This window comes from Mesorhizobium sp. P2_B5 (genome assembly GCF_056404775.1).
Genome location: NZ_JBFUDJ010000005.1, coordinates 1 through 113,712, shown reverse-complemented (window position 1 = coordinate 113,712; position 113,712 = coordinate 1). Strand labels below are relative to the sequence as shown.

The following is a 113,712-nucleotide window of genomic DNA, read 5'->3' as shown; positions in this document are numbered from 1 at the left end:
CGGGTGGGTGCTGTATGGGCAAGTCTCTTCGTATTGCCGTCTATGACGACAAGTATCCGACCAGTTTCGTTACGCCGCGAGCGTCCCGACATACGATCCTGCGACAGCGATTTCTGCCGTTCAACCTGGTCTCGTCGAAGCTGGAAGGTGTGACGCTGATCGAACCTGCTCTGTCCGTTGACATGGTGCATGCGTTCAACCGGATACCTGTCAATTCCTCGAAGTACATCATGTCATTCGAATCCCATTTGCCGCGGCAGTTCGCGCTTCGCAAACGCGGGCTTATGGCGCGATATCTGGTCTCGCGGATCACCAACCCCGGCTGCCGCCGCATTGTCGCCTTATCGCATTTTGCCCGCAGATGTTTTCTGGCCCAGCATGCCGGAAATCCGCAGCTAGACCTCCTGACCGCAAAGCTGATGGTTCGTCACCCGAATATCATCGTGCCCGCGGTTGAGGATGCGATGTCCCAAGACACTGCAGCGGAACTGGTGCTGACATTCGTCGGTGCCCATTTCGGCCGCAAGGGCGGATGTGTTGCGGTCAAAATCGCGGAAAAGGCGTTGGAGCAGAATTTGCCAATCCGGGTGAACATCGTTTCCAGTCTCCAGGTTGGCGGTCCCATATGGACAGACCCGACAGCTCCAGGGTTCTTCGACCCCTATCTCAAACTGCTCGGACTGAAGAATGTCCAACATCACGGGGTGCTGCCAAACCAGGCGGTGCGAAAATTGCTGCGCAATTCGCATTTCGGCATCCTCGCCACGTTCGGCGATACGTTTGGGTACTCTGCACTGGAATCGATGTCCGAGCACACTCCGGTTCTTGGGACGGGGGTCTGCGCTCTGCCGGAATTCCTCGAGGACGGCGTCAACGGGATTTCATTGCCAGTGAAGCTGAACGAGGTCGGTGATTGGTGGAACCCGGGATACGACTTCCGCGGCGACGCGAATTTTGCCCAATATTTCCGCGATGAAGTCGAGCGCCTTGCCTGCTTAGCCATTGACCGGTTGAAGACCTATATCGGCCACCCCGAACTGATGGCGCCGCTACGGCGCCAAGCCCGCAGGACGGCGGAAACCATGTTTGCGGCCGAACCCGCAGGCGCATTTCTCGATGCGCTTTACGATCGTGTTGCGCTAGAGCGCGCGACGGATCCGGCGCAACTCGATCCGGCTCTTGACGTTTCCTCTCCGCAATCCTTGCCGGCTGAATCCTTGCCGTCCGTATCATCGCCGTTTGTGCCTAATGAAAATACACCGGAGCAACCCCACCGTATCCCGACCGCCTCCGCGGCTTGAGCACCCGGGCACCGCTCCGAAAGTAGCGACCGCGGTTGCTTTGCTGTTGCGCATTGGCCCACCGATCGGAAGGGGGCGGTCTATTCCCGGACGGCGCGGCAGAGGAGAGCGAATTTGCTGCTTTGCAACATTTTTGATGCAGTGCGGCGAAAAATTGCCATATCCTTGGTGCACGGCTCAATCATCAAGGTGGCACGTAAGCTGCTTCACGTCGAAGAGCCGCATCAAACGGCCGGCTTGAAGTCGCCGCCGAAAGGTTAAAGGCGCCAACGGAGGCCATGCATGAATTGCACACGCAGAAAACTCCTGGTGCTTCTGGCTGCCTCCACGGCAGTGCAGTCGGTTGCTGGACAGGCGCTGGCGGAGAGCGTTGTGGCAGGAGCCGGGGACGCTGCCCTCGACAAGCTTCCCGACTGGTCGGCGGTCAAGCTCCAGCTCTGGAAATACACCAATCCCTTCGTGCCGTCGCAATGGAGCGAGCCCAAGCTCGGAGGCTATGACTGGAAGGCCGCGAACGTCAAAATCGTCGACGGCGCACTCCAGCTTAGCGTCAGCGAGAAAGCGTCCGCGGAGGTGATATCCGGCGGCAAATCCGATTTTTCATCGGCAAGGTGGGAAGTGGACGTAACGCTCCCGACGATGAAGCCTGGGTTGATCGCAGCGCCGCTTTGGACATTCAACGACAAAGCCCATGAGGAAATCGATTTTGAGATCGTCGGCACGAAAGGGTTGCAGCTCACCGTCTGGGCGGACGTCGACAACCAGCACAAGAGCGTTTGGGTAAAATGGATCCTGCTTGGGGATCTGTCGGGCAAGCGATACCGCCTTGGCATAGAGTATGAGGCCGGGAAACGCGTTGCCTTCTTCATCGACGGGAAGGAAGCTGCTGTGGTTACGCCGGCTGACACCAACGGCGGCGCCTTTCCGAACCATCCCATGAAGCCATATTTCGACCTTTGGGTTGCGGCAGGCGCTGTCATGGACACACGCTGGGCCGGCAAATGGGAGCCAATGGCTGCCTCGGACAGATTGGTCATGACACTTCACGGTTACAGGCGAAGCGATATCGCCCCGTGAGGGCAAGAAACCGGCAGCGAAAGCTGCTTATGTCGAATATCGAGCAGATGGTTGGTCGTGCCGGTGTGACTGATGCTGCATCGCAACATTTTCGGTGCGGCGTAGCAATGAGTGCACGTTTTTTGTTGCAGTGCAAAATTGATCCGCTAATCTCGGACTTGCTTGAGTGCCGCTCGAGCCGTGCGTTGGCCATCAGCCCGGTGCAACGCCCTAAATCGTGACGCGGACCGCATCGGGATTGTCCTGGCGTGCAGCATTTTCGGTCACTACGCCCGTCTTGAGCACCGCTGGCCTGGCCGCGGGGTTTGCTGACGAAATGAGGTAATTCCATGAAGATCGTCGTCGAAAACACAGTCTGCCTGAATACCGGGGATGCGGCGATTCTGCTGGCGATCCGCCACATTCTCAAGACGATCGTGCCGGGCAATTTGCGGTTCGCCGTGTTCGACAGCCAGCCCGAGGTTGCAGAAAGGCTCTATCCGAAGAAGGATTATCCGGACCTCGAATTTCACAAGCTGCTGTCGGAATCCCTGTTCCGATACAAGAATGGCAGCGGGCTGAAGGACCGGTTCAAGCCGATCTACAATCGGCTTGTACTCCAGGCTTTGCGCTGGTTTGGCAACAGCAGCGCGCTTGGCACTTTTTTCAGCCAGGGCGACCGGCACGGTCTCGACACTTACGCCGACGCGGACATGGTGGTCACGACAGGGGGAACCTATCTCGTCGAGAACTACAATCTCGAACGACGCCTCAATCAGTTCCGGCTTGATGCCATATTTGGCAAGGATCCGGTCTTCTTCACGCAATCCCTCGGCCCGTTCAACAAAAGTTACAACCGCCAGGAGCTTGGCCCGATCTTTGACCGCAGCCCGCTCATCCTGCTGCGCGATGAACGGTCGCGGACCCATATCCAGGATCTGGTGAAGGATCTCGGCAAGTGCCACGTGGTGGCCGATGCCGTATTCGCCCTGGCCGATACCGATAGGATCGGCAAGTCACTCGCTTCCAGCCAGCCGCCGGCGCCGACTGGCAGCGTCGCCATTTCCGTACGCCATTGGAACTACGTCAGCGACGGTGAAGGCGGCATGCGCCGCTATCTCGATTCGATCCGCGAGATCGCCACAATTCTTGTCAAGGACCTTGGCAAGGAGGTGACCTTTGTCTCCACGTGTCAGGGCGTGCCGGAATATGCCCATGACGATTCCAAGACCGCGCGGGCGATCGTCGCGGAGCTCGATCCTGAGATCGCCAGGCATGTGACCGTCGACGCAGCGTTCCACACGCCGGACCAGTTGATGGCGCTGGTGAAGGGCTTCGACTTCGTCGTCGCGACGCGCATGCACATGATGATCATGTCGCTTTGCGTCGGCACGCCGGTGCTGCCGATCGCCTATGAGTTCAAGACCAAGGAAGTGGCCAAGCGCATAGGTGTCGACGATGTGCTGCTCGACATCGACACCGTGACGCCCGCAGAGGCGCGCGAAAAGCTCGGCCGGTTTGCGGGAAATCTCGACCGCTATCGCAAGACAAGCCTTCAGGCCGTGCTTGAGGAACACGCTTCGGCAATGTCGGCCACAAACCTGCTGGCGTCGCTGATCGGTAGTCGCTCAGCGGATGTTGCGCGCGGCGTTGGACAGGGTGGTGAACAAAGCGCGTCGCGATTGCGGGACGGCAAGCATGAAAACGAGACCGATGCCGTAGTTGAGGGCAAGCGCCAGAAAGACCGCGAGCAGGTCTGACTGGCCGGTCAGCGACGCCGGCAACCACAGGTACAAGAACCAGGCAAGCAGGGACGAGGCGATGAAAAGCCCCTGCATAAGCAGGAAGTCGGCGGCGGTCACCGGACCGACGCGATGGACCAGTACCGCGAGCACGGGAACGCGCAACACGTAACCGCTGATGGCATAGGCCGCGGCAACGCCGACGGCGCCCCAGTGCAGGCCGACGACGAAGGCAGCGACGGTCGTCAGCGACGAATAGATGCCCCAGTGGAACATGGTCTTCGTCTTGCCCTGACAGATGAATATCCACCCCGTCGTGCTTGAAACGGACTGGACCAGGCTGGCGATGCCCAGCCAGGCAAAGATCGGCGCGACCGGCGCCCAGCCCGCACCGAAGAGAAGTCCGACGATCTGATCGGAGGTCAGCGTCAGCGCGGCGATGCCCGGCATGGTAACGGCTGCCAGCATCCAGTTGGTGCGCACGTAGATATCGCGAAAGCGGGCCTTGTCGTCGTGGATGCGGCTGAGCAGCGGCACCATAACCCGCGTCAGCGGCTGGTTGATGTTCTGCAGCGGGAACAGCAGGAGCTTGTAGGCGCGGTCGTAATAGCCGAGCTCGATCGCACCGGAATATTTTCCGATGAGAATGTTGTCGAGATTGCGCGAGAAGAAGTTGGCAAGGTTAAAGCCGGTCAGGTTGGCGCCAAACGACAATATGTCGGCGTCGACTTTCAGGTCCGGCCGCAACGGCGTCCATCGCGCCACCCGCCAGGCGGCAGCCAGGGCGACAACCGCCGAAACCGCCGGGCCGATGACCAGCGACCAGTAGCCGAGCCCCGCATAGGCCGCGATCGCGGCGGTCAGAAGTCCGGCAGCGGCGCTTATCACGTCGTTCAGTGCGAGCTGGCCGAACTGCAGGTGGCGATTCATCAACGCCAGCGGCACCGCGGCCAGACTGCCGAGAAGCAGCGGCAGGGCGGAGCCAAGGGTGATGCCGGACATGCGTTGATCGCCGTAGAACGCGGCGACGGCAGGCGCCAGGCCGGCCACCACCACGGCACTGCCCAGCCCGACCAGCGCGCTGATCCAGAACACCTGGTTGAGCTGCTGGTTGGTGATGTCCTTGCGCTGAACCACAGCCTGCTGCAGGCCCAGATTCTGAAGCAGTCCGACAAAGGCCACGATCGGCCCGACGGAAGCCACCAGACCGAAATCCTCGGGAACGAGCAGACGGGCGAGCACGATGACGGAGAGAAACTGGATCGCCATCTTGAAGCCCTGGGCGCCGATGGTAACCAGCCCGCCGCGCAGGGCGACACGACCGAACTGGGGGGGCGGATTGGCGTTCATGCAAGCGACCTCTTTTCGCCAAGCTGCATGGCGATTTCCACGAAATGTTGGTTCAGCAGATCGGAGTTGAACTCCGCCTCGATCTTCTTGCGCGCAGCGAGGGCGATCTCTTCACACGGCTTCGGGTTCTCAGCGATCCAGGCAAGTTTGCCGGTCAGCGCCGCAACGTCCCGCTCAGGCACGAGAAAGCCTGTCTTGTGATCATCGATCAGTTCGGGAATCCCGGAATGATATGTGCTGACCACTGTCAGGCCGGCGGCCATCGCTTCCATCAGCGAAACCGGAATGCCTTCCAGATCGCCATCGCGCGCGCCGACGCTGGGCAGCAGGAACACATGCGCATCGCGCAGACGCTGCTTGACTTCGCTGTGCGGCCGGGACCCAAGAAAACTCACCCTGTCGGCGATGCCGAGATTTGTAGCGATCGCCTTCAACTCCTCAAGAAGTTCTCCGCCGCCGATCACCGAATAGACCCAGTCGCGGCGCGGCAGGCCGGCAAGCGCGCGAAGTGCATATTCGATGCCCTTCTTTTCGGTCAGGCGGCAGACCGAGATGAAAGAGAGCGTGGCCTGCTCCCACGAGCGCCACTGGTAGTCGATCTCATTTGGCCGCACCCCCATATGGTGAACTACAACCTGCTCGGGCGATGCACCGACCTCAATCAATGCGTCGCGGAAAAATGCGTTTACCGGCAGTTGAAGAACGCCCTTTTCGAACACGATTTTGTAGCGCGCGAGCGTATTGTCATGCAGCGGCTCGCCGACATCGCGGCCGTGAAATATCGTCACCAGGGGGGCGGAAATCCTGCCGCGCTTGATGGCGCGCGCCACGCGCATGCCGTTGTTGCCAAAGTGGGCGACGATGACGTCGGCGCCCTGCAATTTTCGCGCGTGAGCAATGTCGATGGCAGTCGAGAGCTTGTCCCAGAACCTGCCGGACCACTTCCTGAGCAGCGGGCGATAGCGACCCAGACCGCCCCACCAGCATACGACCTTTCCTGGCAGCGCCTGCCAGCGCGGATCGTCGATATTGCGGTCCTTGCCGAAGGATGTCTCGTTGCAAACGACACCGACTTCCATGCCGCGCTCAAGGCACCCGGCTATCTGGTCGAGAACGAAAGTCTCGGACAATGAGGGAAACTTGTCGACTACGAAGCAAATCTTCATCGGCAGGATGCGCCCGTGCGGGGAGCTGGTGTGCCCCTGACGACAGCCGGGCGGAAAACATCGTGCGCGAGGCACAAGACATGCAGCATGAAATTCGACCGCTGTTTGGCCCACCCGCGCAGACGTTAGTACAGGTCTTGCTGCACTGCAACATTTTTGGTGCAGCGTAGCAAGATTCCCTCGATTTGGCGTCTCTGCCGATCAATCGCTCAAGGGCGGTGTCAGCCGGCAGACGAAGGATCCGCCCAGCCCTCGGCAACGCCGACATGCCTGGCAGGTTCAGGTGCAAAGCCTTGCGCGGCCAGTTGGATAACGATCTGCGCAAAACGTTCGTTCAGAGCATCTGCGTTGAAGTCCTCCTCGACCTTGCGGCGTGCGGCAAGCGCGATGCGCTCGCATTCCGCCGGATGCTCCGCGGCCCAGGCAAGCTTGCCGGCAAGCAGTGAAACGTCTCGCTCGGGTGCAAGCAACCCTGTCTCACGATCCTCGATGAGCTCCGGGATTCCGGAATGATACGTGCTCACCGCAATCAACCCGGCGGCCATCGCTTCCATGAGCGCGACCGGAATGCCTTCCATGTCGCCGTCACTGGCGGTGATACTCGGCAGCAAGAAGAGATGTGCCTTGCGAAGCCGTTGTTTCACCTCCGCGTGAGGGAGACTGCCGAGGAATGTTACGCGCCCGGTCAAACCCAGTTCCAGCGCCAGCTTCTCCAGATCCATCCGCAGTGGGCCGTCGCCGATAATGTCGTAGCGCCAGTCCATCTCAGGATGGGAGGCCTTCAGGGAGGCCAGGGCGCGCAAGGCGAACTCGACGCCTTTCTTTTCGACCAGGCGGCAAACCGTCGTCACGACCAATTGGGTGCCTTCCCACGATTCCCAGCGATAGCCGATTTCGAGGGAATCAATTCCCATATGATGAACCGTCGTGCTCGACTGGGACAGGCCGGCCTCCAGCAGCATCGTGCGGAAGTAATCGTTGACGGGCAGGTTCAGGGTCCCATGCTTGATCAGTCCAGCGTATTGCGTCGAGAGCACTGCCTGCCGCGCCGTGAAAGATGGTTATGACCGGTGGTTTGAGAACCTTCCATTTCTTCAGCGCGGCTGCTCTCTCGCCGTTCTGTCCGAAGTGAGCGACAATCACGTCACAGCGGTTCAGGCGGCGTGCAAAAACAGCATCAAGAGCGGTCGAAGCCTTGTATCGCAGGCGCGGCGGCAGCCGCCGTACAAATTTGCTGAGTCCCGCGGCCCATCGCCATCAATGTTGAGTTCTGGCGAGCAGCGTTGCCATCTGCTCGCTTTGCCGGTCGATACGGTCGTCACCTTTCGTCCTGTCGCATACGACCTCCACGTCGAAGCCCCGCGCCAGCAGCCCAGCCATCTGGTCTGCGACGAAGGTTTCCGAAAGGAGGGGGAATTCGCCGACGACAAAGCCCACGCGCATGACCCGCCCCATAAGGTTGGGGCTTGCCCGGACCCCCAAGCGGTCCATATCGCACAAGCCCTAATGTAGACAGGCCGAATACACGTTGATTGTTGCGGTGCCACAAAAATATTGCACTGCAGCAATCAAAAGTGATCAGGAAGGATCGGCACGCGACGCCTGGAACTGGGTCATGGAGCCTTGCGCGACTGCCATCGCCCGGTGCCGCAGCGTGTCAGATGAATTCCAACGCGACGCGTTTAGGCTGCGCGCTCCAGGCCGAGACGCCTTGCGCTGTCGAGCACGCCCATGAACGTGGCAAACTGAAGGTCCGGGTTCATTTGCGGCCGCTCCGAAAACTGACGTGCCGCCGCTGACAGCCGCTTGTACTCGGCCTCATCGCTCCACAGCCGTCTGACCGCTGCGACCCAGTCGGCGAGCGGGGCGTCGTAGTCCAGCACCACGCCGCCGGAGCCAACCGCTTCCGGCAGCCCGCCGCGCCGCGAGCCGACCACGGGAATTCCGCTGCAATGCGCTTCCGACGCCACCCGGCCCCAGGCCTCTTCCCATTTGCTGGGCGCAAGCAGGATCTTCGTGCGTCCATAGACCGTCTTCATATCACTGGTGCGGCCTTCTAGCTTGACGTTCGGGAATGGTGCGATCGTTTGCTCGATCCGGGCCCGATGATCGTCGTCGAGCTTCCAACTTTCGACGAACAGGAACGGGATCTCGGGACAGGCGGCGGCAATGCGCACCGCAAGATCGAAGCCCTTCTCCTCGTAAGGATTGATCATCGTGATAAACTCACCGGTCGTCGGCGTGCTGTAGAACGCGGGATTGATGGTCGGCGGAATAACCGTTGAATCGATATCGAATTTTGCCTTGTAAGCGCGCGCGGTGAACTCGGAATTGGCGATATAGACCGCCGAATGGAGCTCACGCAGATCGCCGGCCAATTCGTCGAATTCGACATTCCTCAGATAGACTGCCAGCGGCACGCCAAGCGTCTGCAACTCTCTGCCGATCGGCACCGAATTGTGGCACTGCACGACCGCGACATCCGGCCTCAACTTTTCGACGGCGAAGCCGGCTGCTTCCCAGGGAAACCACGCCCGAACCACCGGATAGCCCGGGAAATTGTCGATGACCGCGCGCTGACGAAGGAGCTTCATCTTGGCGCGCGCCTTGAAGCCGAACATGCCGTCGCCGAACAATGCTGCCAGAACGGAAGCCTCGTGACCGTTCTCGCGCAATTGTTGGACCAGGTGGTGGGTGCTCGACTGAACGCCGCCGCTGAATTGCGGCGTGTAGCCGGTGCCGCCTGCAAACAGAACTTTCATGAACCTGGCTCCTCATTGTGCCGCCTTGCCCTATGCCGCCATCCTGCCGATCGAGAAATACTCGATGCCGTGGCGGGCGATGACCTTGGGATCGTAGAGGTTGCGGCCGTCGAAGATGACCGGCGTGGTCAGCGCATCCTTGACCGCGTCGAAGGACGGGGCGCGGAAACTCTTCCACTCGGTGGCGATCAGCAACGCGTCGGCGCCACGCAGTGCTGCCTCCTTGGTGCCGCACAAAAGCAGATCGTCGCGCAGGCCGTAGATGGCCTGGCATTCCTGCATCGCCTCGGGATCATAGGCCTGCACCTTGGCGCCGGCCTTCCACAGCGCTTCCATCAGGACGCGCGCCGGCGCCTCGCGCATGTCGTCGGTGTTGGGCTTGAAGGCGAGGCCCCAGAGCGCGAAGGTCTTGCCTTTGAGGCTACCCTTGAAATAGCGGTGCACCTTGTCGAACAGAACGGATTTCTGCTCGTTGTTGCGCTCCTCGACGGCGCGCAGCAGCTTGGCATCGAACTTGACGCCTTCGGCGGTCTTGATCAAAGCGCGGACATCCTTGGGGAAGCACGAGCCGCCATAGCCGAGGCCGGGATAGATGAAGTGGTAGCCGATGCGCGGATCCGAGCCGATGCCCTTGCGCACCTCCTCGATGTCGGCGCCGAGCTGCTCGGCCAGATTGGCCATCTCGTTCATGAAAGAGATCTTGGTCGCCAGCATGCAATTGGCGGCGTATTTCGTGAATTCGGCGCTGCGCACGTCCATCACGATCATCTTCTCGTGGTTGCGGTTGAATGGCGCATAGAGCTCGCGCATCACCGCCTCGGTGTCCTCGCTGTTGGTACCGACGATGATGCGGTCGGGCTTCATGCAGTCGGAGACGGCTGAGCCTTCCTTGAGGAATTCCGGATTGGAGGCGACATCGAAAGCCAGATCCTGGCGGCCGCGCGCCTTCAGCGTCTCGGCGATTTTGGCCTTGACCTTTTCACAGGTGCCGACCGGCACGGTCGACTTGCCGACCACGATCTTGGGGCTGTCCATTTCACGGCCGATGGTCTCGGCCACCGCCAGTACATATTTGAGGTCGGCCGAGCCGTCCTCGCCGGGTGGCGTGCCGACCGCGATCATCTGGATTTCGCCATGCTTAACGGCGGCGGCGGCATCGGTGGTGAATTTGATGCGGCCGGCGGCGTGGTTCTCCTTGACCAGGGCCTCCAGGCCCGGCTCGAAAATCGGCACGAAGCCCTGGTTGAGCCGCTCGACTTTCTTTTCGTCGACATCGACGCACACCACCTGGTGCCCGACTTCCGCCAACACCGCGGCCTGCACGAGACCGACATAGCCAATTCCAAAGACCGTCAAATTCATTCGGGTTAATTCCTGTTCACGCCCTGTGGCCTGATATGGCCGAGCCGGTTCAGATCTACTTTATGCTGCTTACACTACATGCCAACGATTCCGGAAACTGGCACGGCTGGCCGAGCGCGGTGAAGGCGACGCGTTGCACCTGCATCGACACCTGGCGGCCGGGATCCGAAAAAGGGCCCATCCAGTTGGTCAGCGTGTCGCTGCCCCAGAGGCTGAAGAATATCTTCTGCGAATGGGTCGGCAATTGCTCGGGATTGGTCACTTCCTGGACCAGCTTGCCGTTGACGTACCAGCGCAGCCGGTCCTTTTCCCAGATGAAGGCATAGTCGTTGAAGCCCTTGTCGGTGCCGCCTTCGACTTCGGCCAGCTTCTCGTTCTTCGGTTTGCCGGCGATGTAGCTGTTGACCTGCACCTTGGAGGTGTCCTTGGTCAGGACCTCGAAGTCGATCTCGTACCAGGGCTGTTTGTCGGCGGGGCCGATATAGGTGAAGAAAGCGGCGTTGAGGCCGGAACCGGTGTCCGTCTTCATCCGCGCTTCATAGGTTCCGTAGCCAAAACGCTGCTTGGTCTGGATCTCGGCGCAGGCGAACTCGCGATCCTTCAATTTGCGCTTTTCGAAGCCGAGCGTCAGCATGTTGTCGGAAAGTTTGACCAGGCTTTTCGACCAGGTGCAGTTCTGGTGGTTGCCGTTCGACCAGCCGTCGGAGACAAACCAGCGCGATCGATCGAAACTCTTGAAATCGTCGACGAAGGACGGTGCGCTTTTCATCTCCGGCGAGGCGTCCTGGGCACGGGAGGGCTGCGCGGCGCCGAACAGAGCTGCGGCTGCCGCCAGCAGAAGTGCACCAACGGACAGAAGACGCAACGGCCGATTTGGCTGCGCCGAAATCATGGCATCGATTGCCATGATGAGGGTCGTCTTCGGATCTTCGTTCATATTATCAATTCACCTTTGTGCTGTTCCGCCCCAACCCAAAGTCACCGACTGGCCCACATCCCAACGGGCCGATCCCGATCCTCCGTCCCCTCGAACTTTCTCGTTTGTGCCTCGTATGACCGGCTTCAGCCGGAGCGGCCTGCGGATTTGACGTATTCGGCCTGAGAATCAGGACCCAAGGCATTCTCGTCGACAATCGCGTCGAGTGAATGACGCAGTTCCTTCATCCGGCTGGTCTGGCGCACCAATTCGGCGATGCGCTGTTCGCAGTTCAGGATCGATTTCGTCAACTCGCCGATCTCAGACATCCTGCTTGCCGACGCCGAGCCATTCTCCATCGACTCGACCAGGAAGGCCGCGTTGGTGGACTTCGACCGATAGCGATTCTCCAGCCCGGTTTTCTCAGCCGCGATCTCGGCCGTGATCTGATCCAGCAACTTTGCCAGACGGTCGAAACGCGCCAGATCGGTCTGCTTGTCCCGGGCCGGGTCCCTGGACCTGAAGCCGAAAATTGAAGCCATCCGGTTGGCCTTCCAAAATTGCTGCACCGCAACATACAGTGCCATCGTCGGAGCGCGTAGGCAACCTCCGAGTTTCAGAAAGGCAATTTTTTCAGCTTCCGTGCTCGTTGCCGCGGACTGGAGAGGCCTACTTGTTCGGGGACGCGCTGGTCCCCGCCATCAAGTACCGCAAGGGCGGCACTGGCTGCTGTCTCGGTGACAAACCTACGTGACGAAACAACGCATCGAGCTTGTCCGAGGCCACGCCGCAAACGATGGGAATGAGGTTCGACTGGCTGGCCAGCGCATAGGCGGCGGCAGAAGCGATGCCGCGCTCGGCCTTCACATCGAGGAAATTGCGCAGCCGGTATTTGTCGCGCACGTGCCGCTCGTGCTTGCGCAGAACGGCCTTGGAGCCTTCCGGCAGGCTGTCGATCTTGAGAAGCGCCAGATCGGCATCGGCCAGGCGCTTCAGATCCTGCGTCTTGTGCCGGCCGCTCAGCGAATCGGCGCGCACGATCGCGCCGTAGCCGCAGGACCGGATGACCTTGAACCGCGCGCCGAGGGCAAAAGCACGGGCATAGAGTTCGTAATCTTCGCCCAGACGCAGGTTTTCGTCGTAGCGCAGCTCATGCCTGTCAAGGAAAGCCCTTGAAATGACCGGCTTGAGAAAGCCGAGCTCGCCGCGCTGGACGCGCCTCCTTGAAATGTTGCCTTCGATGAAACGCTCGAAGTCGAGGAACTCCGGATCCGCCGAAAAGGCCGGGGCGACGATTTTGGAAACATCGGTCGCCGTATCGTCGCGGATCAGCATGATGTTGTCGGCGGCAAAATCCCAGTCGGTGCTGGCAAACAGCTGGCGGAACCGGCCCTCGAGAAAGAAATCGTCGGCGTCGAGAATGCTGATGAAGGGCGATTTGGAGCCGGCAATGGCGGCGTTGCGGGCGAAAGAAGGGCCGCGATTGACGTCGAGGCGGATAACCGACAGCCGGCCGCTGCCATCGTCGGCAGCAGTGGCGACTTTTGCGGTGTCGTCGGTGGAGGCATCGTCGACGACGACGACTTCCGCCACCTCCGGCTCGCGCAGCGCCGAGGCGATGGCCGCGGGAATGGTGCGGGCCGCGTTGCGGGCCGCGATGATCACGCAGACCTGGGATTCTGTCATGGACATAGGGTGGCCTTTCGATTGCATAAATTGTTGCGAGGCCCCTCGCCCTTCCGGCGCGCGGCGCCGGATCCCGATCCATCCTCACGTGATCCATCGCCAGCGAATCGGGACGGAACTTTCTCAGCCTGCTGTCTGACGACCCTCGTCATCACCGGCCTTCCGGTCGCTCAAAGATCCGCCGGCTGAGGTCGGCGGACGCGGCCCAGCCTGCTTCGGTCAGGTAGCGGACAGGTTCGCGGCCGCATAGTTCCCACAAAACGGTGCGCCGTTGCGGCCATCTCAGCGACGACAGCCACGGCGCGATAACCATGTGGAACAGGTCTTCATTGCCGATGCGTGACAGGATCCTGGTGGCCCGATCCGAGAGCAGCGTGCCGGCGCCGCCAAGCAGCACGTCGGCGGCGCGCAAGCCCAGGAGCAGCGTGTCGGCCAGCCCCTGCTCGGCCGCGTAGTCGAGCACATTCTGCTGCTCGGCCTCGCTCAGGCGGCTGGCCGCGGCCCTGATGTCGCAGACATAACCCGCGCATGGCTCGCGGTTGAACAGCGCCTTGGCGACACTGATGCAGGACAAGAGCAAGGTGTCGGAAGCCGAGATGAAAGGTACGCTGGAGCCGGCGATCGCAAGCGCGCGCTTGCGGCGCAGAAAGCCGTCCGTGTCGCGTGGGCTTGGCGATCCCGGCTGCTGCAGCCGGTAGTGGAGATCGACGGTGGACAATTTCGGACCCTGGCTGCGAACCATATGCTGTTCGCCCAAAAACCGCACCCACCATACGGAGCGGGACTTGCCGGCGACCTCGTAGCCGATCGAGCGCAGCGCATCGCGGGCTTTGAAGAAGCCGGCTGGCGACACCAATATGTCGACATCGCCGGACGGCTTCATGAAATGGTCGCCATAGAGCAGTTGCTGCTGGAACGGTCCCTTCAGGAAGACGAAATCGATCTTGCTGTCGCGCAGCGCCTCGTCGATGGCCATCGAGTCCATGATGCCGGACGAGTTCATCGCGATCGTGCGCCGGCGGTAGGTGTCGAGCCACTCGAGCAGCCCAGGCGGGGTCTCGCCCACGGGTGGGCGCGACAGCGCCTTCAGCACAAAGGTCGCGACCTTGTTCAGCCGCGCGATGTCGCAGACATCGGCAACGGAGATAGCCGGCGCAGGCGCAGTGCTGGCGCTCGCCTCCGGGTTGAAGAACAGCCGCAGGCACGCCTGCACATAGGCCACTTCGTCGGCGCAGCCGGCGGCGCGCAACCTCTCGAAGGTCCCTTCCTGCAAGGCCATATGCTGCAGCATCTCCGCAAAAATTTTGTTAGGCGCGTTATATTGCAAGTGCGAAGCAAAGCATCGCCAAATTAAGCTGCCGCGTCCAGTTATTCCTTCGGGGCCGACCCCGCCACAACCAGAGCGTTTAGCGGCACAATTGTGCAACGCAGCACGGGCGGCGCCGGAATCGGATCGGCCGACAGCACGCCTGCAGCAATTTCCGTGCGGCTTTGCTCGAGCCTAAAAGGCGGGCACTCCAAGTAGAAAATTTAGTGTAATTAAATCAGATGCTTAATTAATCGCCACGGATGCATCGTTGAATTCACTTGGGATGCGCGGCTAGAGTGCAGATGCAAGCGTTTTGATCACCATTGAAGGCGGCCGCAACCGAGAATTGATTAACGGCGGGTAAATCAGACTTGACTCATAAATGCTGCCATGCAGCTATTGCGGTGCAGCAATAGATCGCTGCCGGCAATCGACAGGCCGCTTCCAGTCCGTATTGGAGAGTAAAATGGAACAGAATGTTGAAAAGCATGAGTACGAAACCCCAAGCCTGACGGTCCACGGCTCGATCGAGACCATCACGCAAGGCGGTAGCGGCACCACGGCACTCGACGCCTCGTTTCCGGCACATACGCCGGTCGGCGAACTCACCTTCTCCTGAGACTCTCTTCTCGTTGGGGTGACAAAGTCCGGACTCTGAAACAGAGCGCACTAAGGAGAGTCGGGGCTCAGGCCCCGGCTCTTGCGCCTTGTCCGGAATTGCCGAAGCGTTGGTGTAGTGAGCAGTGTCGTGTGAGCGAGGTTTAGGATGGACTGGAACCCCTCGGAGCATGATCGGGTGAGCGCGAGCAAGGATGCGGTTGCCTGCGAATTCGGCAACGGCCTGGCGCTGCTCGATATGCGGTCCAACATCTACTACAGCCTGAACAGCGTCGGGGCCTATATCTGGGAACTGATCCAGGAGCCAAAGCCGATCGCGGAAATCCGCAGCGCCGTGCTCGAGCGCTACAATGTCGAGCCCGAACGCTGCAAGGCCGATGTCAACGGATTGTTGAAAGGCCTGGCGGACGCCGGGCTTGCGAGGCTCCATGATGAGGAACTTGTCTAGAGTTTTCTCGCTGAGCGGGCCGGAGATGCTCTTCCTCGCCCACTGCCTTGCGGTGGTTGCAGCGGTGAGACTGGGGCTAACGCTGCTTTCGTACAACAAAGTTCGCAGCATGGTGACGCGGCTCGACGCGAGCGCGCCGGCCGGCATCGGCGATCTCAGGCGCGTAGCCTGGGGCGTTGCGGCCGCGGCGCGGCTGGTGCCGGGCGCAAGCTGCCTCACCCAGGCGCTTTCCGGCCAGTATTTGCTTGCCCGCCAGGGCAACGCTTCGAAGATCCGCATCGGCATCGAGCGCGATACCGGCACTGAATTGAAGGCGCATGCCTGGCTGGTGAGCGGCGACCATATCGTGCTTGGCGGCTCGCTTGGCAGGTTTACCCATCTCGTCGATCACGGCCAGTGACCGATGAGCGGCGTCGCCGGAATTCTGCTCAGGCAGGAAGGCAAGCCGGCCGCTGCGGCTGACATCCAGCGCATGCTTGCCCGCATGCAGCATCGCGCGCCTGACGGCAGTTCGTGGTGGATGGACGCAAGCGTCGTTCTTGGCCACGCCTGGCTCAATACCACCGATGAAGCCGGCCCCGGCCCGCTGACGATGGCCGGCGGCAAGCTCGCGATCACCGCCGACTGCCGGTTGGACAATCGCGACGAATTGCTGGCCAGGCTCGGCATCAGGGACAGTTCGGTCGCTGACGCCGTGCTGTTGATGCGCGCCTATCTGCGCTGGGGCGAAGCCTGCCCCGAACATCTGCAGGGCGACTTCGCCTTCGCCCTCTGGGATGGCGAGCGCCGGCAGCTGTTTTGCGTGCGCGACCATTTCGGCGTCAAACCCTTCTACTACCATTCGAGCGACCGGCGCTTCGTCTTTGCCTCGGAGATCGGGCCGATCCTCGATGTCGGCGGCGTCGACATGCGCATCAGCGAACACCAGATTTCCGGATTTCTCGCTGGGCTGCCCGACGATCCACAGTCAACAGCCTACGCCGACATCTTTCGCCTGCCGGCGCGCCACAGCCTGACCGTGACCGACAATCAGGTAGTGTTGCGCCGCTACTGGCAGATCGAGCCATCACCAAGGCCGATTCGGGCGGACGCGGCCGAGGAATTCCGCCATCTGTTTTCGCAATCGGTCCGCAACCGCATGCGCGGCACGCCGGCGGTCGGCGCGATGCTGAGCGGAGGGCTCGATTCCTCCTCGATCGCTTGCGTTGCGGGCATGCAGAATGCGGCGCAGCGAAAGCCGAGGCTGCCGACTTTCTCGCTGGTGTTCGAAAAAGGCTCGCCGATGGACGAGCGGCCTTTCATCGAGGCGGTGCTTGCGCAGCAGAAGGTCGACGGCACCCTGATTTCCGTCGGCAACTATGCGCCCTTCGCCGAGTTCGAGCGCATCCTGGAAGAGCAGGAAGAAACGTTCCTGGCGCCTGGCCTGTCGCTGACCCGCGACATCTACAGAACCGCCGGCGTCAAAGGCATGAAGGTGCTGCTGGACGGCCATGGCGGCGACGAGGTGGTTTCGCAGGGCCACGGCCATCTGCACGAACTCGCCGATGCCGGCAAATGGATGGAGCTTTGGCGCGAGCTGCGCAGCGCTTCCAACACTTATGGCGACGGCATGCTCGGCCTCTACTATCAATTCCTCACCCTTTACGGGCCGGCCTGGCGCATCGCCAAAATCAAACGGCTCGCAAACCGAGCGCTGGGCAAATTGCGGCGCCATCCCACTGGGCGGCCGGCGACAAGCTGGCGCGGCCTGATCAATCCGGATCTGGCGATGCGGACGGACCTCGTCGAGCGGTTCCGCCGGGCTGGCTACATGCCGCCCGCGGTCAGCGCCAGCGAGACCTTGACCCATCGCTGGCTGCTGTCGAACGGCATGGTGCCGCACGCTTTCGAGGTTCTCGACAAGGCCGCGGCGAATTTCGGCGTCGAGCCGCGCTACCCCTTCTGGGACAAGCCGCTGGTCGAGTTCTGCCTGGCGCTGCCTGGCGCGGAAAAGCTGAACCAGGGCTTTGGCCGTTCGGTGCTTCGGCGCGCCATGGAAGGAATTCTGCCGCCGGCGGTGCAGTGGCGGCGCGACAAGATCGATTTCACCTCCAATTTGGTCAAAGGCATGCTCGGCAATCACCGCGATCTCCTCGACAAGGTGCTGGTGGCGGATGCGGCGCTGATTGCCCCCTACGTCAATTTGCCCGAAGTGACCGCTGCCTATGGCCGCATCTCCAGCCAACCTGAGGCCGCCACCTTGCCCGATGTCCAGTATGTCTGGCGCTCGATCGCGCTGTCGCTGTGGCTAAGGCAGGTGCAACTGCGCGGGAGCCACGCATGATTCCGGCCAACATGCCACTCGCCGCCGATGACCGGCACCCAAGTGCTGCTCGCGTACAGCGCTTCTACAAGGCCTATGGCCTGACGGTCGCTTCGCAGATCGAGCTGCCCGAGCTGGAGCCGAGCGCACCAGCTCCTGCCGACGTCCTGATCACGGTCGGCCCAATCGACTTGCCAAAACCTTCGCCCCAGACCGGAACTGCTTTCCGCTTCGAGCGGCGGCAGCAATATCTGGCATGGCAGACCGTCGGCGCCTTCCTGATCACCGATGCCTGCCGCATCGAGGTCGAGCCGGCGCCTGATGTCGACGATGCGCTGCTGGCGTTTCCGCTGCTCGGCCCGGTCATGGCGCTGCTCCTGCACCAGCGCGGCCTGCTCATCCTGCATGCCAGCGCCATTGCCGTCGGCGGCAAGAGCGCTGTTTTCATGGGCGACAAAGGCGCCGGCAAATCGACCACGGCAAGCGCTATGATCGGGGCCGGACATCGCTTGCTGACCGACGATGTCGTAGCGCTCGATCTCACCGAACAGCCGATGATCGTTCCGGGCTTTCCGCAGTTGAAGCTCGCCGCCGATGCCGCAGCCGCGTTTCCCATCCGGCAAGCAGAGATACGCCCGCAGGTGCATGCGGCGATCGACAAGATGCAGCATCGCCTGCGTGGCGGATTCTCAAGCGAGATGGTGCCGGCAACGCGGATCTACATCCTCGAGCGCGGCGAAAAGGCAGCGATTACGCCGCTGCCGAACATGGGCGCCCTGCCGGCTATCATCAAATTCTCCTATGTGACGCGGTTCGGTCGCCCGGCCCTGGTCGGCGATTTTGCCACGACGCACCTCCGCCAATGTGCAGCCCTCGCCAGCCAGATCGGCGTCTGCCGCCTCGAAGTGCCGACCGGGCTCGACCGTATCGGCGAGGCCGTCGCCCTGATCGAAAACGATCTGGCCGCTGACAACGGGCCGCGGTGAACAACATGTCGGGATCGCAGATCCTTCGCTTTTCGTTTTACCTAGATGTCGCCGGGTTCGGCGCCGCCATGGCCCGGATTGGCGGGCGCAGGACGCTGACGGCGCTGCTGTTCCTGGTCCTGGGGAGCCTGACCGAAGGCATCTCGATCCTGCTTCTGGTGCCGCTGCTGCATCTGGTCGGGCGGCCGGAGCAGAATTTTGCGGTCAAGCTGCCGAACAACGACTTCGTGCGCGGGCTGGTGCCTGACGGGACGCTGCAGTTGACCACGGTGCTTTGCCTGCTGGTCGGGCTTGTCGCGCTGCAAGCAGCGTTCAACCGCTACAAATCCGTCTACATGGCGCGGCTGCTGCTCGACTTCATCAACCGCCTGCGCATGAACCTGTTCGAGAGCATCGGCAAAGCGCGCTGGGGCATTTTTGCGCGCATGCGCAGTTCCGACCTCGACCATGCGCTGACCGGCGACATCGACCGCGTTCAATCAGCCGCCTTCTCGCTGCTGATGCTGGTGCAGATTGCTGTGCTTCTGGCAGGTTATCTCGTGGTTTCGCTGTTCATTTCGCCTGTCATGACGGCCTTCGCCATCGTCGTCGGCATCGTCACGTTCCTGGCTCTGCAGCCGTTTCGTGCGCGAGCCAGCGCTTTCGGCCGGGTTTTGACCACCAATCGTCAGGAGCAGTACCGCACGGTCTCGGAGTTCCTCGGCGGCATCAAGGTGGCCAAGAGCCTGAATGTCGAGGAGACCTATTACGCGCAGCTTCGCGCGACACTGGAGAAGATGAAGGCCGACAACATCAACTATGTGCGCAACAGCACCATCGGCACCGCTTTGTTCCAGGTCGCCAGCGTCATCGGGCTTAGCCTGTTCATCTACGTCGCCCTGGTTCGCTTCAACCTCTCGCTGGCGGAGATCGTCGTGCTGCTGCTGGTGTTCATGCGCATTGCGCCGCGCTTCATGGATATGCAGATGCAAGCGCAGCAAGTGCTGATCAATCTGCCCGCCTATGCCTCGATGCGTGACATGCAGGCGCGTTTCGACGCCGAGCGCGAGCCTGCGAACCTCGAATCCGATGCCAAGCTGTCGCTGGATATCGGGCTCAACATCCGCAATGTTTCCTTTGCCTATGAGGCCGGCGGCAAGCCGGTGGTGAACGACATCACCTTCGGTCTTCCCGCCGGCAAGGTAACGGCACTGATCGGCCCGTCAGGCTCGGGCAAGAGCACGCTTGCCGACATGCTGCTCGGCCTGCTGGAGCCGAGCGAAGGCAAGATCCTGGCCGATGGAGTCGAGATCAATTCGACGAACCGCCGGCATTGGCGCGATCGGGTGGCGTATGTACCGCAGGATGTCTTCCTGCTCCACGACACGATCGCCGCCAATCTGCGTCTTGCTGCGCCACAAGCCAGTGACGCGGAGTTGTGGACTGCACTTCGCGCGGCGCACGGCGCTGACTTTGTCGAAAAGCTGGAACTGCGGCTCGACACGGTGGTCGGCGACCGTGGCGTGCGGCTCTCAGGCGGCGAACGCCAGCGCATTGCACTGGCGCGCGCGTTGCTGCGCAAGCCCTTGCTGCTCATTCTCGACGAGGCGACCAGCGCGCTCGACTGGCAGAACCAGTCTCTGATCGCCAAATCGATCGACGGCCTGCGCGGATCGATGACGATCCTGACCATCGCGCACAGGCCGTCGATGATCGCCTTCGCCGACTGGGTGGTTGCGATCGAAACCGGCCGGATCGTCGAAGTCGGGCAATATCAGAGGTTGAAGGCGAAGGCCGGCAGCCGCCTGTCGAGGATGCTTTCAGGCGAGCAATCAAAACCCGAGCCGGCCGAAGCAGGCTGAGTCCGATTGCAATGTGGCCGAGGTCGCGTACGACCTCGGCCTGTATTCAATGCATGCTGCGCCTGGCCGAGAGTTTCTCGCCTTCGGACGCCTTTTCCGCGCCGAGGCTTCGTTCAGCGTCGCGAGCCCTGTCGGCCGATGTCGGCGCGCTCCTGGCGATCATCACATAGACCAGCAGGAAATAACCGATCTGGATGAGGACAGCACAGCCGATGACGCGAAGCACCGTTGTGGAGAGCGACGCGCCGTCGAAGTACGACCACGCGACCACGATCGCGAGGGCGAAAACCATTCCGATGACGAATTTTGGTAATGACATGATCGGCGGCCCGTCAACCGGCCCGAGCATGCAAAAGCGATGACTTACCCACCCGAGTATCTCCCCATTCGCCATGCGAGCTTATTCAGCTGCTCTTTTTCGGCCGGTTGCTTCCGGCCTTCCCAACCCATTCAGGCTCTAACAGAAATAATTTGCGACTCTATTAAGGCGCGAAACTGGCGGCAAGGGCAACCGGCGATAATTTTCAGTCTGCCAACGCGTTCGACTCTGCCATGCTGCGATGCACACGCAGGGGTGGTGGCCTAACTCGTCAAACGATTCTTACGTCAGTAGAATCTACAATCTTGATTAGTATTTTATTTGATTAATCTAGCAAAACGAGTGATTCGAAACCGAGTTAAAGCCATTCCCTCTGGGGCGAAGGACGATTCGTCCAAAACGGGCCGGAAAAAGGCATTACATTTCCTACCGTTGCTAATTATTCGTCACAAACCTGCCATAAAGGGCAAAATTTGGGCAGGGCGCGTTTATTATTTAGTCAATTCATGACGTGACTATTTCACTCGTATAGGAAATTGTGTGTTGCGCTGCAGCATTTTTTTGGTATCGTGACATAAACCATCCGTTCAACGTATGGAGCTTTTGCATGAGGGACGTTGCCAAGTCGGCCAATGCGGCATTTTCGCAGGTCGGCGTAGATTTTCCGCCACCGATCGGCGGGCTGCTAAAGCGCAGTTTCGATATTTTCGGTTCACTTGTCGGCCTGGTGGCGCTCAGCCCACTGTTCCTGATGGTGGCCCTTCTGGTCAAGCTTTCCGACGGTGGCTCGATCTTCTACGGACACAAGCGAATCGGACGCGGCGGGCGGATCTTCCCCTGCCTCAAGTTCCGCACCATGGTCGAAGACGGCGAACGCGTGCTGACCGCTTATCTCGCGGCCAACCCGGAAGCCAACGCCGAATGGATCGCGACCCGCAAGCTGAAGAACGATCCGCGCGTCACCCGCGTCGGTGCCGTTCTGCGCAAGCTCAGCCTCGATGAGCTGCCGCAGATCATCAACATCCTGCAGGGCGACATGAGCCTTGTCGGGCCTCGTCCCGTGGTGCGCGACGAGCTTGAGATCTATGGCAGCGCCGCGGTCTACTATTTGAAGTCGCGGCCGGGCCTGACCGGGCTCTGGCAGGTCAGCGGACGCAACGATGTCTCCTATGACAGCCGCGTCGCGTTCGACCGTCACTATGTCGAGAACTGGTCGCTGTTCGAAGACGTTCGCATCATCCTCAAGACTGTGCCTGCGGTGTGGATGTCGCGCGGTTCCTACTGACCGACCGCAACTGGTCAGCAATCGGGCCGGTCCGGCCCGAAGCCAATCCGGCCCAAAGCCATTCGGCGATGGGCCGGCCTTGCATTGCAGTCGAGGTGCTCAACCGGCATTCGGCAGCAGGCCTATCGGGCGGATGGGGCCAAAACGGATCGGAAACGTTCAGTTGAAAACAGATATGTCAGCCTATTTTCGCCTTGCCGGCCCGATGGGGCCAGCACGGCTCGTCGCCACATGCCTCGCTCTGTCGCTCGCGGTTCCGGCCATGGCCGACGAGTACCGGCTCGGCTCGCAGGACAAGCTCAACATCCGCATCGCCGAATGGCAGACCGTCGAAGGCACGTTCCGTGACTGGGCGGCGGTGAACGGCGAATATTCGGTCGGCCCGGCCGGCAATTTGTCGGTGCCGTTCGTCGGCGAATTGCCGGCCGCCGGCAAGACCACGTCGGAGGTTGCGGCCGCCATCAGCGTTGCCCTGCAGCGCAAGCTTGCCCTGTCGGACAAGCCGGAAGCCTCGGTGGAAATGGTGCAGTTCCGGCCGTTCTACATCTCGGGCGAGATCCAGACGCCTGGCCAGTTTCCCTATGTGCCCGAGCTGACCGTGCTCAAGGCGGTCAGCATCGCCGGTGGGATCCGGCGCAACGCCGACTATGGCCCGCAGATCGGCAAGGACCTGGTCACCGCCAAGGGCAATTTCGATATCTATGACGACCAGCGCGTGCGGCTGATCGTCAAGCGTGCCCGCATCGATGCGGATCTCGCCGGCAAGGCTAGTTTCGACGTGCCGAAGGAGGTCGAGGGCGATCCGCGCTTGCCAGCCATCGTCGCCGACGAGATGCAGATTCTGACGGCCGATCAGAAGGCGTTGAAGCTGAAGCTGCAGGCGCTCGACGAATTGAAGGGGGTGCTGCAGGCCGAAATCGAAGCGCTGCAGAAGAAGATCGTCAACCAGCAGCGGCAGGTCGACCTTGCCAAGCAACAGCTCGAAAGCATCAGCCCGCTGGTGCAGAAGGGCCTGGTCGTCAACACGCGCGTACTGAGCTCGGAGCAGTCCGTCGCCAATCTGCAAGGCCAGATTCTCGACTACGAGACGGCCATCCTGACCGCCAAGCAGTCGATCAGCAAGGCGTCGCAGGATGCCATTGATGCCCAGAACACCTTGAATTCGAACCTTGCCTCCAGCCGCCAGCAGGTCGAAGCCGACCTGAACGAGGCGGCGCTCAGGGTGGGCATGCAGAAAGGCCTGATAGCCCAGGCATCGGATCCCGCCACGACCGCCGCCATCACAAGCGGTGAGGAGCCGACGCTTCTCTACTCGCTGGTGCGCGTTGCCGACGGCAAGACGAGCGAGATCGAGGCCAAGGAAGACACACCGGTGCTGCCGGGCGACGTCATCAAGGTGAAGCTGGCGCCGACGGCCAGCCAGTAGTTTCGCGCAGGGCTCGTTCCGTGAGACCGGCACGGCGGAGGCGGGAGGAACAATTTCGGCTCGTTCGCGCCCAGGCGCGGGCGAGCAATTCTATCTGGACCGCTTGAAGGCATACGATGCAGCCCGCCGCCCCGCGCCATGTCTACCTCAATCTCGACGCCATCCGCGGCGTGGCGGCGATCAGCGTGATGCTCTACCATTTCTCGCCGTTCCTGGCCGCCGGCAAGGTGCTGCCGTCGAGCTATCTCGCGGTCGATCTGTTCTTCCTGCTCAGCGGTTTCGTCATCGCGCATGCTTATGACCGCAAGATCGAAAACGGCATGGGCTTCGGCACGTTCGTGGCGATCCGCCTGATCCGCCTCTACCCGCTCTACCTTGCCGGCACGTTGCTCGGCTTCTTCTATTTGCTGGTCAAGAACCGGCTGATCCCGGCGGAATACATGCCCATCTCGGAGATCGGCACGATGCTGACGACCGGCATGTTCTTCATCCCGCTGGTCAGCGATGCCTATCACACGATCTTTCCGCTCAATCCGGCGTCGTGGTCACTGTTCTTCGAACTGATCGTCAACATCGCCTATGTCGCTGTCTTTTTCCTGCTGTCGAAGCGCGTGCTGACAGTCCTCATCGCCGTCAGCCTGGCGCTGCTGGTGGTCGCCTCGATCATTGCCGGCACGCTCGACTTCGGCATGACTGGCAAGACCATTGTCAGCGGACTGCCGCGCGTCTGTTTCTCCTTCTTTCTCGGCGTGCTGCTTTGCCGATCCATGGCGCGCTACCAAAGCGGGCTCGGCTTGCTGCGGCGCGGCTGGTGGGTCGAGGCTGCGATCGGTCTGACGCTTGTCGTCTTCGCCATCGCACCGGCCGGCGACGCGCGCATCGCCTACGATCTCGCCTGTGTCGTCTTCATCTTCCCGGCCCTGGTGGTGATCGGTGCCATAGCGCCGACGGCACCCCGCCTGTCAGGCCTCTATGGCTGGCTCGGGCGGATTTCCTACCCGATCTACATCATCCACACGCCGATGCTGATGATCATCGCCGGCGCAGGCAAGGCCGCGTCGATCGACCCATTCGCGCATCATCCCTGGTTCGGCATCGTCATGGCGGTTGCGGTCATCGTCATCGCCGACATCGCCACGCGCATCTATGACGAACCGTTGCGCCGCTTCCTGCAGCGCCTGATGCAGCGCAAGCGGGCCGTCGCCTGATCCTCCAGGACGGCCGCATATAGCGGAGGCTTTCGCCCTACGAGTACCCCCACCCTTAGCCCTCCCCACAAGTGGGAGGGAGACTTCCATTAGCGCGTTCAGCTGAACCTGATCAGCAAAGGCGCGCGGCAGCGGTCCCTCCCCCTTGTGGGGAGGGTTAGGGTGGGGGTCCCTCTTCGCAAGAATCTATTGTGCGGCTGACCTGTCAGACTCGTGCCGGCATGCGGCCGCTGGCGGCCTTCTCGTCCTGCACGGGAGCATAGGCGCGCCTTGCCCGGACCACCGGCACCGGGCGCAGCTTGAACAGGCCGTAGTAGACAATGAACGAGGCCGTGAAATAGGGTCCGAGTATCTCGACCTCGAAGAAGGAGCGGATCAGCATCAAGCCGACCGCCCCGGCAAGCACCACCGAATCGGCACTCCAATCGCCGAACACCACTTTCGAGACATGGCCCCAGAAGGAGCGCAGGATGATCAGCGCCAGCATGGTCATCCCGATGAAGCCAAGCTCGACCAACGTCTCGATGTAGGTGTTGTGGAAATGGAAGCCGGTGCGGGTCGAGATGTAGAACTCCGCCCAGAGCCGTTCCGGATCGGCAAAGCCCTGTATCCAGTAGGCGGCGTAGCCATAGCCGAGCACTGGATGCTGCTGCGCCGCCAGCCAGCCCTGTTCCCAGAGATAGGTGCGGCCGGTCAGCGTCGAATCCTTGCCGAAGATGCCGAGCACGAAGTCGAGCAGGCCGAGGTTGAGCGCGGCCACCACACCCGTGACAAGCGCGACGGCGCCGACGACAAACATGACGCGCCGATAGGCGCGCGACAGGATTTTGCTCATGGTGAGCAAGGCAACGATGCCGATCACCGCCGGCAGCGAAGCGACGGAGGTCGCCGAATGGGCAATCGCCAGCATGTAGACCGACAACAGCATGATCGGCGCGGTCCAGACGAAACTCATCCAGTTGCGCCGGTAAAAGATGAGAAAGGCAAGGCAAAAGAAGATGCCCAGCGAGGCAAAGAAGCCGACCTGGTTCTTGGAGCCGAAGGCGCCGACGAAATTGGTGGTGCCGTCGATGGTGTCGAGCGCATAGCCGCCGACTTTCAGCGAATAAAGCAGCACGACGAAGATGCCGATCAGCGAGCCCAGCACCAGCGTGCGAACGCTTATGGTGCGCGCGGCGACGTAGGCGCACAGGATGTGCGAGAAATACTGCACCCCCGCCCGCGCGCTGGTGCCGGCCGCTTGCGACCAGAAGACCGAGAGGCAGATATAGGCCACGAAGACAAGCGGCAGCCATGTGCTGGAAAGATCGCGCGTGAAGCGCCGGTAGTCGACGAACAGCAGCGGCAGCCACACCAGATAATAGGCAAGGATCAGGATCTTGCCGAAATTCGTGGAATAGGCGAAGGCAAAGACCGACACGACAACGGCGAAGGCGGCATAGGCCTTGTTGCTTTCCGGATCGATCAGAATGGATTTCGGAATCTTCATATCCGTACCGGATTTCTCATTCCTGCCGCCTTCCAACTGGGCACGCCGCGTTTCAGCCGCGCATAAGCGCCCATGAACCGGCTTTTCCGCGTCGGGCCTCGGGCGTGACGCTCGCCGGCGGCCGCACGCGACCGCTGCCTTTGCCGGACCCCGATCGACGGGCATCCATTGTGCAGTGCAATATAACCTGTATCGCCTGTCACTCAATGGAAAAGTTGTCACGGGGCAAGTGCGCCGGCCAGAACGACCATGCAACAGCCAGATGGCGCGAATGCGGCTTCGCGCAAGATCAGGCCGCTACCACAGCGCTCCGCCGGTGATCTGGATGTTTTCCATGGTGATGCCCTGCGCGAGGTCCGAGCACAGGAACACGGCCAAGGCCGCAATCTCCTGTGGCTGCAGCATGCGCTGCTGCGGATTGCCTTTGGCGATCTCGGCCATCGCTTCCTCGGCCGTGCGGCCCTTGCCCTCGCGCTCGACAACCTGCGCCACGTTGCGGCGCATCAGTTCGGTCTCGACCCAGGTCGGGCTGATCATGACGCAGGTGACGCCATGTGCCGCCCCTTCCAGCGCCACGCAGCGGGTGAGGCCGAGAAGGCCGGCCTTGGAGGCGCAGTAGGCCGGGTTGTCCTTCCAGCCGACGGTGGCCGCCGTCGAACCTATATTGACGATGCGGCCCCAGCCGCGCTCGATCATGCCGGGCAGCACGGCTCGGGTGACGCGGAAAGCGCCGGTCAGGTTGGTGTCGACGATCTTGTCCCACAGCGCATCGGAATGACCGCAGACAGGCTGTTCGGCTGTGGTGCCGGCAGCGTTGACCAGTATGTCGGCCGGGCCGATAGCGGCTTCTGCGTCGGCCGCAAAGCGGTTGGTGATCTCGCTATCGCGGACATCGAGATGCGCCACGTGAACCCTGGTGCCATGGGCCGATAGGGCGGAGCGCACACGCTCGATCTCGTCGGCGCCCGGATAGTAGGCGGCATCGGATCTGTCCGCGCCGGCGGGCGCGATGTAGGAGCCGACGGCGACATTGGCGCCGGTTTCAGCCAGTGCCGTGGCAATGGCGAAGCCCATGCCGGAAAACCCGCCAGTGATGATGGCGCTGCGGCCGGAAAGGTCTGTCATAGGCAATGGATCTCCGACGCCGAAATCTGATGCAATAGTCTTAGACCCAGCCCGGCAACGAGCGCTACCTTGCCTGCGGCGCCGGCCACGACATCACTAGAGCGGTTTGCCCAGCCATTCGCGATAGAAGCCTTCTAGATCCGGCTCGAAATCGTGAACAATGGGATAGCCGGGGGCCGCCGCTTCGACCTCGTGCATGGTGCCGCATTCCGGGCAGATGAACTCGCGAATTTCCATCCATTGCGGATCGGGGATATCGCTGTTGGGGTAGATTTCGCGCAGCGCCTCCTCGGTGTTGCGTACTATGATCGCGGCCTTCAGCTTCCAGTTCTTGCGATAGTCGCCGAAGGAATGGCCGCATTCGCAGCGGGTGATCCGCTCGTCGCCGCTCTGGCAGATGAAGAGGTGATCCGAGACCGGCAGCAGGATCGGGTCCTTCCAGGCGACACGGTCCTGATAGACGGCGACCATCTTGAAGAAGCGGTCATCATCCTTGTAGGCGCTCATGATGCGCCTTGTCTGCGGCCAGGGCAGCTTGCCGGCGGCCAGATCGCCGAGGACTTCCTTGCTGTACGAGGTCATGGCTTTGCTCCCGGCATGAAGATCGATTTGGCGTCGACGGCCCAGAACTCACTGAAATCCTTGGTGAAGCGCGACGAAAGCTTGATCGCGCTGGCATACATTTTCTTCACTTCCGGCGCGAAGTCGGCTTTCTCGACGCGGCTTCGCTCGGCGTCGATCCAGTCCGAAACCGGGATAGCCTTGGCCAGACGCTCTCTGCGCATGGCGGCGCGGCGTTCGACGGTGGCATCGATATCGGCAAGGGGATAACCGTCGGCGTCGTCCTTCAGCACGATGCCAAAAACCTGGATCGCCGCTTCGCGGGTGAGGTAGCCGTTCTCGACGTCCCATGCGGTCTTGATCGGATCGCGCTCCAGCACGTCGCCGTAACCGCCGCCGCCATTGTAGGAATGGCTGAAGATGTCACCGGACTTGTGCGGCGAGGTGATGTAGGGGCCCTCGACCACAACATGGTCGCCGCCGATGTTCTTCTCATAGTCGGAGACATGCGGGTCGATGCCGGGCGCATGCGCCAGCGGTTCGCCTCTGGCCGCCAGTTCATGGATGTTGGAGTTGCGCACGGCGCGATGCTTCTGGCAGGTCGGCGCGGGATAGCCGCCGCACATGCCGCCATTGTCAAACACCCTGGAGGAATGCTCCGAGGTGTGGAGCCGCAGATGCGAGGTCTTGCTGATCAGCCAGGTCGAGACGAAGGAACAGCCACCGCGATATTTGCCGGCGCCGCCGGAGTTGGGGACGATCGAGCGGCCGATATAGACCATCGGCATCGACTGTTCCCAGACCTCCATGTTGCCCATGTCGGATTCCGGGTTCCAGCCGACATAGGCCGTATCGAGGCCATCGGCGATGGCGAGCGCGCCGGAGCCGGCGGCGGCGCATTCGAAATGCGCCATGCCGAACGGCGTGCCGTACTGGCTTTCGCCCCCCATCTCGATCATCGGGCTGTTGACCTGGCCGACGAAGGCCTCCTCGACGAAGCCACGGGCGACGAAGCCGCGCGACAAAAGCCGCTGGAACACACCATAGGCCGGCAGCAGCAGCGCCCATGAGGTGGCGGTCGCCACCATCTCGTTGTCGGGGTTGGTCCAGGTGCCATGCGGCAGTTTCAGCTCGGTCGCCATCCAGGCGCCATCATTGACCAAACCTTCGAAATTCATGTGCTGGGTCAAAGTGACGAACATGCCGCCATCCATTCCGGCCGGCGTGCAATTCATCGAATGGTAACCCCAGGGCTGCGTGCCCTCGAAGTCCATGGTGATCTTGCCGTCGGTGGTGATCTCCATCTCGATCGGGATGTTGTAGAGCCAGTCGGGATCGCCGAGCAGCTGGAAGCCGGGCTTGCCGGCGGTGACGTGGCCGTAGAAGGTGTGGCCGCGATAGATGCCGGGCACGGTGAGCTGGCGGGTGCGGGCGAGCTGGGCCCGGCGGCCTTCCTCGATGAACTCCTTCGACACCTTCATCCAGTAGTCGAGGCCGATCTCGGAGATCAGCTGCTTGACGCTTTCGCGCATGTCGATGCAGGAGGCGACCTTGGCCTTCTCGTCGAGCACCCAGTAGATCGGCATGCGCAGATTGCGCTCGCAGCGGATGACGTAGTCGCGGCGGATCTCGTCATTCTCGCCGATCTTTTCGGCGCAGACGAACAGGCCTTCGGTAAAGCGTTCCTGTGCGAGACAGACGTCACCACCAGGCGTGATGCCGCCGGCTTCCAGCTCGTGGCAGACAGCCCCTGCCCAGCCAACCAGCGTGCCTTCATGGAAGATCGGCACCACGTCCATCACATCAGGCACCTGCACGGTGCCGATGAAGGCATCGTTGTTGGCGAAGATATCGCCTTCGCGGATCTTCGGGTTTTCCTCGTAGTTGTTCTTGATCATCCATTTGATGAAGCGGCTCATCGTGTGGACGTGGACCATGATGCCGTTGGAGAGCGCGATGGCGTCGCCCTCCGGTGTGTAGATGGCGACCACCATCTCGCCGACCTCGCGCACGCCGGGCGAGGCCGAGATGCGGCGGGCCATTTCGCGGGCCGAGACGCAATAGGCGCGCAGCTTGGTGTGCAGCGTCTCGAATTTCAGCGGATCCTGGTTGCGCAGATGGAGTTCCGTGATGCCGTCATAGCAGCCGGTCTCTTCCATGAGCCGTTCGGATTCGATCAGCCGTTCGCGGAGGCGCAGGGTGGAGGCGGGTTTGTCCAGCATGGCGTTCGCCCTTGTCAAGCGTGGGTGTAGTGCAGCAGCGTCCATTCATCGACATGGACGCGATCTTGCGGGTGAACGACGAGCGTTGTCGCCGGGTGTTCGATGATGGCCGGGCCGATGACCTCGTGGCCGGGCTGCAGCAGGTCCATCTCGTAGAGATTGGCCTTGTGCCAGCGGCCGCCAATATAGGCTTCACGCACGCCCTTGCGGGCCGATGCTGGATCCGACTTGCCGAGCGGGCGCTTGAGCAGCACCGGCTTGACCTTGTCGGCGGTCGCGATCAGCCCGAGCTCGGTGATGGTGAAGCCGGCCTCGCGATAGCGCGAGACGCGGTGGTTGACCTTGGCGTAGACCGCCTCGAACTCGTCGATGACCTTACGCATGTCGTCAGCCGAATTGACCTCGGCGAGTGGCGCCATGACTTCGACGTCCTCGAGTTGGCCGGTGTAGCGCATCATGAGGAACGGCACGGTCTTGATCTTGTCGCGGGCGTGGCCGTCCTCGATCATCTCGTCGACCGCAGCCTTGGTCAGGTCGTTCCAGACAGCGGTGACCTTTTTGCCGAAGGCGAGCAGTTCGTCATCGCTCGCCCGTGCGCCGATGTCGTGCTGCGTCGACACCGAGTGGCGGCGCATGAAATCGGCGGTGGTGCAGCCGAAGGCCGAGAACGCGGCGGCGAACTGGAAGGTGATGATATCCTTGAAGCCGATGCCCCTGGAGCAGCCGGCCAAGTGCAGCGGGCCTGAGCCACCATAGGACAGCAGGGTGAATTCGGAGGGATGGATGCCCTGGCCGGAAATGACGCGGCGCAGTGCGTTGTTGGCGTCGGCTTCCAGCATGTCGATCATGCCTTCGGCTGCCTCCTCGACACCGACGCCAAGGATGCTGGAGCATTTTTCCTCGAACGCCTTGCGCGCCTTCTCGACCTGCAGGACGACCTTGCCGCCGAGGAAATAATACGGGTTGAGACGGCCGAGGATGGCGTCGCAATCGGCGATGGTGGGTTCGGTGCCGCCCTTGGCGAAGCAGATCGGGCCGGGATCCGAGCCCGCACTTTCCGGCCCGAGCGAGACCTTCTTGGTCAGCGGGTCGACCTTGAGGATCATGCCGGCGCCGGCGCCGATCGTGTCGAGATGCAGCGTCGGCACGTTGAGCTTGAAACGGTCCATCAGCGGCTCGTTCTCGATCCGGGTCTGGCCGCGCGAGATGACGCCCATGTCGAAGGAGGTTCCGCCCATGTCCGAGCAGATCAGCGAATCGTTGCCGATGAGCTTGCCGACATAGGCGGCGCCGAGAATGCCGCCGATCGGGCCGGAGATCATGGTTTCGTGCAGGCGCGGATGGTTGATCGAGGTCAGGCCGCCGAAGGACAGCAGCGTCTGCACGCCGTATTTGAAGCCGTATTTCTTCGAGACGTCCTCGATGCCCTTGAGCTGCTTGCGGCCGCGCGAGGTGGCATAGGCCTCGATCAGCACCGAGTTCAGCCGCGACTGTTCGCGAATGACCGGGCGGACTTCGTGGCTGGTGTAGATGAGAATGTCGGCGCCGGCCTTCTGCACCTCCTCGCGGCAGATCTCGGCGATGCGCTTTTCGTGCACCGGATTGACGTGCGAGAAGATGGTCATGATGCAGATCGCCTCGACCTTGTCGGCAATCAGCTTCTTGGCCGCAATCGCGACCTCATGCTCATAGAGCGGCAGCACGATGTCGCCGAACTGGTCGATGCGCTCGGTGACGCCGTGGGTGCGGCGGCGCGGCACCAGCGGATCGGGGTGATGATGGGTGACCGCATGCAACCGGTCGGCATAGGAATAATCGGCCCAGGCCTGCAGGCCGCGGCCCATCAGGATCATGTCTTCCAGGCCCTTGGTGGTGATCAGGCCAAGCTTGCGGCCGGTGCGCGACAGCAGCGTATTGAGCATGCCGGTGCCGGAATAGAGCACGACGTTGACGCCGGAGAAGAGCGTCTCCAGCGAGATGCCCCAGGCATCGGCCGCGTCTTCGGCGGAGGCGAGGAAGCCTTCGGCCTCGTCCTTCGGCGTGGTCGCCGATTTGCCGATCTTGAAGTGGCCGTCCTGATCGACAAGGATGGTGTCGGTCATGGTGCCGCCGGCGTCGATGCCGATAACGATGGGGTTGGTAGTGATCTGGTCCACGGGTCGCCTTCCCTCTTCGAGAGTGACCGCAAGCTAGAGGTTCGGTGCCGGATCGCGCCATATGCCTAAAGACACAATGACTGCGCGGCTGACATCGCCGAGAAAAGGGCATGCGCATGAGCACTATCTGGGGGCCGCTGGCAAAGGCGATCGCCGCCACCGGTACGGACAGGCATGTCGACTGCCTGATCGACCTGATCGGCGCGGACATCGACCATGATCTGGTCACCGTGACGCGCTATTCGGCGACGCAGACGCCGGAATTCATCAAGCATCGGCGCTTCTCGGACGAAATGGTCCGGCGCTATCTCGACAATTACTACGTCTTCGACCCGTTCTACGCCTCATGGCGGCGAGAACGCCGGCTGGGCATCCTGCCGCTGAAGCGGCTCGCCGACGAAGAGGCCAAGCGCGGCCAGTACATAGCCGGCTTCCTGGCGCAGTCGGAAATCAGCGACGAGGTCGGCATCATGCTGGCCGATGGCGGCGACTGGTGCCTCGGCATTTTTCTCGACCGCTCGACCTCTTCGTTCAGGGACAGCGAGATCGCCCTGCTGGATGAGCGGCTGCCAGTGTTCGAAGCCCTGCATGCGCTCGACATCAAGGCGCGCGGCACCGAGTTCTCCCGTACCTCGGCGCCGACCGGCCCCGGCGCCTCGCCTCGGCAGGAGCCGACCATCCCGACGAGCCTGTGGCCGGAACTTTCGCTGCGCGAACGTGAACTCGTGCAGCTGATCCTCGCGGGACATCCAACCGCCAACATCGCCGAGCGTCTCGGCATCACCGTCGGCACGGTGAAGAACCATCGCCGCCGCATCTACGACAAGCTCGACATCACGACGGAGCGGGAACTGTTTTTGCAGTTTTTCCAGCATCGCGCGGACAGCTAAGCTCTGGAGTTGGTCGCCTCTGACGGACCCCGCGTCCCCCGGCGGATAGTATCGATGAGGACGCGGAGCGCCGGCGCCATCTGCCGCTGTGCCGGATAACAAAGGTAGTAACCAGGAAAGGGCGCCGACCAGGCCTCGAGCAGCGGGACGAGGCGCCCTTCGGCGATATGCGCATCGATCAGCTGTTCGCTCGCGAAGGCGATGCCGAGCCCGGCGACCGCTGCCTGCACGCCAAAGTCCTTCTGGCTCGAGATGACGGGCCCTTCCACGGCGACCTCGAACCACTTGCCGTCCGCCATGAACTCCCACTTGTGCGGGGTCGCCTGGCCAGGCCATCGCCAGCCGATGCAGCTGTGGGAGAGCAGGTCGCGTGGGTGAGCAGGCGTCCCGCGTCGCGCGAGATAGTCGGGTGAGGCGACGGCGGTCTGTCGCAGCTCGGGACCGAGCTTCACCGCGATCAGATCCTTGTCGATGACCTCTCCGAGCCGAATGGCAACGTCATAGCCCTCGGCTACGATGTTCACCACAGTGTCGTCGAGCGTGACGTCGAGGACCACCTGCGGATAGGCATCGCTGAACGCCCGCAATATGGGCGTCAAATAAAGGGTGGCGGCATTGTGAAAGCAGTGCATCCGCACTGTCCCGGCGGGGTGGGCTCGACGTTCGCTTGTTTCGCCCAAAGCCTCGCCAAGCTGATCGACGGCGGGCTTCACGCGCGCGAAAAGTCTGGCGCCGGCCTCGGTCAGGGAGACGCTTCGCGTCGTCCGATTGAACAGGCTGACGCCGACGCGCTCCTCGAGCCCGCGGACCATCTGGCTCAGGGCCGAAGACGACACACCGAGCTTTTCCGCTGCGCGACTGAAATTGAGCGAGCCCGCTACCGCGACAAACGCGCGGAGCTGGTTGAAGTCGCCAGCAGACGGAAGGAGAGGGTCCATGATTACCCGTGATTGAGTAGTTCAGCTAACAAGGCTGGTAAGGGCGCGCCGGTTAAACGCGGCCGCCGAACCCCTTATAGCAAGCGCATTGCTAGACCTGAAGGGAGCCATCATGACCACGTCAGACATCCAATTGCCGGGAATAGATAACTTGGCCGCTCTGGCTCAAACCTACTTCGATGCCGCCCATGACATGGACGCCGACAAGTTTGCTTCCATCTTCCACGAGGCGGCTTTTGTTACGCGGAAAGGGGAAAACGAGACTGTCGTCGTGACCCCTGTAGCCGCCTGGCTGGATACCGTTCGGACGCTGAAGCCCCCGCGAGAAGCCGGTGCCGAGCGCAAGGACCAGATTCTCTCGATCAACCTGGTGCGCGACATGGCGCTGCTCAAGATCAGCCTTCGAATCCCTCCGCGTGAGGTGACTGACCTGCTGTCGTGCTTCTTCCTCAACGGCCGCTGGCAAATCGTCCAGAAGGTGTTCAACGCCGAACCACTTCGCTGATCGATTCGACACCCGACCGGCCTCGGCAAGCCGTCAGTCGTGCAATTGCCTGGAAATCGGCGGGCCAACGGTAAAGCCGGAGAATGTGACTTCAAAACCTTCGCGCTGCGGCGAACAGCACATCATGCCGACATCGACAGACCTCGAGATCGGGAAATAGGCGAGCCGCACCGGCTTCCAGTGGCCATCGGTGGAGTCCAGATACTGGATGCGGATGGCCTCGGCGTGGCGGGTCAGACGGATGCGCACGCCATTCGGATCGCGGGGGATGCTGACCAGCGACCAGTCGGAGGTGTCGTTGGTGACGACAACGGAAAAATAGGCCAGCCCGTCGGTGTATTCGATGCCTGCCTTGATCCAGTGCGTTTCGCTCAGCCGCAGCATCAGCCCGGCCTGGTCGTAGAGCACCTTGTAGTCGCCCTTGACGGTGACTTCGGCGCTGAAGTCCCCCTCGACCGGGCGATAGAGGAAATGGCCATTGTCGCGCCAGAAGCCATAGAAGGTCTCGCGCCAGAAGTCGGTTTCCTTGCCGGTGCGTACATGCACCGTGTCGTCACCGAACACATTATGCGGCGGCGGGTTGAGCCAGGTCAGGTCCTCTTTTGCCGAAGTCATCGATAGATCCGTCGATTAGCCGGCAAATGTATAGGCCGTCTTCACCGTGGTGTAGAATTCCGCGGCATAGCGGCCCTGCTCGCGCGGGCCGTAGCTCGAGCCCTTGCGGCCACCGAACGGGACATGGAAATCGACACCAGCTGTCGGCAGATTGACCATCACCATGCCGGCTTCCGAATTGCGCCGGAAATGCGTGGCGTGTTTGAGGCTCGAGGTGCAGATGCCCGAGGTCAGGCCGAAGGGGGTGTCGTTGGCTACAGCCAGCGCCTCGTCATAGTCCTTGACGCGGATGACGTTGGCGACCGGCCCGAAAATTTCCTCGCGCGAAATGCGCATGGCGTTGGTGCTCTCGGTAAACAGCGCCGGCCGGAGATAAAAGCCGGGCGTTTCGCGATCGAGCCGCTCGCCGCCGAAAGCAAGGTTGGCGCCCTCCTTGCTGCCGATGGCGATGTAGTCCTCGTCCTGCTTCAGCTGGCTCGCATCGACGACAGGCCCGATCTGGGTCTTGGCGTCGAGCGCATCGCCAATGACGAGTTTGTCCAGGCGCTCCTTGAGTGCGGCGACGAAGCGGTCGTGAATGCCTTCGGTCACCACCAGGCGCGACGAGGCCGTGCAGCGCTGGCCGGTCGAGAAATAGGCGCCGTTGATGGCGCAATCGACAGCTATGGCGAGGTCGGCGTCGTCGAGCACGACGAGCGGGTTCTTGCCGCCCATTTCGAGCTGGAACTTGCGCATGTGCTCGACGCTGGCCGCGGCGACGCGTTTGCCGGTGCCGACCGAGCCTGTGAAGGTGATGGCGTTGAGGTCGGGGCTGTCGAGCATGGCCTGGCCGACCACCGAGCCCTTGCCCATGACCAGATTGAGCACGCCTTTCGGCAGGCCGGCACGGTGCAGGATGTCGACAATGGTCCAGGCGCTTTCGGGGACGAGTTCGGCCGGCTTGAAGACGATGGTGTTGCCGTGAGCGAGCGCCGGCGCGATCTTCCAGGTGGGAATGGCGATCGGGAAATTCCACGGCGTGATGATGCCGACGACGCCGACGGCTTCGCGGGTGATCTCAACGCCGACGCCCGGACGCACGCTGGGAACCAGCTCGCCCGACAGGCGCAGCGTCTCGCCGGCGAAGAAATCGAAGATCTGGGCGGCGCGGATGGTCTCGCCAATACCCTCGGCCAGCGTCTTGCCTTCTTCGCGCGACAGCGAGCGGCCGATCTCGTCCTTGCGGGCCATGATCTCGTCCGACGCCTTCTTCAGCACACTGTGACGGGCGAGCGGCGCCGAGCGCGACCAGGCCGGGAAAGCAGCCTTGGCCGCTGCAATCGCCTGCTTTGCCTGTTCGGCGCCGGCCGAGGCATATTCGCCAACGACATCGCCGGTATCAGACGGGTTGATGTTGCGCGAGCCGGCTTCGCCGACCCACTCGCCATCGATCAGGTTCTTGCGGAACAGGGTCATGTCGCGGTTTCCTTGTAATTGTTCACTGGCGGTGCCGTATGCCTGAATCATTTATCAGACAAATGACGACACTGTGAGGGCCGAAATCTGGCTGCCGACTGGATAGCCGATGGCGCGCCGCTGCGAAAGCTGCGACCTCAAAATGGACGATATGAAGCAGGCCTTTGTCAGGTCGGAAAAGACCAGAACAGGCAAGCCAGCGTCGCTGCGGCGAAGATGACGAAGAACAGGCTTCTGAGCAGGATGTTGCGGCGCAGCTCGTTCATGGTGAAATGGCTGCCGACGATGGCCGCGGCGAACAGGAAGCGCCAGTTGACCAGTGCCCACAGCACGCTGCTCTGGCCGAAGGCCCAGCGGGCGACGAGACAGCCGACAATCGTTGCGAACAGGGCGATCACCGCCCAGAAGAGCGCATCCGCCGCATGGGTGAGGACGATGCCGGCGGCCCGGATCGGCAGGATCATCATCAGCATGGCGCTGAAGAAGTAGACGGCGGCGAGCGGCAGGAACGAACCGGCATCGGCAATGCCGTCCAGCCGCCTCACCCCAATCGCGCCATAGGGATAGCCGTGCCTGGCGACCGCCAGGCTAAGCGCCATGAGGAGTGCGGTGAATACTGCAACCAGTGCGAATGTACTAAGAGCCTTGCTCATGCCGTTCCTTGCTTTGAGGCCCGATCCGGGCCGAATCACGAGGAACGATTTTAGCGCACGGTCCAGGATTGCGCGTCAGCTTTGAGGCTGCCGAACGCGGCGCAGCCGACCCAGAACAGCAGGATCAGCGAGCCGACGATGACCGAGGGCGGCAGTTGCGCAACGGTCTCGCGGACCCGGCTCGCAACCCGGCAGCCGAGCGCGCCGCGTCGCGGCACGGGAAACTCCATCAGTTCCATCATGGGGACACACGGCGGCGTTGCCGCGGATCGAGCAAGGCGTTGACGAGATCGCCTGCCGCGGCCGACAGCACGAAGATCGTCGCCATGACCAGCACGCCGGCTTCGAGCATCGGGAAATCGCGGGACTTGGCGGCGTTTCCGGCCGCTGTCCAGTGGCCCTGCCCGACTGCCGAAAGGCGCAACCGCCGGTCAGGCAGGCCGGCGACGGTCATCTGATCACCTGCTGGAGAGACGCAAGCAGTCTTTGATCGCAAAGCGGGCCAGGCCAACTGACAAGCCTACCCTCGAAGAGATGCCCCCCGGCCGATGCGACCGGAGGACAGGCTTGGGAGGGCCTGATCAGTTGGCGACCTTGCCGCAGGTCGTCAACGCGTCTTCCGGCGTGCAGACTTCGGTGCCGGTCTTGATGAACGGTTCGACCGTGCCGCCCTTGCTCAGTCTGTCCGGCGCCATGATGGTCTCGAAGCCCATGTCATAGGGCGCTGGCCGATATTGTAGTGGCTGAGGCCGGCGGCGAGCAGCGGCCAATTTGTAAGTTTTCGATGCAAACCATCGTTTGAAACTTGAGGCTACAGGCTCGAAATGCCCAGTTTTTTGCGGCGCTTATCCATTTTGGCTCTTTCAAGCCGATATGAAAGTCAATTAGTATGCTCATCAAACAAATCACGGAGGAAAATGTGCTGGTATCGACCGATCTTCGGCCGAATGAAACGCGGGCCCTTGCAGCGCTGTTTCGCGCCGGCGCGTTGAGCCGGGCGGCGCTTGCACGCGACCTCGGCCTGACCCGGTCGACCACCGGCGCCTTGGTGCTGGGGCTGACCGAAGCCGGTCTGGCGCGTGAGCGGTCGGATGAAGCTGATGACGAGCAAGACGGCGGGGGCCGCGTCGGCCGCCCCGGAATCCTGGTCGAGATCGAAGGCAATGGCGGCTTCTTCCTTGGCGCCTATATCGGCGTGAACTGGATCGCGACGGTGGCTGTCGACCTTGCCGGCGTGCAGCGTGCCAGCGCCTCGAGAGCCTTTGCCGGCCCGGGCAGCACGCCTGAAGCCGCAGTCGCCATCATTAGGGAACTCGTCGCCGAGATCCGTTCGCAGTTGCCTGAGGGTGCGCGTCCATACGGGCTCAATGTCGCCGTGCCTGGATTCCCCGCCGCCGACGGCATTTCATACCATGCCACCATCCTTGGCTGGCACGGGGTCAACCTGGCCGAGCTGCTGGGTAATGCCTTTGGCGACGATTTTCCGATCCTGCTGGAAAACGATGCCAACGCCGTCGCGGTGGCCGAGACATACGGTGCGCAGCCAGGAAAGGACGATGAGGATGCTCTGGTCATCCTGATCGAGAACGGCGTTGGCGGCGGCATCATCAATGCCGGCAGGCTGCATCGCGGCCGGCTCGGCGGCGCCGGTGAAATCGGTCATCTGCGCATCGGCGACGAAGGTTTTGTCTTCGACGCCAAGCGCCCCGGCCGGCTGGAATCCTATGTCGGCAAGGATGCTTTGCTCGCTCGCTACCTCCACATAAGCGGGCGGCGCGCCGGTGTGGATGAGTTTGTCGCAGCGCTTGCCGGCGGCGATCCGGCGGCCGTCGCCACTGCGCGCGACTGGGCGCTCTGGTTCGGCCGCGGCCTGGCGACGCTCGCCTGCACCTTGCAGCCGGAACGCATCATTCTCTCCGGCTCCGTCAATGCAATCTATCCCTTTGTCGCCGAACAGGTGGAAGCTTTCCTGCTGGACTTCCTCGCCGAAGGCTATCCCGTTCCCAGGATCGAACTGTCGCGCGTCGGCGCGGACGGTCCGGCGTTGGGCGCTGCCTGTCTGCTGCATCAGGCAGCTTTGTCGGGCGATCCGCAATTTCAACTTCGCGGCCTCGCCGCGCGCTAATCAGGAGAAAGTTCCATGCCTCGCAAAGACGAAAAGCGGCTGCGTGTCGGCGTGCTCGGCTGCGGTCCGATTGCGCAGGCGGCGCATTTCGAATCCTGCACCAAGTCACGCAATGCCGATCTCTATGCCATCTGCGATGTCGCCGACGATCTGCGCGACAGGATGGCGGCCACTTTCGCGCCCGAAAAATCCTATGCCGACTATAGCCAGATGCTGGCCGATCCCGACCTCGATGCCGTCATCATCGCGACATCGGATACGTTCCATGTGAAGGCAGCGGAACTTGCGCTGGATGCCGGCAAGCACGTACTTTGCGAAAAGCCGCTGGGTGTTTCTGTCGAGGAAGTCGAAGGCTTGCGGGCAGCGCTCGACAAGAGCGGCAAGGTGCTCCAGGTCGGCCACATGAAGCGCTTCGATCCAGGCATCCAGGCGGCAAAGGCCTTCGTCGATGACGAGATGGGCGAGCGGCTGGCGTTCAAGGGCTGGTATTGCGACAGCACCCATCGCTATCCCATGACCGATGCGGTGCAGCCGCTGATCATCACCAGCGCCAAGGCGCGCAAGCCGTCCGTCAATCCCAAGGCGGATCTGCGTCAATACTACATGCTGGCGCATGGCAGCCATCTCCTCGATACGGCGCGCCATCTGCATGGCCCGATCGAGGCCGTCGAGGCCCGGCTCACCGAGCGCTATGGCGCCTATTGCTGGTTTGTCACCACCATCTTCGCCGACGGTTCGATCGGTCATCTCGACCTGACGGTCGCCGTGCGCATGGACTGGCACGAAGGGTTCCAGATCTACGGCCAGAACGGCAGCGTTCTCGCAAAGACCTATAACCCCTGGTACTACAAGAGCAGCGAGGTCGACATTTTCCGTGAGGCCGATGGCAGCTGGCATCGCACGCTTGGCGCGGATGGCCACTTCTATCGCCGCCAGCTCGAAGGTTTTGCCGATGTCGTGCTGAATGGCGCGCCCATGGTCGGCGCCGGCATCGATGACGGCATCGCCTCCGTCAGGGGGATGGCCGCAATCGCCCGCTCCGCCGCCGCCGGCGGCCGTGCCGTCAACCTCGCCGATGTCGACGGGGTCGTGTGATGCAGCTTGGGATTTTCGCCAAGACCTTCATTGCCACCGGCGCCGTGCCGGTGCTGCGCGCGGTGGCGGATACCGGCTACACGGCGGCGCAGTTCAACATGGCGTGCCTTGGCCTGCCGTCGATGCCGGACAACATCGAGCCCGGCGCGGCCCGATCCGTCGCCGTGGCGAGCGGCGAGTCCGGCGTTTCGATCGCGGCCGTGTCAGGAACCTACAACATGATCCACCCGGATCGCTCGGTTCGTGTGTCAGGCCTTGCCCGGCTTGAGGTGCTCGCCGCGTCATGTGCGGATATGGGCACCAGGCTCATAACGCTGTGCACCGGCACCAGGGATGCGCAGGATCAGTGGCGCTGGCATCCCGACAACGCCACAGAGGCCGCCTGGAGCGATCTTCGGGCGGAGATGGGAGCGGCGATCGCGATTGCCGAGCGCTTCGACATCGAGCTTGGCATCGAACCGGAACTCGCCAATGTCGTCGCCAACGCGCGGGCCGCACGCCGCCTGCTCGACGAGATGAACAGTACGCGCCTGCGCATTGTGCTCGACCCGGCAAACCTGTTCGAAGTGGCAGACAGCGCAGAGCGTCATCGCCTGATCGACGAGGCCGTCGATCTGCTGGCTGCAGAGATCAGCATGGCCCATGCCAAGGACCGCCATGCCGATGGCAGTTTTGCCGCCGCTGGACAGGGCGTGGTCGACTTCCCGCATTTCATTAGCCGTCTGAGAGCCGCCAGCTTCGACGGTGCTTTGATCACGCATGGCCTCACCGAAGCCGAGGCGCCCGTCGTCGGCGCTTTTCTGCGCACCGTGCTGGAAGAGAGCGACAGAGCGTGAAGAAGACTTTCAGCCGCGATGGCGTCGACCTTGCCTACCAGGATGTCGGCGCCGGCCTTCCCGTCATCTTCCAGCATGGCCTTGGCGGTGATGAAGCGCAGGTCGCCGACGTGTTTCCCGATCTGCCGCCGACAAGGCGCCTGACGCTCGAATGCCGGGGTCAGGGTGGATCCGGCTACGGGCCGGTCGAGCGGCTTTCGATTGCGACGTTTGCCGAGGACGTCGAAGCGCTGGCCGAGGCTATCCGCATCGGTCCGGCTGTCGTCGGCGGCATCTCGATGGGCGCCGCCCTGGCGCTGCGTCTGGCGGTGCACAAGCCGGCTCGCGTGCGCGCGCTGGTGCTCGCCCGGCCTGCCTGGGTGTCCCAGGCTGCCCCGGCCAATATGAAGCCCTACGCCGTGGTCGGCGACCTCTTGATGCGCCATTCGCCCGAGGACGCCAGGCGTCTGTTCGATGGCAGCCCTGTTGCCGCCGAACTGGCGAGGCCGGCGCCGGACAATCTCAGCAGTCTGCAAGGCTTCTTCACTCGCCCGGACCCGGCTCTCTTCGGCAGGCTGCTGGTGGCGATCGCCGGCGACGGTCCCGGCGTCAGCGACGCCGAAATCCGCGCTATCGCGGTGCCGACGCTGGTCATCGGCCATGACCATGACCTTGTCCATCGACTGGCCGACGCGCAGGCGCTGGCTGGGCTCATTCCGTCCGCCCGGCTTTGCACCATCACCGCGAAATCGCAGGATCGCGTTGCCTACCGACAGGAATTCCGCGCCTGTCTTTCGGAATTTCTGGAAACGCTCGCATGACCGACAATACGACGGACGACACGATCGCCGTGGTCGAGATCGGCGGCACGTCGGTCAAGGTTGGCTTCGCCGACCGCGGCATCCCGGTGGAGTTTGCCCGCACCTACCCCACGGCGCAGCTGCGCCAGGGCGCGCCCGTGGCGGGGTTGGCCGATGCGGTCACCGCGGCCTGCCGCGATGCCGGCTTCAAGCCCGCGCGCGTCGTTGCGACCGTGCCTGGCTTCATCGACCGCGATTTCGACACGGTGCTGCACACCGCTAACATTCCCGAACTGAACGGTATCCGGCTGGGCACCGAACTGGCTTCGCGACTCGGCGTTCCCGTCCGGCTCGAACGCGACGTCGTGCTGCAATTGCTGGGCGAAAGCGTTGCCGGCGCGGTGAAGCGGCAAAAGGAGGTGCTGGCGGTCTATCTCGGCACCGGCATCGGTGCGGCTTATCTCGGCAAGGATGGCATTTTCAGGGGCGGCGGCTGGGCGCTCGAAATCGGCCATATGCCGATCTACCGGCCCGGCGATGGCGAACCACCAAACCGGGTCGAGACCTACGCCTCAGGGGCAACGCTCGTCGAACTCGCGACGGACTACGATATTCCGGTGGCCGATCTTTTTTCGGCGACCGGGCAGCCGCCGTCGCTGCGCGAATGGCTCGACGAGATCGTCTGGCAGCAGGCGGTGACCATCGCAACGGCAGCCGCCCTGTTTTCCCCGCAGACGATCCTGATCGGCGGCGGCATCGTCGACATGAAGTCCTATCCCCACCAGACGCTCAAGCAGCGCATCGCCGACAGCCTGCCGCATTCGCTTCTTGTGCAGCCTCTGGACATACGCTGGGCGGCGCTGGGCTGGCAGGCGGCCATTCACGGCGCGGTGCTGCTCGGCGCGGTGTGACCGCCCGGGGGTCGCTGTCTGTAGCGGATTATTTGATCGTCTTGCCGTCCGCCCCGAACCGATACGTCTTCCCCGGCTCGGGCGTCGCATAGAGCGTCGCACCGGGCTCCGCGTCGTAGACGCCGAAAATCCGCACCGTGATCAGCCCGGCCTTTTCGCAGTCGAGATAGAGGTTGGTGTCGGCGCCAAGATGCTCGGCGTGCACGACCGTGCCTTTCCAGGCGCCGGACTTCGCATCGACCGTCAGATGTTCCGGCCGCACGCCAATGGTCTTGGCCGTCTCGCCCAGCCTCGCACCGTCGATGAAGTTCATCTTCGGCGAACCGATGAAGCCGGCGACAAATTCATTTGCCGGCGAATTGTAGAGCTCCATTGGGCCGCCGATCTGCTCGATCCTGCCGGCATTGAGCACGACGATCTTGTCGGCCAGCGTCATCGCCTCGACCTGGTCGTGGGTGACGTAGATCATCGTCGCCTTCAGCCGGCGGTGCAGTTGCGCGATCTCCAGCCGCGTGTTGACGCGAAGTGCTGCATCGAGGTTCGACAGCGGCTCGTCGAACAGAAACAGTTTCGGCTCGCGCACCACGGCGCGGCCGATGGCGACGCGTTGGCGCTGGCCCCCCGACAGCTCCGCCGGCCGCCTTTCGAGATAAGGCTCCAGCGACAGCATCGACGAGGCGATGCCGATGCGCCGCTCGATCTCCGCCGCCGGCGTGCCGGCCTGCTTGAGGCCAAGGCCCATGTTGTTCTTCACCGTCAGATGCGGGTAGAGCGCATAGGTCTGGAACACCATGGCGATGCCGCGTTTGGCGGGCGGCGTAGCCGAAACATCCGCGCCATCGATCACCACCCGGCCCGAGGTCGAATCCTCCAACCCGGCAATGACCCTGAGTAGCGTTGACTTGCCGCAGCCCGACGGGCCGACGAAGACGACGAATTCGCCGTCCGTCACTTCGAGGTTGATGCCCTTCAGCACCTCGACCGGCCCGAAAGCCTTCTTCACATTTTCGATTACCAGCGAGCCCACGGCTTCGTCCTTGTTCTAGAGTTTGACTCTACCTAGAGTTTAATTGGGGCGCCGCTGCGTACGCTCTCATCGGCGGCAAGGCAGACGGCGAGCGATTTTACGGCGTCGTCCATGTGGCGGGTCAGGTCGATGTCCTCGCGGATCGCCTTCAGCACGAAGGCCTGCTCGAGGTCGCAAAGGTCTTGATGGCCGGGTTCGCCTTCCATCGACAGCATTTCGTCCGGCCTGGCGAATTTGCCGTCCGCCCCGGTCGCAGCACTGTGCAGGCGGATGGTCGAGGTCTTGGTGTGGGTGTCGATATCGTCGGACTTCACGCCTTCCTTCATCACGATCGACACGCAGCCATTGGGCGAAATCACGTCCTTCACGAAGAAGGCTGTCTCCGAGATCATCGGTCCCCAGGCAGCCTCGTACCAGCCGACCGAACCGTCATCGAACAGCACCTGCAGATGGCCGTAATTGTACATCGTCGGCGCGATCTCTTCGGTCAGCCGCAGCCCCATGCCGCGCACCTCGACCGGCTTGGCGTCGGTGATCTGCAGCATCACGTCGAGATAGTGGACGCCGCAGTCGACGATCGGCGACGTCGTCTGCATCAACTGCTTGTGCGTCTGCCAGGTCGGGCCCGACGATTGCTGGTTGAGGTTCATGCGGAAGACGTAAGGGCCGCCTAGCTTGCGCGCCTCGGCGATCAGCCGGACCCACGACGGGTGATGACGCAGGATATAGCCGATCACCAGCTTTCTGCCGTTGGCCTTGGCCGCGGCGACAACGCGCTTGGCGTCGGCCACCGTCGTCGCCAGTGGCTTTTCGACAAAGACATGGCAGCCGGCCTCGAACGCTTTCACCGCATAGTCGGCGTGGCTGTCGGAATAGGTGGCGATGCAGGCGACATCGGGCTTTTCGTCGCGCAAGGCGTCGTCGAAAGAGCGCCTTATGCCATAGCCCGACAGTCCATCCGGAAGCGGCACGTCGGAACGGTTGATCAGCGCCGCGATCTCAAACCCCGGATTGCTGTGATAGGCCAGCGCATGGCTGCGGCCCATATTGCCGAGGCCGGCGACGACGACACGAAGGGGTTGAGCCATTTCAATCTGCCTTTTCTTGCCTGCGGGCTTTGAGAGCTACTCTCACATTCGGGCCGTTCTCACCGGCGATCTGCAGAGCGGTCTCTTCGCTCTCGCAACGGGCCAGAAGCCCAAAGCCGTATGTATCGACCCCTTCCTTGATCAGAGAAGATCTCCGGTCATTCGGGATCGGATGATCCAGATTGAGCGCCCCTTCAAATGCCTTGGATTGCTCGCTAGTCATCAGAGAGTCGACTCGCCAGATGATGTGGCAATTGTATTCCTTCGGCCGGCGCTCCGGCCCAAGCCGCGTAAACCACACCGCGGCGTTCAGATAGAACTGTGGCCCCCAGGAAGACTTCTGAAGGTTCAGCACGCAGATCGTTTCCGGTCGCTCGCGGTAGAAATTTTTGGCGCGAACGCCCCGGAATCCATATCGGCTCCCTGTCTCTACAAGAGCCTGTACGATAGCCTCTTGCCCCCCACTCACTTGACGGCTCCGGAAGTGATGCCGCGGATCAGTTGCCGCGAGAAGATGACGTAGAGGATCAGCACCGGCATGATCGCCAGCGACAGGGCCGCCAGGATGGCGTTCCAGTTGGTGACGAACTGGCCGAGGAAGAGCTGCGCGCCGAGCGTCACCGTCTTGGTCTCTTCAGACGGCGCCAGGATCAGCGGGAACCATAGATCGTTCCAGATCGGGATCATGGTGAAGACCGCGACCGTCGCCATCGAGGGCCGCACCAGCGGCAGCACCAGCCGGAAGAAGATGGTGTATTCCGACAGCCCGTCGATGCGGCCGGCATTCTTCAGATCGTCGGACACCTGCTTCATGAATTCCGACAGGATGAAGACTGCCAGCGGCAGGCCTTGCGCGGTGTAGACCAGGATCAGCGCCGTCAGCGTGTTGACCAGCCCGCTCGCCACCATCAATTGCAGGATGGCGACGGTGCCGAGCCGGATCGGGATCATGATGCCGAGCGCGAGATAAAGCCCCATCAGCGTGTTACCGCGAAAGCGGTATTCCGACAGCGCAAACGCCGCCATTGCGCCGAACAGAAGCACGAAGAACAGCGAGGCGACGGTGACGACGAGACTGTTCTGGAAATAGTGGATGAAGTCGCCCTGGCCGATCACCGTGTTGTAGCCGATCAGGTCGAATGTCTTCGGCGTCGGCGGCGTCAGCGGTTCGCTGAAGATGCCGGCGCGCGACTTGAACGAATTCATGATGACCAGGATCACCGGGAACAGCGCGATCACCGTATAGGTCAACAGGATCGCGTGGGCGCCGATGGTGCGGGGGAGCGAACGGGTGGCTAGGCTCATCTCTCGCTCCTCAGAACTGGTAGCGACGCAGGCGCGTCTGAACGAGGAACAGGTAGACGCAGACGCCGCCAAGGATGATCAGGAACATCATCGTGGCGATCGCAGCCCCCATATTGGGATCGCCGACCTGCAACTGGAAGCCGAAGAAGGCGCGGTAGAGGAAGGTGCCCAGAATATCGGTCGAATAGTTCGGCCCGGCGAGCGCCCCTTGCGCGGTGTAGATCAGGTCGAAGGCGTTGAAATTGCCGACGAAGGTCAGGATCGAGATGATGCCGATCGACGGCAGGATCAGCGGCAGCTTGATCTTCCAGAACTGCGACATTCCGGTAATGCCGTCGCATTCGGCCGCCTCGATCACCTCCTCGGGGATCGAGAGCAGCGCGGCATAAATCAGCATCATCGGAATACCGATGAACTGCCATACCGAGATCAGGCTGAGCGCGGTCAGGGCGTACTGTTCCTTGCCAAGCCATGGCGTGAAGAAGCTTTTCAGGCCGACCAAGTCCATGAGATGCGGCGCCACGCCCCACAGCGGCGACAGGATCAGCTTCCAGGCGAAACCGACAATGACGAAGGACAGGATGGTCGGCACGAAGATCGCCGTGCGGTAGAAGGCGGCGAACCTCAGCCTCGGGCTGGACAGCAATGCCGCCAGCATGACGCCGATCGGGTTCTGCACCAGCATGTGGATGATGAAGAACCAGACATTGTTGCGCAGCGCATTCCAGAAATTGACCGACCAGTTGGGGTCGCCGAACAAGGTGCGGAAATTGTCAAACCCGACGAAGACCTGGTGCTGCTCGATGTTGCGGAACAGCGACAGCTGCAGCGTGCCTGCCAGCGGCAGGATCATGATTGCCGTATAGACCAGCAGCGCCGGCGCCAGGAAGACGCCGATATGCCAGCGGAACGGTCGTTTCGGTCGTGTTTCTGCGGCCATGAGTGCGGTCCCCGCCGTCTCTCGGTTCCAAAGGGTGTCGATGCCAGATGATGCCTCGATGCACGGCCCCGATGTCCTTGCCCCGGCATGGGCAGGACGAAGGCCCGCGACTGGTCAGCTAGCCTTTCCCCACAAGACAAGAGGGTAAGGCCGAGAGGCAGTGCCGACAATCGCAATCTGTAAAGTGAAGGCCGGCCGGGCACGCGCCCGGCCGGTCTTTCTCTGAGCCTTACTTGCCCGGCTTGTACCAGCTGTCGAGGCCGTCCTGCAGCTTCTTGGCCGCAGCTTCCGGCGTATCGGTGCCGTTGATGACGTTGGCCGATTCGACCCAGGTCTCGTTTTCCAGGTTCGGCGTGCCGCGCGACAGGATCTGGTAGGTCGAGCGGATCGTCGACTTGCACTTGTCGCGCCAGGAGACGAATTCCTGCGCCAGCGGGTCTTCCATCTTCACCGGGCTGGAGTTCAGGCTGAAGAAGCCCGGCAGTGCGTTGGCGTAGATGGTGGCGAAGTCCGGCGAAGCGACCCAGGACAGGAAGGTCTTGGCCGCATCGGCATTCTTCGACGCCGCATTCAGACCCATGCCGATATCGGTATGGTCGGAGATGTAGCAGGTGTCGCCGGCCTTCTCGACCGGCGGCGGGAAGGCGCCCATCTTGAACTGCGCCTGGGTGTTGAACAGGCCGATCTCCCACGAGCCGGCCGGGTAGATGGCGGCGCGGCCAAGCGTGAACAGGTTCTGGCTGTCCGGATAGGTCTGGGCTTCGAAGCCGTCGCCGAGATAGGGCTTCCATTTGGCCAGTTCGGCATAGGGCGCGACCCAGTCGGCGTCGGTCAGCTTCTGCTCGCCCTTGATGAGGGCTGCGCGGCCGTCTTCGCCCTTCCAGTAGTTCGGGCCGATGTTCTGATAGCCCATGGTCGCGGCTTCCCAGAGATCCTTGGTGCCCATCGCCATCGGGATGTAGGTGCCGTCGGCCTTGATCTTGTCGAGCGCGGCGAAGAACTCGTCACGCGTCGTCGGCACCTTGATGCCGAGCTTGTCGAAGGCGTCCTTGTTGTAGATGAAGCCGTGGATGACCGAGGCCATCGGCACGCAGAAGCTCGCCTTGCCGTCATCGGTCTGCCAGGCGGCCTTGGCGACGGGCGAGAAGTTTTCCATGCCGGGCAGCGCCGAGAGATCGGCGAGATTGCCCTTCTTGAACAGTTCGAGCGACTTGTCGAACGGGCGGCAGGTGATCAGGTCGCCAGCCGAGCCGGCGGCGAGCTTGGCGCCGAGCGCTGCGTCATACTCGGTCGGAGCCGACGGTGCGAACACCACCTTGATGCCGGGGTTCTTGGCTTCGAAGGCCGGGATCAGCTTATCCTTCCAGATGGTGAGGTCGTCGCCGCGCCAGCTTTCGATATTGAGCGTTACGTCAGCGGCGTGAGCCAACCCGGCGGTGCCGAGAATGCTGGTGCCGAGAAGCAGTGCCGTCAGTAGTTTCGTTGTCATGCTTAGTCTCCCTGTTGACCTTTTTCAGGTTCGGTTTTGAGAACAGGGGCCTTCGCCCTTGTTCCCCTCGATCGCGGAAAGGGCTGGCCTGAGCTTCTGGCCGGTCCCTTCCAGTATCTTCTCGGCCACATCGGCGTTGGCAGCGCCGGCGGCGAGCAGAATGGCTGTCTTGACAACGCCGCCGCTCGCTTCGAGCAGGCGCGCCGCAGCGTCCTTGTCATGGCCGGTGATGGCGGCGACGATGCGGGCCGCGCGGTCGCGCAGCTTGATATTGTCGGCGGTGAGATTGACCATATAGCCGTCATGGACATGGCCGAGATGGATTGCGGTCAGCGTCGACAACATGTTGAGCGCGATCTTCTGCGCGGTGCCGGCGCCCATCCGCGTCGAGCCGGCAATCACCTCCGGCGGTGTTTCCAGCAGGATGGCGACATCGGCCAGCTTGAGCAGCGGCGTGTCCTTGTTGTTGGCGATGGCGATGGTCGCCGCGCCCCGGCCGCGCGCGTCCTTCAAAGCCTGGACTGCATAGGGTGTCGAGCCGCTGGCCGAGATCGCGATCAGGCAGTCGCCCTTGCCGATGCCGGCGCCGGCAATTGCCGCCGAGGCTTCGTCGGTGTCGTCTTCCGGCCCGCCGGCCAGCGTCTTGAAGGCCTCGTCGCCGCCGGCGATCAGGATGACGATGCGCTCGCGCTTGATGCCGAAAGTGCCGGGCAATTCCAGCGCGTCGGCCAGCGCCATCAGGCCGGAGCTGCCGGCCGCCGCGTAGGCGAGCTTGCCGCCGCCGTTCAGCCGGCCGGCGATGATCTCGGCCGCGGCAACGATGGCAGGAATGGCGTCGCGGACTGCCTTGGCGGCCTCGATCTGTGCATCAGCCAAAGAAGAAAGGATGGTGTCCGGGGCCTGGATGTCCAGTCCCTCGGCATTCCTGTGAAGCGCTTCGGTGCGCGGTTCGGCCATCCCTGTCCCTCCGATGAAGGAACAATACCAAAAAAATACCACTTGTCCACACGCATTAACGGATTTGGGCGCTAGAAATCGCAGAGCCGACGAAATGTCTAGTTTTTTCAATAAAATACGCCTTAATCTTTTTGAAACGGAAATTAATCCTTGGCTATTGGTATTTTATTGGTATTATCCGCCCCGAGGAGAAATCGCGTGAATTTCGTGCTCGGTATCGATGGCGGCGGCACCAGCTGCAGGGCAGCCCTTGCGACAGGCGATGGCGCTGTCATTGGCCGTGCCAAAAGCGGCGCCGCCAACATCCGCACCGATCTCACCGGCGCCAGGACCCATATTGTCGAGGCGGCACGGCAGGCATTCATCGCCGCGGGGCAAGACCCGGACCTGATCCCGCAGACACCAGCCATTCTTGGCCTTGCCGGCGCCAATGTCGGCACCTACCGGCAGCAACTCGAAGCAATCCTGCCATTCAGCATCAGCCGCGTCGAGACTGACGCCGAGATCGCGCTCGAAGGGGCGGTCGGCTCGGGCGATGGCGCCATGGCCATCCTCGGCACCGGCACCGCCTATATGGCGCGCAAGGGCGGCACATCGCGTGCCATAGGCGGCTGGGGCTTCCAGGTCGGCGATCAGGGCAGCGGCGCCCGTATCGGCCGCGATTTGCTCGAACAGACGCTGCTCGCCCATGACGGCGTCCGCCCGGGCTCGCCCTTGACCGACAGCATGATGGCGACCTTCCGCAACAATCCCGAAGACGTGGTCGAATTCACCACCAACGCCAAACCAGGCGATTTCGGCGGCTTCGCGCCCAAGGTGTTCGAGCACGCCGGGAAGGGCGACGCCGTCGCCAACTGGATCGTCGACAAGGCGGTCGGCGATGTCGAAGCGTCGCTCGGCGCCCTCGACCTCTCGCATGATGCCCCGCTCTGCCTGCTCGGCGGGCTGACGCCGCTTTATGCGCCGCGCCTTTCCCAACGCTACCAGGCGCTGCTGAAGGCGCCGCTCGACGATGCGCTGGGCGGCGCCGTGCAGATGGCGGCTCGCATCTTCGCCAAGGCGGAGGCAGCGCGATGAGCGAGGCCGCCGACCAGATCTTCGCCACGCTGAAGCAATCGTCGCAAAGCGGCGCGCCGCTCTATCTGCAGCTGAGGAAAAGCATTGAGGACGCGGTCAATCGCGGTCTGATCGGGCCAGGCGACGCGCTGCCGTCGGAGCGCGACATCGCGACCAAGGCCGACATTTCCCGTGTCACGGTGCGCAAGGCGGTCCAAGACCTGGTCAAGGGCGGCATATTGGTGCAGCGCCACGGCTCTGGCACCTTCGTTGCGCCGCGCATGGAGCGCGTCGAGCAATCGCTGTCCAGGCTCACCTCCTTCACCGAGGACATGGCCCGGCGCGGCATGGCGGTACGTTCGGCCTGGCTCGACCGCGGACTGTACGCGCCCTCGCCCGATGAGATGATGGTGCTCGGCCTGTCGTCGAACGAGTTGGTGGCGCGTGTGTCGCGCCTGCGCATTGCCAACGACACGCCGCTGGCCATCGAGCGCGCCTCGCTGTCGGCCAGCGTGCTGCCGGACCCCGCCGGGATAGGCTCTTCTCTCTATGCGGCGCTGGAGTTGACCGGCAACCGCCCGGTGCGGGCGGTGCAGCGCATTTCGGCCGCCAATCTCGGCGACGGTGACGCGCGCCTGCTCGAAGTGCCGCCGGGCATTGCCGGACTGCACATCGAACGCATTTCCTATCTGGCGAGCGGCAAGGTGATCGAATTCACCCGTTCCATCTACCGGGGCGACGCTTATGATTTCGTCGCCGAACTGCGGCTGACAGGGCCGAGCGAAGAGGGCCGACCATGATCCCCAACACCACCCATATGCGGCGCGAGATCGACGAAATCCCGCAAGCTGTCGCGCGCCTGCTCGACGGCTCGGCGGCGGTGCTGACCGAGGCCGGACGCGGCATTCGCGAGCGCGATCCGAGCTTCATCGTTACCGTCGCGCGCGGCTCGTCCGACCATGCCGCCACCTTCATGAAATATGCCGTCGAGCTGACCGCCGGTCTGGCCGTGGCATCGGTCGGACCGTCGATCGCATCGATCTATGGCGCGAAACTCAAGCTCGCCGGCTCGGCCTGCCTCGCCATCTCGCAATCGGGCAAGAGCCCCGACATCGTCGCCATGGCGCAAGCCGCGAAGGCCGGCGGTGCGCTCACCGTCGCCATCACCAACACCGCCGATTCGCCGTTGGCGCGGGCCTCCGACTATGCCATCGACATTCTCGCCGGCCCCGAGCGCAGTGTCGCGGCGACGAAAACCTTCGTCAACTCGGCGGTCGCCGGCCTGGCGCTGATGGCGCATTGCACCGGCGACGACAAGCTGCTGGCCGCCCTTGCCCGACTGCCCGAACATTTCAGCAAGGCGATCGCCTGCGACTGGATGGCGCTCGCCGGCGCGCTGGAGACGCCGCAATCGCTGTTCATTCTCGGCCGCGGCCCGTCCGCGGCGATGGCCAATGAGGCGGCGCTGAAGTTCAAGGAGACCTGCGGCATGCACGCCGAGGCCTATAGTGCGGCCGAAGTCATGCACGGCCCGCTGGCATTGGTTGGGCCGGGCTTCCCGGTGCTGGCGCTGGCTGCTCGCGACGCCTCGGAGCCGTCGGTGGCCGAGGCCGCCGACAACCTTGCCGGCAAGGGTGCCGCTGTTTTTGTAACCTCGGACAAAGCCAAGAGCGCCACACGGCTGCCCCATGTCGCCACCGGCCATCCCTTGACCGACCCGCTGACGCTGATCGTTTCCTTCTACGGCTTCGTCGAGGCCTTCGCCCGCCATCGCGGCCTCGATCCGGATGTACCGCGCAATCTGCGCAAGGTGACGGAAACCGTATGAGCGACCGTTTTGCCCTGACTGGCGCCCGCATTTTCGACGGTGACGACTGGCACGACAATGCCGCCCTTGTCGTGCACGGCGATGTGGTCGAAGGCATTCTTCCCGTCGGCGCTGTTCCGTCAGGCGTTGCCCGGATCGACACCGGCGGCGGCATGCTGGCACCCGGCTTCGTCGACCTGCAGGTCAATGGCGGCGGCGGCGTGATGCTCAACGACCATCCCGATGTCGCCTCGCTCGCAACCATATGCCGGGCGCATGCGCCATTCGGCACCACGGCGCTGCTGCCAACCCTGATCACCGATACGCCAGAGATCACCGCCGCGGCCATTGCCGCCGGTACCGAGGCGGCACGGCAGAATCTGCCGGGCTTTCTCGGCCTGCACCTCGAAGGCCCGCATCTCTCAGTCGCCCGCAAGGGTGCCCATGACCCGGCGCTGATCCGGCCGATGACGGATGCCGATCAGACGGCGCTGATCGCGGCGCGCAAAAATCTGCCGGTGCTGCTGACGACGATCGCGCCGGAATCCGTCGAGCCCGCCCGGGTCGCCGCACTTGCCAAAGCCGGCATCGTCGTCAGCCTCGGTCACTCCGACACCGGCTACGCTACGGCCAGAGCCTTTGCCGACGCCGGCGCCAGTGTGGTCACCCATCTGTTCAACGCCATGAGCCAGATCGGCAACCGCGAGCCGGGACTGGCTGGTGCGGCCATCGACATAGGCGGCCTGTCCGCCGGCATCATCGCCGACGGCATCCATGTCGACCCGGCCACCATGCTGATTGCGCTGCGCGCCAAGCAGGGACCGGGCAGGATCGTGCTGGTCACCGACGCCATGGCGACGATCGGCACCGACATGACCTCGTTCACCCTCAACGGCCGCACCATCTATCGCAAGGATGGCAGCCTGCGGCTGGCCGACGGCACGCTGGCCGGGGCCGATCTCGATATGATCTCGGCCGTCCGCTATGTGCACAGAATTGTCGGGCTGGATCTGTCGGAGGCCTTACGGATGGCTTCGCTCTATCCGGCGCAAGCCGTCGGCCAGGCGCACCGGCTCGGCCGCTTCGCCAACGGCACCGCGGCCGATATCGTCGCCCTGTCGGACGATCTCGACGTCAAGGGCGTGTGGATCGGCGGCAACAAGGCTTTTGCAGGCGCGGACAGTCGGCGCTAAAGTCCATCCATGCATGATGTCGATTGCGTTGTTGCCGGGGCGGGTGTGGTCGGCCTCGCCATTGCCCGTGCGCTGGCGCTGGCGGGCCGTGAGGTGCTGGTGGTCGAGAAGGCAGCAGCCATCGGCACGGGCACCAGTTCGCGCAACTCGGAAGTCATCCATGCCGGGCTCCATTATGCGCCGGGCAGCTTCAAAGCCCGGCTCTGCGTCGCGGGTCGCGAGCGCCTCTATGCCTACTGCCGCGAACACGGCGTCGCCCACCGGCGCACTGGCAAACTGCTCGTTGCTGTCGAACCCGACCAGTTGGACAGGCTGCAGGCAATCCAGATCAACGCGGCGCAATGCGGAGTCGCTGACCTCACGCTTTTGACGCGCGCAGAGGCCGAAAAGCTCGAGCCCGCGCTGACCTGCGCCGGCGCGTTGCTGTCGCCGTCAACCGGCATCGTCGACAGCCAGGCGCTGATGCTGTCGCTGCGTGGTGACGCGGAAGCCGCTGGCGTATCCTTCGCGCTGCTCACGACTGTTACCGGCGCGACCATCGAAGCCGACGGGATCCGGATCGACACGCGTGACGCCGATGGTGAGGGGTTCCGTCTCAAGGCCGGTGCCTTAATCAACGCCGCCGGCCTCGACGCCCAGGCATTGGCCAGACGCATCGAAGGCTTCCCGCAAGACCTCGTTCCGCCGCTGTGGCTGGCGCGCGGCAACTATTTCGCGCTGTCCGGCCGCTCGCCCTTTTCGCGGCTGATCTATCCGATGCCAGTCCATGGCGGTCTTGGCGTTCACCTGACCCTCGACCTCGGCGGCAGCGCGCGCTTTGGCCCTGATGTCGAATGGATCGATCGCGTCGACTATACCGTCGATCCCGGCCGAAGCGCCGCCTTCTACGAAGAGATCCGGCGCTACTGGCCCAACCTTGCTGACGGCGCATTGCACCCCGCCTATGCCGGCGTCAGGCCAAAACTGTCCGCTCCACGCCAGCCGGCGGCAGATTTCATCATCCAGGGCCCGGCCGAGCACGGCGCTGGGCCGATCGTCAATCTGTTCGGCATCGAGAGCCCAGGCTTGACGGGGAGCCTGGCAATCGCCGACCATGTTGTGGAGCTGCTCGGCCTGAAATGACAGGGCTGCGGCTGTTGTCGTCTCAAGCTATGAAACCTTTTGATTTTGAGGCCGTTGTCGGGACGTATGTCCGAGGCGAAACCCAAATCGAAACCGACCGACGGCATCAGACCGAGCGATGCCCCGAAGTCGCGCCGGGAAAAGCCATCACGACAAAAGCCGCGCGACCGACGAACGGGCGAGGAGAAGCCGCGCGAAAAGAAGCCAACGCCTGCCGACGCAGTGCCGGAGGTCGACGGCCAGGCGGGGCCGCCGCCGGAAGCTATCGAACCCGATCCGCAGCTGACGCCCGAAGAGGCCGAGCAGGCGCGCAAGAAATACCTGCTGCGGCGTTTCTGGATCAGCGCGCGCGGCTACTGGAGCCGGCGCGGCGACCGGTTCGCCTGGCCATTCACGATCGGAGTGCTGCTGCTGATCTGCATCAACATCGGTTTCCAGTATGGCATCAATGTCTGGAACCGCTCGATGTTCGATGCCCTCGAGCAGCGCAACGCCCGCACAGTCTATTTCCTCAGCGCCGTATTCGTACCGCTGGTGATCTGCAGCGGCAGCCTTGTCGTCGCGCAGGTCTACCTGCGCATGACGATCCAGCGCCGCTGGCGTTCCTGGCTGACCACCGGGGTCGTCGCGCGCTGGCTGGCAAACGGCCGCTACTACCAGCTGAACCTCGTGGGCGGCGACCACCAGAACCCCGAGGCCCGCATGACCGAGGATCTGCGCATCGCCACCGAGTCGCCGGTCGATTTCATCGCCGGCGTCCTCAACGCGTTCCTGTCGGCCTCGACCTTCATTGTCGTGCTGTGGACCATCGGCGGCGCGCTCACCCTGCCGATCGGCGGCGAGAGCATCACCATTCCCGGCTTCCTGGTCATCACCGCGATCATCTATGCCGCCATCACTTCGACCTCGATGGTGGTCATCGGCCGCAATTTCGTCCAGCTCTCCGAGCGGAAGAACCAGGCGGAGGCCGAGCTGCGCTACACGCTGACGCGCGTGCGCGAAAACGGCGAGAGCATCGCCTTGCTGGGCGGCGAGGAGGAGGAGCGCGGCGGCATCGACAGGAATTTCGGCCATGTGCTGAGGCAATGGGCGCTGCTGACCGGACAGCACATGCGCACGGCGGCGGTTTCGCAGGGATCGAGCCTGTTTGCGCCGGTCGTGCCGATCCTGCTGTGCGCGCCAAAATTCCTCGAAGGCTCGATGACGCTTGGCGAGGTGATGCAGGCGGCGTCTGCCTTTGGCATCGTGCAAGGCGCGTTCGGCTGGCTGGTCGACAACTATCCGCGTCTCGCCGACTGGAACGCCTCCGCGCGGCGCATTGCCTCGCTGATGATGTCGCTCGACGGGCTCGAGCGCGCCGAGCAGAGCGATGCGCTCGGACGCATCAACCGGGGCGAAACCGAAGACGGCGCCATCCTCAGCCTCGACAATCTTTCCGTAACACTCGACGACGGCACCTCCGTGGTCAAGGAAACCGAGGTCGTGATCGAGCCGGGCGAGCGGGTGCTGGTGGCTGGCGAATCTGGTTCAGGCAAGTCGACGCTAGTGCGGGCAGTCGCGGGCCTGTGGCCATGGGGCGGCGGCAGCGTCAATTTCCACGCCGACAGGCGCCTGTTCATGCTGCCGCAACGCCCCTACATCCCCACCGGCACGCTTCGCCGCGCGGTCGCCTATCCCGCGGCGGCGGACAAGTGGACGATCAAGCAGATCAAGGCTGCCCTCGACAAGGTGGGGCTTGGCTATCTCACCGACAGGATCAGGGAAGACGCGCCATGGGACCAGACGCTGTCGGGTGGCGAAAAGCAACGCCTCGCCTTCGCGCGCCTGCTGCTGCATCGCCCCGATATCGTGGTGCTGGATGAAGCGACTTCGGCGCTCGACGAGAAGAGCCAGGACACGATGATGAAGACGGTGATCCGCGAACTGCCTGATGTCACCATCATCAGCGTGGCGCACCGCGCGGAGCTCGAAGCCTTCCACAGCCGCAAGATCACCCTGGAAAGGCGTGAGGGCGGCGCCAAGCTCGTCAGCGATGTCGACCTCATCCCGCGCAAGCGCAAACGCAGCCTGCTGAACCGCGCCCTGTGGGGTTCCGGCACCCCAAAGCCGCGCAGGTAGGGACGGCACTACCGAACCGCGAACAAGAGACAGTGGAATGCCCGAAGCAAAGTGATTAGCCGGCTTCGTAACGGCCGTAGAGGCCCTTGTAGGTTTCGCGCAGCAGGTTCTTTTGCACCTTGCCCATCGTGTTGCGCGGCAATTCATCGACGAAGATGACCTGCTTCGGGTGCTTGTATTTCGCCAGCTGGCCGGCAATGGCGCCAACGATCTCGGCCCCGGTAATCTGCGAGGCAGGCTCCCGCACCACGACAGCGGTGACGCCTTCGCCGAAATCGGGATGGGCAAGACCGATGACCGCACTTTCCGCGACTCCGGCCAGCGCGTCGATCTCGCTCTCGATCTCCTTCGGATAGATGTTGTAGCCGCCGGAAATAATCAGGTCCTTGCCGCGGCCGACTATGTGGACGTAGCCGTCGGCATCGATAAGGCCGAGATCGCCGGTGATGAAGAAGCCGTCGGCGCGGAATTCCGCCTTGGTTTTCTCCGGCATGCGCCAGTAGCCGGAAAAGACATTCGGTCCCTTCACCTCGATCATGCCGACCTCACCCTGGGCTAGCACAGCACCACTGTCGGGATCGGCGATGTGTAGCGAAACGCCGGGGAGCGGGAAGCCGACCGTGCCGGCGCGGCGCTCGCCCTCGTACGGGTTCGAGGTGTTCATGTTGGTCTCGGTCATGCCGTAGCGCTCGAGGATCGCGTGGCCGGTCAGTTCGCGCCAGGCCTTGTGCGTTTCTGAGAGCAGTGGCGCCGAGCCGGAAACGAACAGGCGGATATTCTTCGCTGCCTGCGCGTCGAGTCTCTGTTGCAGCAAGAGCCTGGTATAGAAGGTTGGCACGCCCATCAGCACCGTGGCGCGCGGCAGAAGCGAGACGATGCGGCTGGCGTCGAATTTCTGCTCGAACAGCATCGAGGCGCCGGCCATCAGGGCGACGTTGGTGGCGACGAACAGGCCATGCGTGTGGAAGATCGGCAGCGCATGGATCAGCACGTCTTCTCCCGTGAAGCGCCATTGCTCGACCAGCACGCGCGCGTTGGAGGCCAGGTTTTCGTGGCTGAGCATGGCGCCCTTCGAACGGCCGGTCGTGCCCGATGTGTAGAGGATCGCCGCGAGGTCGTCCGGCTCGCGCGCCATATCGTCAAAATCCGCGGGCTGTTGCGCGGCCAGATCGGTCAGCGAGCCTTCACCGTTGCGGCCGAGTGTGGCGGTAACTGCGCCCGAAGTCTTTGCCAGCGGCGCGATATCGCCGGCCCGCGCCGGGTCGCAGACGACCAGCCGCGGCTCGGCATCGCCGAAGAAATAGCCGAGCTCCGTCAACGTGTAAGCGGTGTTGAGCGGCAGGAAGACCGCACCGGCGCGCAGGCAGGCCAGATAAAGGAAAATGCATTCGGGGCTTTTCTCAACTTGCACCGCGACGCGGTCGCCCGGCTGGACGCCGAAATGCTTCAGCGCCTGCGCCAATTGCGCCGACCGCGCCAGCATGTCGCCGTAGCGGATCGAGCGCCCGTCATCGGTCTCCATCAAGGTGCGCCCGGGCGCGGGCATGCGGTCGCGGAAGGCATCGAACAGGTGATTGTTCATGCGTCTTCCCTAGCGCATGGCCTCGAAAAAAAACAACCGCTTTTCGGAACACCGCTGCAAGCAGATTTCGGATCGAAAACCGCAAGTGTTGCTATCTGCGGCCGCGCAACGCCTTGCTTGTCCGGAGATCGCCGCTCTCGTTGAAGCGCTCCATGCACATGGCTGCCGTCAAACGGTAGTGGTTGAGCAGCGCTTCGACGGCGCCATCGGCATCGCCATCCACGGTGCGCTCGGCAATCAGGCGATGCTCGCCGATATCGTCGCGCTCGGCCCCGTCCTGGGAGATCAGCCGGTAGCGGGAGGCCTGATCGGAAAGCTGGTCACAAAAGCCGGTCAGCCAGTGCGACCGGCAGCCTGCGATCAGGGCCCGATGGAAGGCGCGATGCAGCTTTTCCCATTCCGGATTGTTCGAGGACGGATCTTCCGGCAAACGGCGCTGGGCGCGCGCCAGCCGATGCAAGGCCAGCACCAGCTGCTCTTCCCATTCGCCGGTGCGGTTGGCAATGGATTCACGCAGCGCCCGCTCTTCCAGCCAGCAGCGGGTGCGTGTCAATTCCTCGAGTTCCGGGGCACTGACCGGCATGATGAAGAAACCGCGCTGGTCGTGGCGGCCGAGCAGGCCTTCCGAAGCAAGCCGGTTGAGAGCCTCGCGAACCGGCGAAGCGCCGGCGCCGTAACGGGAAACCACCCATTCGACCCGAAGCTTGCTTTCACTTTCAAACACACCGCGCAGGAGATCGTCGCGAAGCTGTTGGTAGACCGTGCTGGCGAGTGTGCTCTTGGCGCCGGCGCCTTCGCTCATATCGGCAGATCCGTAGGTCAATATGACTCCTATCGCTCTCCCACGCTCCGCCAGCCCGTTCGCGAAGCAAACGAATCCCCTATACTTTTACTATACGCCCTAAGGCATCCATGGCTCAAGGGGAAGATCACGATATTCGACTTAAAGAGGAAGGTTTGCACATCTTACTCGAGGGAAGTAACGAATATCGTGAAAAACTTGTTCTTATGAAGAAACTTTGTCCCGCGATGCGGCTCGCGTCTTCGCGACCCGGCTGCGAGATCCGGAATACGGGTAATTTTTTCTTAACGCACGTCAGATTGCCGAACTTGCCGCTCCCGCAATGAACATGCCCTCGGCATTCGTCCACTAGATTTTGCTGCCAGATGCAGTGCCAGATGCTGTGATCGCGTCGCTCGCCGCGACGGTCAGTTCCGGCGACTGCCGCCAGTTGACCGCTTTCCGGGACATCTCACCGGCTGAAAGATCAGGCCGAGAGGTCAGAGCTGTCGCGATTTTTCCTGAAACTGATGTCAGCCGGCAGCCCGGTCGGCCGCGGTTCGGATGGCGTCGATATTGGCCCGGTAGGCCTCGACGCTGCCGCCCTTGAAGACGGCGGCGCCTGCCACCAGCACGTCGGCGCCGGCTGATGTAACCAGGGGAGCCGTCTCCGGCGACACGCCGCCGTCAATCTCGATGCGGATCGGCCGGTTGCCGATCAGCGCCTTGACCCGCTTGACCTTGTCGACCATGGCCGGGATGAAGGCTTGGCCGCCAAAGCCCGGATTGACGGTCATGATCAGGATCAGGTCGAGCCGGTCGAGCACATATTCGATCGAGCTTTCCGGAGTCGCCGGATTGAGCGACACACCAGCCTTCTTGCCGAGACCCTTGATGGTCTGCAACGAACGGTCGAGATGCGGTCCAGCCTCGGCATGCACGGTCATGCCGTCGCAGCCGGCATCGGCAAAGGCGGCCAGATAGGGATCGGCCGGCGCAATCATCAGATGACAGTCGAAGAAAGCCTTGGTGCGGTTGCGGATGGCCTTGATCACCGGCGGGCCGAAGGTGATGTTGGGCACGAAATGCCCGTCCATGACATCGAGATGGATCCAGTCGGCGCCGGCCGCGGCCACCGCCTCGACCTCGTCGCCTAGCTTCGAGAAATCCGACGCCAGCACCGATGGCGCAATCAGGGTCTTACTGGCCATGTCCGCTTCCCGTTGTTGAGCTTGCTTCCGCCCTAATCGTCTCGACGCCGCTTGTCGACAGGAATCCGGTGTGAGCGGCTGATCCACACAATGCAGAGAGGCGGCAGTGTGCCGCCTCTCCAGGTCTGTAGCGTCAAATTTCAGTTCACGTGACGCCGCGGTTTGGCCAATCCCGGCGCAAACAGCTTGCTGTTGCCTTGCTTCAATCTCTGCAGACCGAACGTCTTGACGGGTGGCTTCGACACGCAATGTCCACGCACCAGCTTTTCGGTTGTCCGGCAGCCAGTGGTGATAGCCGCGTCCTTCACGCATGCCTTGCCGACCAGGTGGTAGCCGCGTTTGCAGTCGATGATGACGGGAGGCTTGCGCACGCATTTGCCGTTAATGCGCAATTCGTCGCGCCTGCACTGGTCGGCAACCACAGGGTTCCTCACGCATTTCAAGCCGACCTGATGATAGCCTGGCAGGCAGTGGATGCTGACACCGATGCACCTGCCGTTGACAACCTTTTCGGTGCTCTTGCACGCGGCGACGATCGGCTTGTCGATGCATCTGCCGCGCAGCAATGTCTGGCTGGGCAGGCATTTGCGGCCGGGATCGACGACGACCGGCGGCAGTCTCGGCTTGCCGAAGTCTGGTCGCGTGCTCGAGACGAGATCGTCGGCCTCCGGTTCGGAGGTGCGCTTTATGCAGGTGAAATCCTCCTTGTCCGTATCGACGCTGGCGATGGAGCCGTTCTGCTTGATCTCCTGCAGGGTGCACTGGATCGAGCGGGTCCTGACGATGCTGAGATCATGTGCCGCGCCGGCCTTGAAGACGCCGCCATCGTTGAAAGCGACCGTGGTGCCAGTGAAGAAGGCGCCGTTGGAACAGCCGATCCGGTAGTGAAACGCGCCGGGCTCGTCGCGGCTCACTTCGAATGCGACCTGACCTTTGCGAGGGCAGAGTTTTCGCGCACCTGCGCTGTCGGAAACGGTGACTTCGCCTTGCCAGTCGGCCTTTGCCGGCGGGTTGTCGGGATCGGTCTGCGGTGCGTCGGTGAAACCACCGCCGCCGGCGCCTGTACAATGCACCGTGATGTCCTTCCAGCCGTCGAAGGGTTCGAACGGTCCATTGCCGACGATCTCGGTCTTGTACTGGAAATAGGCCGTGGCGCCGACGTTCTCCCATTTCTCATAGCTGGCGAAATAGCCATTCTTGCTCGCGTCGTACGATGCCCACGCCTGCTTGAACTCGGAGGTGACCGGTCCGCCGTCCTTCTGTCGCCAGATGCGCATCGAGACCGGTCCGGCCTGGTTGGCTTGCGCCCGGCTGGTAACCTTCAGCGAGCGACAGGCCGTGCCAGGAGTCGAGCCCGGTTGGTTCGACTGGTAGGTGGTCAGGAACAGCTTGACGTTCTCGACCTCGAACTTGCCGAAATCGGCAGTGATGTCCTGGGCATTGGGCTTGATCACCGGGTCGCAGACAACCTGCACCTGGAAGGTGCCGTGCGCGGCGTAGTTCGAGTCGAAAAGCGGATAGGGCCAGCTGCCCTGCTGGGTTTCGGCGACGGCATTGCCCATGTCGAGTGCCTTGTCGGTAAGCGCCGTGAAGCTGGCGTCGAACGTGTGGCTGAACGAATAGGACTTCGTCGGACCGTCAGCCTGCAGATGCTGATTGCACTTGGCGATGATCTGGTCGCCATAGGGCACGATGGCGATGCCGGTATCCGACGACAGGGGTATATTGGCCGGATCAAAGGCGAAGTTTTCCTGGTGGTCGTAGTCACGGCTGACAGGTGCCGCGCTCCAGATCGGTGGAAACGGGCCGCATTGGCTGGGTCCGCAGATGCCGAGTGCGACACCGACATCCTGAACGTAGCCGGGCCAGCGTGTATCGATCTTCATGTGGCCCCAGAACTGGACGGTGCCGCTCTTCAGCCTGTCCCATTTCTGCTTGTCGCTCGAAACGACGTGGATCGTGGTGTTGGCGCTCTGCGTGTCGAAGGACATCGACTTGATGTTGGCCTGTTCGGCAAAGGCGGAGGGGGTGGCTAGGCCGGTTGCGAATAGGGCAACGGTCGCAACCGTAGTGCGAAAGGCATAGCTGACTGAGGACATTTCTCTCTCCTGAAGTTTGTTACTTCAGGAGTGGGTCATCCCGCCCGGCGCGAAGGTTCACCAAGAGGCAGAACATAATTGCTAGCCCTTATGTTGGCCTGCCTGACGAGCCACCTGAGTCCATTCGCTCCTTGAAGTCTGATTGCAAATCGCAATCAGATATATAGCCTATAGGCATCGAACGGAGGTACACGTGGGAAAGATCGTCTACTCCATGCTGACGTCGCTGGACGGCTTTATCGAGGGACCGTCGGGCGACATCGGCTTGCCGGTGCCCGAGGAAGAACTGCACCGGCATTTCAACGACGAGATGCGGCGGACCGCGATCGCGCTCTGCGGACGCCGGATGTATGAGGCGATGCGCTTCTGGGACAGTCCGGAGCGCAAAACCGGGGGAGAGGTCGAGCGGGATTTTGCCGATGCCTGGCAAAAGACCCCGAAGATCGTGTTTTCGACGACGCTTCGCGACGTCGGACCCAATGCCCGGCTGGTGAGTGGCGATGTCGAAACCGTTGCCAACCAGGTCAAATCGCAGACGGAGGGCGAAATCTCCGTTAGCGGCGCCGATCTTGCCGCACAATTCGCGCGTGCGGGCCTGATCGACGAATACCGGCTCTGCATGCAACCGGCCGTCCTGGGCGGCGGCAAGCCGTATTTCCAGTCCGGCCTGTCGCTGACCTTGCTGCCGCTCGGCACGCAAAGCCTTGCACAGGGCGTGACGCTGCTGCGCTACGCACCCGCCAGCTGAGATTCGGCCTGGAGCAGTGTGGGGATCGACAACTCTGCCGCCTGAAAGAAAATCCCGCCGGATCGCTCCGGCGGGGGTTCTATTTCTGGCTCGTATCCAGAACCTACGGCTTGACGTTGGCCGCCGGATCCCGTTGCGGCTGTACCTGCGGCTGCTGCGTGCGCTTCGGCACCAACTGCTGGAGGATACCCGGATTGAGCAACAGGCTCGGATCGAGCGATGGCTGTGGGCGGATGGGCCGGCAGTTCGGGAACCGTCCAACCGTGCCTTCCGGGCAGCGCCGCCTGATCGGTTGGCACTGGCCGTTGATCATCACCGAGCCCGGGGCACATTCTTCCGGCCTCGGCTTGCGGCATGCACCGTCGATCACCTGGGTGCCACGCGGGCAAACGCACTCGCCGCGCTTGTTGTGGACCTGGCCGCGTATGTCGCACTGTTCCAGCACAGGCCGCTTCTGCCGGCAGGCACCGCCTCGCACCTCGGTTCCCCGTGGGCAGACGCAATTGCCGTTGGCGTCGTGAACCTGGCCGCGGATGGTGCACTGCTCGGGCTTCGGCCGGATCGGCCGGCAGGCTCCATTGCGCACCTCGGTCCCACGCGGGCAGACACAATCGCCATCGGCGTCATGAACCTGGCCGCGTATGGTGCACTGCTCGGGCTTCGGCCGGATCGGCCGGCAGGCTCCATTGCGCACCTCGGTCCCACGCGGGCAGACACAATCGCCATCGGCATCATGAACCTGGCCGCGTATGGTGCACTGCTCGGGCTTCTGCTTGTCGCGCACGCAGGCATTTGCCTGTCGGTCGAGATGCGTGCCGTCCGGGCAGTAGCAGCCATTGCCGTCCGACGTCGGGACCGAACCGGGGATGGTGCAGCCCGGCTTGTCGATCTTGACGCAGGCGCCGTTTTCGAGCTCGGTTCCGCGTGGACAGACACAGCGTCCGTCCTCGGTGCGGATCTGGCCCTTGAGCAGCACGCAGGGCCTTGGCTTTGGCTCGACGATGACGCCACCGTCGGGCGAGCACTGGCCGTTGCGGAACGTCGTGCCTTCCGGACACACGCACCGGCCGGCGTCGTTCATCACAAAGCCCGGCGAGCACTCTTTCTTCACCTCACGCTTGATGGTGAAGGGATGGCAGGCATAGGCCTTGCCGCGACCGCCCTGGATGTTGGTCTGATCGCCGGACAGCACGTCGCCGCCTTGCACCCTGGTATCAGGAGACAAGACACCGACGCAGTTCTGGCCGGTGACATTGCCCTGCAGATTGGCCAGGCGGCCGTCGTCGGGAAGGACCACGGTGACAGTGTGCACGTGGCTTTCCCCGGCGCCGAGCGTCAAATTGGCAATGCAGGACAGAGGCAGCGTCGTCGGTTCCGGCGAGCAACCGAAGGGCGGCGAGATCGAGGTGATCTCAACGCCTTCGAGCCGGCCGAGCCCGTCCACGCCGATCGCATCGCCGATGCGGACCGGACCCGAGAATGGGGTCTGGCCGTCATTGGTGATGGTGATCTCGAACGAGCAGGGTTGTCCCGGCTGGCACTCGGCATCGCCCGTCTTCTTGACGCTGATGGTGGAGATGCCACCACCCTTGGCGCAGGCCTGGCCGAACGGGTAGACAACGTCGTCTCCTGGAGCCGGACCATACGAGCCGCGTGCGCAGTTCTCGAACGCGCCATTGGCCGAGACCGTCACGTCGAAGTGCCTAGATGTTCCGGGCGTCATAACGGCGCCGGGAATCTGGCACGACAGCGCATTGGCCGGAACCGCTCCGCAGGCCCATTCCGCGCCGTCGGGTGTGACGGTCTGGATCTGGACCGGCGCGCCGCCTGCTATCAGCGTGGCGGCATCATTGACCCGCACCGGACCGGTGGGGGCAGCGGTGCCAAGACTGATGACGGTGATGCGGCAGGAAACCACCGCCGCGCCGGCCAGCGAGCCGTTGCACGTCTTGGTTATGCGCAAGGCTGGCTTGCCGCCATTGGGATGCCGGAAGCGTTCCTTGGCGCAGGCCTTGTTGTTGGTGAGGTCGACCTCACCGGGGACAGGCTTCAGCGCCGCGCAGTTCTCGACCGTATCCGACTGGTAGCCGGCCGGCATCACCGCCTTGACGACGATCGGCGTCGAGGCGCCCGGCATCAGCACGATGCCGGCGTTGTCGCAGCGGAACTGGCCGGGGCCGTTGGGTCCGCATGCCCAGGGCGGAGACGGGCCGAAGGTCGAAGAGGCCGGCGCGCCGCCCGGGTAAGTGTCGATGACCGTCAGCGGCCCAATATACGGAACGCTGCCATTGTTGATGATGTCGATCACGAAGTAGCAGATGCCGTCGGGCGTACAGACCGGAATGCGGGCACGCTTCTTCAGGATCAGGTCGACCTTCTTGTCGACCGGCGGCCGGCAATCGCGGTCGCGATCGCCACGCCGGCAGATCGGGATCGAGGCGCAGCCGCGATCGTTCTGCTGGCTGCCGAACAGCGGCTTGCCGCTGGCGCCGTAATTGTAGGTGGCGCAGTTGCGCAGCGCGCTGCCTTGCCAGCCTCCGGCCGGCTTGAAGCCGAGCTTGAGGTTGATGGAGGCGCCCGGATTGAGCGTGGTCACCGGATAGGTGCACGTCATCGGGGTCACGCCGGGCACGCAGACCCAGGGCGGATTAGGCCCTGAATCCAGCGTCGAGCCGGCCGGCAGCGTCACCTCGTCGAGCACGATCTTGCCGTGATATGGTCCGTCGCCGACATTGGTGACCGTGATGGTGAAGTCGCAGCCGCCGCCCATCGTGCAACGTGTGACATCGGCTCGCTTTTCGACCTTGAGGTCCGGCTCCTTGTCGGGCGGACACCTCAGGTCACGCGGAATGACGATGTCGATGGTCTGCGTGCAGCACAGGCCCCAACCTTCCTCTGGACCGGCATAGGTTTCTATGCCGGTGACGATCAGGTGGATGACGTCGCCGGGCGATGCGCCAATGATCTTCCAGTTCAGCACGCCGCCGCCCGCCGGCACCAACTGGGTGTCGGGGATGATGGTGATGCCGGGGGTGGTCGTCGACACCTGCACCCACTTGCCGCCCAGCTCCGGGCCGACAGGCATGTGATAGATGAAGGCGCCGCCGCCTTGCACGCAATCGACCGTGCCGCGCTCCACCTTGAAGCATTCCCGGTCGGGAGGCGGAGGCCGCTTGTCGCAGTTGGTGAGGTCGATCTTGATCGAGGTCTTCACGCCGGTCTTGAAGTCGCCGTCGTCGGGCTTGCCCGGATCCTGCGACGGGATGATGACCCCCGTGCCGACGCCAGGCGTCACCTTGATCGCGCCCTGATTGTCGACGATGGTCGGCGAAGGAAACGCCGCATGGTCGATCTTGGCGGTGATCTTGAAATTGATGACGCGTTCATTGGCGGCACCGGCGCCGTCGAGATCGGTGGCGGAAATCCGGAAATCGGAAACCGTCGCCGTATCGTTCGGATTGGCCGAGGTGCTGATCGTTGCGCCCGGCAGCGGTCCGCCGGATGCATCCGTGCCGTCGCCGGACACGTTGACGTTGACGATCGCAAGACCGTGCGGAAGCTGATCCTTGAAGTCGAGCTGGAGTTTTTTCAGCCTGGCCACGAAGCTTGGGTCGGCAAAGCCTTGCGGGTCCCCGCGCAGGCCGAAGCTCAGGGAGTAGACGACGTAGTCGCAGCTCCGCTGGGTGCCTTTCTTGGTGAAGAACGGCACGACCCGTTCCGGCCTCGGAGTGATGATTTTCGAATTATCGAGGTCGAGCCGCAGTTCCGGCGTGATCGGGACGGCGTCTTCGGCGTGGCTTGCCACAGGGGTGTACATGGCGACCGCGATACCGGCCGCCATCAGCCAGCGCGCGCTGCGCCTGGCGTATGACAGGGGTCTCATGATGGTCTCCATGACGGTTTTCTGGTTGCGCGTCGCGGTGGGGGAAAGTGCAGAAATGTTCATCTCTCCCTCCTCAACGTTCGCAGCTGACGGCTGGGGTTCTGAGCGGCAAAGTCATCTTGCAGCAAGGGTAGTAGCCACCCTTGTCCTTGTCGGACTGCCTGTAGAAGCAGAGCCCGACATCGACTGTGTCGCCCGGATAGTGGCCGGTGATGTCGACCGTGTAAGGCTTGCCGGGCGCATGCGACTGGGGTGATGTCACCCCGACGCCTGGCGTCCTGGACTGGGCCCTGATCGAATCGCCGCCGAAGCCGGCATGGTCATGGAGATAAAGGTCGGCCTGGAGACCGCGAGGTGTGCAGTAGAACTGGACATCCTCGACATCGATGCACGGCGGCAGATCGCCGGGCGGTGGGAAATCAGGCGGATAGAACGGCGGCAGGTAACCGCCGGGGATTTCTTCATAGTAGCCGGCACGGCCTTCGCAGGGGTGCCAGACCTCGACGTCGCCGACATGGCCTTCCACCTCGGGGTCTTCGAAATAGCCGTCGAAATCGACGAACCAGGAGCCGAAGGGCGGCACGTTGGCCGGCTTGACCAGCGGCGTCGGCGTGATCTGCACGCCGTGTACGGCGAGCGGCCCGCCGGCGGCGAGCTGGTCGGCCAGTGTCGGGTTGTCGCGCAGCTTGTCGCCGGTGTTGACCAGCGTATCGGTGCACACGCCGGTGTCGAGATTGCCGTCGGCGTCATAGCCATATTGCAGATCAAGGCCGCCGGCCGACTGCCGGTTGCCTTGCGGGAAGCCGACTGCATATTCCTGCGGCTCTTCCACCCATTCCGATTCGGTCGCCGGATCGTCCGGGTTTTCGCGCCAATAGCGGATGGCCTCGCCTTTGCCGGAATCGGCGAACTGGCTGTAATCGTAGCGGTTTTCCACCGGGCCGCGCTGCGCCAGGTACATGAAGCCCTTGACGTCGAAGGCGATGTCGGTGACGGCGTAGTCCTTGTCGGCCTTGACCGTCAGCTCCCAGCGCGGATCGCCGGCAAAGCTGCCGTCGCGGGCAATGCCCACCGACCAGATCTCGGCCTTTTCGCCGACCGAGTAGTAGACCCGGCCGCCGTGATAGGCGACTGCCCAGACGCGGCGCTCGTCTTGCGTGTAACCCCAGGTGTCGGGGTCTTCGCTATCGAAGGCAGCACCTTGTATGTCCATTACCGCGCCGTCGTCAGCGACGGGCGCGAGCCCATGCGCCGGCCGCCCGGCAACGCCGTGGTCGAATGTATCGATCAACGTGCCATTGGCGTCGAGGCGGTGGATGAGGCCGGTATCGAGGTCGCTTGCGAAGAACTCGCGGTGATTGCTGTCGAAGCTGACGTCACCGATGCCGGGACCGCTGTTGGTGTCGATGTCGGCGAATCTGGAGATGGCACCGGTGACGCCGTCGATCTTCCAGATGGTGCCGGGACCGCCACCATTTTCGGTGCCGAACTGGCCGTCCATGAAGACGGCGCCGGACGTGCCGCGGCGCTGCCGCTCAGGGCGGCCGTCGGAATCTTCGTCAGGGGTGACGATGCGGATGCCGTGCAGCGAGCTGGCGCCGGCATAGAGGTTGGGGATGCCTGACGGGACGCCGTCGCGCACGCCGTCATCATAGGTAATGGCGAACACCTGGCCGATCTGTTCGGCGGTCACCTCGAAGGGCGGCGGCGTGTAGACGAGCTGGCCGGAGGCCGGTCCGCCCAGCGCTGAAACGTCGAAAACGCGCAAGGTGGCGCGCGTCGTGTCGATAAAGGTCTCATCGACCGGGTCGACCCCGGGCGGCAGCCCTTCGTCGAAATTGGGAATGACAGTGCCGGAAAATCCGGTCACCGTCATCGAGCCGGGATAGATGATCTGGGTTTCCTGCGCCCGGGCAGCTGTGCCCAGCCAAAGCGTGGCGCTCAGCGCCAGGGCAAGCAAACCGCCGGCCAGATGGAGCGAATGGCGCAAACCGCCGCGTGGAGATGGCATGGACGTGCCGCGATCGCAGGACATAAAACTCCCCCCGAAGTTTTCGGGAGGAACTTCCGGTCCGGCCGGCCGAATCAGGGCAAGGCGCGTCGTTCCGGCACGTTCGTCCCTGATCGAATTGTCTGCTTTCCTCATCCTCACGATACGCCTGCTCCTGCGCAGGGTCAACGGAATCAGCCGGAAGCCCAGCGCATCGACCCCATCCCGAAGGCGATGGTCGCGCTGAGCTCCCGTTGTTCCCGGAGACCTGCGAGTCTCTGGGGTCCTGGTCATTGGGGGCATCCTTTCCGGCCCCGCACCATGCGGCGCCTGAGCGTCAGTCGCAGGCGGAAGCGGAAAGGTTCATGCAAAACGGCGGCTGGGACTGTTCGCCATTTCACAGAAGGGGCGAATGACTTTATTTTTCAGGCAGATTGTCGGCGAATGATCACCAGGTCCAGCCGCCTCTGCCCAGCACCGAGACCACCTCGACGATGCGGCTGAAGCTGGCGCGCGCCCGGCCGACCGTGTGCCTGGCCCGGAGATAGCCATGCACCAGCCCCGGCTCCTCGAACCAGGTGGCGTGGCCGCCCGCGGCGAGGACGCGGTCGCGATAGGCCTCGCCATCGGACGACAGCGGGTCGCACTGTGCGGTGATGAGCACGGTTGGTGGCAGGTTGGTGAAATCCGCGTCGGCGAGCGGCGACAAAGCGATGTCACCGGAGCCGTCGGCGCCGCCGGTGCGGATGTGCTTGTAGAATTCGAGATCGCGCATGGTCAGCATCGGCGCTTCCGCATGCGTAACGTAGGAGCCCCTCGAGCTGTCGCCGCCGAGGCCGGGATAGATCAGCACCTGGCCGAATGGCCGCTTAGCATGGCCACGCGTTGCGTGACTAACGGCCGCGCAGAGATTGCCGCCGGCGCTGTCGCCGCAGAGCAGGACGGGACGGTCGTAGCTTTTGGCGGCCCATTCGAAGGCAAGCAGCGCATCGTCGAAGGCGGCCGGATGCAGATGCTCCGGCGCCAGCCGGTAGTCGACGGAGACAACCTCGAAGCCGGTGCGAGCGCACAATTCGGCGCAGACATCATCATGGCTGTCGAGCCCGCCGAGGATGAAGCCGCCACCATGGATGTAGAGCACCATCGCCGCCTTGTTCGGGGTAGCGCTGCGATAGATGCGGATCGGGATATCGTGCGCGGCAATGACGGTCGTTTCCGCCGTCACGCCATCGGGATAGCCGGCAAAGAATTCGCGGCACATCCGGTCATAAATCGCGCGCTGCTGGGCGATGGTGTAGTCGATCGTGTCGGGCGGGTAGAAGGAATTGGTCCGCTCGATGAAGGCCCAGGTCTCGGCGTCGATGAGGGTTTTGTAGTCGGTCATGCTGCTCCTTTACCTCCCCTGGGGAGGTCGCCGCGAAACGGCGGGTGGCGGCGCATCACCCCACCCCGGACCTTCGGTCCGACCCTACCCATCGAGGGGAGAGTAAAGAGGTTACTTCCCCTTCCACACCGGATCGCGCTTCTCCGCGAAGGCGCGGAACCCTTCCATATTGTCCTCGGAGCCATAAAGCGCATCGACGGTCGCCAATTGCCGGCGCGTCACGCGGTTCATCGCATCCTGGAAGGTCAGCGCCTCGGCCACCCGCGCCGTCTCCTTGATCGCGGCGAATACCAGCGGCGGACCACTGGCCAGCAGCCTTGCAATCTCCCAGACACGGTCTTCGAGCTTTTCCTTGGGCAGCACTTCGTTGACCAACCCCCAGCGATGCGCCTCGGCGACATCCATCCAGCGGCCGGTGAGCAGCAGATCCATGGCGACATGATAGGGAATGCGCTTGGGCAGCTTGATCGTCGCGGCATCAGCCAGCGTGCCGGCGCGGATTTCGGGCAGCGCGAAGGAGGAATGGTCGGAGGCGTAGATGAGATCGCAGGACAGCGCCAACTCGAAGCCGCCGCCGACCGCCATGCCGTTGACGCAGGCGATGACCGGCTTGTTCATGTCGCGCAGCTCCTGCAGGCCGGCAAAGCCGCCGACGCCATAGTCGCCATCGACCGCGTCGCCGCCGGCGGCGGCCTTCAAATCCCAGCCGGCGCAGAAGAACTTGTCACCTGCGGTCTTGACGATGGCGACGCGAAGCTCCGGATCGTCGCGGAACGCCTTGAACGTCTCGCCCATCAGCCGCGACGTCTTGAGATCGATGGCATTGGCCTTCGGCCGGTCGAGCGTGACCTCGAGGATAGTGCCCTCGCGGCGGGTCGAAATGACGTCAGACATTCTTCTTCTCTCCCAGCACCAGCAGCGCGTCGGCGATCCAGGCGCCCTTGCCCTCGGCGCAGACGATCAGCGGGTTGATGTCGAGTTCCTCGATCTCGCCGGCATTCTTCTGGACGAAGTCGGCAATGCCCGCGATGGCCTCGATGGCGGCAGCGACATCGGCTTTCGGCCGGCCACGATAGCCCTCAAGCAGCGGGAACAGTTTCAGGCGGCGCAGGGCCGCCTCGATATCGTCGCGCGTCGCCGGCAGCATCAAGGTGACGCTGTCGCGCAACAACTCGACCAGCACGCCGCCAGTGCCCAGCGTCATGACGGCGCCGAACATCGGGTCGCGGGTGAAGCCGACGATCAGTTCGGCGACGCCGTCGCGCACCATGCGCTCGACATAGAGCCCGGTGCCGAGCGGCAGGAGATCATGCGCCGCCGTGCTGACGGATTCGGCGTCCTTGAGGCTCAGTCTGACAGCGCCGACTTCCGACTTGTGGGTGACGCCGAGCGCCTTCAGCGCCACCGGGAAGCCGAGCGCCATCGACGAGATGACGGCGTCGACCGCATTGGCGGCACGTTCGCCCTTCGGCACCGGCAGGCCTGCCTTGATCAGTCGCTCCTTGGCTTCGGCCTCGTCAGGCGTCACATGGCCGCCTTCGGCAGCGCCCGCGGCTGACGTGTCGATCGGCTGCGCCTGCGGCTCGGCCCAAGCCCAGCCGATGAAGGCTGCTGCGCCTGCGGCGTCCATGGCTTCGGAGATGCCGAACAACGGCACCATGCCCCGCGCCATCAGCTCGGCGGTGTATTCCTCCGGCAGATTTTCCGGCAGCGACGAGACGATCGCGCCATGCGCCTTGTTGGTCTTCAGCGCCGATTCGAAGGCGCGCAGCGTCGCCCACCAGTCGGTGACCGAGCAGCGATCGGGGCGCGGGAAGTCGAGCACCAGCATGTTGAGATCGAAACCGCCCGACACCATGGCGGTGAAGGTGGCGGTCATCGCCGGCTCATTATTCCAGATGAAGGTGTGGTAGTCCAACGGGTTGGCGACGGCGACCAGCGGCCCGAGGGTCGATTTGACATGGGCGCGGTGCTTGCTGGTGAGCTCCGGGAAATTGACCCAGCGACCCTCAGCGCTGTCGGCCATGACCGAGGCTTCGCCACCCGAACAGCTCATCGACGACAGCCTGTAGCCGGGCAATGGGCCGGTGACATGCAAGAGCTTCAGCGCTTCGATAAAGGCGGGGATGGAATCGACGCGCGCGATGCCGAGCCGCCTCAGGAAAGCACCGGAGGCCGCGTCTGAGCCAGCCAGCGAGGCGGTGTGCGAGACGGTCGCCTGCCGTGCCTGCTCGGAACGGCCGACCTTCATGGCTATGATCGGCTTCTTCAGTTCGCGCGCTCGTGCGGCCAGTTTCTCGAAGCCGGCTACCGAATCGAAAGCTTCGATGTGCAAACCGAGCGACGTCACCCGCTCGTCCTCTATCAGGCCGAGCGCCATTTCGGACAGGCCGGTCTGCGCCTGGTTGCCGGCGGTCATCAGGAAGGCGATCGGCAGGCCGCGCTTCTGCATCGTCATGTTGATGGCGATGTTGGACGACTGGGTGATGATGGCGACGCCCTTTGCGCCTTCGGGCAGCCTGATGCCGCCATGCTGGTCGGGCCACAGCAACGCGCCGTCGGCATAGTTGATCAGGCCATAGCAGTTCGGGCCGATGATCGGCATCTGGCCGGCAGCAGCGACCAGTTCGGCCTGCAGCCGCTCACCATCGTCATCATAAGCCTCGGTCTCGAGAAAGCCCGCGGCAAAACAGACGGCGCCGCCGGCGCCACGTTCGGCCAGCGCCTTGACCACCTCGATGGTCAAGTGCCGGTTGACGCCGACAAAGGCAGCGTCGGGCGCACCGGGAAGGTCTGCAACAGAACGATAGGCCTTGCGACCGGCAACCTCGTCCTTGGTCGGATGCACCGGCCAGATCTCGCCGGCAAAGCCCATCTTGATCGATTGCGCGACGACGGCAGCGGCCTGCACCCCGCCAAACACGGCGATGGATTTTGGGCGCAGGAGACGTTCGAGTTTATGCATGGCCATCTTTTCGTTTGAGCATGATCTTCTCCCCAAAACCGGACCCCGGTTTGGGGTACATCATGCTCTATGCTCCGAACGGACGCAGCAGCGCCCGCGAAATAATATGTCGCTGAATCTCCGAAGTACCTTCCCAGATGCGCTCGACGCGCGCATCGCGCCAGATGCGCTCCAGCGGCAGGTCGTCCATCAGCCCCATGCCGCCATGGATCTGGATTGCTTCGTCGGCAACAAAGGCGAGCATTTCGGTAGCCTTCAGCTTGGCCATGGCCATGTCCTGATCGGTCACGGTGCCCTGATCGTACTTCCAGCCGGCTTCGAACACCATCAGGTCCGCAGCCTTCAGTTCCGTCGCCATGTCGGCGAGCTTGAATGACACGCCCTGGAATTTGCCGATCTGCTGGCCGAACTGCTGGCGCTGCGCGGAATACTCGATGGCATGGCCAAGCGCTCGCTCGGCGCGGCCAAGGCAGGTGGCGCCGACCTGCAGGCGGGTGGCGCCGAGCCACGAATTGGCGACCTCGAAGCCCTTGTGCACTTCGCCGAGCACCTGGCTCGCCGGCAAACGGCAATCGTCGAATTCAAGGATGGCGTTGGTGTAGCCGCGATGCGAGACGTTGCGGTAGCCGTCGCGCACCGTGAAACCCTTGGTGCCCTTGTCGACGAAGAAGGCGGTGATCTTCTTGCGCTTGCCGCGCGGCGTTTCTTCCTCGCCGGAAGCCATGAAGACGATGGCAAAGTCGGCCAGATCGGCATGGCTGATAAAATGCTTGGTGCCGTTGAGCACCCAGTCGTCACCGTCCTGTACGGCGGTCGCTTTCATGCCGCGCAAATCGGAGCCGGCGCCGGGCTCGGTCATCGCCAGGCAGTCCCACTTTTCGCCACGGATGCAAGGGAACAGATACTTTTCCCGTTGCTCCGGCGTGCCGGCGAGCAGGATGTTGGAGGGACGCGCCACGCAGGTCCAGTGCAGCGCGTAATTGGCGCGGCCGAGCTCCTTTTCGTAGAGCAGCCAGGTCACCGTATCGAGGCCGGCGCCACCGACATCGGCCGGCATGTTGGCAGCGTAGAGCCCGGCTTCGATCGCCTTGACCTTGATGTCCTCGATCAGCTCGCGGCGCAGCACGCCGGTGCGCTCGACTTCACGCTCATGCGGGTAAAGCTCGTTCTCGACGAACGCACGCGTCGTCTCGACGATGAGCTTCTGTTCCTCCGAAAGCCCGAAATCCATGGTCTTCAGCCTTTCTTCTTTTTCTTCGGCTTTTCCACCTTCTTTACCGGCTTCGATGCCTTGGCCTTTTCGGCAGCCTTGGAAGCGGCCGGCTTCTTCGCCGCCAGCTTGGCCAGCTGCCTGGTGTAGTCCTTGTGCAAGGCGCCGGCGCCCCAGCCTTTGCCTTTGTTCTGTTTCGACAGAGCATCCATGATCGCGACCAGATTGTCGTCGCGGATCTTTTCCAGCTCGCGGATCGACAGGCCATGCGCCTGGTCGTCCGACTGGGTGGCGATCAGGTCGACCAGTTCGTCATTGAACTCCGGCACGTCCATAAGCTTGGTCCACGGCCATTTCAGGCACGGCCCGAACTGCGCCATGAAGTGGCGCATGCCGGCCTCGCCGCCGGCGACGCGATAGACCTGGAACATGCCCATCTGCGCCCAGCGCAGGCCGAAGCCGTAGCGCATGATGTCGTCGAGCTCCTCGACGGTGCAGATGCCGTCCTTGATCAGCCACAGCGCCTCGCGCCAGGCGGCTTCCAGCAAGCGGTCGCCGACAAAGGCCTCGATCTCCTTGCGGATCACCACCGGCTTCATGCCGATCGAGGCATAGATTTCTTTCGCAACCTCGATTGCCTCGGGGAACGTCTGTTCGCCGCCGACGATCTCGACCAACGGCAGGAGATAGACCGGGTTGAAGGGATGTCCGACAACCAGTCGCTCCGGATGCTTCTTCATCGCCACCTGCATGTCGGTTGGCTTGATGCCGGAGGTCGACGAGCCGACGATGGCGTTGGCGGGTGCATAAAGATCGATCTCGGCCAGCACACGGTGTTTCAGGTCGAGCCGTTCCGGCACGCTCTCCTGGATGAAGTCGGCATCGGCGACTGCCTCGGCAATGGTCTTGGCGAAGGTCAGCTTGCCCTCCTTGGGCAGGCCGCCGGGAACCATCTGCTTGTAGGCGCGGCGCGCACCCCTCATCACTTCCGAGACCTTGCGCGACGCTTCCGGGTCCGGATCGAAGATCGACACGTCGATGCCGTTGAGCAGCAGCCGCGCCACCCAGCCGGCGCCGATGACACCGCCGCCGATGGCGGCCGCCTTGTTGATGATGCTCATGGTCAGGCTCCGGTTCTTGTCTTGGCTGTTTGAGGGTCGATGAGAGGCACGCGCTCGCCGGCGCGAATAACCGATGCGTCGTAGGCCTTGCGGGCGAAGACTTCGAGCACGAAGGGCCGGAAGAATTCGATCGGCAGCGTCTCATAATCGGGGTCGAAGCTCGACTGGTCCCAGCGTTCGCAAAACTGATCGCAATCATCGAAATAGGCATGGCCGGCGAAGCGGTCGCGGGCGTGACGGTTGCCGCCGAGATGGTGAGCGTAATAGAGGCGCTGGAAGTCGCCGTGCTTTTCCACCACCCAGGTGCATTGCTCGCGCACGAAAGGTTTCAGGATCGAAGCGGCGTATTCGTCGTGATTGTAGGGCGCGTAGATATCGCCGATATCGTGCAGCAGCGCGCAGGCGATCCAGTCGGTGTCGGCGCCATCGCGCCACGCCCGCGTCGCCGCCTGCAGCGAATGGCCGAGCCGGGTGATCTTGTAGCCGGACAGGCCTTCGTCGAGCTGCACCAGCGCGTCGAGCAGCCGCTCGCCGGTCTTGGCGGCATAGTCGATTTCATGGGCGGTCAGGAACTCGTAATCGTCCTTGTCGCCATCCTTCATCGCGGTGAATTTGACGGTAGCCATGATCCGCTCCCGTTTTACGCAGCGGCTGCGATCGGCGCCCGCTTGGTCAGGTTGAGCTTCTTGCGCACTTCCTCCGGCCCGAGGATACGGGCGCCGAGATTGGTGACGATGCTGGCGGCGCGCTCGACCAGTTGTGCATTGGTTGCCAGCACGCCCTTGTCGAGCCACAGATTGTCTTCGAGCCCGACGCGGACATTGCCGCCGGCGAGAACCGCCGCTGCTGCGTAGGCCATCTGGTTGCGGCCGATGGCGAAGGCAGACCAGTTCCAGGTCGACGGCACATTGTTGACCATCGCCATGAAGGTGTTGAGGTCGTCGGGCGCACCCCACGGCACGCCCATGCAGAGTTGCACCAGCGCATCGGCGTTGAGCACCTTTTCCTCGACCAACTGCTTGGCAAACCAGAGATGGCCGGTGTCGAAGGCTTCTATCTCCGGCTTGACGCCGAGCGCCGTCATCATGCCGCCCATGGCGCGCAGCATGCCTGGCGTGTTGGTCATGACATAGTCGGCTTCGGCGAAGTTCATGGTGCCGCAATCCAGCGTGCAGATTTCCGGCAGACACTGCCGCACATGTTCCATGCGGTTGGTGGCGCCGCCCATGTCGGTGCCTTTTTCGTTGAGCGGCAATGGCGCCTCCGGCGAACCGAACACCATGTCGCCGCCCATGCCGGCGGTGAGGTTGAGCACCACATCGACATTGGCGTCGCGGATGCGCTCGGTCACTTCGCGGTAGAGATGGACATCGCGGCGGGGCTTGCCGGTTTCAGGGTCGCGGACATGGCAGTGGACGACGGCAGCACCGGCCTTGGCCGCATCGATCGCCGAATCGGCAATCTGCTTGGGCGAGCGCGGCACATGCGGCGAGCGGTCCTGCGAGCCGCCGGATCCGGTCACGGCACAGGTAATGAAAACCTCACGGTTCATCGCGAGCGGCATGGAACTCTCCTCCCAAACATCAGCAGTGCATGTCGCCCAAAAGTGGGAACCGGTTTTGGGATAACGACATGCACAAGGACAGGCCAACAATGATCGGACTTGCGAGGGACTGTTTTGCGATTTACGAAGCTTCCATGATCAAAAGCGAAAAACCGACCATCTTTCGCTCGGAACGCTCGCCGCTCAAGGTGACGCTGCTGGTGTTTTCCGGCTCGTCCATCATGTGTGTGGCATCGGCCGTCGACCCGCTGCGCGCCGCCAACCGCATCTCCGGCGAGACCCTGTTCGATTTTAAACTGGTCTCGGTCACCGGCGAGGCGCCGGTCACCACATGCGGCCTGCCAGTGGCGGTCAGCGGCCGCTTCGATGCGGCCGAGCCTACCGACGTGCTTGTCGTCGTCGCCGGCTTCGGCACCCAGAATTACGCGACATCAGCGCTGCTCTCCGGTCTGCGCCGCGCGGCCCGCGCGGCCCGTGCCTGTGGCGGCGTCGAGGCCGGTACCTGGCTGGTGGCGCGGGCGGGTCTCTTGGAAGGGCGCAGCGCCACCACCCATTGGGAAGACATGGAGGATTTTTCGTCGGCCTTTCCCGGCGTTGATGTCCGTCCCGACCGCTACGTCATCGATGGGCCCGTCTTCACCTCGGGCGGGGCGTCGCCGACCTTCGACCTGATGCTGCATCTGATCCGTACGCGCCTCGGCATGGCCGTGGCGCTCGATGTCGCCAGCGTCTTCATCTACGACCAGGCGCGCGCCGCGACCGATGCGCAACCGCTGGTCTCGCTCGGCCGGCTCGACGGCTACGACCCGCGGTTGGCGCAAGCGATCCGGCTGATGGAATCGCATGTCGACCAGCCGCTGACCATAGATGCGGTGGCGAAACGCGCCGGGGTGACGGCACGAACATTGGAAAGCATTTTTCGCAAATCGATCGGCGAGACGCCCGGCGCCTACTATCTCAGGCTGCGGCTGGGCGCGGCGCGGCGGCTGGTGGTCGACACGCGGATCGCCATGGCGGATATTGCCGGGCGGACGGGATTTTCGTCCGCCGCGGCATTTTCCAGAGCGTTTTCAAGAGCGTTCGGCGAAGCGCCGGTGCGCCTCCGCCGAGGTTGATGCATGTCGCCCAAACGTGCGTCGCGGTTTTGGGATAACGACATGCACAGACAAAGAGAGATCAGGCTGCGTTCTGTCGATCGCTGCCGGCGTCCATCTGCGAGCGCATCTGCCTCGCCAGTCGGACTTCGAAACGGCTGCTGACAGCGCGATCCCATTCGTTTTTCACATTGTCGGTCGGCCGCGGCAGCGCCATCAGCCGGTCGATGATCGATCCGGCCTCGCCGGATGAGAGCAGGGCGTCGATTTCGCGTTCGTGCTGCATATCGGTTCGCCTCCTTCCTTTTCACCCGCCACAACGGCATCCTTATACGAGATACGTGACGGCAGTTTGAAGGCAAGAGCGAGGTCATTGAGGGGCGGTGCGAGGCAAAAGCTTGTCGGCGGATAGGGTCTTGCGCAAACCCCATTCCAGAGCGGCCGGGATGTTACCCTGCCGCCCTTGAGCACTACGAATCGGCTTTCCGCCTCAGACGTAGCGGTTGACGACGTTCTCCAGATACGCTTGGCGGCCGGACTTTGGCTGCGGCTCGATCTCTTCTTGAAGACGCGCTCGGCGAATGCGTTGGCGATGCTATTTCCAATGCTTTCCGTAACCTGCGACCGATGGTGAACGACCGGTCGTTTCGGATTCAGCCCTTGCGCTCCTGAAGGCTGTTGCCGCCGTCGACCACCATCAGGGCGCCGTTGACGTAGCTCGCGCCTTCCGATGCCAGGAACACCACCGCTGCGGCAACCTCGTCCGGTCGTCCGGCCCGCGCCGGTGGCGTGTGCAGGGCAGCTTGCCGCTCCATTGCGCTCGACGAGCCCGTTTCGATCCAGCCGGGGGCCACGGCATTGGCCGTGATGCCGCTTTTTGCCACTTCGAGCGCCAGCGTGCGCGTCAGGCCGACCATGCCGGCCTTGGCGGCGGAATAGGCTGATGTGCCTTCGAAAGACACCAGCGGCCCGGTAACCGACGCCACATTGACGATGCGCCCATAGCCTGCCTCTACCATCGCCGGCAAAAACGCGCGGGTGACCAGGAATACGGTCTTCAGGCTGACGTCGATCCCTTGGTCCCAGTCGGCCTCGGTCATGGCGAGAAACGCCTTATCGGCCGAGGGCGATGCCAGCGAGCCCATGCCGGCATTGTTGACTAGGATGTCGACAGCGCCGACATCAGCCCGTAGCCGCGCGACTTCGGCTGCGATGGTGAGATCCGCGACTGCGGCTTTGGCATTTATGCCTTCGGCGCAAAGCTCGGCGGCGCGATCGAGTACACGCGCGCTGGCACCGTTCAGGAAAACGGCATGACCGGCAAGGCCGAGCTGCCGGGCAATGGCAATGCCGATGCCGTCAGCAGCACCCGCCCCGGTGATCAGCGCACGCTTGGTGTTAGAAGAAGGCATGGTCAAATCAGACTCCGCTGGGTGCGCCGTCGCGGTCTTACCACACACTTTGGCGACCGTGCTGCGGGAACGGCTGACTGGCAGAGGTCAGCCGCTGCGGCTTTTCGGCCACGCGCGGCTTATGTCAGCCCAAGGTACCAGGTCTCAGACGTAGCGGTTGACGATGTTTTCCAGCAGTTCCTGGCGGCCGGAGCGCGGCTGCGGCTCGATCTTCTTCTTGACCACGCGCTCGGCGATGTCCTCCAGCGTGCGCTTGCCCGACAGCATCGCCTTGGCCTCGGCGCTGTTCCAGCCGGCATAGCGTTCGGCGAGCGGACCCGACAGCGCCTTGTCCTCGACCATTTTCGCGGCTGCCTTCAGACCGCGTGCGCACGAATCCATGCCGCCAATATGGCCGATCAGCAGGTCCTGCGGATCGAGCGACTGGCGACGCAGCTTGGCGTCGAAATTGGTGCCGCCGGTCTTGAAGCCACCGGCCTGCAGGACCTGATAATAGGCCAGCGCCATCTCCGGCACATTGTTGGGGAACTGGTCGGTGTCCCAGCCCGACTGGTAGTCGTTGCGGTTCATGTCGATCGAACCGAAGACGCCCAGCGCATTGGCCAGCGCCAGCTCATGCTCGAAGGAATGGCCGGCGAGGATGGCGTGGCCCTGCTCGATGTTGAGTTTTACTTCCTTCTCCAGGCCGAAGCGCTTGAGGAAGCCATAGACCGTGGCGACGTCATAGTCGTACTGGTGCTTGGTCGGCTCCTGCGGCTTCGGCTCGATCAGGATCGTGCCCTTGAAGCCGATCTTGTGCTTGTAGTCGACGACCAGGCTGAGGAAGCGTCCGGCCTGCTCCTGCTCGCGGGCAAGGTCGGTGTTGAGCAGCGTCTCATAGCCCTCTCGCCCGCCCCAAAGTACATAGTTTTCGCCCTTAAGCCGCTTGGTAACGTCGATGCAGCTCTTCACCGTCGCCGCCGCATAGGCAAAGACATCCGGGTCTGGATTGGTGGCGGCGCCCGACATGAAGCGGCGGTTGGAGAATAGGTTCGCCGTGCCCCAGAGCAGCTTGACGCCGGTCTTCTTCATCTTTGCCGCAAAATAGTCGGCGATCTCGTCAAGCCGCGCGGCACTTTCGGAGAAATCCTTGCCTTCCGGACGCACATCCGCGTCGTGGAAGCAGAAATATGGCGCACCAAGCAGCGAGAACATCTCGAAGGCCACATCGGCCTTGAGCTTCGCCAGTTCCATCGTGTCGATGCCGCCCGCCTTGGGGAACCAGGGACGGTCGAAGGTCTGGCCGCCGAAGGGATCGCCGCCCGGCCAGGCGAAGGAATGCCAGTAGGCGACCGCGAAGCGCAGATGGTCTTCCAGCCGCTTGCCGGCGACGACCTCATCCGGGTTGTAGAAGCGGTAGGCCAGCGGATTGGTCGAATCCGGCCCCTCATACTTGATTGCTTTGATGTCGCCGAAAAATCCGCTGCTCATGATTTCTGTCCTCTCTCGAATAGTTCGCCCTGATTACCTCAGGCGTAATTGGTTTCGTTCTGCCAAGGGGTGAAAAGGCTGGTGTCAAAGCCACTCAACGAAGGAGACAGACCATGACCGACCTCAACACGATCGCTCAAAACTACATCACCGCCTGGAACGAGGCCGATGCGGATCGCCGCGCCGAACTGCTCAAGGGGACCTTCACCGAAGATGTCAGCTACCGCGATCCGCTGATGCAGGGCGACGGCCATGCGGGTGTGGCCGCGCTCATCGATGGCGTGCAGCAGCGTTTTGCCGGCTTCCGGTTTTCGCTGAAGGGCACGCCGGACGGGTTTGGCGACACGATCCGCTTCTCGTGGAATCTCGGGCCGGAGGGGGTGCCGTCGGTTATCGAAGGCACTGATATCGGTGTCATCGAGAACGGGCGGCTGAAGAATGTTACCGGGTTTCTCGACAAGGTTCCGGCGCAGTGAGGTTACCCTGCAAAGGCGCGGAGGAGAGCGCCAGTCGCCACGGTTGGCGCCGCCCCTCATCCGCCTGCCGGCACCTTCTCCCCGTATAGTGACGGGGAGAAGGGGGCTGGCAGCAGCGCCGGCGCCCTTCTTGCAATGTCGGCGACTAGCGCAGCCCGCCATGACAGCGCCCCTCTCCCCGTCCCTATACGGGGAGAGGATGCCGGCAGGCAGGTGAGGGGCAGCGCCGACGCCCGGAAACGGGTTATGGGCCAAGCCCCCACTCACGCGGTTGCCGCCTTGATCGCGGGATACAATGCGCGATAGCGCTGATAGGCATCTGCGTACGCCCCACTAAGCCCAGCATCCGGCTCAATGGTGGCATCCGTCCTCGGCGCCGTGCATACCACCAGCGGATCGGCGCCCGTCGCCGCGATCAACCCGAGTCGCGCCGCGCCGAAGGCAGCGCCGAAATCGCCGTCGGCGGGAATATCCACCGGCACCTGCAGCGCCGTAGCGACCGCTTTCAGCCAGTAGCGCGAGCGCGAGCCGCCGCCGATCGCCGTCACCCGCGTCAACGTCGTACCCGCCGTCTTCAAGGCTTCGAGACTGTCACGGAAGGCAAAGGCAACGCCTTCAAGCACCGCTTGCGTCAGCACCGCACGGCTGGATTCATGCGCCAGCCCGGTGAAGGACCCGCGGATGGCGGAATCATTGTAGGGCGTGCGCTCGCCCGAGAGGTAAGGCAGGAACGACACACCGCTCGGCGCCTTCAGCGCCTCGCCGAGTTCGGCGGTCAATTCGCCGGCCTTCTTCCCCGATACCTCCGACAGCCAGTTCAGCGAATCCGTCGCCGACAGGATGACGCCCATCTGGTGCCAGGTGTTGGGCAGCGCGTGACAGAAAGTGTGGACCGCACTGGCCGGGTTCGGCAGGTAGGAGGCATTGGCAGCAAACAGCACGCCGGACGTGCCCAGCGAAACGAAGGCATGGCCGGCGCCGACCGTGCCCATGCCGCAGGCCGAAGCCGCATTGTCGCCGGCGCCACCGGCAATCGGGATGCCAGCCTGGACGCCCCATTTGGAGGCGAGATCGGCGCGCAAGGCGCCAGCCTTTTCAGTGCCTTCGACCAGCGATGGCATCTGCTTCTCGTCGAGCGAAGTGACGGCAAGCAGTTCCGGCGACCAGCGCCGCTTGCCGACATCGAGCCATGAGGTGCCGGCCGAGTCGGACATTTCCGACATATGCTCGCCGGTCAGCCAGAACCGCAGGAAATCCTTGGGCAGCAGCACCTTCGCCACCTTGGCGAAGACAGCCGGCTCGTTATTCTTCACCCAGGCGAGTTTTGGCGCGGTGAAGCCGGGGAAGACGATGTTGCCGGTCAGCTTGCGGAAGCGTAGGTCGGCATCGAGCGTGGCCGCCTCGGCATGGCTGCGCGTATCGTTCCACAATATGCAAGGGCGCAGCACCTGGTCGCCGGCGTCGAGCAAGGTTGCGCCGTGCATGTGGCCGGAGAGGCCGATGCCTTTGACGGCGGCAAGCTCTTTCGGATGCGCTGATTTCAGCTCGGCAATAGCGGTCTCGCAGGCTCGGACCCAGTCGGCCGGATTCTGCTCGGACCAGCCGGGATGTGGCCGCGATACGTCAAGTGAAGCATGGCCGGAGCCGATGACGGTTTGCCCGGCATCGATCAACAGCGCCTTGACGCCCGACGTACCGAGATCGAGGCCGAGATACATGCAATCCTCCCACTGCCATTAATTTTTTCGGGTCTCGAAAAAATCTGGCTTGGCCAGGTTTTAAAACAAGATCCGCTGCGGGTCAATTCTCTGACAAATTGGCGGCCCGTCGAGAAAACAGCGCCGACAGCGGGCTGTCCGGCCGAGCCAGCTGACGCTCAGCCGTCAGCGCCCGTGCCAATGCTGTGTCGCCGGCGCGCAACGCCGCCTCGATCAGCGTCAGGTCGATCACGTCGCGCTGGGCATGGCTGCCGCCGAAGCGATGAGCAATCGAGCGAATCGGCCGGATCAGGCGCACCGCCTCGGCGTAATTGCCCTGGCCAAAAGCCTTGATGGCCAATGTCAACGGATGGCCGACATCCCTGGTGAAGGCAGCGTTGTCGTCGCTGCCGCGCATCGCCTCGCGCTGTGCCTCGAGCAAGGTCTTGGCTGGCGCCTCGAGCCCGGCGCCGACGAAGGCCATCATGGCATGGGCGTCGTTGAAGGCGTAATTGCCGGCACCGACCTTGGGCCAGTTGGCGGCGAGCGCTATCCAGCGGTCGCCGACATCGACGCCGCCGAGATAAAGCCGCCACAGGATCGCCGAGGCATCGACCATATTGAGCGCCATCGTCGACGGCGCGCCGTAGATCGGCCCGTCATACAGGGCCAACACCTCTTCGGTCTCGCCGAGATCGTAGTGGAACAGCGCCAGGTGCCACCAGTTGTGCACCTGCAGGAAACTCTCTTTCGTCCACGCCTCGGGATTGGCGCGCATCCAGGCGATGCCGTCCCTTTGCCGGCTTTGCATTTCCATGACATGGGCGACAGCATGCTGCGCCCAGCCGTCGCGCGGCTCGATATCGACAGCCTGCCGGCCCAGCCTCTCGGCGCGCGCATAATCGCCCATTTCCTCCAGTCCAAAGGCCTGCATGCCGAGAATGGCATGATAGCCCGGCATGTTCTCTTGCCAGGACGGCAGCGCGCGGCCGATGCGATCGCGCAGCATGCGGGCGTTGCCCGTGAAGAAGTCGACCTGGTGTCCGGTCTGCAGCGCCACCGCGTCGAGCGGGAAGTCGATGGCGATATCTTCAAGCAAGCGCGAGGCCTCGTGCCAGCGGCCGGCGGCGAGATGGCCAAGGGCAGCGACATGCGCCCGCTCGCGCGCGGTCGCGGCAAGCGGCAGCGCCGTTTCGTGGCATGCCTTGGCCAGCGCAGTTGCCTCGCGCTCGGTGGCGAGGCCGAACAGATAGCCCTTGAACACATGCGCCATGACGAAGCCCGGGTCGGCCGCAATGGCGCGATCGACCGAAGCGACGGGGTCGCCGATAAAGCATTGCAATTCATGAACGGCCTGGCTGTAGGGCAAAAACCCCGTCTCGGTCGCGCCCGAAAATGTCAGGCCGAATGTATCCTTCACTGCCATGCCGGCCCCTGATGCTCCGCGGATCCTAGTTACCTGAACGCATTGCCACGGTAGCTATCCCCGCTCCGACCAGCAGCGTGCCGCCGGTGCGGTTGAAGATGCGGATTGCTTTGGGATTGCGCACGACATTGCGGGCGCGCGCCGCGATCAGCGCGTAGCCGAAGGCATTGCCGAAGGCGAGCGCCAGGAAGGTGGTCTCGAAGATCAGCATCTGCGGCCAGAAATCGGCCTCGCGGTTGAGGAACTGCGGCAGGAAGGCAACGAAGAAGGTGATGCTTTTCGGGTTGAGCGCGGTGACCAGCCAGGCATGCGCCATCATCTTGGCCGCCGACGCGGCGTCGGTGCGCGGTTCGGCTTTCAGCGCGCCGCCGGCGCGAAACAGTTTTATGCCGAGATAGATCAGATAGCAGGCGCCGATCAGCTTCAGGATGGTGAACACAGTCGCCGATGCAGCCAGCAGGGCGCCGATGCCGAGCATCGACAATGTCATGGCGGTGAAGTCGCCCAGCGCCACGCCGACCGCCATCGGCAAGGCGGTGCGCCAGCCCTGGCCCAGCGCATAGGACACGACCAGGAGAATGGTCGGGCCGGGAATGATCAGCAGGACGGTGGAGGCGGCGGCGAAGGCGGCCCAGTTTTCGAACGACATCTTTGTCTCCTTGAGCGCAAAGAAAAGGATAAATCCTCGGGTGCGCGGGAATGTAAAGAGCCATCTCAAAAAATGCGCGGCGTGCCGTTTCGCGCGGCGACGTAGGCATACAGGGTATAGGGTTAAGGCAAGCCTGAAGACCTTCACCCTTTTTCAACCATGTTTGGCGAAACTGCGTGCTATCCGGCCGGACCGTGTTTCCCGCCGACAGCGTAGGGTTTGGGTGCATGCGTGAGTTGCCGCAGAATCTGACGCCGCCTGCAAATGGCGACGCAATCGAAACCGAACATCTTTATTCCCGCCGCTTCGTCCTGTCGGGCGCCGGCGCCGTCGCGCTGCTCGGCATGGCCGGCTGCAGCACCTCGACGCTCGAACTGCCGCAGCTGCAGCTGGACGATACGGTCACCGGCTCGGTGCGGCCGATCCGCCCGGCGATCAGTGTCGACAAGAACATCACCGGCCCCGACGTCATGTACGCCGCACTCACCGATGGTGGCTTCGAGGTGCCGGCCGTGCCCTATCAGAAGGTCAGGCCGGAGTTCCGCCGGCAGATTGTCGTCAATGAGACCGGCGAGGCGCCCGGCACCATTGTCGTCCATCTGCAGGAGCGCAAGCTCTACCTCGTGCAGGAGGGCGGCGACGCCATCCGCTACGGCGTCGGCATCGGCAAGGACGGCTTCCGCTGGTCCGGCCGCGCCAACATTCAGTACGGCAAGGAATGGCCGGTATGGACGCCGCCGCCGGAAATGATCCAGCGCAAGCCGGAACTGGTGAAGTGGCAAAATGGCCAGCCCGGTGGCCTCACCAATCCGCTCGGTGCGCGTGCCCTCTACATCTACCAGGATGGCAAGGACACCGGCTATCGCATCCACGGTTCGCCCGAATGGGCGAGCATCGGCCAGGCGATGTCGTCGGGGTGCGTGCGCCTGATCAACCAGGACATCATCGACCTCTACAGCCGCGTTTCCAAGAAGAACCCGGTCGTCGTCGTCTGATCGTTCTGCGGCGGTTTGGCGCCACTCGAAACTCTCGTTGCGCGATGCGGCAAGCTAGGCCAAGGTGCCTGAAAACCATCGCGCCGGGAGACATCAAGCATGGCTGGAACGTTTGTCATCGCACAGGGCGGCGGCCCGACTGCCGTCATCAACCAGACGGTCGTCGGCGCCACGCTGGAAATCCGCAAGCGCCATCCCGGCGCCAAGGTGCTGGGCTTCATCCATGGCGTGCGCGGCATTCGTGACGGCAACTATGTCGACCTGTCCGCCATCCCCGAGGATCGGCTGCGGCTGATCGCCGGAACGCCGAGTGCCGCCCTCGGCTCGACGCGCGACAAGCCGGATGCCGCCTATTGCGAGGTCATCCTCAATGGCCTGAAGAAGGCGGGCGCCGACGCCTTCATCTACATCGGCGGCAACGACACGTCGGGCACCCAGCAGATCCTGACCGACGCCGCCGGCGGCAGCATCGCATTCGTGCATGCGCCAAAGACCATCGACAACGATCTCGAGGAGAACGACCACACGCCGGGCTTCATCTCGGCGGCCGAATTCGTTGCCGGCGCCTTCCTGTCCGTCGATCTCGATTTCCGCGCGCTGCCCGGCATCTATGTCGGCATCGTCATGGGCCGGCATGCCGGCTTCCTCACCGCCGCAGCCGCCGCCTGGCAGATCGATCCCGACAGCGGCCCGCATCTCGTCTACGTGCCGGAACGGCCATTCTCGGCCGCCGGCTTTATTGACGACGTGCGCGCCTCGCTCGACCGCCACAAGCGCTGCATCGTCGCCGTCTCCGAAGGCGTCAGCACGGCCGACGGCAAGGCGCTGGTCGAGAGCCTGGTGCCGCCGGATAAGCTCGAGCGCGATGCCCATGGCAACGTCAAGCTGTCGGGCAGCGACCTGCCGGCCGCCCTCGAGCGGGCTCTCGCCGAAGGCCTGCCGGGCAAGCGTGCCCGCGTCGATGCGCTCGGCTACATGCCGCGCGGCTATATCGGGGCGATCAGCGCCGTCGACGCGCAGGAGGCCTTCGACGCCGGCGCCTTCGCGGTTGCCGTTGCGGGGGAAGGCGGCGGCTCGGTGGCGCTGCAGTATGACGGCACGAAGACCGTGCTGAAGAAGGTGCCGCTCAAAAACGTCGCCGGCAAGACGCGCCATATGCCAGACGATTTCATGAAGCCCGACGTCAACCAGCTGTCGGAAGCCGGCATGGCCTATTTGAAGCGGCTGGTGCCGGAAAAATACAAGGTCGGAAAGCCCTTCGTCTGATGGGTGACCGTTTTGGCGGCGAGCGTGTCGTCGGCGACTGGTTCGGCAAGACCGTCATCGACGCCAGCACAACGATGCTGACCGAACCGTTCGTGCATGATTTCGTGCGCGCGAACATCTGGCATTTTAGGGGACGCGATGCCGACCTGCTGGTCGACACCGGCATGGGCATCTGCCCACTGGCGCCTGAGATCGATACGCCGCAGGGCAAGCCGCTCATCGCTGTGGCCACCCACATCCATCTCGACCATGTCGGCTCGCTGCACGAGTTTCCGCTGCGGGCCGGGCCGCGGCACAGCGCCGAACATTTCGAGACCATGAACGAGCAGGTTACCTACGCCTACATGTTCACCAATCTCGACGGCGCCGTGTCGAAATTGCCGATGCCAGGCTGGACGGCGGCCGACTACAAGATCCCGCCGGCGCCGTTGACGCGCACACTGGACGAAGGCGACATCGTCGACCTCGGTGACCGGCGGTTCCGCGTGCTGCATTTGCCCGGCCATTCTCCGGATTCGATCGCGCTCTTCGACGAGGCGGACGGTCTGTTCTTTGCCGGCGACGCCATCTACGATTCCATGCTGATCGACGACCTGCCGGACTCCTCCAAACCCGACTATCGCCGCACCATGCAGCGGCTCATCGAGCTGCCTGTCCGCCTCGGTCATGGCGGCCATGGGCCGAGCTTCGACGGCAATCGAATGCGCGAGATCGCTACCGCTTATCTCAGGCGCACAGAAGGGCGTTGAGGGTGGCTTGCCGCCGTCTAACGAAAATGTGAGTGGAAATTAAATCTTCGTAAGGTGGCGCAAAAACCCTAAATCGGGCCGATCCCTACCCTAGATGCAGGGCTGTCGATCCGGCCGGCTGCCATGCCAGGCGAGACGGGCAACCGCGACCGCCGACACGCCGATGGCCGATTCTCTCCCGGAACGGCCACGGTGCCGGATCATTTCTCGCCCGGACAAACGACCATGTCAGACATAATTCGCAGACATCGCGTCGCGGCCTTGCTGGGCGCTGCGCTGATCGTCAGTCCCTTCGTCGCGTCTTTCGCCCAAAGTGCTGGCTCCGCCGTGGCCACCACCCAGACCCCTGTCGCCGGGATAACGGCCCCCAACGGCTCCTTCGCCCCAATCGTGGCCGTCGATAAACCTGCGGTGGTGACGGTCACCACCGTCATGAAGGCGCAGCCGCAAGACATGAGCGAGGAACAATCTTTCGGCGGCAATTCGCCCTTCGACGACTATTTCCGCCAGTTCTTCGGCGACCAGGGCATCCCGATGCCGAAGACGCCGCCACAGCAGGCGCAGCGTGCCGAGGCGCTTGGTTCCGGCTTCATCGTCGACGCCGACGGCACCATCGTCACCAACAACCACGTCATTGACGGCGCCACTTCGATCAAGGTCACGTTGGACGACGGCACCGAGCTTCCCGCAAAGCTGGTCGGCCACGACGCCAAGAACGATCTTGCCGTGCTCAAGATCAAGGCCGACAAGCCGCTGCCGACGGTCAAATGGGGCGATTCCGACAAGCTCATGCCGGGCGATCAGGTGCTCGCCATCGGCAATCCGTTCGGCATCGGCACCACGGTCACCGCCGGCATCGTTTCGGCCCGCGGCCGCGACCTCAACAGCGGGCCGTTCGACGATTTCATCCAGATCGACGCCCCGATCAACCACGGCAATTCCGGCGGCCCGCTGGTCGATGTCGCCGGCAATGTCGTCGGCATCAACACGGCGATCTATTCGCCCAATGGCGGCAGTGTCGGCGTCGGCTTCGCCATTCCGTCGGACCAGGCACAAAAGGTCGTCGCCAAGCTGATGAAGGGTGGGAACATCCAGTACGGCTATCTCGGGGTCCAGATCCAGCCGGTGACGCCGGATGTGGCGGGTGCGGTCGGCCTCGACCATCCCGGCGGCGCGCTGGTTTCCGAGGTCACCGAGGGATCACCGGCGGCAAAGGCCGGCATCAAGACCGGCGACGTCATCACCAGCTTCGCCGGCGAGGCGATCAAGGATCCCAAGGACCTGTCGCGGGCCGTCGCCGATGTCGCGCCCGGCGCGAAGGAAACGCTCGACGTCTGGCGCGGCGGCAAGACGGTGCAGATCTCCGCCGATGTTGGCCGCAACAGCGACGATGTGAAGTCGGCCTCGACCGAGGGTGACAATCAAAAGCCCTCGGCCGGCCAGGCGCTTCGCGTGCCCTCGCTCGGCCTCGGCCTGACCGACCTGACGCCCGATATCCGCGAGGAGCTGAACCTGGCGGCCAACCAGCATGGCGCCGTGGTCGAGCGCGTCAATCCGGACAAGGCGGCCGCCAATGCCGGCCTGCAGCCGGGCGATGTCATTGTCGCCGTCGACCAGTCTCCGGTGCGCAACGCAAGACAGGCCAACCAGGCGATCGCCGAGGCGGGCAAGTCGGGCCGCAAGTCGGTGCTGCTTCTGGTTGATCGCGGCGATGCGCAGATCTTCGTCGCCATACCCTTCGCCGCCGGCTGAAGCACGATGCGGCAGGCCCGCCGGGGTGATCCTGGCGGGCCTGCCGCGCCGCCCAAGATTCCTGTTGCCCGCCAGCACATCTTCGAGAACACTGCGGCAGGGTCGGTAATGGCCTGCTGCAAACGGATAGTCTGAGATGGTCACTCGCGGTTTTTCCTCCGGTCGAAAGCCTCCGACAGAGACGGATGCCCGCATACCGCCCGGGCAGTATCTCGAACAGGGTTTTCCGATCCTGTCCGCCGGGCCAACGCCGCGCGTTCGCACCGAGGATTGGTCGTTCACGCTCAAGCACGGCCCGCGCCCGATCAAGAAATGGAACTGGGCCGAGTTCAACGCGCTCCCCTTGACCAAGATGACGCGCGATATCCATTGCGTCACCGCCTGGACCAAGTTCGATACGGCCTGGCAAGGCGTGCTGGTCGACGACATTCTTGCCGATGCCGGCATAGAAGCGCCGACCGGCTTCCTGCTGGCGCATGGGTATGATGGCTACACCACGAATGTGCCGGCCAAGGATCTCACCACCGGCAAGGCGATGGTGGCGCTGCTTTATGAAGGCAAGCCGATCACGGCCGACCATGGCGGGCCGGCGCGGCTTTTGGTGCCGCATCTCTATTTCTGGAAGTCGGCCAAATGGCTGAACGGTCTGCAGTTCACCGAACGCGACGAGCCGGGCTTCTGGGAATTGCGCGGCTATCACATCTATGGCGATCCGTGGCGTGAGCAGCGCTATAGCGGCGATCCATGAGCGAGGCATCGGCGCCGCAATCGCCCTGGCAGACAGCCAGGATCACCCGCATCGAAAAGCGCACGCCGCGCGTCACCAGTTTCTTCTTCGCGTTGTCGCGGCCTTTCGCCTATCGCGCCGGGCAGCATGTCGACGTCCGGCTGACGGCGCCTGACGGCTATCAGGCGCGCCGTTCCTATTCCATCGCCTCGGCGCCGGAGAGCGGCGCCACGATCGAGCTGGCGATCGAAAAACTCGACGACGGCGAGGTTTCGCCCTTTTTCCACGAGGTGGCGGCGGTCGGCGACGAGATCGAGCTGCGCGGACCGCTTGGCGGCCATTTTGTCTGGTCCGACAGCGATGGCGGGCCGCTGCTTCTGGTCGGCGGCGGCTCCGGCGTGGTGCCGCTGATGGCGATGGTGCGTCACCGGACCTTGCGCAAATCGGCGGCGCCGGTCGCGCTGATGTTTTCGGTGCGGGTCTGGGACGAGGTGATCTTCCGCGACGAGTTGATCAGCCTCGACGACCGCCGCGACGGTTTCGACCTGGTGCTGACGCTGACGCGCGAGGCCGCACAGCGTCCGTCCGACTATTCAAGGCGCATCGACACGGCAATGGTCATGCAGGCGCAGGCGCGGCTGCCGCAACCGCCGGCGCTCGCCTTCGTCTGCGGCGCGAACGCCTTCGTGTCGGCGGCCGCCCAGGCGCTGATCGACGCCGGCATATCAGCGGACATCATTCGCACCGAGCGCTATGGAGTCTGAGCGGGCTGGCCCCTGTCGTCAGGCGGGCAAAAACCGTGCCGACAGCAATTGGAACGGCAGCGCGGCATAGGTGGCGACGTCGGCTTCATTGTCCCAGTGGCGGAACTGGCGTGACGGCCGCGCTTCGAGCACCAGCGCTCGGCCTGGCTCCTCCAGGCTCACCCGGCCGCGAAAATGCAGCACCTTTTCGCCGCCGCCGCGGCTGATCACCTGCGAGCGCAAGCGGGCGATATGCTGCCCGTTGGCATTGATCTCCATCTCGATGCGGCGCCGAACCGGCGGAACGACGATCCTGACGGTCACATCCAGCATCATGTCCCCGGCGCCTGCCGGCCGCGGAAGGGCTTGCGAAAGCGCGAACGGCGCAGGCACCGGCTTTGCCTTGCGCAGGGACGGTCTGCCGCGCCAGACGATTTCGGGTACCGGCTGCTGCAGGCGGCCCTTCTTGCGTTTCAGGCGCAGCTGCTTGGCGACACCGCGCGACAGCCAGATGAGGCCCCCGAAATCGGTGCGCGGCTTGGCTTGCAGAACCGACGACCAGCGCGACAGGCCGGCGCGATCGGCCATCGCCACCGTTCTTGCGAGTTCGGCCTGTGGCACCGCAATGCCGATCTCCAGACTGAGGTAGGAGAGCGCTACCGCCGCGGCGACGGCCAGGCGGCGCTTGGCGAGGATGTCGGCAAACACCTCCCAGTCGACCTCGCCGCCCTGGATGGCGACCGCACAGTCGACCAGCCAGTCGCTGTGGGTGTGTGCATCGAGGCCGCCATGCGCGATCGCCAGCGTCATGCGGTCGGCAGGCGAGGGAACAAGTAGCCTGACGCCGTTGAATTCGGCCGCAAGCGCCCGCTGCCATATCGCCAAATCGTCCTCGGCGCTTTGCTGCGATCCGTCATAGGCTTGCTGGTGCAGGTCGATGTCGCCGAAACTGCCCTTGAAGAAATTCATCGAACGCAAGGACGCCAGTCTCGTCCGCAGAAACTGCGGGCTGACGCCGGTGGCGATCTGCCAGTCGCGGTCGCGCAACACGTCGAAGGCTGCAACTGTGTCTTGCGGGCGTACCAGTATGTCGATGTCGTGCGCCACCCGGCCGCGCTGCGCCGCGGCGTTGACCGCGATGCGGCTGGCGCCCTTGATCAGCATGACCGCGCAGCCGGCATCGACCATGGCCTGCAGGGCCGGCTCCGCCTCGCGCATCGCCAGCCGCGATCTGGTCCACAGCAGTTTTTGCAGGCCGACAAGGCGCGGATGGGCCAGGTGGCCGGCGAGCTTGCGGCCGAACCTGTCGGAGATCGCCGCCAGCAGCCGGTGCTCGCGAAAGGAAACCTGGTCGATGTCGTTCTCGTCGAGCCAACGCGCCGCCTGGTTGGCGGCAGCCTCTTCATCGGGCAACAGCGCGGCCTTCAGCAACTGGTCAAGCCCGCCTGTTGGCCACGACCAGCCATAATCTGGAAACCGGCGGCCGATGCGGCGGATCGCTATAGCCGTCAATTGCGGTCCGCCTTGTTTCGCGCCCGGCGCTGCAGGGCGAGCCGGGCCACTTCGAGATAACCGCGATCACGCCAATCTCGGCCATAGGACAGGCTGCCGGGCCTGATGCGGCGCAGCGCCAACACTTCGTCCAGCATGCCCAGCGCGAAGCCCGCCTCGCGCGCGCGGGCGATCCAGTCGATCATCTCGCCGCGTCCGCCAGGCGGATCGACGATCGGGCCGACCGCACCGATGATCGCGCGGCGGATCATCATCGTTGTGCGGGACCAGCCCGGCACAGCGGCTGCATCCGGCGCATCGGGCCGGCCGCCGCGAAAATTGCTCATATGGGTAAAGACCCCCGACGTCGCCGGAAACCGCTCGAAATGCGCAAGCTGCTTTTCGATCTTGGTCGGCAGCCACAGATCGTCGGCGTCAAGCGTGGCGATAAAGGGCGTCGATAGCGCGGCGATGCCCTTGGTGGTGGCGCTGCCGGGGCCGGCGTTTTCCTGGCGCAGCAGCATGACCTGCATATCCAGCGTGTTGATTGCTGATGCAATGTCGTCGGTCGAGCCATCATCGATGACGACAATGGCCTCAGGTGCGACCGTTTGGGCCGCGACCGAGCGCAGTGTCTCGGCGATGGTGGCGGTGGCGTTGAACGCCGGAATGACGACGCCGTAGCCGGCCATCACAGGAACCGCCAATCCGCAAGCGGCCTGAGATCGAAGATGCCCTCGATCGGCCGCAGCGATGGGTCGGCTTCGCGCCGTTTCATCGATTTGAAGACGGCACGCATGAATTCGCGAGACTGGACATCGGCTTCCTTGGTCATGTTGCCGAGATGGCGTCTGTAGTAGAGGGCGACTGTATCAGGCATGACATAGTTCGGTCCGCTTTCGAAGATGCGCAGCAGATAGTCGGTGTCCTCGGCCTGATTGAAATCCGTGTCGAAGCAGCCGATCCGCTCGACAAGCCGCCGCGCGAAAATTCCGGCCGACAGATGAATGCCGCGAACCGTGATGCTGTGGCTGCCGGCAGCCGGCTCCAGCGTCGTGTCATCGAGACGATCGACCAGTGTCATGCGCGAATAGGTCAGCTCAAGGCCGGGGTCGGTTTCGAAAAACGCGAGATCGTCCTTGAAGCGACCGGCCGGCGAGATGTCATCCGAATCGAGGAACGACACGAATTTCGTTTCCGGCAGAAGCAGGCCGAGACCGGTATTGCGTGTGCGGGTCACGCCCATGTTGGACTGCCGGAACAGGCGGATGCAGGCGTTCTCGTCCATCATCGCGCGCACCACTTCTGCCGAGCCGTCGGTCGAGCCGTCATCGATGACGATGATGTCGAGATCGGCGGCGTCGCTCTGTCTGAGCAGCGAGCGCAGCGCGAGGCCGACATAGCGTTCGCGGTTATAGACCGGCATGATCACGCTGAGCTTCATGCACGCATCCCGGGCCTTGACGTGCTCATCCTGTCACCAATCGGCCGTGCGCTTGATCTCGAAAAGCCCCTCGACCGGACGCAGTGACGGATCGGCCTTGCGCCGCTGCATCGATTTCTGGATCACATGCAGAAGTTCGCGCATCGCCACACCGGTCTGGTTGGTCAGGTTGCCAGGATGGCGCCTATAGTAGACTGCGATTGTATCGGGCAGAACATGTCTGGGGCTGGTTTCGAAGATGCGCAGCAGATAGTCGGTGTCTTCGCCCTGCCGTAGATCCTCGTCGAAAGCGCCGGTGCGGTCTACGAGTTCTCTGCGAAAGATGGCCGCGCTCAGGCTCACGCCGCGCATGGTAGGGCCGCTACCGCCCGGCGCCGGGTAGAGCGCCTCGTCATCCATGAGATCGACGCGCGTCATCAGCGAATACGTCAGCTCTAGGGCAGGATCGGCTTCGAAGAGGGCAAGGTCGGCCTTGAACCGTCCAGCCGGGGAAACGTCGTCCGAATCCAGGAACGTCACGAACTCGGCCTGCGGCAGCAATTGCCTCAGACCGGCATTGCGTGCCTTGACCACACCCTGGTTGGACTGCTGGAACAGTCGGATGCACGATGCCTCCTGCATCAGCATCCGGACGGCGTCGACGGAGCCGTCCGTCGAACCGTCGTCGATAACGATGATATCGAGATCGGCATCGTCGCGTTGCCTGAGCAGCGACCGCAGCGCGGAGACGACATAGAGTTCGCGGTTGTAGACAGGCATGATGACGCTCAGTCTCATGCAGCGCCTGCCAGGATGAAATCCGCTATCGCAGCTGCGATCTCCCGCGGCTCGGTCCCCAGGGACAGCCGGTAGCAAGGCAGATCGCGAGTGAGGTCGCCGAAAAAGCGAAAGCCGGATTCCCGCTCGCCCGGCATCTGCACGATGCCGGACGGTGCCAGGGCAATCATGGCGTCCTTGCGCGATATGGGCATGATCGAGCTTTTCGTACCTCCACCGATATGTGGCACCATCAACGCGATAATGTCTAGATTTTCAGGGATTGGCCGAGGTGCGATCTCGTCAATGTGAAACGCGTGCTTGCCTTGCCAATTCAGCGGCTGGTACGATTTCAGCCGGTCTCCCAGCTTCAGCCGCTTGAAACCCTCCGGGTCCTGCTTGAGCGTGGCAAACAGGGGCCGCGCTGTCACGCGATCTGTCCGGTCGACCAGCACATAGTCGTCGCCGACGCTGTCGAGCCCGTTGAGGAGACCTGCAACGACGGTTCCGGATTTACCGGCGCCGCCGGCGCCGGCCAGTAGTACGCCCTTGCCGTCGATGCCCAGTGTGCCGGCATGGGTGAGCCGCATGCCGCGCGCCGCATATTCCCAGTGCAGGAACGCCCGCAACGGCGCCCCTTGTTCCCATGGCGGATAAGCGTCGGCCGACATCATCAGCTGCGCCCCGACATGGCGTTGCGGATCATGGAATTGCCAGAAGTCGAGGTCATGATAATAGCTGCCGCGCAATCCGGCCTCGGCCAGCCGGCCGGCAAAGGCATGATGGTTGTACTCGCCCCGGCCCCAGCTCGCCGGGGCGGAGATGCCGTCAATGCCGGGATGGGCGACGAAAATGCGGCAGTTGCCGGATACAGGTTGATTGTCCGGAGCCTGTATAAATGCATGGCCCATGGCATCCGCCAAGGCGCCATGGCTGAGGTGGATCGTCAGGTCCAGCAGGGGCAACCGGATCTTGGCGGCCACGGCGTAGCTGGCGGCGGCGTCTTCGGTCGCTGCCAGCACATGGCGCGCATAGTTCGGCAGGGTCCGCAGCGTGATCGAGGGCATGGCCTGTGTTCCGGCGACCGGCGTCGCGAATGCGCCCTGGAAGCCTGTGGGAATGTCTATGCCTGTTTCACCGCCGGCCAGCCGAGCGGTTCCTCGACCTCGTGGATCGGGTCGACGATGATGAGATCGGCAAGGTCGTCATGGACGTCGACTCTGAGCGGCTCTCTGGTGGCGGCAAGCTCAGCCAGCAGGTCGCCCGAAAGCGGTTGCGCTGGTGTTTCCGCAGCCGCCAGTAGCCCGAAGTCGAGCAACCGGGCAATGAAGCTTTCGAGATCGGCCAACCCTATTGTCGCCGCACCCGCCCTCGCTCCGACCAGCGCCTGGGCGGCGACGCCTGACGACAGCGCCTGCCAGATGCGGCTGCCGGAATCGGAGAAGCCGAAATATTTGCCATTCGAGAGGTCGAGAACGACGGCCTCGCCATCGAACGATTCGAACACGATATCCTTGCTCGCGACCGCGTAGACCCGTTGCTGCATCGCTCCATCCCGTCCCAGACGCCCTTGAAGGGATCGCGCCGGTTTCACGGTCTGGCAAGCCCTTCCGAGAGTGCGTCTAAATCAGTTGGCCCATTCTTGGCAAGACAAAGACCCGCAGGCACCCTGTCTGCGCCTGATGAGCAGCTACGGTTATGGCGGCCGCTCAGGCCTCGATTTCGAGCGCCGACAGCGGTTTTGAGCAGCAGGCAAGAATGAAGCCGTCGTCGATTTCATGATCGAGAATGCCGCCATTGTGGCTCATCTCGACAGCGCCGGAGACCTTCTTCACCTTGCAAGTGCCGCACAGGCCGAATTCACAAGCGGCGGGAATCCGCACGCCCGAAGCGCGCGCCGTCTGCAGCACGGTCTGGCCGGCGACGCATTCGGCGTCGACCTCCGAAAGCGAGAAGCGGATCGGCGTCACGGCTTCGGCAGGAGCAGTGATGCCTTCTTCAGCGGGAGACGCAAACGGCGCCGGGATTTCCTCCACCGCGGGCGCGGCAAAGCTCTCCTGATGATATTTCATCATGTCGAAGCCGGCGGCATCCAGCATGCCGCGCACGGCGCGCATGAAGGGATCGGGACCGCAGCAAAAGATCTCGCGCTCGCGGAAATCGGGCGCCAGCAAGGGCAGCCGGATCGCGTCGATGCGGCCCATATGACCGTACCAGCCTTCACGGCTCGAGCGTTCCTCGATCATGAAGCCGAGCGACAGGCCGGGCATATGGCCGCCGAGCAGTTCGAGCTCCTTGCGGAAGATGATCTCCTCGGGGCGTCGCGCGCAGTTGACGAAGCCGACATCGGTCCACGGCGCACAGTCGTTCAGCCAGCGCAGCATCGACATCATCGGCGTCACGCCGGAGCCGGCCGAAATGAACAGATATTTGGCCGCCGGGTGGCTGTGCAACGAGAAGTCGCCGGCCGGTCCATAGGCCTTGACATGCGAGCCGGGCGTCAAATGGTCGAACATCCATCGCGTGCCGATGCTGCCGGCCTGCGCCTTGACCGTTACTGCGATCGAAAACGGCCGCGATGGCGACGACGACAGCGTGTAGGTGCGCATCAGCGGCCCGTCAGGTGTCGGCAGCTCCAGCGTCACGAACTGACCCGGCTTGTAGCGGAACCAGGTCTGGTTGTCGGAGCGGAAGGTGAAGGTCTTGACGCCTGGCGCCTCGTCGCTGACGCCGATCACCTCCAGCACCTGCAGCCTGTCATTCCACGGCGCCATCTGGTCGAGATGGCGATAGAGCCCAAGATCCGTCATCGCATTCATCCCCCTGTCCTTTTTGCTCTGCTCATGTCGTGATCCCAAAACCGCAATACACTTTTGGGCGACATGAGCTCACGCGACGCTGCGCAGCGCCGGCCGGCCGCCTTCGGCAAGGCGCGGACCGATGAAGGCTGCGTACCATTCGACGAACTGGATCACGCCGCCCTCATGCAGCTCCGAATAGGGGCCTGGCTCATAGGCCGGAGACAGGATGCCGAAGGCGTTCTCCTCGACGATGCGACGGTCCTGGTCGTTGGTCTCGGTCCAGACATGCGTGAGTTCGTCGATGGTGTAGTCGACGCCCTCGACCGCATCCTTGTGCACCAGCCACTTGGTCGTCACCGCGGTCTCCGTGGCGCTGATCGGCAGCACCCGGAAGGTCACTGCATGGTCGATGAGGATGTGGTTCCAGGTCGTCGGATAGTGGTAGTGCATCAAGGTGCCGATGCGGTCGGCGGCAACAGTGTCGGAGAGGTTCTTCGTCACCGCGCGCTTTCCCGTCATCGTGTAACTGACGGCATCGCGCAGCAGCGGCGCGCGGGTGGCGCGGTATTGTCCGGCCGGATCGATGCGGAATTTGCTCGGCAGGCCCGCCGCTTCGCATTTCGCCCAATGCGCCAGCATCTCCGGATCGCTGTCGGCGCCCTGCACGCCGGTTACCGTCGGCGCTTCCGGGAAGGTCTTGCAGAGTTCGGGATGGTTGCCGGCGCAGTGGTAGCACTCGCGGTTGTTTTCCCAGACCAGCTTCCAGTTGCCCTTCTCGACGATGGTCGATTCGAAAGCGATCTTGGCTTCGCTCAGCCGGTGCGGCTTGAGGTAGGGCTCGATCATGGCGCGCATCGGCGCGAAGTCTGCGGGTTCTTTCGCCAGGCAGATGAAGATGTACCCGGCCACGCTTTCGCATGCGACCGGCTTCAGGCCGAACTGGCTCTTGTCGAAACCCTCGGCCATCTGGCGGGCGAACAGCAGTCGGCCGTCGAGCTCGTAGGTCCACTGGTGATAGGGGCAGACGAGCTTTGCCGCCGTGCCTTTCTCGGTGTTGCAGACGCGGCTGCCGCGATGGCGGCAGGAATTGTGAAAGGCGTTGATGTTGCCCTTCTGGTCGCGGACGAGCACCACCGGATAGTCGCCGATCTGCACGGTGATATAACTGCCGGGCTTCGGCAGTTCGCAATCATGGCCGACGAACAGCCAGTCGCGATACCAGATCAGCTCCATGTCGAGCTTGAAATAGTCCGGGTCGGTGTAGAAGGGTTGCTCGAGCGAAAAGCCTTGCTTGCGGCCGTTCAAGAGCCTCAGCATGTCGTTGCGCGCATCCATAGTTCTGTCCTCGTGGTTTAAGGACTGAACTTGGTGGTGATGGAGGAAGGATCGGCCGCAGGCCGGCAACACGCCGGCATGCGCTATCCACCTCTTGACCGCCCACCGCGATCAGTCGAGTTCAAGCATCTCGGGCTGGTTTCCGGGCTCTGGAGTTGTCCTTGCGGACCATCGCGACACCTTCCCAGGCTTCTTGCCCAGTGGTCTCCCGTTGCGACTTGAACTCCACCACCGTTGCGGGGGCAGCGCCGGATTCTGACCGGCTTCCCAATTCTCCGCTCCGTCGTCACGAAGCGGCACCTGAGATGGGATCATCTAATCACGGCAGCGATCGCGACATCGGCATGAAAGCGACATCGTCTCCATGCGGCGCGACACGCACGACAAACGCGGCGGCAGACGATCGTGGGGCTGACGGTGTTGTTTTCGGGGCGGATCGCGGCCCTCGCAAATCACCTCGAATCAGACTGCCGACCAAGGGAAAACACGTCAACGGTATCGAAAAGTGACTATTAGCAGTTTCTAAAATCGAACCGAACGGTTCGTTTCTGTTGACAATGCGTGCAGGACGGTGTGAACGCTGACGCCCGGACACACTCGGTGAGCCAGACGCCATGGTCACATAAGTCTTTGTATTATTTATAAAAAGTTAGATGATAGGCATGCTTATGAAAATTACAAGAGGTGAAATCATGGCCCAGCCGGAACAACTTCGTGATTGGAAACCAGCCTATGGCTTTCCCACATCGGGGCTGTCCGAACGACGCGAATTGCTCCCACCACACGCCGCTGAGACGGACAGCAAAACTGGAGTACTAAAAATGAAAAAGATCATCCTTACTGCCGCCGCCGTTTTGGCCATCACCGGCAGCGCCTTCGCTGGTAGCGACAATTATGGTTCCAATGGTGCGAACCAGCCCGCTGCCGCGGTTGACAGCTCGTATACGGCTTCCATTCAGAAGTCGGCGCACGCTGACAAGCAGCCCGTCGTTCAGGGCAGCGACCGCAACCTCTTCGGCCGTTAACAGCTGATCCCGATCCAAACAAAAGCGTGGCGGCCTGTCCGCTGCTCTTGGGATCTCGAAGAAATTCAGGAGTATTTAAAATGAAAAAGATCATCCTTACTGCCGCCGCCGTTTTGGCCATCACCGGCAGCGCCTTCGCCGCCAGTGACAACTATGGTTCGAACGGCGCCAACCAGCCTGCGGTTACGTCGACCGATAGTGGCCACACGGCTTCGGTTGCGAAGTCGGATTCGGCTGCTCAGGCCCCCGCACAGGGCGCCGACCGTAACCTCTTCGGTCGCTAACAGACGATCGGGATCTGACCTCAGAGTTTTTCGGACAACGATCCCAGTCGAACATCGAACAAGCCGGAGAGCGGCGGGACTGTCGGCCGCTCCGCCACATGATGGAAATTCAGGAGACTTGACATGAAGAAGATTGCTCTTGCTGCCGCTGCGCTTTTGGTTGCCGCCGGCAGTGCTTATGCCCGCAACGACAATGTCGGCGGTAGCGCCGTCGACAACCAGGCGACCGTCAACGTAGACAACACCCGGACGTCGTCGGTACCGAACACCGGTTCGCCGGTCTACAAGCTGTTGAACTCGTCGGGTGACGTGCAGAAGCTCGCCCCGCAAGGCAGCAACCGGAACCTCTTCGGCAACCGCTAGAACGTTTCACCGTTTCACAGAAACGGCGAACCGCACTATCTGTTTGTTTTTCGCAATTCCCGGACGGAAAACCGCTCACACTTTTCCTGGAATTGCTCTAACAGCCGAAGTTTGAAAAAAGAGCGGCGGGCCTGGCCCGCCGCTCTTTTTTCATGCCGATACGACGCGCCGATCTCAGGCCGCCTTCACTTCCACGGGCTTGAGCGAGAAGGAATGTCCCTCGGCGTCAAATATGTGCAGGTCGCCGGCATCCGCAGTCAGCCGCAGCTTCGCCCCGCGCTTGACCTCGACATTGCCGGGCAGCTTGGTCACCAGCGGCAGGTCGGCGCGGCCGATGTCGACATAGACCAGCTGGACCTCGCCGAGCTGCTCGACATAGTCCACCACGCCTTCGAAAAGATACTCCGTGCCGGTGGCGACCGACAGATCTTCCGGCCGCACGCCGAAGCTGACTGCCGCACCCTTGGCCGAAGCCGGTGTCGCGATCGGCACCGTGGCCTTGCGGCCGCCGACATGGCTGACGATGGTCGGGTCGCCCGCCTTGTCGATTGTCGCCGGCAAGATATTCATGGCCGGCGAGCCGATGAACTGGGCAACGAACAGATTGCCGGGCTTCTTGTAGAGGTCCATCGGCGTGCCGACCTGCTCGATATGGCCGTCCTTCAGCACCACGATGCGGTCGGCCAGCGTCATCGCCTCGACCTGATCATGGGTGACGTAGATCATCGTTGTAGCCGGCATCGATTCCTTGAGCTTGGCGATCTCGATGCGGGTGGCGACGCGCAGCGCCGCGTCCAGGTTCGACAGCGGCTCGTCGAACAGAAACACTTTCGGGTTGCGCACGATGGCGCGGCCGATGGCGACGCGCTGGCGCTGGCCGCCCGACATCGCCTTGGGCAGACGGTCGAGATATTTGGTCAGCTGCAGGATCTCGGCTGCCTGCCGTACCCGTTTGTCGATCTCGGCCTTGCTTTCCTTGCCGATCTTCATCGAGAACGCCATGTTGTCGTAGACGGTCATGTGGGGGTAGAGCGCATAGGACTGGAACACCATGGCGATGCCGCGCTTTGAAGGCGGCACATCGTTGACCACCTCGCCGGCGATCTTCAGCTCACCGGAGGTGATTTCCTCAAGCCCCGCGATGGACCTCAGCAAGGTCGACTTGCCGCAGCCCGACGGGCCGACAAAGACGATGAACTCACCCGACTTTATGTCGAGGTCGATGCCATGGAGAATGTGCAGATTGCCGTATGATTTCTTCACTTGTCTCAGCGTGACATCGGCCATGATTTCCTCCCAGTGATTTCCCTAGAGAACCCAGATTTCCTCAAGAAATTCCGTTTCGTCAAAACTCAGTCGATGCGCCCGAACCAGGCGCCGTAGCCGCCGAGGCGGATCGAACCTGTGCCGGATTGTCCCGAAAAACCGTGCCCGGCCAAGGGCTGCAGCGCCTGGCCGAGATCGACCTCGGCCGGCCTGCTGCCCAGATTGAAGACGCAGACGATCTGCTCATTGCCCTCGCGGCGGGTGAAGGCGACGGTGTCGCCCTCGCTTTCGATGAATTCGATGTCGCCTTTGGCCAGCGCCGGATGCTGACGGCGGAAGCCGAGAAAACGCCGGTAGTGCTCAAGCAGCGAGGCGGCGTCGCCCTGCTGCACGTTGACCGCCTGCGACAAATGCTTGCCCGGTACCGGCAGCCAGGGCTTGGCCGTCGAGAAGCCGGCATTGCTGGCGGTTGCATCCCACACCATCGGCGTGCGGCAGCCGTCGCGGCCCTTGAATTCGGGCCAGAAGCGGATGCCATAGGGGTCCTGCAGATCCTCGAACTTAAGCTCGGCTTCGCCCAGCCCAAGCTCCTCGCCCTGATAGAGGCAGACCGAACCGCGCAGCGACATCAGCAGCGCCGAGATCACCTTGAGATAGGCCGCCGGATCGGCCTCATCGGCAGCCCAGCGCGAAGCCGGACGCATCACGTCATGGTTGGAGAAGGCCCAGCATGACCAGCCGTCGCTGGCGACCTTTCCGAAGGCTTCCAGCACCTGACGCACCTTGGCGGCGCTGATCTTTTCCGGCGCCAGGAAGTCGAAGGAATAGCACATATGGACGCGCTTGCCGCCGGCCGTGTAGGCGGCCACCACTTCCAGCCCACGCTGCGAATCGCCGACTTCGCCGACGGCGGCGGTCGCCGGATATTCGTCGAGCAGCGCCCGGAACCGTTCGAGGAAGGCAAGGTTCTCCGGCCGGCTCTTGTCGTAGAGATGGTCCTGGTAGTTGTACGGATTGACAGCGGGTGCGGTCTGGTCGTTGCGCTCTTCCGGCGGCAGCGGCGGGTTGTTCTCCAGCCCCTGGCTGTGGAAGTAGAAATTGATGGTGTCGAGGCGAAAGCCGTCGACGCCGCGCTCCAGCCAGAAGCGGGTGACGTCGAGCAGCGCGTCCTGGACTTCCAGATTGTGGAAGTTGAGGTCCGGCTGCTCGGACAGGAAATTATGCAGATAATACTGCTGGCGGCTTGTGTCCCACTGCCAGGCCGAGCCGCCGAAGATCGACAGCCAGTTGTTGGGCGGCGTGCCGTCCGCCCGGGCGTCGGCCCAGACATACCAGTCGGCCTTCGGGTTAGCCCGATTGGCGCGGCTTTCCTTGAACCATGGATGGATGTCGGCGGTGTGCGACAGCACTTCGTCGATCATCACCTTGAGACCGAGGTGATGGGCTTCCGCCACCAGCGCGTCGAAATCGGCGAGCGTGCCGAACATCGGATCGACGTCGCAATAGTCCGAGACGTCGTAGCCGAAATCCTTCATCGGCGACTTGAAGAAGGGCGAAATCCAGATGGCATCGACACCCAGCGAGGCGATGTAGGGCAACCTGCGGATGATGCCCTTGAGGTCGCCTATGCCGTCGCCATCGGAGTCCTGGTAGGAGCGCGGATAGATCTGGTAGATCACCGCGCCCCGCCACCAGTCGCGATCGACGGCGAGATCGGGCTTCGAGGTCGCCTTCAAAGCGGATTGCATCAGTCTCAACCTCCTTTGACCGAGCCGGCCAGCAGCCCGCGGACGAAATAGCGCTGTAGCGAGAAGAACACGATCAGCGGCACGATGATGGTGACGAAGGCCGATGTCGTCAGGATCTCCCAGTCGCCGCCGCGCGAACCGAGCAGCGCATTGAGCTTGGCGGTCAGCACGATCTGATCGCCCTCGGTACCGAGGAAAACCATCGCCACCAACAAATCGTTCCACACCCACAGGAACTGGAAGATGGCGAAGGAGGCCAGCACCGGGAACGACAGCGGCAGCACGATCTTGACAAATATCTCGAAATCGCTGGCGCCGTCGATGCGCGCCGATTCCATGATCTCGCGCGGCAGGCCGGCAATGTAGCTGCGCAGGAGATAGATGGCGAAGGGCAGGCCGAAGCCGGTATGCGCCAGCCAGATGCCGAGATAGGTTTTCGACGGCACGCCGAAGAAAGTGCCGACACCGTTGTACAGTTTGAGCAACGGGATCAGCGACATCTGCAGCGGCACGACCAGCAGGCCGATGATGACGGCGATCAGCAGCGCGCGGCCGGGAAAGCGCATCCAGGCCAGCGCATAGGCGGCGAAGGCCGCGATCAGGATCGGGATGACGGTCGCCGGAATGGTGACGGTCAGCGAGTTCATGAACGAGCGGCCTATGCCTTCGGAAAACAGCACCGTGTTGTAGTTGTCGGTGGTGAATTTCGGCGGCGCCGACGAGGCATAATAGACGCGCTGGCCACGATCGCCCTCAAAGGCTTTCGGCGACGACATGACGAAAGTTCCGTCGGCATTGAGCTGCAAGGTGACTCCGTCGCCGAGATCGGCAGTCGTGCCGGCCGGATATTGCGTCGGTGCCGCCGACTTGACGCCGAAAGCGCTGATGTTGCGGGCGGCAGCGTCGCCGAAGATGTTGCCGGCAAGCACGAATTTCCCGTCCTTCTCAACCTGCGCCGAGGCAGGCGGCAACCGGCCGGCTTCGGTCTGGGTGGAGCTGGAGAACGAATTCCACCAGCCCGAGGCGATGATCTGGTCCTTGTCGCGCAGCGACGAGACCAGGATGCCGAGCGTCGGCACGGTCCAGATGGCGACGAAGATGAGCACGGCGATGTGGACGCCGAAACGGCTGGCAAAGGATTTTCCGGTCGCGACGGCCATCTCAATGTCCTCCCGTCTCTTTGTTCGCCTGGCGGATGTTCCAGACCATGATCGGGATAACCGCGATCATGATGATGATGGCGATGGTGGCGCCGCGGCCGAAATCACCGCCGCCGCGGAACATCCAGTCGAACATCAGATTGGCCAGCACCTGGCTGTTCCATTGGCCGTTGGTCATGGTCAGCACGATGTCGAACACTTTCAGCACCAGGATGGTGATCGTCGTCCAGACCACGGCAATGGTGCCCCAGATCTGCGGCACCATGATCTTCCAGAAAATCTGGAACGGATTGGCGCCGTCGATGACCGCGGCTTCGAGCGTCTCTTCAGGGATGCCGCGCAGCGCCGAAGACAGGATGACCATGGCAAAGCCGGTCTGGATCCAGATCAGGATGATCATCAGGAAGAAATTGTTCCAGAACGGCAGCGATATCCAGACCTGCGGCTGGCCGCCGAAATACTGGATGATGGCGTTGAGCAGGCCGATCTGCGTCTGGCCCTCGCCGCGATATTCGTAGATGAATTTCCAGATCACGCTGGCGCCGACGAAGGAGATCGCCAGCGGCAGGAAGATCAGGCTCTTGGCGATCGTGCCCCACCAGATCTTGTCGGTGAGCACGGCGATGATCAGCCCGAGGAAGGTACACGCCGCCGGCACCACCGCCAGCCAGATGATGTTGTTCAGGATCGAGTTGCGGAACTCACGGTCGCCGAACGCCCATTCATAATTGGCGAAGCCGACAAAGTGCTGGCCGCCGCGGTCGAGGAAGGACAGCCAGAGCGTCGCCACCACCGGATAGATCAGGTAGACGGTAAGGATGATCATCGCCGGGCCGACGAACAGCCAGGGACGCACCAGCCCTTGCCGGCGCAGATTATCGATGGCCGCAGCCCCGGCGACGCCGCGCGACGGGAAAATCAGGTCGACCAGCTTGTTGGCGCCCCAGAAATAGGCGACGCAGCCGCCGACGCCGATGATGATGACAAAAATGGCCGATAAGATCTGAGCAGCCATGGGTCCCTCTCCCTGCGCATGATCGGCCGGGCTTTGAACAGCCCTGGCGATGTGGCAATGCGCCGATTTAAGTTATTCGGAACGAACGAACGCAAATCGGTCCGGCGTACGGCGCCGGTCGGATCCGGGCCAACAAGGCCCGGATCCAGTCTGTGGAGGAAGTCCTGAACTTGCAGCCAAAGCGGCTGCTGACTCGCCGCTGATTGCTTGGCCCGCTGATTACTTGATCGCGTCCCAGCTCTTCTGGATGTCGGTTGCGACATCCTGGGCCGACTTGCCGCCAACCAGATCGATCATGCCGGTCCAGAAGGCGCCGGCGCCGATCTTGCCCGGCATCAGGTCCGAACCGTCGAAGCGGAAGGTCGAGGCATTGGCGAGGATTTCGCCCTGCTTCTTCAGCGCGTCGCTGGCATAGGCATCCTTGTTGACCGACTTGAGCGGCGTCACGAAGCCGCCTTGGGCCATCCAGATTTCATGCGCCAGCGGCATCTTCAGGAATTCGATGAAGGCGCGCGCGCCCTTCGAATCCTTGGTGATCATGGCGAGCGTACCGGCGCCGAGCACGGGCGTGCCCAGTTCAGGCTTGGACGCATAGGGCGGGAAGTAGAAGAAGTCGGCATCCTGGCCCACCTTGGTGCCTTCCGGGAAGAAGGTCGGGATGAACGACGCCTGATGGTGCAGGTAGCATTTCGGCGGCACCGAGAAGAGGCCCTTGGGGCTGTCGCGGAAGTCGGTCGCGGCAACCGCCTTGGCGCCGCCATCGACCATCTTGTCGTCGGTGGCGATCTTGCCGAAGATGTCGATGGCGTTGACCACCGCCGGGTCGTTGAACGGGATCTCGTTCTTCACCCACTTGTCATAGACGTCAGGCGCCTGGGTGCGCAGCATGATGTCTTCGACCCAGTCGGTCGCCGGCCAGCCGGTGGCGCCGCCCGAGCCGAGACCGATGCACCACGGCGTGCCGCCGTCCGCGATGATCTTCTTCTCGAGGTCGGCAAGCTCTTCCTGGGTCTTGGGAACCTTGTAGCCGGCTTCCTCGAAATTGTCCGGCGAGTACCAGACCAGCGATTTCACGTCGGCCTTGTAGGGGAAGGCGAAGAAGCCCGGCTTGCCGTCCTTGTCCTTGAAGGTGCCGAGGTCGACCCATGACTGGCCGGCGCCGTAATTGTCCTTGACCCATTTGGCGGTGTCGTCGCCGAGCGGCGTCAGCAGGCCCTTGGAAGCCAGATCCTGGATCAGGCCCGGCTGCGGCAGCACGGCGATGTTGGGCGGGCTGCCGGCCTGGGTGTCGATGACAATCTGTTGTTCGTAATTCTCCGACGAGGAGTATTTGATCTCGGCGCCGGTGGCTTCCTGGAAATATTCTAGAACCGTGCGGATGAGACCTTCATCCTCGCCGCGCCAGGGTCCGAAGATGGTCAGCGTCTCGCCCTTGAGATCGACCTTTTTCAGCTCTTCGTAGTTGGCCCAGTTGAAGCGCTTGTCTTCACCCGGCTTGAATTTCAGTTCGGCTTGCGCCGGCAGGCTCAGGGCGAGCGTTGCAAACGCGGCGCCAAGCAGAAGCATCTTCTTCATCGCATTCCTCCCAGTGGTCACATACACCCGGACGGAACCTCCATTCCGCCCGCCGACGCCGCAGGACTGTGACTCACTCGGAAAGGAACCGCAACCTTTCGAAAGAGTCTTCCAAAGCGCTTTGGTCTTTTTGATCTCGCCATTGAATCCAACGGAAGTCAAGAGGGTAGCGGTCTAATCGATTTGATTTCGGGCTGCAACACGTGATAAAGTGCACTGCAGCACAGTTTTTTGGCGGTGCAGCAGCGTATTATGCTTCAAACTGGCCGGACCAGTGCGTATGGTCCCATGGTTCGGCAGCGCCCTTCATGGCGCCCGCGCGAATCCGAAATTAAAAGCGCTTTGAGGCTTGGAGGCCTCCCAGTGAACCTGAAACAGCTCTCCCATATGCTGGCGCTGTCGCAGACAACGGTCAGCCGTGCGCTGAACGGCTATCCGGAGGTCAACGAGGAAACCCGCCGGCGCGTGGTGGATGCCGCCAAGCGCCACGGCTACCGGCCCAACCCGAGCGCGCGCCGGCTGGCGACCGGCAAGACCGGCATGATCGGCTATGTCCTGCCGACCGGCGCCTCGGTCGATATCGATCCGCATTTTGTCGAGTTCCTCTCCGGCCTGGGGGACTATGCCCGCTCGCACGAACTCGACCTCGTTCTGTCGCCGGCTGACGCCGACGACCAGGAGACCACCTATCGCCGCATCGTCGCCAACCGCCAGGTCGACGCCGTCTACATCTCCTCGCCGCGGCCGGCCGACCGGCGGGTGGCGCTGGTCAACACGCTGGGCATCCCCTTCATCGTCCATGGCCGCAGCGACGGCTTCGATTTCGACTATCCGTTCACCGACATCGACAATGAGGGCGCCTTCCACGAGGCGGCCCGGCTGCTGGTCCAGCTCGGCCATCGCCGGCTGGCGCTGATCAATGGCGACGACCGCGAGACCTTCGCCATTCACCGCGAGCGCGGCATGCGTCGCGCGCTGGCCGCCAGCGGCCTGACACTCGGCGAGCGCCATGTCTGCTCGGTGACGATGACCGAGGAGAACGGCTATCGCGCCGCGCGGCGCCTGCTCGAACAGAGCGAACCGCCAACCGCGATCGCCTGCTCCAGCCTGATCATGTCGCTCGGCGTCGTGCGCGCGGTGCGCGACCTTGGCCTGACCATTCCCGGCGACCTGTCTCTGATCGCCCATGACGACGTCTTCCCATGGCTGAAGCCCGAGAATTTTTCCGTTCCGCTGTCGACGACACGCTCGTCGATCCGCCTCGCCGGGGCCCGCATCGCCGAGCGGCTGGCGGCGCGCATTTCCGGCCTTGAAGAAGGCGCCCGCGGTGAGGTCTGGCCGGTCGACCTGGTGGTCCGGGGCTCGGTGGCTGGGGCGCCGGGCTGAGGTCAATCCGGTCAGCCCGTTGGGCCGAATTCGACCCCTTGCGGACGTTGACTGCAGATAGATTGAAGTGTCGTGGGACAACGGTCTGCCTGGGTCGGTCCTTGATTTGGCTTCTACAGGGTGTCAACCAGTAAGCCAGAGCCATCGACCAGCCTACAGGTGCGCCACTTGCCCACATTCCCGTTCTCCAAAACGGATCCAATCCAGCATCCAGGTCCACCGCCGAAGAGTTCGGAGGTGGTGGTCATTGGCGGCGGTGTTATCGGCGTGACGACAGCGCTTTTCCTGGCGCAGCGCAACATTCCGGTGACGCTCCTGGAAAAGGGACGCGTTGCGGCAGAGCAATCGTCCCGCAACTGGGGCTGGATCAGAAAGCAGGGACGGGACGCCGACGAGTTGCCCATCGTCATCGAGGCTGTTCGCCTGTGGCGGCAGCTGGCTGAGGAATGCGGCGAAGACATCGGCTTGAGCCAGACAGGCGTGACCTATCTGGCAAACTCGGACAAGGACATGGCCGGCTTCGAAGCGTTCATGAAGATCGCCGCGATCCATGCGCTCGACACGCGCCTCCTGGACGGTGGCGAAGCCGCCAAGCTCATCAAAGGCATGTCGCGCAGATTCAAGGGCGCGATGACGACGCCCTCCGACATGCGTGCGGAGCCCTGGCTGGCGGTGCCGGCACTTGCCCGGCTTGCCGTCCGAAAGGGTGTCAAAATCGTAGAGAATTGCGCAGCGCGAACCCTTGAGATCTCGGCCGGAAAGATCAAGGGCGTGTGGACCGAGGCGGGGTATATCGAGACCTCCACCGTGCTGGTCGCGGGTGGCGCCTGGTCGTCCCTGTTCTTGAGAAGACACGGCGTGTCCATCCCCCAGCTCAGCGTCAGGGTAACCGTAGCCGCAACGGAGCCCTTGCCCGAGATCTATCCAGGTGCGGCAACTGACGAACACATCGCTTTCAGGCGCCGGCAGGATGGCGGTTACACGCTCGCCGCGGGCGGCAGCCATCTGCACTACGTGGGGCCGGACGCATTCCGTCACGCCACCAAATACCTTCCGGCCCTCAGGGACAATCCGCTGGGAACACGCTACTTTCCGTTCGCGCCGTCAGGTTACCCCGATGCCTGGTCGACGCCGCGCGATTGGGCGCCGGATTCGCGCAGCCCTTTCGAGAGAATGCGTGTGCTCAGCCCGGCCCCTGAACGGGCCCGTCTGCGTTCGATAGAACGCAAGTTCAAGCACCTCTTTCCGCAGTTCGAGACGGTTCGCCTGAAGGCAGGCTGGGGTGGCATGATCGACGCCATGCCCGACGTCGTCCCCGTCGTGGATCGGGTGGAGGCAGTCGGCGGCCTTTTCGTCGCGACGGGAATGAGCGGCCACGGCTTCGGTATCGGGCCTGGCATAGGTCGCGTCGTTGCCGACATGATCGCGGGAAACGAGACCGGGCACGACCTCAGCCGCTTCCGGCTGTCGCGCTTTTATGATGGAAGTCCTGTCCGGTTGGGTCCGGCCCTCTGAATTGGCCGCGCCTATCCGCCACTTCTTCTTCGTCGCCGCCTTCGTGTCCAGCCACCCGTAGCCGAAATCCCTCGCGTAGGTCATCTGCGATTTTGTTACCAAACGTCGGTTTTGGTGCAACCTTGCAGATACAAATGTGGAGCATTTAACAGACTGTTGAGCGGCTCCTTGGGTATATCCCGAGGCGCCCAAAGCTCTACAGGAGAAGAAGATGTCAATGTTTGAAACGGTCGCGCGCTATGGGGCGGCCATCAAAAACGCCCGTGAAGCACGAAAATCCGAACGCGTTCTGAACAGCCTGCCATTGGAAATTCAAAAGGACATTGGCTGGCCGGTTACACCGCGCCAAAAAAGGCTCTCATCAAACAGCTGGGGCAGGATCCTCTGAACGAGGCGCCACCCCAACCTCGGCGATCGCTGGAGTTCGGCTGCAGGAGCTACGCCAGCACAGCGCTTCGCCAGGCGATTCCACGCTCACTCCCATGCTGCGCACAACACGCCCGTGGGAAGACATTCCGTCCGCTGTAAGCCGGACCCTCACCTGTCAACAGGAGTACGACCTATGACCAAACGCACGGAAACCGCCACAAATGGTGTCAACGTAGCCGCCCTGCTTGGCGCCCGCGAGGCGCTGAAGGATGCCCCCGAGGCCGCCCGGTTCAAGTGGCGCGCGACGAGCGAATGGGTCAAGGGGACCCACAACCGAGCCACAGTCGACGGATTCTTCGGCCTGGGCGCAGAACAGCAGCATCGCCAGACCTACAAGTTCGAGTCCGATCACCCGGAAATCTTTGCGTCCGAGGACAAGGGTGCGACACCCGTCGAATTTGTGCTGGTCGGACTGGCCGGCTGCCTCACCGCGGGCATCGCCGCTGTCGCGCAAAACCGCAACATCCAGCTCCACTCGGTCAAGGCAACGCTCGAAGCCGGCATGAATATCCAGGGCATCCTCGGCATCGATCCGGACGTGCGCAACGGCTTCGACGGCATCAAGGTGCACTACGACATCGACGCGGACGCCAGCGCGGAAGACATCGCCGCTCTCGTCGCGCAGTCGCAGAAGCGCTCGGCCGTCTTTGACGTGATCACCAACCCGACCGATGTAACGGTCACCTCGAGCAAGTCCTGATGAGCAAAAGCGCATCGCGCGGGATCGCCGGCACCGTTGACGTCGTCGTCATCGGTGCCGGTCACTCAGGCCTGGCGATAAGCTATCTGCTGGGCCAGCACTCGCTCAGGCATGTGGTTCTCGAGCGAGGCGAGGTCGCGAATAGCTGGCGCACGGAACGCTGGGATTCGCTGCGCTTGCTCACGCCCAACTGGATGGCGCGGCTTCCCGACTACCCATACCAAGGCGACGACCCGGACGGCTTTATGAACGCCGGGCAGGTTGCCGATTTCATTTCCGATTACGCCACATACACATCAGCACCGGTTCTAACGCGTACCGCAGTCAACAGAGTTGCGCAGAGCAGCCACGGCTTTCGGGTGGAAACCCAAAATGGGGACTGGCTGTGCCGTGCCGTCGTGCTCGCCACGGGTGCTTTCAGCAAGCCTGTAATACCGCGACTGGCCGAGGCCATGCCAGCGACCATCGAACAGCTATCGGCTCACTCCTACCGCAATCCCGGGCAGCTTGTCCCTGGCGGGGTGCTGGTGGTTGGGGCATCGGCGACAGGTCTGCAATTGGCGCAAGAGATCCAGCTCAGCGGCCGGCCCGTCACGCTCGCGGTGGGCGAACACGTCCGGCTGCCGCGCGTCTATCGAGGTCGCGATATCCAATGGTGGATGCTTGCGACGGGCGTGCTCGACCAGCGCATCGAAGAGGCTGACGACCCCGACCGCGCCCGAAGAGTCCCGTCGCCGCAGCTTGTCGGCACATCAGACCGGACCACGCTCGACCTCAATGTCCTGCAGGGGCAAGGCGTTAAAATCGTCGGACGCCTGATGGGCATTCGCGACGCAACAGCCCAGTTTTCAGGAACGCTTCGCAACGTCTGCGCGCTTGCCGACC

At 63.0% G+C, this 113,712-nt stretch carries 102 protein-coding genes, 1 pseudogene and 1 riboswitch; of the genes and pseudogenes, 42 read left to right on the top strand and 61 right to left on the bottom strand.

The window, feature by feature from the left end:
- The first annotated feature begins 14 nt into the window (after positions 1-14).
- The 3 genes and pseudogenes from AC1D1N_RS18465 to AC1D1N_RS18455 form a co-directional block, all read left to right on the top strand.
- A complete protein-coding gene (locus AC1D1N_RS18465; protein WP_477350231.1) occupies positions 15-1,301 on the top strand; it encodes a glycosyltransferase family 4 protein in 1,287 nt (428 codons plus the stop codon).
- A 282-nt stretch (positions 1,302-1,583) separates the two neighbouring features.
- A complete protein-coding gene (locus AC1D1N_RS18460) occupies positions 1,584-2,378 on the top strand; it encodes a family 16 glycosylhydrolase (RefSeq protein WP_112560566.1) in 795 nt (264 codons plus the stop codon).
- A gap of 329 nt (positions 2,379-2,707) precedes the next feature.
- Positions 2,708-3,760 (top strand): annotated as a pseudogene (locus AC1D1N_RS18455) (polysaccharide pyruvyl transferase family protein); the annotation flags it as partial.
- A gap of 225 nt (positions 3,761-3,985) precedes the next feature.
- Here the strand turns inward: AC1D1N_RS18455 and AC1D1N_RS18450 are convergent.
- The 10 genes from AC1D1N_RS18450 to AC1D1N_RS18405 all read right to left on the bottom strand — a co-directional run bounded on the left by AC1D1N_RS18450 (position 3,986) and on the right by AC1D1N_RS18405 (position 14,620).
- Positions 3,986-5,449 carry a lipopolysaccharide biosynthesis protein gene (locus AC1D1N_RS18450; protein ID WP_352582265.1) on the bottom strand — a complete coding sequence of 488 codons (1,464 nt, stop codon included), beginning with the start codon at positions 5,447-5,449 and terminating at the stop codon, positions 3,986-3,988.
- Positions 5,446-6,729, bottom strand: a complete 1,284-nt coding sequence (locus tag AC1D1N_RS18445) for a glycosyltransferase (protein WP_477350229.1) — start codon at positions 6,727-6,729, stop codon at positions 5,446-5,448. The genes AC1D1N_RS18450 and AC1D1N_RS18445 overlap by 4 nt, the downstream gene beginning before the upstream one ends.
- Before the next feature lie 107 nt (positions 6,730-6,836).
- On the bottom strand, positions 6,837-7,652 hold the full coding sequence (locus AC1D1N_RS18440) for a glycosyltransferase (RefSeq protein ID WP_477350227.1): 816 nt from the start codon (positions 7,650-7,652) through the stop codon (positions 6,837-6,839).
- A gap of 220 nt (positions 7,653-7,872) precedes the next feature.
- Entirely contained in the window at positions 7,873-8,058 is a 186-nt protein-coding gene (locus tag AC1D1N_RS18435; RefSeq protein ID WP_477350225.1) for a hypothetical protein, read from the bottom strand.
- 239 nt (positions 8,059-8,297) lie between these two features.
- Complete coding sequence (locus tag AC1D1N_RS18430; protein ID WP_112560563.1) at positions 8,298-9,377, bottom strand: glycosyltransferase; 1,080 nt, start codon at positions 9,375-9,377, stop codon at positions 8,298-8,300.
- 30 nt (positions 9,378-9,407) lie between these two features.
- Positions 9,408-10,739 (bottom strand): UDP-glucose dehydrogenase family protein, encoded by a 1,332-nt coding sequence (locus tag AC1D1N_RS18425; protein WP_112560562.1) that lies wholly within the window; start codon positions 10,737-10,739, stop codon positions 9,408-9,410.
- 55 nt (positions 10,740-10,794) lie between these two features.
- Complete coding sequence (gene exoK / locus AC1D1N_RS18420) at positions 10,795-11,676, bottom strand: endo-1,3-1,4-beta-glycanase ExoK (protein WP_112560561.1); 882 nt, start codon at positions 11,674-11,676, stop codon at positions 10,795-10,797.
- Between the two features lie 125 nt (positions 11,677-11,801).
- A complete protein-coding gene (locus AC1D1N_RS18415; RefSeq protein ID WP_436261868.1) occupies positions 11,802-12,197 on the bottom strand; it encodes a hypothetical protein in 396 nt (131 codons plus the stop codon).
- 127 nt (positions 12,198-12,324) lie between these two features.
- Complete coding sequence (locus AC1D1N_RS18410) at positions 12,325-13,347, bottom strand: glycosyltransferase family 2 protein (protein WP_477350222.1); 1,023 nt, start codon at positions 13,345-13,347, stop codon at positions 12,325-12,327.
- Between the two features lie 145 nt (positions 13,348-13,492).
- On the bottom strand, positions 13,493-14,620 hold the full coding sequence (locus AC1D1N_RS18405) for a nucleotidyltransferase family protein (RefSeq protein WP_477350220.1): 1,128 nt from the start codon (positions 14,618-14,620) through the stop codon (positions 13,493-13,495).
- Between the two features lie 496 nt (positions 14,621-15,116).
- On the opposite strand from AC1D1N_RS18405, the gene AC1D1N_RS18400 reads away from it, so the two are divergent.
- The 6 genes from AC1D1N_RS18400 to AC1D1N_RS18375 all read left to right on the top strand — a co-directional run bounded on the left by AC1D1N_RS18400 (position 15,117) and on the right by AC1D1N_RS18375 (position 20,845).
- Entirely contained in the window at positions 15,117-15,269 is a 153-nt protein-coding gene (locus AC1D1N_RS18400; RefSeq protein ID WP_023684233.1) for a lasso RiPP family leader peptide-containing protein, read from the top strand.
- A gap of 177 nt (positions 15,270-15,446) precedes the next feature.
- Positions 15,447-15,716, top strand: coding sequence for a PqqD family protein (locus AC1D1N_RS18395; RefSeq protein WP_436257809.1), 270 nt, complete (start codon positions 15,447-15,449; stop codon positions 15,714-15,716).
- The gene (locus AC1D1N_RS18390; protein ID WP_246749738.1) at positions 15,709-16,116 is read left to right on the top strand and encodes a lasso peptide biosynthesis B2 protein; all 408 of its coding nucleotides are present in this window, start codon (positions 15,709-15,711) and stop codon (positions 16,114-16,116) included. The genes AC1D1N_RS18395 and AC1D1N_RS18390 overlap by 8 nt, the downstream gene beginning before the upstream one ends.
- 3 nt (positions 16,117-16,119) lie before the next feature.
- Positions 16,120-18,039, top strand: coding sequence for a lasso peptide isopeptide bond-forming cyclase (locus AC1D1N_RS18385; RefSeq protein ID WP_477350218.1), 1,920 nt, complete (start codon positions 16,120-16,122; stop codon positions 18,037-18,039).
- Positions 18,036-19,004 (top strand): phosphoenolpyruvate carboxykinase (ATP), encoded by a 969-nt coding sequence (locus AC1D1N_RS18380; protein ID WP_477350216.1) that lies wholly within the window; start codon positions 18,036-18,038, stop codon positions 19,002-19,004. The genes AC1D1N_RS18385 and AC1D1N_RS18380 overlap by 4 nt, the downstream gene beginning before the upstream one ends.
- Before the next feature lie 5 nt (positions 19,005-19,009).
- A complete protein-coding gene (locus tag AC1D1N_RS18375) occupies positions 19,010-20,845 on the top strand; it encodes an ABC transporter ATP-binding protein (RefSeq protein WP_477350214.1) in 1,836 nt (611 codons plus the stop codon).
- Between the two features lie 46 nt (positions 20,846-20,891).
- Here AC1D1N_RS18375 and AC1D1N_RS18370 read toward each other — a convergent pair whose 3' ends face one another.
- The gene (locus AC1D1N_RS18370) at positions 20,892-21,164 is read right to left on the bottom strand and encodes an exopolysaccharide production repressor exox (RefSeq protein ID WP_112560698.1); all 273 of its coding nucleotides are present in this window, start codon (positions 21,162-21,164) and stop codon (positions 20,892-20,894) included.
- 607 nt (positions 21,165-21,771) lie between these two features.
- On the opposite strand from AC1D1N_RS18370, the gene AC1D1N_RS18365 reads away from it, so the two are divergent.
- The 3 genes from AC1D1N_RS18365 to AC1D1N_RS18355 all read left to right on the top strand — a co-directional run bounded on the left by AC1D1N_RS18365 (position 21,772) and on the right by AC1D1N_RS18355 (position 25,083).
- Positions 21,772-22,449, top strand: a complete 678-nt coding sequence (locus AC1D1N_RS18365; protein ID WP_112560555.1) for a sugar transferase — start codon at positions 21,772-21,774, stop codon at positions 22,447-22,449.
- Between the two features lie 175 nt (positions 22,450-22,624).
- Positions 22,625-23,875 carry a polysaccharide biosynthesis/export family protein gene (locus tag AC1D1N_RS18360; RefSeq protein WP_477350212.1) on the top strand — a complete coding sequence of 417 codons (1,251 nt, stop codon included), beginning with the start codon at positions 22,625-22,627 and terminating at the stop codon, positions 23,873-23,875.
- Positions 23,876-23,991: 116 nt separating this feature from the next.
- Entirely contained in the window at positions 23,992-25,083 is a 1,092-nt protein-coding gene (locus AC1D1N_RS18355) for an acyltransferase family protein (RefSeq protein ID WP_477350210.1), read from the top strand.
- A 205-nt stretch (positions 25,084-25,288) separates the two neighbouring features.
- On the opposite strand, the gene AC1D1N_RS18350 is transcribed toward AC1D1N_RS18355, so the two are convergent.
- The 5 genes from AC1D1N_RS18350 to AC1D1N_RS18330 form a co-directional block, all read right to left on the bottom strand.
- Positions 25,289-26,572: an O-antigen ligase family protein gene (locus AC1D1N_RS18350; RefSeq protein ID WP_477350208.1), complete on the bottom strand. Its 1,284-nt coding sequence runs from the start codon at positions 26,570-26,572 to the stop codon at positions 25,289-25,291.
- Positions 26,573-26,869: 297 nt separating this feature from the next.
- A complete protein-coding gene (locus AC1D1N_RS18345) occupies positions 26,870-27,697 on the bottom strand; it encodes an SDR family NAD(P)-dependent oxidoreductase (RefSeq protein ID WP_477350206.1) in 828 nt (275 codons plus the stop codon).
- Between the two features lie 96 nt (positions 27,698-27,793).
- Complete coding sequence (locus AC1D1N_RS18340) at positions 27,794-28,279, bottom strand: acetone carboxylase subunit gamma (RefSeq protein WP_142867615.1); 486 nt, start codon at positions 28,277-28,279, stop codon at positions 27,794-27,796.
- Positions 28,276-30,480 carry a hydantoinase B/oxoprolinase family protein gene (locus tag AC1D1N_RS18335; RefSeq protein ID WP_477350205.1) on the bottom strand — a complete coding sequence of 735 codons (2,205 nt, stop codon included), beginning with the start codon at positions 30,478-30,480 and terminating at the stop codon, positions 28,276-28,278. Before AC1D1N_RS18335 ends, AC1D1N_RS18340 begins: the two co-directional genes overlap by 4 nt.
- A gap of 14 nt (positions 30,481-30,494) precedes the next feature.
- Complete coding sequence (locus tag AC1D1N_RS18330; RefSeq protein WP_436257799.1) at positions 30,495-32,636, bottom strand: hydantoinase/oxoprolinase family protein; 2,142 nt, start codon at positions 32,634-32,636, stop codon at positions 30,495-30,497.
- A 110-nt stretch (positions 32,637-32,746) separates the two neighbouring features.
- Here AC1D1N_RS18330 and AC1D1N_RS18325 point away from each other — a divergent pair, with 110 nt between their 5' ends.
- Positions 32,747-33,526: a helix-turn-helix transcriptional regulator gene (locus AC1D1N_RS18325; RefSeq protein WP_436257798.1), complete on the top strand. Its 780-nt coding sequence runs from the start codon at positions 32,747-32,749 to the stop codon at positions 33,524-33,526.
- On the opposite strand, the gene AC1D1N_RS18320 is transcribed toward AC1D1N_RS18325, so the two are convergent.
- Entirely contained in the window at positions 33,523-34,464 is a 942-nt protein-coding gene (locus AC1D1N_RS18320) for a LysR family transcriptional regulator (RefSeq protein WP_436257797.1), read from the bottom strand. The genes AC1D1N_RS18325 and AC1D1N_RS18320 overlap by 4 nt on opposite strands.
- A gap of 112 nt (positions 34,465-34,576) precedes the next feature.
- Between AC1D1N_RS18320 and AC1D1N_RS18315 the strand changes: the two genes are divergently transcribed.
- Positions 34,577-34,969 (top strand): nuclear transport factor 2 family protein, encoded by a 393-nt coding sequence (locus AC1D1N_RS18315; protein ID WP_436257796.1) that lies wholly within the window; start codon positions 34,577-34,579, stop codon positions 34,967-34,969.
- Positions 34,970-35,002: 33 nt separating this feature from the next.
- On the opposite strand, the gene AC1D1N_RS18310 is transcribed toward AC1D1N_RS18315, so the two are convergent.
- From AC1D1N_RS18310 to AC1D1N_RS18290, 5 genes are all read right to left on the bottom strand, one after another.
- Positions 35,003-35,584 carry a DUF1349 domain-containing protein gene (locus AC1D1N_RS18310; RefSeq protein ID WP_477350201.1) on the bottom strand — a complete coding sequence of 194 codons (582 nt, stop codon included), beginning with the start codon at positions 35,582-35,584 and terminating at the stop codon, positions 35,003-35,005.
- A gap of 15 nt (positions 35,585-35,599) precedes the next feature.
- On the bottom strand, positions 35,600-37,039 hold the full coding sequence (locus AC1D1N_RS18305) for an aldehyde dehydrogenase family protein (protein WP_477350199.1): 1,440 nt from the start codon (positions 37,037-37,039) through the stop codon (positions 35,600-35,602).
- A gap of 167 nt (positions 37,040-37,206) precedes the next feature.
- Complete coding sequence (locus AC1D1N_RS18300) at positions 37,207-37,692, bottom strand: hypothetical protein (protein ID WP_142867623.1); 486 nt, start codon at positions 37,690-37,692, stop codon at positions 37,207-37,209.
- 50 nt (positions 37,693-37,742) lie between these two features.
- Positions 37,743-37,934, bottom strand: coding sequence for a hypothetical protein (locus AC1D1N_RS18295; RefSeq protein ID WP_477350197.1), 192 nt, complete (start codon positions 37,932-37,934; stop codon positions 37,743-37,745).
- The gene (locus AC1D1N_RS18290) at positions 37,931-38,146 is read right to left on the bottom strand and encodes a hypothetical protein (protein WP_436257792.1); all 216 of its coding nucleotides are present in this window, start codon (positions 38,144-38,146) and stop codon (positions 37,931-37,933) included. Before AC1D1N_RS18290 ends, AC1D1N_RS18295 begins: the two co-directional genes overlap by 4 nt.
- 435 nt (positions 38,147-38,581) lie before the next feature.
- Between AC1D1N_RS18290 and AC1D1N_RS18285 the strand changes: the two genes are divergently transcribed.
- From AC1D1N_RS18285 to AC1D1N_RS18265, 5 genes are read left to right on the top strand one after another with little or no spacing between them, the layout of a single operon-like run.
- Positions 38,582-39,817, top strand: coding sequence for an ROK family transcriptional regulator (locus tag AC1D1N_RS18285; RefSeq protein ID WP_477350195.1), 1,236 nt, complete (start codon positions 38,582-38,584; stop codon positions 39,815-39,817).
- 15 nt (positions 39,818-39,832) lie between these two features.
- Positions 39,833-40,912 (top strand): Gfo/Idh/MocA family protein, encoded by a 1,080-nt coding sequence (locus AC1D1N_RS18280; RefSeq protein WP_477350193.1) that lies wholly within the window; start codon positions 39,833-39,835, stop codon positions 40,910-40,912.
- Complete coding sequence (locus AC1D1N_RS18275) at positions 40,912-41,748, top strand: sugar phosphate isomerase/epimerase family protein (protein ID WP_477350191.1); 837 nt, start codon at positions 40,912-40,914, stop codon at positions 41,746-41,748. Before AC1D1N_RS18280 ends, AC1D1N_RS18275 begins: the two co-directional genes overlap by 1 nt.
- Positions 41,745-42,548 (top strand): alpha/beta fold hydrolase, encoded by an 804-nt coding sequence (locus AC1D1N_RS18270; protein ID WP_477350189.1) that lies wholly within the window; start codon positions 41,745-41,747, stop codon positions 42,546-42,548. The genes AC1D1N_RS18275 and AC1D1N_RS18270 overlap by 4 nt, the downstream gene beginning before the upstream one ends.
- Positions 42,545-43,438: an ROK family protein gene (locus AC1D1N_RS18265; RefSeq protein WP_477350187.1), complete on the top strand. Its 894-nt coding sequence runs from the start codon at positions 42,545-42,547 to the stop codon at positions 43,436-43,438. Before AC1D1N_RS18270 ends, AC1D1N_RS18265 begins: the two co-directional genes overlap by 4 nt.
- Positions 43,439-43,466: 28 nt before the next feature.
- Here AC1D1N_RS18265 and AC1D1N_RS18260 read toward each other — a convergent pair whose 3' ends face one another.
- The 7 genes from AC1D1N_RS18260 to AC1D1N_RS18230 form a co-directional block, all read right to left on the bottom strand.
- The gene (locus tag AC1D1N_RS18260; protein WP_352582327.1) at positions 43,467-44,465 is read right to left on the bottom strand and encodes an ABC transporter ATP-binding protein; all 999 of its coding nucleotides are present in this window, start codon (positions 44,463-44,465) and stop codon (positions 43,467-43,469) included.
- Positions 44,466-44,497: 32 nt separating this feature from the next.
- On the bottom strand, positions 44,498-45,553 hold the full coding sequence (locus AC1D1N_RS18255; RefSeq protein WP_477350184.1) for a Gfo/Idh/MocA family protein: 1,056 nt from the start codon (positions 45,551-45,553) through the stop codon (positions 44,498-44,500).
- Position 45,554: 1 nt separating this feature from the next.
- A complete protein-coding gene (locus AC1D1N_RS18250) occupies positions 45,555-46,022 on the bottom strand; it encodes a DUF4304 domain-containing protein (protein ID WP_477350183.1) in 468 nt (155 codons plus the stop codon).
- Complete coding sequence (locus AC1D1N_RS18245) at positions 46,019-46,858, bottom strand: carbohydrate ABC transporter permease (protein WP_112561216.1); 840 nt, start codon at positions 46,856-46,858, stop codon at positions 46,019-46,021. Before AC1D1N_RS18245 ends, AC1D1N_RS18250 begins: the two co-directional genes overlap by 4 nt.
- Positions 46,859-46,868: 10 nt before the next feature.
- The gene (locus tag AC1D1N_RS18240) at positions 46,869-47,798 is read right to left on the bottom strand and encodes a carbohydrate ABC transporter permease (protein WP_112561217.1); all 930 of its coding nucleotides are present in this window, start codon (positions 47,796-47,798) and stop codon (positions 46,869-46,871) included.
- A gap of 229 nt (positions 47,799-48,027) precedes the next feature.
- Complete coding sequence (locus tag AC1D1N_RS18235; RefSeq protein WP_477350180.1) at positions 48,028-49,287, bottom strand: ABC transporter substrate-binding protein; 1,260 nt, start codon at positions 49,285-49,287, stop codon at positions 48,028-48,030.
- 24 nt (positions 49,288-49,311) lie between these two features.
- Entirely contained in the window at positions 49,312-50,244 is a 933-nt protein-coding gene (locus AC1D1N_RS18230) for an N-acetylmuramic acid 6-phosphate etherase (protein ID WP_477350178.1), read from the bottom strand.
- A gap of 198 nt (positions 50,245-50,442) precedes the next feature.
- Between AC1D1N_RS18230 and AC1D1N_RS18225 the strand changes: the two genes are divergently transcribed.
- The 6 genes from AC1D1N_RS18225 (at position 50,443) to AC1D1N_RS18200 (ending at position 57,540) form a co-directional block, all read left to right on the top strand.
- Positions 50,443-51,321, top strand: coding sequence for a glucosamine kinase nucleotide-binding domain-containing protein (locus AC1D1N_RS18225; RefSeq protein WP_477350176.1), 879 nt, complete (start codon positions 50,443-50,445; stop codon positions 51,319-51,321).
- A complete protein-coding gene (locus tag AC1D1N_RS18220; protein ID WP_112561221.1) occupies positions 51,318-52,100 on the top strand; it encodes a GntR family transcriptional regulator in 783 nt (260 codons plus the stop codon). Before AC1D1N_RS18225 ends, AC1D1N_RS18220 begins: the two co-directional genes overlap by 4 nt.
- Positions 52,097-53,128, top strand: a complete 1,032-nt coding sequence (locus AC1D1N_RS18215; RefSeq protein ID WP_477350174.1) for an SIS domain-containing protein — start codon at positions 52,097-52,099, stop codon at positions 53,126-53,128. The genes AC1D1N_RS18220 and AC1D1N_RS18215 overlap by 4 nt, the downstream gene beginning before the upstream one ends.
- Entirely contained in the window at positions 53,125-54,300 is a 1,176-nt protein-coding gene (gene nagA / locus AC1D1N_RS18210) for an N-acetylglucosamine-6-phosphate deacetylase (protein ID WP_477350172.1), read from the top strand. The genes AC1D1N_RS18215 and nagA overlap by 4 nt, the downstream gene beginning before the upstream one ends.
- A 9-nt stretch (positions 54,301-54,309) precedes the next feature.
- Complete coding sequence (locus tag AC1D1N_RS18205) at positions 54,310-55,422, top strand: NAD(P)/FAD-dependent oxidoreductase (RefSeq protein ID WP_477350170.1); 1,113 nt, start codon at positions 54,310-54,312, stop codon at positions 55,420-55,422.
- 66 nt (positions 55,423-55,488) lie between these two features.
- On the top strand, positions 55,489-57,540 hold the full coding sequence (locus tag AC1D1N_RS18200) for an ABC transporter ATP-binding protein/permease (RefSeq protein ID WP_477350168.1): 2,052 nt from the start codon (positions 55,489-55,491) through the stop codon (positions 57,538-57,540).
- A 55-nt stretch (positions 57,541-57,595) separates the two neighbouring features.
- On the opposite strand, the gene AC1D1N_RS18195 is transcribed toward AC1D1N_RS18200, so the two are convergent.
- The 4 genes from AC1D1N_RS18195 to AC1D1N_RS18180 all read right to left on the bottom strand — a co-directional run bounded on the left by AC1D1N_RS18195 (position 57,596) and on the right by AC1D1N_RS18180 (position 63,213).
- A complete protein-coding gene (locus AC1D1N_RS18195; RefSeq protein ID WP_477350166.1) occupies positions 57,596-59,122 on the bottom strand; it encodes a malonate--CoA ligase in 1,527 nt (508 codons plus the stop codon).
- A 91-nt stretch (positions 59,123-59,213) separates the two neighbouring features.
- Complete coding sequence (locus AC1D1N_RS18190) at positions 59,214-59,945, bottom strand: GntR family transcriptional regulator (RefSeq protein ID WP_477350164.1); 732 nt, start codon at positions 59,943-59,945, stop codon at positions 59,214-59,216.
- Positions 59,946-60,436: 491 nt separating this feature from the next.
- Entirely contained in the window at positions 60,437-61,114 is a 678-nt protein-coding gene (gene rpe / locus AC1D1N_RS18185; RefSeq protein WP_112566752.1) for a ribulose-phosphate 3-epimerase, read from the bottom strand.
- Between the two features lie 140 nt (positions 61,115-61,254).
- Entirely contained in the window at positions 61,255-63,213 is a 1,959-nt protein-coding gene (locus AC1D1N_RS18180) for a hypothetical protein (protein WP_477350162.1), read from the bottom strand.
- 193 nt (positions 63,214-63,406) lie between these two features.
- Between AC1D1N_RS18180 and AC1D1N_RS18175 the strand changes: the two genes are divergently transcribed.
- On the top strand, positions 63,407-63,961 hold the full coding sequence (locus AC1D1N_RS18175) for a dihydrofolate reductase family protein (protein WP_477350160.1): 555 nt from the start codon (positions 63,407-63,409) through the stop codon (positions 63,959-63,961).
- 103 nt (positions 63,962-64,064) lie between these two features.
- Here the strand turns inward: AC1D1N_RS18175 and AC1D1N_RS18170 are convergent, their stop codons facing one another.
- The 9 genes from AC1D1N_RS18170 to bcoG form a co-directional block, all read right to left on the bottom strand.
- A complete protein-coding gene (locus AC1D1N_RS18170; RefSeq protein WP_477350159.1) occupies positions 64,065-67,907 on the bottom strand; it encodes a DUF7929 domain-containing protein in 3,843 nt (1,280 codons plus the stop codon).
- Between the two features lie 10 nt (positions 67,908-67,917).
- Positions 67,918-69,855: an NHL repeat-containing protein gene (locus AC1D1N_RS18165; protein ID WP_477350157.1), complete on the bottom strand. Its 1,938-nt coding sequence runs from the start codon at positions 69,853-69,855 to the stop codon at positions 67,918-67,920.
- A 427-nt stretch (positions 69,856-70,282) separates the two neighbouring features.
- Positions 70,283-71,218 (bottom strand): alpha/beta hydrolase, encoded by a 936-nt coding sequence (locus AC1D1N_RS18160; protein ID WP_477350155.1) that lies wholly within the window; start codon positions 71,216-71,218, stop codon positions 70,283-70,285.
- A 111-nt stretch (positions 71,219-71,329) separates the two neighbouring features.
- Positions 71,330-72,112 (bottom strand): carnitinyl-CoA dehydratase, encoded by a 783-nt coding sequence (locus tag AC1D1N_RS18155; RefSeq protein WP_477233437.1) that lies wholly within the window; start codon positions 72,110-72,112, stop codon positions 71,330-71,332.
- Entirely contained in the window at positions 72,105-74,183 is a 2,079-nt protein-coding gene (locus tag AC1D1N_RS18150) for an acetate--CoA ligase family protein (RefSeq protein ID WP_477350153.1), read from the bottom strand. The genes AC1D1N_RS18155 and AC1D1N_RS18150 overlap by 8 nt, the downstream gene beginning before the upstream one ends.
- A gap of 67 nt (positions 74,184-74,250) precedes the next feature.
- Positions 74,251-75,414 carry an acyl-CoA dehydrogenase family protein gene (locus AC1D1N_RS18145; RefSeq protein WP_477350151.1) on the bottom strand — a complete coding sequence of 388 codons (1,164 nt, stop codon included), beginning with the start codon at positions 75,412-75,414 and terminating at the stop codon, positions 74,251-74,253.
- 5 nt (positions 75,415-75,419) lie between these two features.
- Positions 75,420-76,514 carry a carnitine 3-dehydrogenase gene (locus AC1D1N_RS18140; protein ID WP_477350149.1) on the bottom strand — a complete coding sequence of 365 codons (1,095 nt, stop codon included), beginning with the start codon at positions 76,512-76,514 and terminating at the stop codon, positions 75,420-75,422.
- A 2-nt stretch (positions 76,515-76,516) separates the two neighbouring features.
- Positions 76,517-77,140, bottom strand: coding sequence for an HD domain-containing protein (locus tag AC1D1N_RS18135; protein WP_477338539.1), 624 nt, complete (start codon positions 77,138-77,140; stop codon positions 76,517-76,519).
- Positions 77,141-77,154: 14 nt separating this feature from the next.
- Positions 77,155-78,078 (bottom strand): 3-dehydrocarnitine:acetyl-CoA trimethylamine transferase BcoG, encoded by a 924-nt coding sequence (bcoG, locus tag AC1D1N_RS18130; protein ID WP_477350147.1) that lies wholly within the window; start codon positions 78,076-78,078, stop codon positions 77,155-77,157.
- Between the two features lie 134 nt (positions 78,079-78,212).
- On the opposite strand from bcoG, the gene AC1D1N_RS18125 reads away from it, so the two are divergent.
- Positions 78,213-79,193 carry a GlxA family transcriptional regulator gene (locus tag AC1D1N_RS18125; protein ID WP_181056733.1) on the top strand — a complete coding sequence of 327 codons (981 nt, stop codon included), beginning with the start codon at positions 78,213-78,215 and terminating at the stop codon, positions 79,191-79,193.
- 61 nt (positions 79,194-79,254) lie between these two features.
- Here AC1D1N_RS18125 and AC1D1N_RS18120 read toward each other — a convergent pair whose 3' ends face one another.
- From AC1D1N_RS18120 to xylA, 3 genes are all read right to left on the bottom strand, one after another.
- Positions 79,255-79,458, bottom strand: a complete 204-nt coding sequence (locus AC1D1N_RS18120; protein ID WP_112565601.1) for a hypothetical protein — start codon at positions 79,456-79,458, stop codon at positions 79,255-79,257.
- A 367-nt stretch (positions 79,459-79,825) separates the two neighbouring features.
- Positions 79,826-80,584 carry an SDR family NAD(P)-dependent oxidoreductase gene (locus AC1D1N_RS18115; RefSeq protein WP_436257765.1) on the bottom strand — a complete coding sequence of 253 codons (759 nt, stop codon included), beginning with the start codon at positions 80,582-80,584 and terminating at the stop codon, positions 79,826-79,828.
- 144 nt (positions 80,585-80,728) lie between these two features.
- The gene (gene xylA / locus AC1D1N_RS18110) at positions 80,729-82,054 is read right to left on the bottom strand and encodes a xylose isomerase (protein WP_436257764.1); all 1,326 of its coding nucleotides are present in this window, start codon (positions 82,052-82,054) and stop codon (positions 80,729-80,731) included.
- A 113-nt stretch (positions 82,055-82,167) separates the two neighbouring features.
- On the opposite strand from xylA, the gene AC1D1N_RS18105 reads away from it, so the two are divergent.
- Positions 82,168-82,530 carry a nuclear transport factor 2 family protein gene (locus tag AC1D1N_RS18105; protein WP_436257763.1) on the top strand — a complete coding sequence of 121 codons (363 nt, stop codon included), beginning with the start codon at positions 82,168-82,170 and terminating at the stop codon, positions 82,528-82,530.
- 263 nt (positions 82,531-82,793) lie between these two features.
- Here the strand turns inward: AC1D1N_RS18105 and xylB are convergent, their stop codons facing one another.
- The 3 genes from xylB to AC1D1N_RS18090 all read right to left on the bottom strand — a co-directional run bounded on the left by xylB (position 82,794) and on the right by AC1D1N_RS18090 (position 86,302).
- Positions 82,794-84,248 carry a xylulokinase gene (gene xylB / locus AC1D1N_RS18100; RefSeq protein WP_436257762.1) on the bottom strand — a complete coding sequence of 485 codons (1,455 nt, stop codon included), beginning with the start codon at positions 84,246-84,248 and terminating at the stop codon, positions 82,794-82,796.
- 82 nt (positions 84,249-84,330) lie between these two features.
- Positions 84,331-85,653, bottom strand: coding sequence for a tetratricopeptide repeat protein (locus tag AC1D1N_RS18095; protein WP_477350144.1), 1,323 nt, complete (start codon positions 85,651-85,653; stop codon positions 84,331-84,333).
- 25 nt (positions 85,654-85,678) lie between these two features.
- Complete coding sequence (locus tag AC1D1N_RS18090; protein ID WP_477350142.1) at positions 85,679-86,302, bottom strand: LysE family translocator; 624 nt, start codon at positions 86,300-86,302, stop codon at positions 85,679-85,681.
- Positions 86,303-86,529: 227 nt separating this feature from the next.
- Between AC1D1N_RS18090 and AC1D1N_RS18085 the strand changes: the two genes are divergently transcribed.
- The 6 genes from AC1D1N_RS18085 (at position 86,530) to AC1D1N_RS18060 (ending at position 92,555) form a co-directional block, all read left to right on the top strand.
- Positions 86,530-87,297 carry a L,D-transpeptidase gene (locus tag AC1D1N_RS18085; RefSeq protein WP_477350140.1) on the top strand — a complete coding sequence of 256 codons (768 nt, stop codon included), beginning with the start codon at positions 86,530-86,532 and terminating at the stop codon, positions 87,295-87,297.
- A gap of 99 nt (positions 87,298-87,396) precedes the next feature.
- Entirely contained in the window at positions 87,397-88,563 is a 1,167-nt protein-coding gene (locus AC1D1N_RS18080; RefSeq protein ID WP_477350138.1) for a diphosphate--fructose-6-phosphate 1-phosphotransferase, read from the top strand.
- Positions 88,563-89,312 carry an MBL fold metallo-hydrolase gene (locus AC1D1N_RS18075; protein WP_477350136.1) on the top strand — a complete coding sequence of 250 codons (750 nt, stop codon included), beginning with the start codon at positions 88,563-88,565 and terminating at the stop codon, positions 89,310-89,312. The genes AC1D1N_RS18080 and AC1D1N_RS18075 overlap by 1 nt, the downstream gene beginning before the upstream one ends.
- Positions 89,313-89,537: 225 nt before the next feature.
- A complete protein-coding gene (locus tag AC1D1N_RS18070; protein ID WP_477350134.1) occupies positions 89,538-91,064 on the top strand; it encodes a DegQ family serine endoprotease in 1,527 nt (508 codons plus the stop codon).
- 136 nt (positions 91,065-91,200) lie between these two features.
- Positions 91,201-91,812, top strand: coding sequence for a molybdopterin-dependent oxidoreductase (locus AC1D1N_RS18065; protein ID WP_477350133.1), 612 nt, complete (start codon positions 91,201-91,203; stop codon positions 91,810-91,812).
- Positions 91,809-92,555, top strand: coding sequence for an FAD-binding oxidoreductase (locus AC1D1N_RS18060; RefSeq protein ID WP_436257755.1), 747 nt, complete (start codon positions 91,809-91,811; stop codon positions 92,553-92,555). Before AC1D1N_RS18065 ends, AC1D1N_RS18060 begins: the two co-directional genes overlap by 4 nt.
- A gap of 18 nt (positions 92,556-92,573) precedes the next feature.
- Here AC1D1N_RS18060 and AC1D1N_RS18055 read toward each other — a convergent pair whose 3' ends face one another.
- From AC1D1N_RS18055 to AC1D1N_RS18020, 8 genes are all read right to left on the bottom strand, one after another.
- Positions 92,574-94,046 carry a nucleotidyltransferase family protein gene (locus tag AC1D1N_RS18055; RefSeq protein ID WP_477350131.1) on the bottom strand — a complete coding sequence of 491 codons (1,473 nt, stop codon included), beginning with the start codon at positions 94,044-94,046 and terminating at the stop codon, positions 92,574-92,576.
- On the bottom strand, positions 94,043-94,717 hold the full coding sequence (locus AC1D1N_RS18050; protein ID WP_477350129.1) for a glycosyltransferase family 2 protein: 675 nt from the start codon (positions 94,715-94,717) through the stop codon (positions 94,043-94,045). The genes AC1D1N_RS18055 and AC1D1N_RS18050 overlap by 4 nt, the downstream gene beginning before the upstream one ends.
- The gene (locus tag AC1D1N_RS18045; protein WP_477350127.1) at positions 94,717-95,469 is read right to left on the bottom strand and encodes a glycosyltransferase family 2 protein; all 753 of its coding nucleotides are present in this window, start codon (positions 95,467-95,469) and stop codon (positions 94,717-94,719) included. Before AC1D1N_RS18045 ends, AC1D1N_RS18050 begins: the two co-directional genes overlap by 1 nt.
- Positions 95,470-95,502: 33 nt before the next feature.
- The gene (locus AC1D1N_RS18040) at positions 95,503-96,246 is read right to left on the bottom strand and encodes a glycosyltransferase family 2 protein (protein WP_477350125.1); all 744 of its coding nucleotides are present in this window, start codon (positions 96,244-96,246) and stop codon (positions 95,503-95,505) included.
- Positions 96,243-97,292 carry a serine kinase gene (locus AC1D1N_RS18035; protein WP_436257750.1) on the bottom strand — a complete coding sequence of 350 codons (1,050 nt, stop codon included), beginning with the start codon at positions 97,290-97,292 and terminating at the stop codon, positions 96,243-96,245. Before AC1D1N_RS18035 ends, AC1D1N_RS18040 begins: the two co-directional genes overlap by 4 nt.
- 56 nt (positions 97,293-97,348) lie before the next feature.
- Complete coding sequence (locus AC1D1N_RS18030) at positions 97,349-97,771, bottom strand: PqqD family protein (protein ID WP_436257749.1); 423 nt, start codon at positions 97,769-97,771, stop codon at positions 97,349-97,351.
- A 163-nt stretch (positions 97,772-97,934) separates the two neighbouring features.
- Positions 97,935-99,035, bottom strand: a complete 1,101-nt coding sequence (locus AC1D1N_RS18025; protein WP_436261867.1) for an FAD-binding oxidoreductase — start codon at positions 99,033-99,035, stop codon at positions 97,935-97,937.
- A 78-nt stretch (positions 99,036-99,113) separates the two neighbouring features.
- Positions 99,114-100,361, bottom strand: a complete 1,248-nt coding sequence (locus AC1D1N_RS18020; protein WP_203277684.1) for an aromatic ring-hydroxylating oxygenase subunit alpha — start codon at positions 100,359-100,361, stop codon at positions 99,114-99,116.
- A gap of 116 nt (positions 100,362-100,477) precedes the next feature.
- Positions 100,478-100,680: riboswitch (cobalamin riboswitch) on the bottom strand.
- A 502-nt stretch (positions 100,681-101,182) separates the two neighbouring features.
- Here AC1D1N_RS18020 and AC1D1N_RS18015 point away from each other — a divergent pair.
- From AC1D1N_RS18015 to AC1D1N_RS18005, 3 genes are all read left to right on the top strand, one after another.
- Positions 101,183-101,386 carry a DUF680 domain-containing protein gene (locus tag AC1D1N_RS18015; protein WP_477350123.1) on the top strand — a complete coding sequence of 68 codons (204 nt, stop codon included), beginning with the start codon at positions 101,183-101,185 and terminating at the stop codon, positions 101,384-101,386.
- An 80-nt stretch (positions 101,387-101,466) separates the two neighbouring features.
- Positions 101,467-101,670 (top strand): DUF680 domain-containing protein, encoded by a 204-nt coding sequence (locus tag AC1D1N_RS18010; protein ID WP_352582390.1) that lies wholly within the window; start codon positions 101,467-101,469, stop codon positions 101,668-101,670.
- A gap of 123 nt (positions 101,671-101,793) precedes the next feature.
- Positions 101,794-102,033, top strand: coding sequence for a DUF680 domain-containing protein (locus tag AC1D1N_RS18005; RefSeq protein WP_477350120.1), 240 nt, complete (start codon positions 101,794-101,796; stop codon positions 102,031-102,033).
- A gap of 174 nt (positions 102,034-102,207) precedes the next feature.
- On the opposite strand, the gene AC1D1N_RS18000 is transcribed toward AC1D1N_RS18005, so the two are convergent.
- The 5 genes from AC1D1N_RS18000 to AC1D1N_RS17980 form a co-directional block, all read right to left on the bottom strand.
- Positions 102,208-103,320, bottom strand: a complete 1,113-nt coding sequence (locus tag AC1D1N_RS18000) for an ABC transporter ATP-binding protein (RefSeq protein WP_477350119.1) — start codon at positions 103,318-103,320, stop codon at positions 102,208-102,210.
- A 65-nt stretch (positions 103,321-103,385) separates the two neighbouring features.
- Positions 103,386-105,047 (bottom strand): beta-galactosidase BglA, encoded by a 1,662-nt coding sequence (gene bglA / locus AC1D1N_RS17995; protein ID WP_192249315.1) that lies wholly within the window; start codon positions 105,045-105,047, stop codon positions 103,386-103,388.
- Between the two features lie 5 nt (positions 105,048-105,052).
- Entirely contained in the window at positions 105,053-106,207 is a 1,155-nt protein-coding gene (locus tag AC1D1N_RS17990; RefSeq protein ID WP_477259662.1) for a carbohydrate ABC transporter permease, read from the bottom strand.
- A gap of 1 nt (position 106,208) precedes the next feature.
- Positions 106,209-107,222, bottom strand: a complete 1,014-nt coding sequence (locus AC1D1N_RS17985) for a carbohydrate ABC transporter permease (protein ID WP_023668891.1) — start codon at positions 107,220-107,222, stop codon at positions 106,209-106,211.
- Between the two features lie 219 nt (positions 107,223-107,441).
- Positions 107,442-108,797, bottom strand: coding sequence for an ABC transporter substrate-binding protein (locus tag AC1D1N_RS17980; protein WP_192249306.1), 1,356 nt, complete (start codon positions 108,795-108,797; stop codon positions 107,442-107,444).
- Positions 108,798-109,160: 363 nt separating this feature from the next.
- On the opposite strand from AC1D1N_RS17980, the gene AC1D1N_RS17975 reads away from it, so the two are divergent.
- From AC1D1N_RS17975 to AC1D1N_RS17955, 5 genes are all read left to right on the top strand, one after another.
- Entirely contained in the window at positions 109,161-110,183 is a 1,023-nt protein-coding gene (locus AC1D1N_RS17975; protein ID WP_477350116.1) for a substrate-binding domain-containing protein, read from the top strand.
- 168 nt (positions 110,184-110,351) lie between these two features.
- Complete coding sequence (locus AC1D1N_RS17970; RefSeq protein ID WP_477350114.1) at positions 110,352-111,698, top strand: NAD(P)/FAD-dependent oxidoreductase; 1,347 nt, start codon at positions 110,352-110,354, stop codon at positions 111,696-111,698.
- A 211-nt stretch (positions 111,699-111,909) separates the two neighbouring features.
- Entirely contained in the window at positions 111,910-112,086 is a 177-nt protein-coding gene (locus AC1D1N_RS17965) for a hypothetical protein (protein WP_192255001.1), read from the top strand.
- 174 nt (positions 112,087-112,260) lie between these two features.
- The gene (locus AC1D1N_RS17960; protein WP_477350112.1) at positions 112,261-112,827 is read left to right on the top strand and encodes an OsmC family protein; all 567 of its coding nucleotides are present in this window, start codon (positions 112,261-112,263) and stop codon (positions 112,825-112,827) included.
- A partial coding sequence (locus AC1D1N_RS17955) for an NAD(P)-binding domain-containing protein (RefSeq protein WP_477350110.1) occupies positions 112,827-113,712 on the top strand: 886 nt, incomplete at its 3' end. The genes AC1D1N_RS17960 and AC1D1N_RS17955, both read left to right, overlap by 1 nt.

What these genes read in the sequence shown, in the direction of transcription:
- AC1D1N_RS18065 (WP_477350133.1), top strand. Translation starts at nt 91,201, where the DNA reads ATGGTCACTCGCGGTTTTTCCTCCGGTCGAAAGCCTCCGACAGAGACG.
- AC1D1N_RS18150 (WP_477350153.1), bottom strand. Translation starts at nt 74,183, where the DNA reads ATGCATAAACTCGAACGTCTCCTGCGCCCAAAATCCATCGCCGTGTTT.
- AC1D1N_RS18025 (WP_436261867.1), bottom strand. Translation starts at nt 99,035, where the DNA reads ATGACGGATCTTGGGCTCTATCGCCATCTCGACCAGATGGCGCCGTGG.
- AC1D1N_RS18135 (WP_477338539.1), bottom strand. Translation starts at nt 77,140, where the DNA reads ATGGCTACCGTCAAATTCACCGCGATGAAGGATGGCGACAAGGACGAT.
- AC1D1N_RS18220 (WP_112561221.1), top strand. Translation starts at nt 51,318, where the DNA reads ATGAGCGAGGCCGCCGACCAGATCTTCGCCACGCTGAAGCAATCGTCG.
- AC1D1N_RS18015 (WP_477350123.1), top strand. Translation starts at nt 101,183, where the DNA reads ATGAAAAAGATCATCCTTACTGCCGCCGCCGTTTTGGCCATCACCGGC.
- AC1D1N_RS18265 (WP_477350187.1), top strand. Translation starts at nt 42,545, where the DNA reads ATGACCGACAATACGACGGACGACACGATCGCCGTGGTCGAGATCGGC.
- AC1D1N_RS18235 (WP_477350180.1), bottom strand. Translation starts at nt 49,287, where the DNA reads ATGACAACGAAACTACTGACGGCACTGCTTCTCGGCACCAGCATTCTC.
- nagA (WP_477350172.1), top strand. Translation starts at nt 53,125, where the DNA reads ATGAGCGACCGTTTTGCCCTGACTGGCGCCCGCATTTTCGACGGTGAC.
- AC1D1N_RS18415 (WP_436261868.1), bottom strand. Translation starts at nt 12,197, where the DNA reads ATGGCTTCAATTTTCGGCTTCAGGTCCAGGGACCCGGCCCGGGACAAG.
- AC1D1N_RS18425 (WP_112560562.1), bottom strand. Translation starts at nt 10,739, where the DNA reads ATGAATTTGACGGTCTTTGGAATTGGCTATGTCGGTCTCGTGCAGGCC.
- AC1D1N_RS18005 (WP_477350120.1), top strand. Translation starts at nt 101,794, where the DNA reads ATGAAGAAGATTGCTCTTGCTGCCGCTGCGCTTTTGGTTGCCGCCGGC.
- AC1D1N_RS18325 (WP_436257798.1), top strand. Translation starts at nt 32,747, where the DNA reads ATGCGCATGAGCACTATCTGGGGGCCGCTGGCAAAGGCGATCGCCGCC.
- bglA (WP_192249315.1), bottom strand. Translation starts at nt 105,047, where the DNA reads ATGCAATCCGCTTTGAAGGCGACCTCGAAGCCCGATCTCGCCGTCGAT.
- AC1D1N_RS18155 (WP_477233437.1), bottom strand. Translation starts at nt 72,112, where the DNA reads ATGTCTGACGTCATTTCGACCCGCCGCGAGGGCACTATCCTCGAGGTC.
- AC1D1N_RS18290 (WP_436257792.1), bottom strand. Translation starts at nt 38,146, where the DNA reads ATGACCGTCGCCGGCCTGCCTGACCGGCGGTTGCGCCTTTCGGCAGTC.
- AC1D1N_RS18070 (WP_477350134.1), top strand. Translation starts at nt 89,538, where the DNA reads ATGTCAGACATAATTCGCAGACATCGCGTCGCGGCCTTGCTGGGCGCT.
- AC1D1N_RS18240 (WP_112561217.1), bottom strand. Translation starts at nt 47,798, where the DNA reads ATGGCCGCAGAAACACGACCGAAACGACCGTTCCGCTGGCATATCGGC.
- AC1D1N_RS18020 (WP_203277684.1), bottom strand. Translation starts at nt 100,361, where the DNA reads ATGGATGCGCGCAACGACATGCTGAGGCTCTTGAACGGCCGCAAGCAA.
- AC1D1N_RS18370 (WP_112560698.1), bottom strand. Translation starts at nt 21,164, where the DNA reads ATGTCATTACCAAAATTCGTCATCGGAATGGTTTTCGCCCTCGCGATC.
- rpe (WP_112566752.1), bottom strand. Translation starts at nt 61,114, where the DNA reads ATGGCCAGTAAGACCCTGATTGCGCCATCGGTGCTGGCGTCGGATTTC.
- AC1D1N_RS18355 (WP_477350210.1), top strand. Translation starts at nt 23,992, where the DNA reads ATGCAGCCCGCCGCCCCGCGCCATGTCTACCTCAATCTCGACGCCATC.
- AC1D1N_RS18010 (WP_352582390.1), top strand. Translation starts at nt 101,467, where the DNA reads ATGAAAAAGATCATCCTTACTGCCGCCGCCGTTTTGGCCATCACCGGC.
- AC1D1N_RS18275 (WP_477350191.1), top strand. Translation starts at nt 40,912, where the DNA reads ATGCAGCTTGGGATTTTCGCCAAGACCTTCATTGCCACCGGCGCCGTG.
- AC1D1N_RS18080 (WP_477350138.1), top strand. Translation starts at nt 87,397, where the DNA reads ATGGCTGGAACGTTTGTCATCGCACAGGGCGGCGGCCCGACTGCCGTC.
- AC1D1N_RS18360 (WP_477350212.1), top strand. Translation starts at nt 22,625, where the DNA reads ATGTCAGCCTATTTTCGCCTTGCCGGCCCGATGGGGCCAGCACGGCTC.
- AC1D1N_RS18400 (WP_023684233.1), top strand. Translation starts at nt 15,117, where the DNA reads ATGGAACAGAATGTTGAAAAGCATGAGTACGAAACCCCAAGCCTGACG.
- AC1D1N_RS18320 (WP_436257797.1), bottom strand. Translation starts at nt 34,464, where the DNA reads ATGGACCCTCTCCTTCCGTCTGCTGGCGACTTCAACCAGCTCCGCGCG.
- AC1D1N_RS18120 (WP_112565601.1), bottom strand. Translation starts at nt 79,458, where the DNA reads ATGCAGCACGAACGCGAAATCGACGCCCTGCTCTCATCCGGCGAGGCC.
- AC1D1N_RS18140 (WP_477350149.1), bottom strand. Translation starts at nt 76,514, where the DNA reads ATGAGCATCATCAACAAGGCGGCCGCCATCGGCGGCGGTGTCATCGGC.
- AC1D1N_RS18310 (WP_477350201.1), bottom strand. Translation starts at nt 35,584, where the DNA reads ATGACTTCGGCAAAAGAGGACCTGACCTGGCTCAACCCGCCGCCGCAT.
- AC1D1N_RS18170 (WP_477350159.1), bottom strand. Translation starts at nt 67,907, where the DNA reads ATGAACATTTCTGCACTTTCCCCCACCGCGACGCGCAACCAGAAAACC.
- AC1D1N_RS18145 (WP_477350151.1), bottom strand. Translation starts at nt 75,414, where the DNA reads ATGGATTTCGGGCTTTCGGAGGAACAGAAGCTCATCGTCGAGACGACG.
- AC1D1N_RS18195 (WP_477350166.1), bottom strand. Translation starts at nt 59,122, where the DNA reads ATGAACAATCACCTGTTCGATGCCTTCCGCGACCGCATGCCCGCGCCC.
- AC1D1N_RS18230 (WP_477350178.1), bottom strand. Translation starts at nt 50,244, where the DNA reads ATGGCCGAACCGCGCACCGAAGCGCTTCACAGGAATGCCGAGGGACTG.
- AC1D1N_RS18085 (WP_477350140.1), top strand. Translation starts at nt 86,530, where the DNA reads ATGCGTGAGTTGCCGCAGAATCTGACGCCGCCTGCAAATGGCGACGCA.
- AC1D1N_RS18105 (WP_436257763.1), top strand. Translation starts at nt 82,168, where the DNA reads ATGACCGACCTCAACACGATCGCTCAAAACTACATCACCGCCTGGAAC.
- AC1D1N_RS18460 (WP_112560566.1), top strand. Translation starts at nt 1,584, where the DNA reads ATGAATTGCACACGCAGAAAACTCCTGGTGCTTCTGGCTGCCTCCACG.
- AC1D1N_RS18350 (WP_477350208.1), bottom strand. Translation starts at nt 26,572, where the DNA reads ATGAAGATTCCGAAATCCATTCTGATCGATCCGGAAAGCAACAAGGCC.
- AC1D1N_RS18060 (WP_436257755.1), top strand. Translation starts at nt 91,809, where the DNA reads ATGAGCGAGGCATCGGCGCCGCAATCGCCCTGGCAGACAGCCAGGATC.
- AC1D1N_RS18335 (WP_477350205.1), bottom strand. Translation starts at nt 30,480, where the DNA reads ATGCTGGACAAACCCGCCTCCACCCTGCGCCTCCGCGAACGGCTGATC.
- AC1D1N_RS18160 (WP_477350155.1), bottom strand. Translation starts at nt 71,218, where the DNA reads ATGACCGACTACAAAACCCTCATCGACGCCGAGACCTGGGCCTTCATC.
- AC1D1N_RS18050 (WP_477350129.1), bottom strand. Translation starts at nt 94,717, where the DNA reads ATGGCCGGCTACGGCGTCGTCATTCCGGCGTTCAACGCCACCGCCACC.
- AC1D1N_RS18410 (WP_477350222.1), bottom strand. Translation starts at nt 13,347, where the DNA reads ATGTCCATGACAGAATCCCAGGTCTGCGTGATCATCGCGGCCCGCAAC.
- AC1D1N_RS17990 (WP_477259662.1), bottom strand. Translation starts at nt 106,207, where the DNA reads ATGGCCGTCGCGACCGGAAAATCCTTTGCCAGCCGTTTCGGCGTCCAC.
- AC1D1N_RS18215 (WP_477350174.1), top strand. Translation starts at nt 52,097, where the DNA reads ATGATCCCCAACACCACCCATATGCGGCGCGAGATCGACGAAATCCCG.
- AC1D1N_RS18385 (WP_477350218.1), top strand. Translation starts at nt 16,120, where the DNA reads ATGAGCGGCGTCGCCGGAATTCTGCTCAGGCAGGAAGGCAAGCCGGCC.
- AC1D1N_RS18305 (WP_477350199.1), bottom strand. Translation starts at nt 37,039, where the DNA reads ATGACCCTGTTCCGCAAGAACCTGATCGATGGCGAGTGGGTCGGCGAA.
- AC1D1N_RS18435 (WP_477350225.1), bottom strand. Translation starts at nt 8,058, where the DNA reads ATGCGCGTGGGCTTTGTCGTCGGCGAATTCCCCCTCCTTTCGGAAACC.
- AC1D1N_RS18465 (WP_477350231.1), top strand. Translation starts at nt 15, where the DNA reads ATGGGCAAGTCTCTTCGTATTGCCGTCTATGACGACAAGTATCCGACC.
- AC1D1N_RS18430 (WP_112560563.1), bottom strand. Translation starts at nt 9,377, where the DNA reads ATGAAAGTTCTGTTTGCAGGCGGCACCGGCTACACGCCGCAATTCAGC.
- AC1D1N_RS18095 (WP_477350144.1), bottom strand. Translation starts at nt 85,653, where the DNA reads ATGGCAGTGAAGGATACATTCGGCCTGACATTTTCGGGCGCGACCGAG.
- AC1D1N_RS18115 (WP_436257765.1), bottom strand. Translation starts at nt 80,584, where the DNA reads ATGCCTTCTTCTAACACCAAGCGTGCGCTGATCACCGGGGCGGGTGCT.
- AC1D1N_RS18375 (WP_477350214.1), top strand. Translation starts at nt 19,010, where the DNA reads ATGTCGGGATCGCAGATCCTTCGCTTTTCGTTTTACCTAGATGTCGCC.
- AC1D1N_RS18340 (WP_142867615.1), bottom strand. Translation starts at nt 28,279, where the DNA reads ATGACCTCGTACAGCAAGGAAGTCCTCGGCGATCTGGCCGCCGGCAAG.
- AC1D1N_RS18090 (WP_477350142.1), bottom strand. Translation starts at nt 86,302, where the DNA reads ATGTCGTTCGAAAACTGGGCCGCCTTCGCCGCCGCCTCCACCGTCCTG.
- xylA (WP_436257764.1), bottom strand. Translation starts at nt 82,054, where the DNA reads ATGAGCAGCGGATTTTTCGGCGACATCAAAGCAATCAAGTATGAGGGG.
- exoK (WP_112560561.1), bottom strand. Translation starts at nt 11,676, where the DNA reads ATGAACGAAGATCCGAAGACGACCCTCATCATGGCAATCGATGCCATG.
- AC1D1N_RS18295 (WP_477350197.1), bottom strand. Translation starts at nt 37,934, where the DNA reads ATGATGGAACTGATGGAGTTTCCCGTGCCGCGACGCGGCGCGCTCGGC.
- AC1D1N_RS18280 (WP_477350193.1), top strand. Translation starts at nt 39,833, where the DNA reads ATGCCTCGCAAAGACGAAAAGCGGCTGCGTGTCGGCGTGCTCGGCTGC.
- AC1D1N_RS18040 (WP_477350125.1), bottom strand. Translation starts at nt 96,246, where the DNA reads ATGAGACTGAGCGTCATCATGCCTGTCTACAACCGCGAACTCTATGTC.
- AC1D1N_RS18255 (WP_477350184.1), bottom strand. Translation starts at nt 45,553, where the DNA reads ATGGCTCAACCCCTTCGTGTCGTCGTCGCCGGCCTCGGCAATATGGGC.
- AC1D1N_RS18075 (WP_477350136.1), top strand. Translation starts at nt 88,563, where the DNA reads ATGGGTGACCGTTTTGGCGGCGAGCGTGTCGTCGGCGACTGGTTCGGC.
- AC1D1N_RS18030 (WP_436257749.1), bottom strand. Translation starts at nt 97,771, where the DNA reads ATGCAGCAACGGGTCTACGCGGTCGCGAGCAAGGATATCGTGTTCGAA.
- AC1D1N_RS18165 (WP_477350157.1), bottom strand. Translation starts at nt 69,855, where the DNA reads ATGCCATCTCCACGCGGCGGTTTGCGCCATTCGCTCCATCTGGCCGGC.
- AC1D1N_RS18125 (WP_181056733.1), top strand. Translation starts at nt 78,213, where the DNA reads ATGATCAAAAGCGAAAAACCGACCATCTTTCGCTCGGAACGCTCGCCG.
- AC1D1N_RS18300 (WP_142867623.1), bottom strand. Translation starts at nt 37,692, where the DNA reads ATGAGCAAGGCTCTTAGTACATTCGCACTGGTTGCAGTATTCACCGCA.
- AC1D1N_RS18000 (WP_477350119.1), bottom strand. Translation starts at nt 103,320, where the DNA reads ATGGCCGATGTCACGCTGAGACAAGTGAAGAAATCATACGGCAATCTG.
- AC1D1N_RS18045 (WP_477350127.1), bottom strand. Translation starts at nt 95,469, where the DNA reads ATGAAGCTCAGCGTGATCATGCCGGTCTATAACCGCGAACGCTATGTC.
- AC1D1N_RS18205 (WP_477350170.1), top strand. Translation starts at nt 54,310, where the DNA reads ATGCATGATGTCGATTGCGTTGTTGCCGGGGCGGGTGTGGTCGGCCTC.
- AC1D1N_RS18380 (WP_477350216.1), top strand. Translation starts at nt 18,036, where the DNA reads ATGATTCCGGCCAACATGCCACTCGCCGCCGATGACCGGCACCCAAGT.
- AC1D1N_RS17960 (WP_477350112.1), top strand. Translation starts at nt 112,261, where the DNA reads ATGACCAAACGCACGGAAACCGCCACAAATGGTGTCAACGTAGCCGCC.
- AC1D1N_RS17980 (WP_192249306.1), bottom strand. Translation starts at nt 108,797, where the DNA reads ATGAAGAAGATGCTTCTGCTTGGCGCCGCGTTTGCAACGCTCGCCCTG.
- AC1D1N_RS18180 (WP_477350162.1), bottom strand. Translation starts at nt 63,213, where the DNA reads ATGTCCTCAGTCAGCTATGCCTTTCGCACTACGGTTGCGACCGTTGCC.
- AC1D1N_RS17985 (WP_023668891.1), bottom strand. Translation starts at nt 107,222, where the DNA reads ATGGCTGCTCAGATCTTATCGGCCATTTTTGTCATCATCATCGGCGTC.
- AC1D1N_RS18285 (WP_477350195.1), top strand. Translation starts at nt 38,582, where the DNA reads ATGCTCATCAAACAAATCACGGAGGAAAATGTGCTGGTATCGACCGAT.
- AC1D1N_RS18365 (WP_112560555.1), top strand. Translation starts at nt 21,772, where the DNA reads ATGAGGGACGTTGCCAAGTCGGCCAATGCGGCATTTTCGCAGGTCGGC.
- bcoG (WP_477350147.1), bottom strand. Translation starts at nt 78,078, where the DNA reads ATGCCGCTCGCGATGAACCGTGAGGTTTTCATTACCTGTGCCGTGACC.
- AC1D1N_RS18035 (WP_436257750.1), bottom strand. Translation starts at nt 97,292, where the DNA reads ATGCCCTCGATCACGCTGCGGACCCTGCCGAACTATGCGCGCCATGTG.
- xylB (WP_436257762.1), bottom strand. Translation starts at nt 84,248, where the DNA reads ATGTATCTCGGCCTCGATCTCGGTACGTCGGGCGTCAAGGCGCTGTTG.
- AC1D1N_RS18345 (WP_477350206.1), bottom strand. Translation starts at nt 27,697, where the DNA reads ATGACAGACCTTTCCGGCCGCAGCGCCATCATCACTGGCGGGTTTTCC.
- AC1D1N_RS18200 (WP_477350168.1), top strand. Translation starts at nt 55,489, where the DNA reads ATGTCCGAGGCGAAACCCAAATCGAAACCGACCGACGGCATCAGACCG.
- AC1D1N_RS18405 (WP_477350220.1), bottom strand. Translation starts at nt 14,620, where the DNA reads ATGGCCTTGCAGGAAGGGACCTTCGAGAGGTTGCGCGCCGCCGGCTGC.
- AC1D1N_RS18315 (WP_436257796.1), top strand. Translation starts at nt 34,577, where the DNA reads ATGACCACGTCAGACATCCAATTGCCGGGAATAGATAACTTGGCCGCT.
- AC1D1N_RS18450 (WP_352582265.1), bottom strand. Translation starts at nt 5,449, where the DNA reads ATGAACGCCAATCCGCCCCCCCAGTTCGGTCGTGTCGCCCTGCGCGGC.
- AC1D1N_RS17965 (WP_192255001.1), top strand. Translation starts at nt 111,910, where the DNA reads ATGTCAATGTTTGAAACGGTCGCGCGCTATGGGGCGGCCATCAAAAAC.
- AC1D1N_RS18245 (WP_112561216.1), bottom strand. Translation starts at nt 46,858, where the DNA reads ATGAGCCTAGCCACCCGTTCGCTCCCCCGCACCATCGGCGCCCACGCG.